This window comes from Cuneatibacter sp. NSJ-177 (genome assembly GCF_022867805.1).
In the GTDB taxonomy this organism is placed as follows: Bacteria; Bacillota; Clostridia; order Lachnospirales; family Lachnospiraceae; genus Pseudolachnospira.
The window spans coordinates 1,037,374-1,152,716 of record NZ_JALIFO010000006.1; the positions used below are offsets into that span (position 1 = coordinate 1,037,374).

Genomic DNA, 115,343 nt, shown 5'->3' on the forward strand with positions numbered 1-115,343 from the left:
GTTTACCAAGCAGGCGGTCTGCATATCAACGGCAGCGGGCGGGGGGATGAAGTCAACCAACAAGGATATGGCGGACAGTCTTTTTTTCTGGGGGATTCCAAAGATTTACCGGTATGGGCTGGCGGTTTACGCGACATCCTACAGTCAGATCAAAGACAAAATAAAAAGAAAGATCGATTTGGAGACCACGGAGCTGGCCGATCGGATACGGAAGGACCATGGGCATGTCAGTCCAGGCATCAAGACAAGGGCCTGGTTTTTTATCCTTCATTTGGCACAGCGGAAAGGAGCCGTGGAGGCGGATCGGATTTACTGGAAAGAAAAGGGGTGGACGGGCAGAAAACGTCCCTGGAAAACGGAACATTCCTCACAGGGGAATGAGAACTGAAACAGGAGGAGCCGGCAGAAGATTCTGCCGGCTCTATTGAAAAAAGGTATGAAAAAAATGGGATGGCTGTTTTAGAAATCAACTTCCTTGCCGTAGTAGATGGCGGTAAATAATTGCTCCATCTGGGCGGGAGTGATTGCGCGGGGATTGGAGCCCGTGCAGGCGTCTCCGACGGCATTTTCTGCAATCGCGGCGATCTTTTCTTTGAATTCTTCTTCCTGGATGCCGAATTCTTTCAGGGTCTTCGGGATGCAGAGCTTCTGGTTGAATTCGTTGATCTTTGCCCGGAGAGCTTCCATCAGCTCCTCGTCCGTGTTTCCGGAAAGACCGGCGGCGCGGGCAATTTCTGCGTAGCGGGCCATTGCTTCCGGCGTTTTTGCATTATATTTAATGACGTAAGGGAGGTACATCGCATTGGCTAAACCGTGGGTGATATGGCCGGTGGAGAAGACGGCGCCGGTCTTGTGAGCCATGGAATGGACGATTCCCAAAAGTGCGTTGGAAAATGCCATGCCGGCCAGACACTGGGCGTAGTGCATCTGCTCGCGGGCTTCTTTGTCCCCATCGTAGGAGGCGGGCAGATACTCAAATACCATCTGGATGGCCTTGATCGCCAGCGGATCCGTAAACGGAGTGTGGAGCGTAGAGACGTAAGCCTCGATCGCATGGGTCAGGGCGTCCATGCCGGTATAAGCCGTCAGGCTCTTCGGCATCGTCTCGGCCAGAACCGGATCCACAATCGCCACGTCAGGGGTAATATTGAAATCGGCCAGAGGGTATTTGATTCCCTTGGCGTAGTCTGTGATGACGGAAAATGCCGTAACCTCGGTCGCCGTACCGGAAGTCGAAGGAATCGCGGCAAATTTTGCTTTCTGGCGAAGCTCCGGGAAGTTGAACGGAGTGATCAACTCCTCGAAGGTGGTATCCGGATATTCATAGAAAGCCCACATGGCCTTGGCAGCGTCGATGGGAGAACCGCCGCCCATGGCGACAATCCAATCCGGTCCAAATTTCCTCATCGCCTCCGCGCCCTTCATCACGGTTTCCACCGAAGGGTCCGGCTCAACATTCTCAAAAAGCTGGACTTCCATTCCGGCCTCTTTCAGATAATCCACAACCTGATCCAGGAATCCAAAGCGCTTCATCGAACCGCCGCCGACAACCACGATGGCCTTCTTTCCTTTCAGCGTCTTCAGAGTTTCCAGACTTCCTTTTCCATAATAAATATCTCTCGGTAATGTAAAACGTGCCATGATATGTGACCTCCCATTTGTATTTGATCTATCTGTAACGTAGTATAAACGAGGTTCTGGTCTTTGTCAATAGGAAATGTCAATAAAATAACAATCAAGTTTAAAATTTAACAAAATGTTCACAAATTCTATTTTTTCCCTTTCAAGATCCGGGAAACCCCTGTAGAAATTCGCATGGTTTCTGTAAAAGGATTCCTTTTTCCGGAGGAATATGGTAGAATAATTCGAGTGGCCGAGAGAGCGGCGCCGGGAAGCTGGGGCGAGAGAGAACCCGGTGGAAAGGTAGAATGCTGCGGCAGGAGGTCAATAGCAGGATGGTTGGGATAAGGATATCCATCGATCAGAAATAGGAGCGGTATGGACGAAAAGTTAGCATTTGCGGTATTGGAAATCAGCGAGACCAAGGACGAGAATGAGATTAAGACGGCTTACCGGAAAAAGCTGGTACAGACCAACCCGGAGGATGATCCCAAAGGCTTTTTACGGCTGCGGGAAGCCTATGAGGCTGCCTGCGCATACGCCAGAAAAGAGGAACTGGTCTTCACAAAGGAGGATACGCCGGTCAATCGGTGGATGGAGCGTGTAGAAGAGATATACGGAAATCTTCCGGAACGGCTGAATTTGGATAATTGGAAAGAGCTGGTGCACGATGAGGTGTGTCTGGGACTGGATACGGTGGAAGATGCGAAACAGGCGCTGTTTTCTTTCCTGGCCGACCATTTTCGGCTGACGCCGGATATCTGGCGACTGCTCGACGATGCGTTCTTGATCCGGGAAGAGCAGGCGGAATATAAGGAAAAGCTGCCGGCCGAGTTTGTGGATTTCATGGTTTATCAGTGCGACAGGGAGGATTCTTTCCCCTATGAATATCTGGATGGGGCGAGGGATGCCGATTATGATACCTTTATCAGCCAGTTATTTGAATTGATCCACCGTCTGGATGACAGGGACACCGAGGGGGCGGAAGAAATTTTTCGGAATCTGGAAGCACTTTCGATCTCACACCCCTGGGCGAAGCTGGAAAAGGCACGCTATGATTATCTGAAAGGGAAAAATGAGGAGGCCGCCGAAGAGGCGGAAGCGCTTCTGGCCGCCTATGATGAAATCCGAATCCTCGTGATCGGCTGCGATATTCTTTGGGAGAGCGGAAAGAGGGAGCGGGGGGCGGAACTTTGCCGGAAGATCCTGGAACGGATTCCGGATCACTACAATGCGAACCGCAGGCTGGCCCGCTGGCATCTGGAGCAGAAGGAATTTGAGAAGGCGAGAGAATACTGCATCGCCGCCCTTCGCATCTCCGACAGCGAGGAAGCCCTGACCGAGGATTTGAGGGAGATCAACCGCGGTCTGATGGGCGGATTAAAAGAGAAATGTATCGACAGCCCGGATATCAAGCCTCACCTGGAGCTGGGCTGGTGCTACCTGCAAAATGAGATGCCGGAGGAGGGAGCCTTACTTTTAGAGCCATTGACTCCCGAACCGGAAAATGAAGCGGAGTACCACAGTCTTTTAGGACGGCTTTATTATACGATGAAACGCTTTGCCGATGCGGCGGAGCAGGGAAATCTATGGCGTTTGGCCATTGAGCAGGAAAATCCGGAGGATGAGAAAGAGCGGGAAGAAATACCTGCCCGGCTGGCCTCCGCCTGGGAGCTGACGGCAAAGGCCCATCACCGTCTGGGAACTTCCGATCCCGACTATCTGGAAAAAGCTCTGGCGGAAATCCAAAAGTCCGTGGAATATCAGCCGAGAGAACTGGAATATTCCATGGAAGAAGCCACGATCCGGATGGAGCAGAAGGAATACCAGAAAGCAGTGGATGTCTGTGACCGGATGCTGACGGTGGACGAAGGATACTTTTGGGCGTATATTGTCCGCCAGGAGGCTTATTACCACCTGGGAAGAGGGCAGGAAGTCATTGATGACTTCTACCAGGCCAAGCGGATCTTTGCCAGGTATCCCCGCATGTATGAATGGTCGGTCAAAGCGTTTTTGGAGCACGACCAGCTGGATGATGCGGAAGATATCTTTAAGCAGGCGGAAGAGGCGGAGGTGGACAGCCTGGAGCTGCAGCTTTCCCGCGCGGTTTTAAAAAGACGTCAGGCGGAGCGGAGCGGGGACTATCAGGAAGCCTACGACTACTGCCGCGAAGTACGGAATAAAGTGAAGGAAGCCAAGGCGGAGAAGGAAAAACTGGCGGAGATCGACGGAGAGCTGGCCAAGTGCTGCCGCCGTTTGGAGCGGTATGAAGAAGGGCTTGAGGCCATCGAGGAAGCCATCCGGATTGAACCGGACAGCCGTCATTTCTGGGTGAAAGCCCATATACTGGCGGAGCAGGGGAAGACGGAGGAGGCTTTAAAGCTTCTGCTTTTGTGTGAAAAAGACTATGGCTCCACAGCAAATATCTGCTGGCCCATCGCCCGCTGCTATGAGCGGCTGGGAAAAAAAGAGAACGCCATTGAATACTTTAAGAAGGTGCTGGAGGATGAGCCGGACAATTCAGAGGCAAACGGAGAAATTGCAGGGCTGTACCGGCAGCTTTTGCAGTCTACGGAGGATCTGAAATATTATGACGAGGGCCTGCCCTATGCGGACCGGCAGCTGGAGATGGACCAATCGGTTTACTACTACATAGAACGCGGCCTGCTCCACATGGCCGCCTGCCGCTGGGATCCGGCAGAGGCTGATTTTTTGGAAGCGGCGAGGCTGGACCCCGACAGTACCCATGCGTATAATAATCTGGGATGCGTATACAAATATACCCGCCGGTTTGAGAAGGCGCTGGAGGCTTTCCGCGAGGCGATCCGGGCTTCGGAAAAAGAGTCGAACCCCAAAGCATACGGGAATCTGGCGGACTGCTATGAGCGGATGGGCGAGTATGAAAAAGCCCTGGAGAGCTACCGGGAATATCAGAAAATGTTCCCCGACCGGAATGATGTTTACTGGGATTTCAAGGAAGTCTATGAGTATATGGGACGCTTTGAGGATGCGTACCGCGCTCTGGAGGAAGGGTTTGGGAAGAATCCTTCGGAGAGCGTGCGGCTGGATCAGGCGGACCTGCTGGTGGAGATGGGGGACTTGCGCCAGGCGATCCGGATCTGCGAAAACGTGGCTGCCTCCGGAAAGCTTACCGGGAACGCTTACCGGGATTTGGGCATGATTTATTTTTACGAGAAGGATAAGCCGCGCAAGGCCTTAAAGTTTTTTGAGAAAGCGCTGCTGAATGCGGGAAATAACGTTAACCTTTACAATAATACTTGCCTCCGGCTGATGAAAGTTCACCGTGAACTGGGAAATCCAAAGGAAGTAAAACGGTATTTTGATCTGGTGATGGAGTCCTGGAAGAAGGAGTACGGCAGCGTCGAGCTATTTGTACAGTCGCTTTACCACGAACCTTCCCGGCTGTACGATGTGGCGGTCTGCTACATTTTGATCGGGGATCTTGAGACGGCAGAGCAGTACCTAAAGCGGATTCAAAAAGCTCCGATGTGCCGGAAGTGCACCTGCAAAGAGTGTTCCGACGCGGTGGAGCTGGAGGGGATTCTGGCGGCAGAGCGCGGGGATTTCGTGCATGCGGCGGAATGCCTGGAACGTGTAGTGGCGATGATGCCGAACGATAGAGAAAGTCTTTACCGTTTGCGGAAGATTCGGAAGAAATTAGGGAAATAGAGGATGAGACTGCGTGATTATAGGAATTGATTTAGGAACAACCAACAGCCTGGCGGCGTATTTCAGCGAGGACGGTCCGAAAATTATCCCGAACCGTCTGGGAAAGCACCTGACGCCGTCCGTGGTCAGCGTCGGGGAGGACGGAGAGATCTATGTCGGTGAGACGGCGAAAGAGCGGAGAAACCTGCATCCCGACGATACGGCCCAGGTGTTTAAACGAAGTATGGGAAGCGCCAAAAAGTTTAATCTGAATGGAAAAGAGTTCACGGCGGAGGAATTGTCCTCCCTGGTGCTCCGTTCCCTGAAGGAGGATGCCGAAGCCTTTTTGGGGGAGACGGTGGAAGAGGCAGTGATCAGCGTACCAGCCTATTTCGACGATAAGCGCCGGAAAGCGACCAAGCGCGCCGGTGAACTGGCAGGACTTACAGTAGAGCGGATCATCAGCGAACCGACGGCCGCGGCCATCGCGTACGGGCTTTACGAGAAAAAGAAGAATACCCGTTTCTTGGTGTTCGACCTGGGCGGGGGAACCTTTGACGTGTCGATCCTGGAACTTTTTGAAAACATTCTGGAGGTTCGGGCCGTGGCCGGGGACAATTATCTGGGCGGTGAGGATTTCACGGAGGTGCTGGAAAAGTATTTCTGCGATCAGAAGGGCATTGACCGGGAAGACCTGGATGAAAAGACATTGGTGCAGCTGCACCGGCAGGCCGAACTTTGCAAACTGGAATTTTCCGAGGCCAGCTCCGCCGTGATCCGATGCACCATTGACGGGGAAGAGAGGGAGCTTACGGTCACCCAGAAGGATTATGAGAGCCTGTGCGAGCCTCTGCTGGAGAAAATCCGCAAACCGGTTCAGAGGAGTCTGGCTGACGCCCATATTAAGCTTGCGGATATCGACGAGGTGGTTTTGGTCGGCGGCGGGACCAAATTTCCGATTGTCCGCAGCTTCATCGTCAAGCTGTTTCGGAAGTTCCCGGACACCAGCATCAACCCGGACGAAGCCGTGGCACTGGGCGCCGCGGTGCAGGGCGCGATGAAGGAGCGGAACCAGGCGGTGAAGGAAGTGATCCTGACGGATGTCTGTTCCTTTACCCTGGGGACCGAGATCACGGTCAATAATGGAAATGGCCGGTATGAATCCGGGCATTTCTGTCCGATTATCGAGAGGAACACAGTCATTCCCGCCAGCCGCACGGAACGGTTTTATACGGTTCATGATGACCAGACCAAAGTTTCGGTCAATATCCTGCAAGGGGAGAGCCGCTTTGCCGCCAACAATCTGCTGCTGGGAGAGCTGGAGGTCCGCGTCCCCAAAAACAAGGCGGGCGCTGAGGCTGTGGATGTGACCTATACCTACGACATCAATTCTATCCTGGAGGTAGAGGTAAAAGTGCTGTCCACCGGCGAGGTAAAAAAGCAGATCATCAAGAGCCAGGACAATGAGATGACCGAGGAAGAGATTGAGCAGCGGATGGAGGAGCTTTCCTATCTGAAAATCCACCCGCGGGATCAGGAAGAAAACAAACTTTTGCTGTTTCGCTGCGAGCGCCTGTACGAGGAGAGCACCGGGGAGGAACGCCAGCGGATGGAGTATGAGATCCGGCGTTTTGAGTCGGCCTTGAATACCCAGGACCGGGGGCGGATCGAAGAAGCGAGAAGTGAGCTGAAAGAGTTTTTGAAAGACATGGACTGACGGAGGGAGTGATATGCAGGATATGCAGGGATTTTTAGACCGGCTGCGGCAGCTTCGCCTTTTGCCGGTGGTAAAATTGGATTCGCCCAATCAGGCGGTTCCTCTGGCCAAGGCTCTCCATGCCGGAGGGCTTTCCTGCGCAGAAATCACTTTCCGGACCGGCGCGGCGGAAGAATCCATCCGGCGGGTTTCAGAATGTGTCCCGGAGGTCTATGTCTGCGCCGGTACCGTGCTGACGCCCGATATGGCAAAACGAGCGGTTCAGGCCGGAGCCAAAGCCGTGATCAGTCCGGGCACCAACCGGAAAGTGGTGGAATGGTGTCTGGAACATGACGTCCCCGTGCTTCCCGGCTGCGCTACGCCAAGCGAGGTGGAACAGGCGATCCGGCTGGGGCTAAAGGCGGTCAAACTGTTTCCGGCTGAGGTGGTGGGCGGTTTGAAAATGCTGAAGGCTCTGGCCGGTCCGTATCCCGACATGTTCTTTGTGCCGACCGGGGGAATCACGCCGAAAAATTTACGGGACTATCTGGCTCTTTCAAATGTGCTTGCCTGCGGCGGCAGCTGGATTGTGCCGGAACCGGCGCTTGCCTGCGGCGACTATGGAACAATAGAGAGTCTGGCAAAAGAGGCAAAGGCTCTCCTTCTGTGAGGTGATCAGGATGGAACACACGTATGACGCTCTGGTTTTTGGGGAGCCTTTGATTCGATTTTCACCAGCCGGCGGCTGCAGGCTGCAGGACGGCGGCGCTCTGAGCCGGTATGCCGGCGGAGCGGAGCTGAATGTGGCCGCCGGGCTGGCCCAGCTCGGTGCGAAAAGCGCTTACTGCACTAAACTTCCGGATCATGCTCTGTCGCGGTTTTTACTTGGTCAGGCGAAGGCGCGGGGCGTCTTGCTGGATCCGGTGATCTTTGACCGCCGGCCGGAGGCTCGCCTCGGCGTTTATTATTATGAAGGGGCCCATGCGCCGGCCAGGCCCTCGGTGGTCTATGATCGAAAAAATACGTCGGTGACTTCAATCGTCCCAGAGGAAATTCCGGAAGGGATCTTTGACCGGGCCAGGCTGTTTCACACCACGGGGATTACCCTGGGGATCGGCCGGGGGCCGCGGGAGACTGCGGTGGAGATGATCGATAGGTTCCGGGAGAACGGGGCAAAAATCTCGTTTGATATCAATTACCGTGCCAACCTCTGGACGGATCAGGAAGAGCGGGAAGCAGTGGAGCCGCTGCTTCCTCTGCTTGATATCCTGTTTATCTCCGAGGAGTCCCTGCGGCGGATGTTTGGCCGTACCGGGGATCTGCCGGTTATGATGCGGGCTTTTGCCAGAGAATATGGCATTTCCTATCTCCTGTCCACGATCCGGACGGTTCGGTCGCCGATCCGCCATGAATTTACCTCCATGGTCTATGACCGGGAGACGGATCATTTTTACACCGAAGCGCCCTATGAGATCGAGGTGCTGGATCGGATCGGCAGCGGCGACGCCTATGTGGCCGGCGCCCTGTCCGGCCTTTTGTGCGCGGACGGCTCCCTGGAACTTGCGATGCGCAGGGGTAATGCCATGGCGGCCCTAAAATGTGGAATCGCCGGAGACCTCCCGTCCGTCACCTTAACGGAACTGGAGCGGATAATGGAGTGGCACGCCGCCGGAAGCAAAGGGGAAATGGAGCGGTAAGTGAGCTGGATCGGGCCGGTTTCAGCGGAAGAAAGAACGCCCAAAAAAGAATATTGCAGAAGAAAACGAGCTGCCGGGAAAATTCGGCAGCTCGTTTTCTTGTCTCTTTCTTTTAGAAAATAAAACTGTTTACAGCAGTGCCATGGAGATCTGCGGCACATAGGTGATCAGAAGGAGCGCTACCAGATAGGAGAGGATAAAGGGCAGGGCCCGTTTTCCCACCTGCATCGGGTTGGTGTCGATCATTGGCCCGGAGATGAAAAGGTTTAGACCGAACGGAGGGGTGACGAACCCGATGGCCAGGTTGCAGACCATGATGACGCCGAGATGGATCCCATCGATGCCAAGGCTTTTGGCAAAGGGGAGAATCATCGGGGAAAGAATCATCATGGCCGGAGCCACGTCCATGACCATGCCGATCAAAATCAGAACCAGATTCAGCAGGAGCAGGAAGGCAATCCGGTTGTTCACAGCGGTGGAGAGGAATTCGGCCAGAGTCTGAGGCGCATTCATAAGCACCAAAACCTTGGCGAATGCCTGCGCCAGCCCCATCATCAAACCCAGAGGGGCGTAGGAAGAGACCGCCTGGCGGAAGAAAATCAGCAGATCCTTGAAGGTCACCGTCTTATAGATGAACAGGCAGACGAGGATCGCATAGAAGACGGATACACAGGCCGCCTCCGTGGGAGTGACAATGCCGGAGTAGATGCCGCCGAGGATAATAATCGGGGTGAGAAGGGCCCAAAAGCCGTCCAAAATGACCCGAAGGACTCCGCGTTCTTTCAGTTTATGATAAGAGGCTTCTATTTTTTCCCGGTCCTCCCCCTTTTTTCTGCAATAAAACTGGGTGTATGCCATCAGGCAGGCAGCGATCAGAATGCCCGGCAGAATACCGGCCGTAAACAAAGCGCTGACGGAAACTTCGGTCACCAGGGCGTAGGCGATAAAAGGAATGCTGGGCGGGATGATAACTCCCAGGCTGGAAGCCGTGGCCACCAGGGCGGCCGAGAACTTCTTTTCATAGCCGAGATTCGTCAGAACCGGAATACACATGGCTCCGACCGCCGCGCAGGTGGCAGTGCCGGAACCGGAGATCGCGCCGTAAAAAAGGCAGGTGACGATGACCGCGCAGGGCATTCCGCCTTTTACTTTACCGATGAAAACAGCGAAGACGTCGAAGAGTTTTTCCGACAGGCCGCCTTTGGCCATGATGGAGCCGGAGAGCATGAACAGCGGGATTGCCAGGATGGTTGTGACGTCCAGGCCGCTGATCAAAGAGCGGTAGATAAATTGCAGGTTGCCTTTAAAGGCAGGATCCGCAAGTCCCGGCAGGGCAGTGGCAAACCCTAAGGAGATGGCCACGGGAATGGATAAAAACAGGGTAATAAAAAAGACGATAAATACAATGGCAGTCATAGCTGGGCCTCCTTTTTATGGGACGGCAGGAACCGCAGGATCATTTTCTGGATGATGCGCAAGAGGGCAAGGGCAAAGCCCAGAGGGCCGGACAGGTAGACGATCCAGACCGGCATCTGGAGGGCCGGGGAGAGCTGATGAAGACTCATCAGTTTCATCGTGGTCTGCCAGGAAGCATAGGCAAACAGGACGTAAAAGACGAAGGATGCAAGATCCCCGAAAATGTCCAGAAGCTTCCCCAAAAACGGCGGCAGCATGCCTACCAGCAGGTCAACCCGGAGCATCTTATTGTTGCGGATGCAGTAACCGATGCCGAACAGAGAAGAATAGATAAAGCAATAGCGGCAGAATTCCTCGGCCCAGGGAAGCGGACTTTGGAATACGTAGCGCAGAATAATCTGCAGCATCATGACGACAGAGAGCAGCACCAGCGAGAGAACGCAGACTGCTTCTTCAAAATAAAGATCCAGCCATCGAATTATTTTTGGAATTTTCATGGCAATCCCTCCTCCTTTTGTGTGATTTCATTTTAATCTTGAATTATCATAATGTCTAATATATAATGGGACATAAACCAATAGATTGAAATCTATGAATGGAGGAGAGAGACATGGAATTGTTACAGCTGCGCTACTTCAAGCGGGTGGCCGAGCTACAGCATATGACAAAAGCCGCAGAAGAATTTCATATTGCCCAGCCGTCTTTGAGCAAGACAATCCGTCTTTTGGAGGATGAGCTGGGGACCGAGCTGTTTGACAGGAAAGGAAAGTACATTGTCTTAAACGATGCAGGGAGGATCTTCAAACATTATGCGGATACCGTGGTGTCCGCCGTGGATGACGCCAGGCAGGAAATCGAAGAGTATAAAGCCACGGGCAATGCGACGGTGACCATCTCCCTTCGGGTGGCGCCCATCGGCTTTCCGGATCTGATCGCCCGGTTCCGGGAACAGCATCCCGGCGTCAAGTTTATTGTGGAGCAGCACCAGCACTACCTGGATGATTTGAAGAAAGGCAGGTGCGATATCACGGTCTATTCCTCCATGACCAAGGTCAGCGCGCCCAATGAGCTGACGATTTTAGAAGAGCCGATTCTCTTGGCGGTGCCGAAAGAGCATCCCCTGGCCGAGCGGGAATTCGTCCGGCTGCGGGAAATCGCAGGGGAAGATCTGATTGCGTCCTCCCCGGCGGAGTCCAATTTGCGCTATGCCATCAATACCTATTGTAAAATCGCTGGTTTTCAGCCGAAGATCGTCATGGATTGCGATGACTATATGACGATCCAGGGCTTTGTGCGGACCGGGGTGGGGCTGGCGTTTATTCCGAAAGTTTCTTGGCTGGACCAGCAGGCGGTCCCCCAGGATCTGCACTACATTCCGATCGTAGAGCCGGAGTGCAAACGCTGCATCAATCTTCATTGGAAAAATACCGGTTACGTTTCAAAGGCATCGGTGCTATTTCGAAAATTTGCGCTGGAATACTTTTCAAAAAAAGCGGATTATCTGGTGCCGGAGGAAAGAATTTCCGTCATAAAAGAGAATTGATAGCTTAAGATCTATACATACATGGCTTATTATATATTGGACAGTATGAAAAAGTGAATATACAATGTCGGTAAGCAAAATGAAAAGAGGGACAACACATGTTACAGAAAGAAATAGACGTAACACAGTTTCCCTTGGCGTTTACCGACATTTTTTATGCGCAGCAGTCGCCGGAACAAAAGCTTGACATTTTTCTTCCGGAAAAAGGGAAAGGCCCTTATCCTCTGGTGGTGATTGTCCATGGCGGCGGATGGATTTCCGGCGGGCGGCGGGAGGAATGTATCTCCTCCCTGTATAAAACGGTATCCCAGGGGTATGCGGTGGCTGCGGTGGACTACCGGCTGGCGCCGGAAGGACAGTGGCCGCTCCAGGTGCACGACGTCAAAGCCGCCCTTCGGTTTTTGCGGGCGCACCGGGAGCAATACCGCCTGGATACGGAAACAATCGTTCTCTGGGGGAATTCAGCAGGGGCTTACCTGATTCAACTGGTGGCGGCTACCTGCAGAGGACACCGGATTGAAGATTTGGCGATGGGAAACGCTGGGGAAAGCTGCCGGGTGGACGGGATTATCAGTTGGTACGGTGTCTCCGATCTGGCGGCTCAGGATCAGGACATGAGCGAGACAAGCGGACATCCGGTTCGGATGCACGGAGGTAGCATGGAGAGCCCGGCCTGTCAGATGCTGGGCTGCGTCATTGATGAAAATCCTAAGAAGGCCAGGGAGGCCAGCAGTATTTCCTACATTGATGAGAATTTTGTGCCGGCTCTGATTCAGCATGGCACCGGCGACACATTGGTTTCCTACCGTCAGTCAGAACGACTGTACCGGAAAATCGTGGAAACCTGCGGTTTGGAGAGAGCTGCGCTGGAACTGTTTGAGGGAGCGGAACACGGGGATATGCGGTTTAAGACGGATGAAAACATCAACCGGTGCATTGATTTCTTGGATGAAATCTACTGGCCGGGCGGAAGGCCGAAGAAAAGAACACCTTTGCCGGAGATTCACCTTGTGGAAGGAACAGGCGGTTCCGGTGATGCTTTTGAGACAAAGAGAGAAGATACAATCATTTCAGGATAAATTTTATCAGGAGGTAAGAACATGAAAAAAAGAAATCAAGCAATTGCACTGGTCCTGAGCGGGGTGATGGCGCTGTCCCTCGCATCCTGCGGGAGCGGAAGTGGGACGACCACGGCGGCTGCGGGCACTACTGCTGCCCCGACGACGGCGGAAGCCGGCACCACGGCGGGAGAAGCAACCACAGCGGCAGGGACAACAGCGGCAGGCGCGGCGTCTGCCTCATCGGTGGATGCGTCCGCCTTTGAAAACCTGGAGCCGGTGAACCTGACGATTGCCAGCGCCGCGTCCTCCGCCAATATGATTTACAGCCTTCAGGTCCAGGCCGCGGAGGAAGTAAAGGAAAAATCCGGCGGCAAACTGAACATCGATGTGGTGTGGGACGGTTCCCTGGGCAATGACAATGAGCTGATTAATAGCTGCATCATGGGCGACGTGGATATGGCCTATGTAGCCACGTCCTCCCTTTCCACCACCTGCCCCCAGGCGGCAATCTTTGATATTCCCAGCTTGTTTGACGACATCATCAAAGCCAACAATGCGGTGGCGGAGTTTGCCCCGATATTTGACGGTTATGTCAATGAGTACGGCATGAAAGTATTGGGCTTGTCCACCAACACCTTCCGCGGCCTGTCCACCAATACCAAGATTGAAAAACCGGAAGACTTCAAAGGAATGAGCATCCGCTGCCCGGAAAACAAATATTATCAGGCCTATTACGAGAATTTGGGCTGCAATCCGACTCCTCTGGCATTCAGCGAGCTGTTCGTCGCGCTACAGCAGGGGCTGGTTCAGGCCCAGGATAATCCGGCCCAGGCCGTGGCAGCCATGAAGTTCTATGAGGTTCAGGATTACTATATGGATATGAAGTCCATCACTTATGTCTTCCCGATCTTGATGAATCTGGACACCTTCAACAGCTTGGATCCCGCTTATCAGAGCCTTCTGGTTGAATTTGCGGAGCGCTACGGAGAGCTTTGCCGGGACACGGCGGAGGAGGATTATAACAATTCGATAAAAGCCATGGAAGGCCAGATCGAAGTCCTGCCGGTCACCGATGAGATCCGCGCGGCAATCGTCGCGGCCGGGGAGCCCATCGTGGATATGGTCCGGGCCGACCTGGGAGATGAGATCGTGGATCAGTATCTGAAGATTGCGGAATCGGTAAAATAGGAACATCAAAAAGAGAGCCGGGTTTTGTGCCTTGGCTCTTTTTCAATCCCAAGTTTTTTGACACCAGCTTTTCCAGGACTTGGATCACCTTGGCAAATCCAAATTTCCTCCTTCCTTTTGGATAATTTCCCAGAACCAGGAAATACTAGGAGAAATGATATAGGAAAGGAAGGATTCTCCATGGATTTTAATCAAAGTGAAACCAAGAAGAACCTGATGCGGGCGTTTGCCGGGGAAAGCCAGGCCAGAAACCGGTATACGATCGCGGCGGCCCAGGCAAAGAAAGAGGGGCTGGACGCCATCGCGGCCATTTTTCTCTATACGGCGGATCAGGAAAAGGAGCATGCCGAGATTTTTTATAAACATCTGACCGAGGCGGCCGGAGAGACCATCGAGATCGACGGAACTTACCCGGTGGATATTGCCAACAGCACCGCAGAACTGCTGCGGATGGGCCAGCACAATGAATACGAGGAACATGACGATGTGTATCAGGCCTTTGGCGACAAAGCCAATGAGGAGGGATTCAAAAAGATTGCCGCTTCCTTCTATCTGATTGCGGATATTGAAAAGACCCACGGCGACCGTTTTGGCTACTTTGCAGAACTGCTGGAGAAGGGGGAACTCTATCAATCGGAGGACACCACTTACTGGCTGTGCCTGAACTGCGGCCACATCCACAAAGGCACCAAGGTGCCGCCGAAATGCCCGGTCTGCGATCATGAGCAAGGGTATTTTATCCCGCTTTGCCTGTCTCCCTACGAACCCATTGAAAAGGAGAAATATCAGTTATGAGCAAACCAAAATTTTTAGCGTGTGACCAGTGCAAAACGATTGTCCAGGTGCTCTGCGAGGCGGAAGGCGCCCACTATTCCTGCTGCGGCCAGCAGATGAAAGAGCTGACGCCGAACACTTCCGAGGGAGCTACAGAGAAACACTTGCCGGTGGTGGAGAAGAACGGAAACCGGGTCTGCGTGAAGGTGGGCAGCGTATTCCATCCCATGACCGAGGAACACAGCATCGGTTGGGTGTATCTGGAGACGGAAAAAGGCGGCCAGCGCGTCTGCCTGAAAGCCGGTGAGGAACCTCAGGCTGAATTCGTGGTGGCAGAAGGAGACCGCCCGGTGGCGGCTTATGCCTGGTGTAATCTGCATGGGTTTTGGAAAGCGGAAGTTCACTGAGGCTCTGTGATTGTTTTTGCGTGTAAATTTTTACTATAGTTGGATGTAAGAAAAGGAAAGCCTTTCCAATCGACGTTGAATCTGGCGTGGTTGGGGGGCTTTTCTTTTGTATTGCACGGAAAAATTTCTATGAAGCGTTTCTGACTTATTTCAATCACTCAAAAATATTTTTACTTTAACTATCTTTTTTCGCCCCGAACCTGTTATAAATAATAAAGGCACGTTCCAATACGGCAGAGAGGAGGAAAAACAGAAGTACAGGCGCCTGTGAGGTGGAGTGCACGACGTTTTACTCGATCCGGCAAGTTTACGCCGCCCGCATGATTCTCTTTGCCCTGGTGGATTTAGTTTTATTAAGTCTATTCCTGATCGCAGCGTCCTCGACGGCTAAACTGACGGCCGGAGAGCTGATTATACAATTTTTTGTGCCTTTTAATGTGGCTTGCTGCATTTGTTTCCGGCTGTTGTACAGCAAAAAGGAGAACTCGGAATTATTGGCATTGTTCTTTTGCATGATTTGGACGGCTGTCTGGGTGCAGATTGTATGTAAGGAAGCAATTTATCAGGTTGTGTCCGTGCCGGTTTGGATTGCCATGTTAATCCTATCAGCATTGTATTTCGGGTATAGCATTTGGAAGGGGCAAAAACAGGGAATGCCAGTTGAATTGCTCCTGTGCCACAGGATATAGAAATTTAGGAGGTTAAAACAGGATGGAATTAAAACTTTTGGATGTCAGCAAGGAATTTCAGGATATTGCGGCAGTCGATCATGTATCCTATTCTTTGGCAAACGGAGTCTACGGGCTTTTGGGCGTGAACGGCGCAGGGAAAACGACACTTATGAGAATTTTGTGTACCTTGCTCAAGCCGACCTCCGGATCGGTTACCTGGAATGGGAAGGATATTTTTGCAATGGACGGCGAGTACCGAAAACTTTTGGGCTATCTGCCTCAGGATTTTGGATATTATCCTGATTTTACGGTTTATGATTATCTGATGTACATTGCTTCCATAAAAGGACTGCGGCCTGCCGTTGCCAAGCGGAGGACCGATGCGCTGCTGGCCCAGGTGGGACTTAGCAATATGAAACAGAAAAAGATGAAGAAGCTGTCCGGAGGAATGAAGCGGCGGGCGGGAATCGTGCAGGCGATGCTGAACAATCCCCGGATCCTGATTCTGGATGAACCGACGGCGGGCTTAGATCCCAATGAAAGGATCCGCTTTCGCAATCTGATCAGCGAGTTGTCGGAAGAGCGGTTGGTATTGTTGTCGACCCATATCGTTTCAGATATTGAATACATCGCAAATGAAATTCTTCTGATGAAAAAAGGACGGATAACCATGTCCGGCACCGCAGAGACACTGATTCATTCCATGCCGGAAAAAGTGTGGAGCTGCGAAGTCCCGAAAGCAATGGTGGATTCTTTCCTTAAAAGATACAAAGTAGCCAATGTAAAAACAGTTCACGGCGGCGCCAGGCTTCGGATAATATCGGCGAATCCGCCGGCTGAAAACGCTTGTTTGGAAACGCCTTCCTTGGAGGATGTTTTTTTATATTATTTTGGAGAAAAGGCAGGGCAAGAGGATGATCAAATATGAATTGAAAAAGATTTTTTCAAAGACAAGCAGTAAGATCGCTGTTTTGTTGCTGCTGGCGATTGTTTTCGTCATTTGCTGGATGACCGTGGACGTCTCTTATGTGAATGAAAAGGGAGAAAAAGAAACCGGCTTCGCAGCGGCCCGGAAGCTGAGAGAAACACAGAAAGAATGGGCCGGTGATCTGGACGAAGAACGGTTGCGGCAGGTAATCGGAGAAATCAGAAGGATCAACGCTACCCCGGAAGCAAGGTCGAAAAATGAGTCGGAAAACGAGATCGCATACAGTTGGCAGCAAGGGATAGACGATATCCGTGATCTGCTCAACCGATCGTTTGGGGAAAATTATCGTTCTTACGATTACTACCGGGCGGACAGTTTAAATGCAGAGGACGCCGCCCTTTTTTATAGCAATCGGATCATCTTGCTGAAGAACTGGCTGGCGGATGAAGCAAAAGATCAGTATACAGACAGAGAAAAGGAATTTCTGATCGGACAATACGAATCCTTGAAGACACCTATTTTCTATGATTACATGAGGGGATGGTCGCAGCTATTTGATTATTCCCCGAAAATCATCATGATAACAATCCTGATTTTGGGATTTTTGGTTGCCGGGATCTTCTCAAACGAATTTGCGTGGAAATCTGATCCGATATTTTTTTCCACGGCCTATGGCAGAAATAAAGCGGTTGCCGCAAAGATCAAAGCTGGGGCCTGCATGGTCACGGTCCTTTATTGGGCGGCAATGCTATTGTACAGCGGAGTTGTGCTGTTCTATTACGGCGCCGACGGCGCAGCCTGTCCCGTTCAAGTGATGTTTTCCGGGTGGAAAAGTTTTTTTAACATCCAGATTTGGCAGGAATATGTGCTTATGGCTGCGGGAGGCTATATTGGCTGCCTGTTCCTCTCTTTTCTTACGATGCTGGTTTCTTCGAAAACCAAGTCGACGGTCCTGGCCGTCATGGTGCCATTTGTTCTGATCTTCATTCCGTCGTTCCTGGGCAATCTAAATAGCCCTGTGGTAAACAAGATCCTGGGCTTGCTGCCGGACAGGCTGCTGCAAATCAGCGCAATCATAGGAGCTTTTGATCTGTATGAGCTGGGAGGAAAAGTCGTTGGCGCGATCCCGATCCTGCTTGTATTGTACAGTCTATTGGCAATCCTGCTGCTGCCGGTTCTCTACCGGGATTACCGGCGTAAACAAATCTTTTAGCGGGAAGGAACAGAGTTTTTTGCCGTTGCCAAAACCCCTCCGAAATTCCCGCTTTACTGGGGATTCCGGAGGGGTTTTTCATTTCGAAGTCTTATTTCACTTTTCCGCAGCAGAATTTATATTTCTTTCCGCTGCCGCAGGGACAGGGATCATTTCGTCCGATCTTCGGACCCTTGACAATGGTCCCAGCGCGGCGCTGCTCCTTGTAAAGCTCTTTTTGGCGTTCCGGCGTCAAGAGATCGTTCCACTGAGGAAGCTGGTACAGCCATTCCGCCTTGGCGTCCACCATGTTCTTATACAGCAGTTCTTTATCGTAATCCAGATTGACGACCGTGTCGGCTTCCATGGTCTCCACCGGGTTCGGGTCTTTCAGGCTTTCATTGATTCCGTCCAGAAAACCGGTCATCCGATAGAGGTCCATCCCATAACGGTCCGCCAGTTCCTGAACCGTGCCGGAAACAGGCTCAGTTTCCACCAGAAGCTTTTCATAAACTTCCCGCTCTTTCTGAAAATAATCGGTCCAGAAGGCCTGTGCGGCTTCCTTGGTTGTCCCCTGCTTCTCCGCATAATCCTGCCATTCCTGTAAAAGTGCCATGTATCTTTCCTCTCTTCCTATTTCTTTCATCCTGATGGGAATTTTCTAACACAGTCTACCACAAAATTGAAGTTTTGACTAGAGCCTGGGCCAAAAATAAGGAGAAAATCCATTGAATGTTTTCTTTTTTTTCAGGAATACTAATTTTACAAGGATTTAACAATGGGGATAGCCTCCCTTAACATTTCTGATCTATGCTAGTTTAGTAGAAAAAGAGGGAATACAATGGACAAAAAAGTTCTGATCGGCGGGATGCTTCTTTTTCTGACCTTTTTGACCGGGTGCGGCAGCCGGACGGCGGTATTTGATCCGGATGGGGAAATTCACATGGTCTCCAGGGAGGAAGGCTCCGGGACCCGGACCGCTTTTACTGAACTGTTCGGCGCAGTGACGGTGGATCCGGACGGAAAAAAACAGGATGCAATCACCGTGGAAGCGGAGATCACCAACAATACGGCGGTGATGATGACCGCCGTTGCCGGCGACCCGGCCGCAGTCGGCTATATTTCTATGGGGTCCTGGAACAATTCGGTGAAGGCATTGAACATTGACGGGGTTGAGGGGACGCCGGAGAATGTAAGGAACGGGACCTATGCGGTGTCCCGGCCGTTTTATTTAGTCAGCAGAGAAACCCTTTCTCCGGCGGCGGAGGATTTTAAAAACTATATTTTAAGCGCAGAAGGGCAGAAGCTGATCGAGGAAAACGGATATATCCCGGTGGAAGCGGGAGCGGCCTATCAAAACAGCAATGCGGCGGGGAAAGTGGTGGTGGCCGGATCCTCCTCCGTCAGCCCGGTGATGGAAAAACTTTTGGAGGCATACCAAAAAAGGCAGCCCGATGTGACGGTGGAACTGCAGACCAATGACTCCACCACCGGCGTGACGTCAACGATCCAGGGGATTTGCGACCTTGGAATGGTCAGCCGGTCCCTGCGGGAGGAAGAACAGAAACAGAACATTACCGGAGTGGAGATTGCGCGGGACGGAATCCTTGTGATTGTCAATCCAATCTGTCCGATTCACTCCATCGGGAAGGATCAGGTGCGGCGGATTTTTACTGGAGAAATCGAAAGCTTCCGGGAAATCCTGTCCGGGGCGGGAGGTGTGCAATGAAAGCAGTTCGGGAAAAAGGAATGCAGATTCTTTTTTTGCTCTGCGCCTGTGCGTCCATCTTGGCGGTTGCCTTGATCTGTGTCTTTTTGTTCGCCGGCGGGTTTCCCGCCTTCCGGGAAATCGGCCTCTTTACCTTTTTAAGCGGAACGGTCTGGAAGCCGGGCAGCGAGACTTTTGGAATCCTGCCGATGATCCTGGGGAGCCTGTATGTGACGGCGGGAGCGATCCTGCTGGGGGTGCCGGTGGGCCTGTTTACCGCTGTTTTCCTGGCCTATTTTTGCCCGGAGAAAATCTATCGGATCTTAAAACCGGCGGTCAATCTGCTAGCTGGGATTCCCTCGGTCATCTATGGATTTTTTGCGTTGGTGATCCTGGTTCCCTTTGTCCGCGAGACTTTTGGAGGCAGGGGAAGTTCCATCCTGACCGGTTCCCTGCTCTTGGGATTTATGATTCTGCCGACCGTGATCAGCGTGGCGGAGGCCGCCATCCGGGCGGTTCCAAGGACGTACTATGAAGGGGGATTGGCTCTGGGAGCAAGCAAGGAGCGGAGCTTGTTTTTTGCCTTGCTGCCAGGCGCTCGTTCCGGTATCCTGGCCGGCGTCGTGCTGGGGATCGGCCGGGCGGTCGGGGAGACCATGGCAGTCTTGATGGTGGTCGGGAACCAGGCCCGCATCCCTAAAAGCCTGCTGGACGGAGTGCGGACGCTGACCACCAATATCGTACTGGAGATGGGATACGCCTCCGGGCTGCACCGGGAGGCATTGATTGCCACGGCGGTGGTTTTATTCCTTTTTATCCTCCTGATCAACCTGTCTTTCTCCGCGCTGAAAAGGAGGGCTGGGGAATGAAAAAAGATCCGTTATCCCGGCTGCTATGGTTCCTGGTCTGGGGATCTGCCATTTTGACAGCCGCGCTCGTAGCAGTGCTGATTGGCTTTGTCCTTATCCGCGGGATCCCGCATCTGCGGGCGTCCCTGTTTTCCTGGACCTATACGTCCGAAAACGTATCGCTGCTTCCTTCCTTGATCAATACGCTGGCCATGACCGCACTGGCGCTGGCTGCAGCGGTTCCGCTGGGGGTGGGGGCAGCTGTCTATCTGACGGAGTACGCAAAGAGAGGAAACCGCCTGGTGGGCATCATCCGGCTGACGTCGGAAACCCTGGCGGGAATCCCTTCGATCGTCTATGGTCTGTTCGGCATGATTTTTTTTGTCGACACACTGGGGCTTGGGTTGTCTCTGCTGTCCGGAGCCGCCACCATGGCCGTGATGGTGCTTCCTTTGATGATGCGCACCACCGAAGAAGCGCTTCACTCGGTGCCGGACTCCTTTCGGGAGGGGAGCTTTGGCCTGGGGGCAGGAAGGCTGCGGACCATTTTTCGGATTGTTCTGCCGCCGGCGGTTCCCGGCATCCTCTCCGGTGTGATTTTGTCCGTCGGGCGGGTGGTCGGCGAGACCGCAGCCCTTTTATATACGGCGGGAACCGTAGCCAGTCTTCCGGAGAACTTGTTTTCTTCCGCCCGGACGCTTTCCGTTCACATGTACACGCTGGCGGGGGAAGGCCTGCATGTGGATGAGGCGTATGCCACCGCAGTGGTTCTGCTGGGACTTGTGGTCCTGATCAACGGCTTGTCCGCCCTGGCGGCCGGAAAATGGAAAAAAGGAGGCGGCCATGGATAAATTTGAGGTGAACAATCTGGATCTTTATTACGGCGAATTCCAGGCGCTCAAAAAACTTTCCCTGCAAATTCCGGCCAGGGAGATCACGGCGTTTATCGGTCCTTCGGGGTGTGGAAAATCCACGCTCTTGAAATGTCTGAACCGGATGAACGATCTGGTGGAGGGCTGCCGGATCACCGGGAGCATCCGGCTGGACGGGGAAGACATCTACGGGGACATGGACGTGACGCTTCTGCGCAAGCGGGTTGGTATGGTATTTCAAAAACCGAATCCGTTTCCGATGAGCATCTATGACAATGTTGCTTTTGGTCCCCGGACCCATGGCGTTCGCTCCCGGTCCAAGCTGAATGAGCTTGTAGAAAAGTCCCTGCGGAGCGCGGCGATCTGGGATGAGGTGAAGGACCGGCTGAAAAAAAGCGCCCTGGGGCTTTCCGGCGGCCAGCAGCAGCGGCTTTGTATCGCACGGGCGCTGGCAGTGGAGCCGGAGGTTCTCCTGATGGATGAACCGACCTCGGCGCTGGACCCCATCTCCACTTCGCGGATTGAGGAGCTGGCAGCGGAATTAAAACAGCGGTATACAATAGTCATGGTGACCCATAACATGCAGCAGGCGGTGCGGATTTCAGATAAAACCGCATTTTTCCTGATGGGGGAGGTCATCGAGTTCGGGGATACGGATCAGATCTTTTCGATGCCGCAAGATTCCCGGACCGAAGAATATATTACCGGGAGGTTTGGATGAGATGAGAAATCGTTTTGACCGGCAACTGGAAGAACTGCATACGGAACTGATCCAGATGGGGGCGCTCTGTGAGCGGGCGATCCGAAAAGCAGTGGCGGCTGTGATGGAAAGCGACGCAGCTAAGGCAAAGGAAGCGCTGGAAGCGGCCGGAGAGACGGACCGGATGGAGCGGGAGGCGGAAAATCTTTGTCTGAAGCTGCTGCTCCATCAGCAGCCGGTGGCCCGCGATCTGCGCCAGGTCTCGGCGGCCCTGAAAATGATTACGGACATGGAGCGGATCGGCAATCAAGCCGCGGATATCTCCGAGATTGTGATGGAGCGGGATCTCTGTTCCTACGCTAAGACCGTGGATATGGCTGGGATGGCGGAGACTGCCATTGAGATGGTGACAAGGAGCGTGGACTCCTATGTCAAACAGGATCTGGAGCTGGCGAAGTGGGTGATCCGGGAAGATGATGTGGTGGACGACGCCTTTGTCAGCATGAAAAGCAGACTAGTGCAGCAACTGGTCGGCGACGGCGCAGAATGCGCCTTGGATCTGTTGATGGTGGCAAAATATCTGGAAAAAATCGGAGATCACGCGGTCAATATTGCCGAGTGGGTGGAGTTTTCCATCACCGGCATTCACCGCAGAGGCGAAAAACCGGAAGAAGAATCTGAACCGATAGGTAACAGTAAATCATGAAACAGGATGCTTTCCGTTCCTTTCGCAGAAGTATAGCAGTCCTGGCCGCGGCCTGCCTGGTTTTATCCGGCTGCCGCACGGAGGAAAAAGAACCGACTGAGACGGTTCCAGAATACGAAGCCGCATCCGCAGAGACAAAGAAGACACCGAAATATATTTTCCTTTTTATCGGGGATGGAATGAGCTATTCCCAGATCCAGCTGACGGCAGACTACCTGGGATTGGAGAAGTCCGGAAAGACGGTTCCTGAATCGCTATCCTTCCTGGACTTCCCGGTGACAGGCAGCCTGGAAACAGGGAACGCGGAATCTTTCTGCACGGATTCTGCTTCCGCGGGTACGGCCATGGCGACGGGAAAAAAGACAAAAACGGGTGTCCTGGGTATGGATGCAGACGGGGTACGGACGGAGAGCATCACAGAGAAATTAAAAGCACAAAAGGGATTCCGGATCGGGCTGGCAACGACTGTGAATTTGAATCATGCGACGCCAGCGGCTTTTTATGCGCACCAGCCTTCCCGGAATCTCTACTATGAAATCGGAGGGGAACTGCTGGCTGGCGGCTTTGATTTTCTTGCCGGAGGAAGCCTGCTGGAACCGACCGGAAAGAAGGAAGAAGGCGTTAGCCTTTATGCCCTGGCAGAACAGACCGGATATCAGATGATATGGGGGAAACCCCAGACAGTGGATTGGACCGGTAAGGTTTGGATCACGGCATCCGAGACGGACGCCAAAGGCGCGCTTCCATTTCTGCTGGATGGGGGCGGGGGATGGACCCTGGCCGATAGCGTAAAGGCGGGAATCCAGGCGCTTCAAAATGGAGATGGTTTTTTCCTGATGGCGGAGGCCGGGAAAATCGACTGGGCATGTGAAGCCAATGATGCGCGCACCATGATCGAAGAGGTATCCGGGCTGGATCTGGCGGTACAGGAGGCGGTACGGTTTCAGAAGCAGCATCCGGATGATACGCTGATCTTGGTAACCGGCGATCATGAAACCGGAGGACTCAGCATTGGAAATCGGGAAAATGGGCTAAAAACTCATCTCGACCTCCTGTCCGGGCAGCAGATTTCCTTTGCCAGGTATGAAGAAGAACTGGTCACCCAATATAAAAAACAGCAGATGGCTTTCACCAGTGTTCAGTCGGAGCTGGCCGAGTGGTTTGGCCTGGGAGAAGGGGGACTTGCTTTATCCGAGGAAGAGTGGAACCTCCTAAAGGAAGCCTATCAGGAGACCCTAGATACTGCCTACAAAGGGCGTTCTCCCTTGATCCAGGCGGTCGGGACGCTGATCGCAGAAAAAGCAGGGATCGGATGGTCGACCGGGCAGCACAGCGGACAGCCTGTGCCGGTATTTGCCCTGGGAGTGGGGGCGGAACGCTTTGCCGGCTGGCAGGATAACACGGATATCTTTAAACATCTAGCGGAGCTGACGGGAGTCAACTGAATTTTAGAAAAAAATGAGCGGAAATCTTACACCGTTTATGTTATGCTAAAGAAAAACATGGCGGGAATGCTTAAATCCAGACGGCCGCCGGTACGTGCCGCCGGCGGACCAAAGGTTTGCATAGAACGGCAATCCCAATTAGAAGGAAGGATAGAAATCATGATTTACTGCGTTGAGGACGATGATAGTATCCGGGAACTGGAGGTTTATACCCTGAGAGCAACTGGCTTTGAGGCGGAAGGGTTTGCGGACGGAGCCGGTTTTTTTGAGGCTTTGGAGAAAGAACTGCCGGAGCTGGTTCTCTTAGACATCATGCTGCCGGACGAAGACGGGCTTTCGATCTTACACCGCCTCCGCAGCCGCAGGAGCACGGAACAGATTCCTATTATTTTAGCTACGGCAAAGGGGAGCGAATACGATAAGGTGAAAGGGCTGGACGGCGGCGCCGACGATTATCTGGCGAAACCTTTTGGCATGATGGAGCTGGTTTCCCGCGTCAAGGCGGTGCTCCGCCGGGCCGTCCGCCAGCCAAAGCTGTCCGTGCTTTCGGCCGGTTCCATTCAGTTGGATTCCGACGCGCGGCGGGTATTTGTCGGGGAAGAAGAGATTACATTGACGCTAAAAGAATTTGATCTGCTTCAATACCTTCTGGAGAATTCCGGCAGGGTTTTGACGAGAGACCAGCTCCTGATTCATATTTGGGGCTATGATTTTGACGGGGAAACCCGCACTGTGGACGTACATATCCGAACTCTTCGGAATAAGTTGGGAGAAGCCGGACAGGCGATCGAGACCGTCCGCGGTATGGGATACCGTATCGGAGGAAATCGATGAAAAAACGAATTTTTCGCAGCATGTGCCTTCTGTCGGCTTTCGGGGTGCTGGTGACGACGCTGGCCGTTGCTGTTTTGCTCTATCAGGAGTTTTACGACAATATGCAGCTGGAAGTCCAGACCGAGGCGGAATATCTGGTCAAGGGCGTGGAGCAGGACGGGAGCGTGTATCTGGAAGAGATCCGGAATAAGTCGGTGCAAAACCGGCTGACGTGGATTGACTCGGACGGGACGGTGCTCTTTGACAGTGAAACCGAGGCGGAGGCCCTCGACAATCACCTTTCCAGGCCGGAGGTCCAGGATGCAATCATAAAGGGCAGCGGCAAAAACGCGCGCCTTTCCGGCACGATGGGACAGCAGATTTTTTATTACGCGGTCCGGCTGGAAGATGGAACCGTGCTCCGGGTTTCCAAAACCGTGGACAGCGTGTTCCGCATGGTGCTTGGCTGCGTGCCGTATCTGGTAGGGATTGCGGTTCTGGTGACTGGAGCCGCCATGCTTTTTGCCAAACGCCAGACCAAACGAATCATCCAGCCGATCAACAACCTGGATCTGGAGACCCCGATGGATCAGGACATGTATGAGGAACTGTCTCCCCTGCTTTTGCGGATTTCCCGGCAGAACGCCTCAATCGAGGCGAGCCTGCGGGCGTTAAAAGAGCAGAAGGAAGAGTTTCAGTCCATCACGGATCATATGAGAGAAGGCCTGTTGGTGCTGGACAACCGGGGAAGCGTCCTGTCCATCAATGAGAGCGCCAGGCAGATATTCCAGGTTCAAAAAGACGAAGTCCTCCACCACAATATACTTCGGGTCAGCCGGGATGAGGCAGTCCAGCATTCCGTGGAAGCCGCACTCGGCGGGGAGAATGGGGAGGGGCTGGTGGATCTGGACGGCCGCAGCTATCAGCTTCTTGCCAATCCGGTCTGGGCGGACGGAATTCTGAAAGGCTGCATTTTACTGCTTCTCGATGTGACGGAGCGGCAGAAAGCGGAGCAGCAGAGGCGGGAGTTCACCGCCAATGTTTCCCATGAGCTGAAGACGCCTTTGCAGTCAATCTCCGGCTACGCGGAGCTTCTGCAAAACGGGCTGGTGAAGGAAGCGGATGTCCCGCGGTTTTCGGAGCGGATTTATAAAGAAGCCAGCCGTCTGATGGCCCTGGTGGAAGATATTATCCGGCTGTCCCAGTTGGATGAGGGGCAAGAGGAGATGGAGAAAAAGCCGGTGGAACTGTTTACTCTGGCCAAGGAGGTCGGAGCCCGTTTTCAGGAAAATGCCTGCCAAAAGGAGGTCACGCTTACGGTTGCGGGACGCCCGGCTAAAGTATGCGGAAGCCGCAGAATTTTGGAGGAAATGATCGCAAATTTGTGTGATAACGCTGTGAAGTACAACCGCGCCGGCGGCACAGTGGAAGTCTGGGTGGAACCTTTGGAGGACGGTACGGTTCTGACGGTGGAGGATACGGGAATCGGAATTCCGGAGGAAAGCCGGAGCCGGGTATTCGAGCGGTTTTACCGGGTGGATAAAAGCCGGTCCAAGGAGACCGGGGGAACCGGCCTGGGACTTTCCATCGTCAAGCATGGCGCTCAGTATCACCATGCGGATTTAAAACTGATCAGTGAGTTGGGGAAAGGGACACGGATTACCATTCGTTTCCCCAAGGAGTAATTCCCATCCGAAAGATTGGGATTCTGATCTTACCCGCCATCGGGCTGGATCGGATCAGGGATACAAATAGCTCCGAGAAAGCCAGGAAATTTTCCGAAAAAATACAGATGGCTCTGGCAAAATGCCGGAGCTTTTTGTATAATAGAGACAATCATTGGTAGTCGGAGGCGAAATATATGAAAGATAAAACTGTTACGCTGGTTGGGCTTGGAGCAATCGGAGCATTTTTTGCACCGCGGATGGCCGAAGCCTTGGGGCCGGATCAATTTCGGATATTGGCCGGGGGAGAGCGGAAAGCTCGTCTGGAACAAGGCGTTCGGATCAACGGTGTCATCCACCATTTTCCTGTGATCTCCCCGGAGGAAGAAGGGAATCCGGCGGATCTTATTCTTCTCGCCGTGAAAGCATCGGGTTTAGACCAGGCGATTGCCGATATAAAAAATCAAATGGGAGGGGAGACCCAGATCCTGCCTTTGCTGAACGGAGTGGAGAGCGAAGAAAAGGTGGCTGCCGTCTATGGCTGGGATCATGTTCTTTATGCGCTGATGCGTCTTTCGTCCGTGAGAAAACAGGACGATATTGTGTTTGAAAATGACCGCGGTGAAATTCATTTTGGGGAAAAATGCAATGAAAACGGCTATTCCGAGCGGGTCCGGGCGATTGCGGAGGTCTTTGATCTGTGCGGGATTCCCTATGCGGTGGACCCGGATATGCAGTATTCCCTGTGGTCTAAATTTATGGCGAATATTGGAGGAAACATGGTGGGAGCTCTGCTAGATATCCCTTACGGGGCTTACCGGGTCAGCGAGCATGCCAGTTTTCTGTGGCGTCACGCTATGCTTGAGGTTTTGGAGATTGCCCATCAAAAAGGGATTGCGCTGAAAGCGGAGGAAATCGATAAGCAGGAGATCCGGGTGAAAACCTATCTGAACCCTCTCAACACTCCGTCCACTCTCCAGGATCTGAGGGCCGGGAGGAAGACGGAGGTGGACATGTTTTCCGGGGCAGTCGTGCGAATGGGAAAGGAGTTTGGCATCCCGACACCGTACAATGAGTTCCTTTACCATGGAATCAAAGTTATGGAGGAAAAAATAGAGAAAAAATGGGAAGACGCATGAAAAAAAAATGGCTGGTTCGCGAGGAGCGGGAGGGAGATTTTCCGGAAATCGATACATTAGTCAGAACAATCTTTCAGAGCACTTTGATTTCAGACGGGAATGAAAGAGACTTTTTTTCCACGATTCGCTCCGGAGACCGTTTTGTCCCGGAACTGTCCCTGGTGGTTGAGGAGAAGAGTCAGGTGATTGGCTATCTGATGCTGTCGGAGCTCCCCCGGTCGAAGACGAGAAACGGCGAAAAAAGCTTGCTGCTGTCGCCGGTCTGCACGAGGGAAGAGTACCGCCACCAGGGGGTTGCCTCTTCCTTGATTCAGGCTGCCCTGGAGAAAGCAAAAAAGAGGCAGTATGAAGCCATCTTTTTGATCGGCCATCCGATCTTTTATTCCCGTTTTGGCTTTATGACGGCAAAAGCGGCAGGGATCCGGGAGATAAACGGCGCTCCTCAAGAATATGTGCAGGCATTGGCGCTGACGCCGGGCGGGCTGCAGAACATTTCAGAGGTTGATTTGCTGGCGTAACGTGAAGAGTACGATTCTGACAGGAGGGAGCCCCATGGAACAACTGACACTTTTTGACGGCATGACGAACCAGCCTTTAGCGGCCAGACTGCGCCCGCAGACGTTGGAGGAATTCGCCGGCCAGACCCATCTGTTGGGCGAGGGGAAGGTGCTTCGCCGCCTGATTGAAAGTGATCAGATTTCTTCTATGGTGTTTTGGGGGCCTCCTGGCGTTGGGAAAACCACCCTGGCCCGCATTATTGCGGGCCGTACCCAGGCGGCTTTCATTGATTTTTCTGCGGTAACCAGCGGAATCAAAGAGATCCGCGGGGTGATGCAGCAGGCCGAGGAGAATCGCCGTTATGGGGAGAAAACCATTGTATTTGTCGATGAGATACACCGGTTCAATAAAGCCCAGCAAGACGCTTTCCTCCCTTTCGTAGAAAAAGGAAGTATTATCCTCATCGGCGCTACGACGGAAAATCCTTCTTTTGAGATCAACAGCGCTTTGCTTTCCCGCTGCAAGGTGTTTGTTTTGCAGGCCCTGAAAACCGAGGAGCTGACCGGACTCTTGGCCCGCGCGCTAAAAGATCCCCGTGGCTTTGGCGGGCAAAAGATCCATATCTCCGGCGAGATGCTGGAGATGATCGCAAACTTCTCCAACGGGGATGCCCGCGCGGCTCTTTCCACACTGGAGATGGTCGTGCTGAACGGCGATATGGACGGCAGCGGTGAAATCACTGTTTCCCCGGAAACTTTGGAACAATGTATCTCGAAAAAGTCGCTTCTCTATGATAAGAAAGGGGAGGAGCACTATAATCTGATTTCCGCGCTTCACAAATCCATGCGCAATTCCGATCCGGACGCTGCGGTCTATTGGCTGGCCCGGATGTTGGAAGCGGGGGAGGATCCCTTGTATGTAGCGCGGCGGGTGATCCGTTTTGCCAGCGAGGATATTGGGCTGGCGGATCCCCGCGCCCTGGAGATCGCCGTGGCCGCTTATCAGGCCTGCCATTTTATCGGAATGCCGGAATGCACGGTGAATCTGACCGAGGCAGTGATCTATCTGTCGGCGGCCCCAAAATCAAACGCTTTATATACGGCCTACGAGCACGCAAAGAAGGATGCCTTAACTCAGCTGGCGGATCCGGTCCCCTTGGTGATCCGCAACGGGGTTACCCGCCTGATGAAGGATCTGGACTACGGAAAGGGCTATCAGTACGCCCACAATACCCAGGAGAAACTGACCAGCATGCAGTGCCTTCCCGATTCGCTCCTGGGACGAGAATATTACCGGCCTACGGAACAGGGGCTGGAAGCAAAGATAAAAACAAGAATGGAACAGGTGAAAGCCTGGAAAAAGCAGCACAGCGATTCCCTTTGAATCGCCGGATGTGCGAAAAAAACACCATATTTGCCCTATCAGATTCCAGAGGGAAATATGGTGTTTTTCTTATAATTCTAAACTTAACCGGCACAATTCCTCCGCCGCTTCCCGCGGCGTCTTCGACTTCATGATCGCAGATACCACCGCGATTCCGTCCATCCGTGCCCCTTTCAGGATATCCAGATTTCCGGCGTTCAGCCCGCCGATGGCCACCAGCGGGATCGGCGCCGCATCCGCGATTTCATTCAAGGTCTCCACCTTTGTCAGAATCGTTTTCACCTTGGTGGTGGTCGGATAGATGGCTCCGACTCCCAGGTAATCGGCGCCCTGCTCATAGGCTTCCAGGGCTTGGGGAACCGTTTTGGCCGTGGCTCCGACGATTTTATCCGGGCCCATCAGTTTCCTTGCAAAGGCCACCGGGATATCCGACTGCCCCACATGGACGCCGGCGGCGCCGCAGGCCAGAGCGACGTCCACCCGGTCGTCGATGATCAAAGGGATATGGTAGCGGTCGGTGATTTCTTTTACTTGGAAAGCGGTCCACAGATAATCGCGGCCGCCGGATTTTTCCCGGAGCTGCACGAGAGATACGCCGCCTTTGCAGGCCTCCTCGATGGTCCAAAGGAAACTCTCGTTGGTGTGGTAGGAGCTGTCGGTCACAAGGTACAGGGTCAGATCAACGGGGTTCATAGATTTCCTCCTCATGGTATTGGGTGATGCGCGCGCGGCATTCCAGGGTTTCGCCGGTAATTCGGTCCAGCTGATCCAGGAGCCGGACGTGAAAACTTCCCATGCCGTCCGGAGTCTCGGCCTCCTCGCCGCAGATTCCAAAGAATGCAGTGGCGAGCAAGGCAGCGTCCATGGGGGGCAGGACCGAGAGAAACGCTCCGGTCAATACGTTCAGCATACAGCCGGTTCCGGTCAATCGAGCCATCTGTGCGCAGCCGTTATTCACCAGAAACACCTGGTCTCCGTCGGTGATCAGATCCGTTTTCCCGCTGGCCAGAATCACCGCGCCGGTCTTTTTTGCCAACTGTTTCGCCGCTGTGGCCCGGTACGGCAGATTGTCCTGGGAAATCTGATCCTGGTCGGAGGCGTCGATGCCAGTGGAGGAGATGTCCTCTCCGCAGAGGCTCTTGATTTCCGCCAGGTTCCCCTTGATCACAGAAGGGGTACAGACATTGATAAAATGCCCGGCATAGGCCAGGCGGAGTCTGCTGCAGCTAACCCCGACCACGTCGATAATCCGTGGGATTTCCAGTTCCTTTGCCTTTTTTCCGGAGAGGAGCATGGATTCCATCCGGGCATCCGTGATATTTCCCAGATTTACAGTTAAGGCCGCGGCTGTGGCCGTGATTTCTTCCGTCTCCTTGGGGTGCTCGGCCATGATCGGACGGGCGCCCACGGCTAAAAGGGCATTGGCGCAGTCGTTGATGGAGATGGGATTGGTGATGCAATGGATCAGGGGGGCCAGATTTTTAAGCTGTTGCCTCGCTTTTGGTAGCAGATTCGTTTTTCTTTCTGTCATAGACGTTCACTCCCAGAGCTGCCTGAATTTTTCCAAGCATATGATTTTTTGTCAGCGCCTTCAGGAAAAGGAAGGCGATGGTGCCGCCGATCAAGGTTCCTCCGATGAAGGACGGGACATAGAACATCCAGGTCAAGCCGGTGCGGCCGACGATGTAGGTCATGACCGGGTAGGACACGATAGCGCCGATGATGCCGGTGCCGATTACTTCGCCCAGCACGGCGAAAATGATCTTACCGCCGGATACACGGTACAGCAGACCGGAGAGAAAGGCTCCGAATACAGCTCCAGTCAGAGCCAGCGGCGGAATTCCCATGAACAGCATTCGGATGATACCGATCATCGTGGCGCAGAGCAGGGAATACCAGGGGCCCAGAAAGACCGAGCAAGTGATATTGATCAGGTGGGCCATCGGGCACATGCCCTCGACACGCAGAATCGGGGAGATGACCACGCCGATGGCAATCAGCATGGACAGCATGACCATTCTTAGAACAGCAGCATTGGACTTGGGCTTCGACATAATGAAATACCTCGCTTTTTGAATTTCGTTGAATCTCCGGTGAAATGAAAAAAGCAGAGGCGGCAGAGCATGCGATTTTTCCGGACACTTGGGCCTGGGTATCCCCTTATACGGCTCAGTCCGGTTTTCTCCGGTGATTCGGGTCGGTCGAAGCTTACTGGCTTCCTCTCACTCCAGAACATGGATTCCCATCGCATGGTACCGGCAGGCGTCGGACCTGCCGCACATCCCAGGGCGCTCCCCCTCGGACGGACAAAAAAGGAATGCGCGGGGCACATTCCTTTCCATCTGATCAAGCTTATTCGACAGAAACAAATATCCCTCCGGCGGCATTATCCGCATCAGGTCAGGTCGAAGCAGGGCTTCCTCTCAGCGTGACGCTCCCTTATTTGTCATACTTAATTATAAGTGTTGAATTCAATTTGTCAAGCGGATCTTTCGGCCGGGAATCAGAGCGGCGGCCAAAGGGGGGATTCGATGAATAAGCGGATCCTGTGTTGACAAATAGATTGATAAAACATATTGAATACGGACAGGGAGAATCCTTTGAACGGAATTTCCGTATCAATCAAAAAAGACGGCTCTCGGTCGTGAAAACCGAGAGCCGTCTTTTTTAGAACCGAAGGAAGGATAGCCGCCTATTTGTTTTCCAAAGCAGCTACCTCAGCGGCGTCCTGATCGGTGATCCGGACGCGGAGCAGAACCAGAATCACATTGATCAGAGCCAGGAACGCGGCGGAATAGAAGACCACCTTGATATTGCCGCCGGTAAGGTTCACCAGCACGCCGACTACCGCGACGAAGACGGTGGAGCCGCAGGTCCCGGAGAACGTATACATTCCTTGAGCGGCCGCGTAGTCTTCCGGCGGCAGGCCGAACTGGAAGAAGGGGGTCAGGCAGGTCTGAGCAATGGAATTGCCGATGCCGCCGAGGGCGGAGCCGATCCAGACCAGAGCCATGGAGGAATCCGGCTGCAGCAGGCAGAAACAGCTCAGTGCAGCCAGGATGCAGAAGGCGCAGAGGATCATTAGAACTCGGATGTTCTTGATAAAGTTTTTTGCCAGGATCCGCCCCATGAACAGGCCGCAGATCATGATCAAAATGGTGCTGGGCATGGTGGAGGTGGAGCCGAGAGTCGTGGATTTCTGCATGGTGTAAAGAATGTAAATCAGCACATATCCGGAGGCGCAGGTAGAAAAAGTGACCAGCAGGATATTGGAGAAGAAAGCCGCGCGGAACCGTTTGTATTTAAAAATATAAAGCGGAACCGTCGGGTTGGAGATCTTATTGGAATGTGTGAACAAAAGGATCGCCATCACCACCACGAGGACGGGCAGGATCAGTCCGGCGCTGAGCCAAGGGAAGAGGCTGCCGGAGAGGCCGAGCCAAAGGACCAGGGATGCAACCAGAACCGCCAGATAGATCAGACCGGTGGTATCGAATTTCTTCCCGGTGTCGCGCTTCACATTCGGATAGGCCACTGCGATGATCGCGATGCCGACGGCAATCAGCGGAATCCAGATGATGAAGGGAAGCTTCAGATAACCGGCGTCGACCAGAACACCGGCCAGCAGCGGGCCAGTCAGAGAACCAATGGCGTTGAACGTGGCGATCAGGCCGTAGTGCTTCATAGCGGTGGTGCGCTCAAAAACCTCGGCGATCATAGCATAGGGCGCGGACATGATCAGGCCTGCTCCAAATGAACCTAAAGTCTGCCAGACCATGAACAGATAGACGCCGCCGGAAAACTGAATGGCTGTGCGGGCGGCGAGCATGATGGCGACGCCCAGAAAGACAACGTTGCGACGGCCGATTTTGTTGCCGATGGCGCCGACGGCGGGCAGAGCGATCATCGTCCCCGCAGAGCCCAGGGCAGAGACGAGGGAGTAAAACTGGTATCCGTCCAGAGAGGTCAGCAGCGGGCCGACGGCGGTGTTTCCGCCGTACATAAACAGCTGCAGGCCGGTACAGAGGATGAGCACGGCAAAGAGGTACAATCCTTTACTTTTGATATTCAGCTGTAGCATACTTTTTCTCCAATCTCAAACGATAAGCAGCTGCCGGAGCGCGCAGCCCCGCACAAAAAGACGGCAGGGGCATGCGCTGCGGCAAGGGTCAGTCGGGAAGCTGCGGGGTGGAAGTGAAGGCCTGCGTGCCGTCGTCCATCAGGATATCGATGCCGTTGAGGTAGGAGGCACGGTAACTGCACAAAAATTCCGCTAGATTTCCGATTTCATAAGCGGAGCCATAGCGGCCCAGGGGCATCGTAGCCAGTTCGCCCTCAATGCGTTCCGGTTCCTTGTCGATCAGAGCCCGGTGCATGGGAGTGACGATGCGGCCGGGAGCGATGGAGTTGATCCGGCAGCCCTTATGGCCGAACCGGCCGGCGTTCATCCGGACGTAGTGGAGGACGAACAGCTTGCCGAACATATAAGCCCGGCCCGGCCCGTCTTTTGCCAGCTTCATGAATGCGTCCTCAAAATGCTCCCGATCATGCAGAACCAGGTTAAACACATTTAGCATGGGTTCCGGAATCTGAGGCATCAGATAGGCGGCGGAGGAAGTGAAGCAGACCATGGAAGCGCCTTCTTTCAGCAGAGGATAAAAGGCTTCCACCATATGTACGGTTCCCATTCCGTTGACCCGCATGATGCCTGCGCCGGCCGAGTCATCAGGGAGATCCGCCACCAGGATCGGGGATAAGCCGGCAGTGTGAACGATGTTATGGATCCGGCCGAGAGAATCTGCTTTCTGCGCGGCCGCCTGCACCAAATCCGGACGGCCGACGTCAACGACAGCCGTATACACTTCCATGTTCTGCCTCCGCAAAATAGCGGCGGATGTTTCCAGAGCATCCTCCTTGACATCGCATAAGAGGAGGGTTTCCCCCTGCCGTCCAAAGATGTTTGCCGTGGCAAAGCCCATGCCCCCGGCGCCGCCGGTAATGACGGTTACCTGTTTCATGGCGCGCCTCCTTTATTTGCGGTAGTCGATGACGACCTTGATGCAGCTGGACGCGTCGCAGGTGGAGACAATGGCATCGATCGCGTCATCGTGTTTGTAGGACCGGGTGATGGCGCCCTCAAAGTCAAATTGTTTGGAGGCCAAAATCTCAATGGCTTTCTCAAAATAATTCTTTGTGTTGCCGCTGCCGCAGAGAATGTCCTGCAGTCCGAAGACCAGCTTCGGCATGTTGATGTTGACCTGGCGGCGGTGAACGCCTACAGCTACCATCTTGCCGCCGTATTTGAGCATTTTCATGCCCTGTTCCATCAAGGTAGGGGCTGTGCTGTTGGGGTTGATGCTGCCGGCGCAGTCGTAGATCACGTCGGCGTTGGAACCGGGGCCGTAGACGCAGTAGGCGCTTCCTGTGTACTGGAAGACTTCTTGCTGCCAGTTATCCTGATTGGTGGAGACTGCGTTGAAACCTTCTTTCCGGCAAAAGGCGAGACGGTTTTCACAGCGGTCCACCAAAGTAATGTTGCTGCGGGGCACGCCCTTGTCTGCCAGAGCCGCTGCCAGACTAAAACCGACGAAACCGGCGCCCAGGATCAGGGCGATGGACTTTTCCGTGACCGGCACAATGTCTGCGCCGCGGATGCCCACGGACATGGGCTCGATCAGCGAAGCTTCCCTGTCCGACACGTTTTCCGGCAGAGGGAAAAGGTTATAGTCGTAACTGGCATTGGTACAGTAGATGTACTCAGAAAATCCGCCGAGAAAACCGGCTTTCCGGCTGTTGGGAGTGGTCAGCAGAGGGAAAGGCGCAACGCGGTCGCCCACTTGGATTCCCTTCACATTCTTTCCGACTTCATGGACTACGCAGGAGACCTCGTGCCCGAATTCCACATCCGCCGGAAAGTAGTGCATCTCCCCGCCGTTGAGCCAGGTATCCGTGTCGGATCCGCAGATGCTGGCCACGACGTTTTTCAAGATCACGTCGTTTTCCCCGCACTCCGGCATTTCCCGCTCTTCAAAAGATAAGTTTTTCGCCGCATGATAGATCAAAGCCTTATATTTCATTTCCGTCTCCTTTTAAATAAATACTTTGTCGGTCAGTACTGCCTCAAAACCGTGCAGCATGACGGAATCTCCGATTTTTACCTTGGAATTGTCAACCAAAGCGTAGCCAATGTTTTTTTCCATGCAGTAGCTGTAGGTGACCTTGGTCACACGGCCGGCTTCTTCGCCCTGAAACAGAACCGGGGTGCCGGGGCCGCCGATATTCTTCGCCGGGATGAAGATATCGTCCTCCTCCACGGTAAAGCCAAGCAGGCTTCGTTTCGGGCCTTCCTCCCTTACTTTCAGCAGAGCTTCTTTGCCGATAAATTCTTTGTCCCAGCCAATGCCCCGGTCCAGGCCGACTTCCAGCGGATTCGCCCAGCCGATGTCACACATCAAATAAAATCCTTTTTCCGTGGGCAGGGACCAGACCATCACCTGAATATCCGTGACCTGTTTTGCACCGTATTTGGGGCAGACTTCCCGCAGACGGTCGATGACCAGACGGGTGTGCTCCGGGGCGACATACAGTTCGTATCCCAGCTTTTCTCCGGTAAAGCCGCCGCGATTGATTTTGACCGGTACGCCATCCAGCGTATTGTCCAGAATCTGGAAGAATTTCTGGCCGTCCAGCGGTGTCTGTAGGATTTCGTTTAGGATTTCCTGGGATTTCGGTCCTTGAATGGCATACATATCCCACTGAGGCGTGATGTTTTTGTATTCCACCTGATAAGTTCCTTTATGGGCGTCGTACCAAGGGATCACTTTCCTGGTGTAAAGGGTGGAGACCCAGAATTTCTTTTCTTCCAAGCGGAAAATGACCACATCGTCCAGAATACGGCCCTCCTCATCCAGCATGGTAGTGTACCGGGCGCGGCTGGGAGCCAGGTTACCGATGGGGTTGGCGTAGAGATAGTCTAAAAATGCACTGGCGTCTTCGCCGGTGACCTCCAGCAGTTCATGGGTATAGAGATACCAGCCTGCGGTGTTTCGGACGGCCATATGCTCCGCCCGCTTCATATCGTCGTATTTGTATACGTTTTTGTACATGTAAAGAACCCTCCAATCCTCGATTTTTTGTCGTCAGCGGCAGAATTTGTCAATCAGCTTTGTGATCTTAATTCGGTAAATTTCTTCTCCGACCCCTTCGGTCTCCTCGAAGACGGACCATTCCGGACTGATCAGAGTCTTAGCCATTCCATACCAGAACGCCGTGTAGGCGGTGGTCATCCGGTTGAGGCCGCGGCCGAAGAGCTTGCGGTCGATCTCGTAGACGACTTCTTCTTTGTTGAAGGCGACAATCTCATATTTACATTGAATACTTTGGAGCAACACTTCGATGTAGCCGCCCAGAACGCGGCCGTCGTTCATGCCTTCCGGAACCCCAAGCCAGTCGCGGAGCCCTTTGATGGCAAAGGATTCGGCGAACATCATCTTTCCTGCGCCCTCGAACAGGCAGACAATCGTATTGTCAATCTGCTCTTTGGTAAATTTCCCTGATTTTTCCAGAGCGTTCAGCGGGTTGATGACGTAGTCACTGCCGAGAGCGTAAGTGACGGCGCCGTCCCGGTAATAGTCATTGGCGTCCATTTCCATGCACATGCCGTTGCGGTATTTGTATCCGCATTCCCCGCGCATCTGCTGGGGCTCGGTGTACATTTCTTCTCTGGGGGTAAACTTAATCTGATCTTCCGTGGCAATCGGCCCAAAGTTATCCCAGACGGCTTTCCGTTCCGGCATCGGGAATTTTTTCCGATTCTCACAGACAACGCGGCAGTGAAGATCCCCGCAACCTCTGGCTTCCACCATGCTGTATTCGCAGTCTTTGCCGTAGGCCCTTCCGATTTCTTCCAGGGAAGCGGTGGAGACGCGGCAGATTTCAGATCCCATGATATCCCAGGGACAGGCATCCAGTTCCTTTTCAACCCGGTAGGTGCCGAGATCATTGACACGGCCCTGCATCAGGAGGCGTTCATCTCCGTTGTCGCCGAACGCGCCGGCCTGAAATCCTCCGGTTTCATCCGTACCTTTAAAGAAAGGATGCAGGAAATGCTTTGCCGCGTGATAATCGCGGTAGAGAGCGCCGGGAGCAATCTCCATCTTGTTGAAGACGTAATTCTTGACGCCGACGTCTGTGTTGCACATCAGGGTGATTCGCTCCTCATAGTCCGGCATCAGAATCCGAAGCGCCTCCTGGAAGACGGCGCCGATGGCCGCATGGTGACGGCAGGCATAGTGGTAGGCGTCATGGAAGGAGATGAGCTTCTCCCAAGGTGTCTTGACGGCGGGATGCACCGGCAGAGCGCCCGCACCCACTTCTTTCGGAAGGCGATCATCAATTTTGTTGCTCATAACAGTCTCTCCTTTACGAATTATTTGATAAAACAATATCAATATATCGAATATTGCTGCATCTGCCCTGAGTCTACCATGCGAAAAGCTTCCGTGTAAATCCGACCCTTTATAGGGATTATCAGCCTCCGGTCCCCTACATTTTTTTAAATGTAAAAATTGGGAGAGACCGTGGTCCTGGAAATCAACAAAAAAACCCCTGCATGTATCTTCACACATGCAGGGAACCGTTAAAATTTATAAAAGCGTTTCCAACTCCTGATATTCCATCTGCGGCATCGGATCCCGCGGGGCCTCCGGTTCCGGCTCAGGTGGTTTCGGCAGGCGGCGGGGCAGTTCATTTCCCCGCAATTCGCTGAATTTTAAGATGATATTCAGACAGAGCCGCTGGCTGGGATCTTTTAAATCCATTCCCAGAAGACTTTCAATCCGGCCCAGCCGTTCCAAAAATGTGGTTCGGTGGATAAACAGATCCTTGGCGCTTTTTGCAATGTTCATATTGTTGTTTAGATACACCCGCAGCGTTTCCAGGTAATTTACCTGCGCTGCGGAATCATACTCCATCAGCCTGCGAAAGCCGTCTGGATAAAGCTTATCCACCGGAAATTCTCCGGTACAGCTATAAAGCATATAGTTCAGCGCAAAGTCTCCGAAAGAAAATTTACATTGTTCCGGGGATTGGGGGGAACCCAGCTCAAAGGCAATGCAGGCTTGCCGGTAGTAAAAGTGAACCGAGTAAAGGTCGGAGAAGGAATTGCTGATTCCGGCTTTCAGATTCATCTCCTGCAAAAGGCCGATGATGCGCTGATCCAGCTGCGGCGCGGACAGCTTGACTGCCTGGATATTGAGGAATGCCACGATGGAGGAATTGTACTCAAAGGCAACGCTGCCGGGAAAGGTGCTTTCAATGTGATCGCAGAAATAAGCGACAGGAACCTTCCGCCGGGAACGCTCCCCGCGGACCAGTTTCAGGCACAGATAGACGCCGGCTGCATTTCCCACGGCAAGATATTGGCGTCTGGAGGTCGACAGCGGCATGCCGCGCAGCAAGTCCAGAAAGATTCCGCGCAGGGTTTCCGCGCCGCTGTAGGAGAGATCTTTCAGTTTCGGGATGGCTTTTTCCAACATCTTCGCCAGATATTGGGAGAGGATGTTGTCGCTTTCCCGGAAAGGACGCAGCACGAAAGCAATTTTCAGGTTGCCGGCATAGGTCCCCTGCTCAAACAGGTTGATGCTGAAATGAGCCCTTCCATCCGTCAGGATGCAGAACGGATTGGTCATGGACATATTGGTGTCGCCGCCGTAGATACTGGCTGCGAGAATATCCGGCTTGATTTTGCCGTCCCGGTCCGGGCGAAACATGGACAGGTCGTCGCGCAGGTCGATGATGCTGCTGTAGCCGAGGTAGTGGTAATCCTGCCCGATTACTACCATGGGATTTTCCAGGATCGGAAAGCTGGCTTCCAGAAGTTCTTTGATATCTGCGGTGGTTTCGAGAATCCGGTTCATCTCGGATTCCCAGGTGTCAAAGCGGTCGTAGGTTTCCTGAATCTGGTTGAATACGGTGAAAATGTCGGTGGTATCCCTAACCAGCATGCAGACGCATGTCCCTGTCAGGTAGATGGCGGGAGGCCGACCTCCGACGCAGACGATGGTGGTTCCTCTGCCCGGAAAGACTGGGTCGGCCGGGAGCTGGCCGGGAAGCGTGACATAAAGCTGGTTTGGTTGGAATTCTTTTTTTGCTCCGGTATAGAGCAGCGGCCGTTTCAATTCCAGCGCTTGTTTTTGGCTTCCATAGCGCTCCAGTGCAACCGATTGACTGAGAGAATCAAAAATAATGTCACTGTTCAGTTTCATGCAGCATCCTCCCCTTCCCTCTGAATGGCTTTATTCTGTGCTTTTTACTATGTTATGCTTGTAAGTCATAATATCATAAGTGATTTTTTTTGCAAGTGTTTATTTTTCATGCGATAAACATACAAACATGCAGATAGAAATGACAAATCATATAATTAAAAAATAGAAAATGAAATTATTAGAGATCATCCAAAGTGTAGGGATTAAATGTGAAAAGCGGCGTACAATATGTCGGGTTTACAGAAAATGATTTGGAGTGATACACTCAATAAGAAATACGAATCAGGATGGATCATGGGGAAGCAATTTCCTGGTATCAGTGCCATCCGGAGTGCACGGGCGGCGGTTATGTATTCGCAAAAAAATGCCAGCATGTGTATGTGATGTCAAAGGTCCACGCGCCGGAATTTATCGATCGCAAGATCCGGCTCAATGCCATTGCGCCGGGGATGACAAAAACAGGGCCGGCGCAAAACCTGTAGCCGGCCCGCAGCTTGCGAGATCTAGTTAAAATTTGTCATTTGGCCGCGCTTAATTCTTCCACAGCCTTGCTGTAATCGTCTTGAAAGAACAGATCTTTACCGTGGTTGCTCTCATACATAAAGTCTTTGAGTGGTTTGCTCGTATACTTCGAAAAATCCCCATAGATGGCGGCTTTAATCCCATAATTGATGAACTTTTGAAGAATTTCTCCCGCTAATCCAGTGCTTAAAATAAAAAAATTCTCTGTAAATGCTTCTTTATTGATGGCAAGACGGGTACATCCTGTATCGTAGATCACCGTCATGATGAGATCCAGAGAGGACGGGACATCAAAAATGATGGGGACATCACTGTTTATAACGGCAATGTCAACATCGTCCTTTTTCGTTTTTTGTATCTGCATTCTTTTTCTCCTTTCTTACTTCTTTTTTGCCTGTTTTTCGGATTGCCTTCCTTCAACCGTAAAGTAATTTTGCCGCAGAGACCTTGAAATGTCAAGTGGGCAGAGAAAATCAGGAAAAAGAGTGACGTGGGAAAACGAGTAAGCGGACGTTTCCAGCGACGCTCTGGTTTCTCTGGTAGATTAGTTCATTAACCATAAAGATGCGCTGGCCCATACCGAGGAGGACATTCGGTACTGTGTGGAGCAGGCGAAGGATCTATTGCGGGTGATGAAGGAAGAGGTATGTTTTCGAGAGGGAATTGTTAACCGGATTGTGTTTGATAATCCCTATAGTAAAAGAGAAACAGATTTTTTTTCTGGAATTGTTGCTAAAAAACATAGACAAATAGAATAAAATAGTCTAAGATAAGTAACAAGATGAAGAATCGAATGATGAATCCGAGAGAGATCACATCTGTGGCGCCGAAGGGGCAAAACTCTCAGGCAAAAAGATCGGATTCTGACGAAACTCTGGAGAGCGCAATATCACCGACGAAGTAAGTCCTGGCACAGGATAAATCTTTCAGGTAAACGGACAGAGACAAAACGGAACGAGAAAAAGGTTTCCGTTTTGCTTCTGTCCGTTTTTGTGTGCAAAAAATGGTTCGGAGGATTTTTCATTAGAGGAGAATGTTTTCATTTAAAGGAAATGTTTTCACTCAAGAGGAGGAAAGGAAGAGGAGGAAGGTTTATGGAGAAAAAAACGCCGCTGTATGAAAAGCATGTGGCTGCCGGAGGGAAGATCGTCCCTTTCGCCGGCTATCTGCTGCCCGTGCAGTATTCCGCCGGTGTGATTGCAGAGCATAAGGCGGTCCGGGAAGGATGCGGCATGTTTGATGTGTCGCATATGGGAGAAATCATCTGTACGGGGAAGGATGCGCTGGCTTATCTGAACTGGCTGCTGACCAACGATTTTTCCGGCATGTACGACGGCCAGGCCCGCTATAGCCCCATGTGCAACGAACAGGGCGGCGTGGTGGATGACCTGATCGTTTACAAAGAAAAGGAAGATCACTATTTTATCGTGGTAAACGCCGCCAATAAAGAAAAAGACTTTGCCTGGATGAAGGCGCACCGGCGAGGGGACGTGTGTTTATCAGACCTTTCGGACAATTATGTACAGATCGCCCTTCAGGGGCCGCTGGCAGAGCAGATTCTCCGGCGTCTGACGGACGGGAGCAGGATCCCTACCGCTTCCTACAGTGCCGTATTTGACGGCCGGGTGGGAGAGATCCCCTGCATCATATCCCGGACCGGCTACACCGGCGAGGACGGCTTTGAGCTTTACTGCGATGAGAAGCAAGGGGCTGCCCTCTGGGATCTGCTGTTGGCCGAGGGAAAGCCGGAAGGGTTGATTCCCTGCGGACTGGGAGCCAGAGACACCCTGCGTCTGGAGGCGGGAATGCCTTTGTACGGCCATGAGATGGACGATCGCGTAAACCCGCGGGAGGCAGGACTTTTCCCGTTCGTAAAAATGGAGAAGGAAGACTTCATCGGCAAGGCTGCGCTGAAGGAGATGGGAACCCCGCCCAGGAAGCGCGTCGGCTTGAAAGTGACCGGCCGCGGCATTATCCGGGAACACTGCGGCCTGTACGCAGACGGCCGCATCATCGGCTATACCACTTCCGGAACCCATGCGCCTTATCTGGGGTACCCGATTGCCATGGGCCTTGTGGAAGCGGAATTTGCCACTTTAGGACGTGTGCTGGAGGCCGATGTCCGCGGCCGGAGGGTGGCGGCTGAGGTGGTAAAACTTCCGTTTTACAAAAAGGCGGCCAAATAGAACAGTCCCTTATAAATGAAATGTTTGAGGAGGAAAAAAGATGCAGTATCCCGCAGAGTTAAAGTATGTGAAGTCCCATGAATGGATCCGGATGGAGGGCGATACCGCCGTGATCGGCATCAGCGACTATGCCCAGGATGCGCTGGGAGATTTGGTCTTTGTGAACCTGCCGGAAGCAGGCGACAGCGTGACCCTTGGGGAGGCTTTCGGCGACGTGGAATCCGTAAAGGCCGTGTCCGATGTGATTTCTCCGGTCACCGGCGTGGTGAAAGAGATCAACGAAGATCTTCTGGAAAATCCCCAGCGGATCAACGAGGCGCCTTATGAAGCCTGGTTCATCAAAGTGGGAGAGATCACCGAGGAGGAAGAATATCTGACTGCGGAAGCCTATGAGGCGTTCGCCGCAGAGGAAGCAGAGGGCTGAGCAGATGGGACGCTTTGTGGTATCCACGCCGGAGGAACAGCAGGAAATGCTGAAATCCATCGGTTTTCAAAGCTTTGAGGAGCTGTTTGCGGATGTTCCGGAGGCGGTCCGGGTGAAGGACGGCCTGAAACTGCCGGAGGGATTGTCGGAGATGGAAGCCTTTGACTATCTTTCTTCCCTGGCCGGGAAAAATCAGGTGTTCCCTCATGTCTTCCGGGGAGCGGGGGCCTACCGCCATTATATTCCCGCTGCGGTGAAGCGGATTACGGGAAAGGAGGAGTTTATAACCTCCTACACGCCCTATCAGGCGGAGATCAGCCAGGGACTGCTGCAGTCCATCTTCGAGTACCAGACCATGATGTGCGAGCTGACCGGCATGGATGCCGCCAACGCTTCCGTCTATGACGGGGCCACGGCAGCTGCGGAGGCCGCGGCCATGTGCATTGACCGAAAACGCCGGAATATATTGGTCAGCGCCACCACCAATCCGGAAGTGATCCGGGTGATCCAAACCTACTGTTTCGGCAGCGGAAATCAGCTGATCCTCGTTCCGGAAAAAGACGGAGAGACTGATCCGGAAGCGCTGAAAAATTTACTGAATGCAGAAACAGCCTGCTTTTACGTGCAGCAGCCCAATTTTTACGGCATCCTGGAAGATTATGAGGCACTGGGAGAGCTGACTCATGGGTGCGGGGCAAAATTCCTGATGGGGTTCAACCCGATTGCCGCTGCGATTTTAAAAACACCCGCCGGATACGGGGCGGATATCGCTGTGGGCGAAGGTCAGCCGCTGGGACTTTCCTTAAACTTCGGAGGTCCATACCTGGGTATCATGACAGCGACCGCGGCAATGATGAGAAAGCTTCCGGGCCGGATCGTCGGGCAAACCGTGGATGCGGCGGGAAACCGCGCCTTTGTGCTGACGCTCCAGGCAAGAGAACAGCATATCCGCAGAGAGAAGGCCAGCAGCAATGTCTGCTCCAACCAGGCGCTTTGCGCGCTGACGGCCGGGGTCTATCTGAGTGTGATGGGGCCGGACGGCCTGATCCAGGCGGCGGAGCAGTGCACCTCCAAGGCGCATTATCTCCAGGAAGCATTGGCCGGAGCCGGTCTGCCCCTTGCGTTTGAAAAGCCATATTTTCACGAATTTGTCACCGGGACGCCGGCGCCGGCTCAGATTATTCTGGAACGGCTGGAAAGGGAAGGCTATCTGGGTGGACTGCCTTTGGGTGAATCGAAGATTCTGTGGTGTGTGACCGAGAGAAATACCCGGAAGGAAATGGATGAGCTGGTTTCTCTGGTAAAGGAGGCGTGTGGGAAATGAAACTGATTTTTGAGCGGAGTAAAAGAGGCCGCGGATGCTCAATCCTTCCGGAGTGCGATGTGCCGGTTGTTTTGCCGGAGGGGGACCGCCGGGAACGGGAACTTCATCTGCCTCAGGTCTCGGAAACCGACGTGAGCAGACATTACACAGAGCTTGCGAAACAGACCTACGGGGTAAACGACGGGTTTTATCCCCTTGGATCCTGTACCATGAAATACAACCCAAAAGTGGATGAGGAAACGGCGGCTCTTTCCGGATTTACCGAAATCCATCCGCTGCAGCCGGTCCACACGGTTCAGGGTTCTCTGGCGGCGCTGGCAAAAGCAGAAGAGCTGTTTTGCGAAGTGACCGGCATGGATGGAATGTCCTTTCAGCCGGCGGCCGGAGCCCACGGCGAATTTACCGGACTTCTGCTGATCAAGGCTTATCACAAAAGCCGCGGGGATCTGAAGCGGACCAAAATTTTGGTGCCGGACTCCGCCCATGGAACCAATCCGGCCAGCGCTTCCATGGTGGGCTTTACGATTGTGAATATTCCTTCGGCTCCGGACGGCGGGGTTGACCTTAAAGCGCTGAAACAGGCGGCTGGTGAGGACACCGCTGGGCTGATGCTGACCAATCCCAATACGGTGGGGCTGTTTGACCGGAATATTCTTGAGATTACGAAGATCGTCCATGAATCCGGCGGCCTCTGCTACTATGACGGGGCGAATTTGAACGCGGTGATGGGGGTGGCACGGCCCGGAGATATGGGATTTGACGTGATCCATCTGAACCTGCATAAGACCTTTGCCGCTCCCCACGGCGGCGGCGGCCCTGGAAGCGGCCCATGCGGCTGCAAAGATTTCCTGATTCCTTTCCTGCCGGGACCTAGGGTGAAACAAGCCGAAGACGGCTATCGGATGAGCCGTATGGAGACATCCGTCGGCGACGTGAAAGCCTTTTACGGAAATTTTGCCGTCGTGGTAAAATCCCTGACCTACATATTGATGCTGGGAAAGGAAGGCGTGGCCGAGGCGGCCTGCAATGCGGTGCTGAACGCCAATTATATGATGCGCAAGCTGGAAGACCTTTACGAGATGGCCTATCCGGGCACCTGCATGCACGAGTTTGTGATGGATCTGGGAAAATTGAAGCACGAGACCGGCGTTTCTGCCCTGGATGTAGCAAAGACGCTGCTGGATTACGGGATTCATCCGCCGACCATGTATTTCCCTCTGATTGTCCATGAGGCCCTGATGGTGGAGCCGACGGAGACGGAATCCAGGGAAACCCTTGATACGGTGATCGCTATTTTCCGGGAAGTCTACCGGAGGGCCAAGGAGGAAGGGGAGAAGCTGCACCAGAGTCCGGTAAAAGCCCCTATCAGGCGGCCGGATGAGGTTCAGGCGGCGAGAAAACCGGTGATCCGTTACGAGTTTACCGAAGCTTGACCGCCGTGAACTCCCCGAAAGCTGGGCCAGGAAGACGGCTTCGGATAAAAGAGTTGTTTTGGTAAAAACAGGTCAGGGAAGGGGCAGCGCCATGTGGAGACAATTGTCATGGATTCAGACGGATGAGACCAACCCTTACCGCAATCTGGCGCTGGAAGAGCAGCTTCTCTTTGCCTGCGGGCCGGAGGAATGTATCCTCTATCTCTGGCAGAACCAGAATACGGTGGTGGTCGGAAGAAATCAGAATTGCTTTCGGGAGTGTCTTGTCAGCGCTCTGGAAGGGGACGGAGGCTTTCTGGCAAGACGGCTTTCCGGCGGGGGCGCCGTCTACCACGACCTGGGAAATCTGAATTTTACTTTTCTGGCGAGACGGGAGAACTATCAGGTGGAACGCCAGTTGGAAGTGATTCTCCAGGCGGTGAAACGGCTGGGACTTTTGGCGGAGAAAACCGGGCGGAACGATGTGGCCATCGGCGGGCGGAAGTTTTCCGGAAATGCTTTTTATCAGACGGGAGAATTTTGCTATCATCACGGAACGCTGCTGGTGAATACCGACCGGGATAAAATGTCCCGGTATCTGAACGTATCGCCGGGCAAGCTGAAAGCCAAAGGGGTGGCCTCCGTCCGCTCCCGCGTGGTGAATCTGGCAGATTTGCTGCCGGAGAGAAGAAATACGGAGCAGATCATCGCGGATCTTCGAGAGTGTCTGCTTCAGTCTTTTTCCAATGTGTACGGTCTTCCGGCCGAGACATTTGACCGGAGCCGCTTGAATGAGGCGGATTTAAAAGACGGGGAAAATCGATTTTCCTCAAGGAAATGGAAGTACGGCGAAACCATTCCCTTTGAGAGGGAAGTCAGCAGACGCTTCCCCTGGGGAGAGGTACAGATTCAGCTGGCAGTGAAAAGCGGCCGGGTGGAACAGGCGCGGGTCTATTCGGACGCCATGGACCCGGAATGGGCGGCCCTCCTGAAACAGGCGCTGGAAGGCAAGATTCATCAGCGAAAAGCCTTGGTTTCGGCTGCGGAAGAACTGCCCCAAAGTGTCCGGGAGGATATCCGTAGATTCCTGGAAGAAACGATTTGACTGTACAAGCGTCGGTGAAAAGGAGAAAAGGATGGCGGAGCAATATTATTTAGTGATTATCGGAGGCGGGCCGGCAGGTTATGAAGCTGCTTTTTTCGCTGCCAAAAACGGCAGAAAGACGGCGCTGGTGGAGAACCGGGAGCTGGGCGGCACCTGTTTAAACCGCGGCTGCATTCCCACCAAAACGATCCTCCACAGCACCTCCCTCTATCAGGAGCTTGCGGAAAGTGAAGCCATGGGAATCACGGTAAAGGAAGCGGCCGTTTCCCTGGAAAAGGTCCAGAGCCGAAAAAGGGAAGTGCTGGAAAACCTGCGCGGCGGAATCGCCCTGCGCATGAAGAAAGCGCGGGTCTCGGTGTTCCAGGGCACGGGGGTGATCGAGGACGCCCATACGGTGAAAGTGGGAGAAGAACTTCTGACGGCGGAGCATATCTTGATTTGTACCGGATCGTCCCCGGCGGTTCCTCCGGTCCCCGGCATGGATCTGCCTGGGGTGATGAACAGCGATGCGCTCCTCGAAAACAGGGAAAAAATCGACCGTCTTCTGATTATCGGCGGAGGAGTGATCGGCCTGGAGTTCGCTTCTTTGTACCGGCAGCTGGGGACCGAGGTCGTGATTGTGGAAATGCTAGAGAGGATTCTTGCCAATATGGATCGAGAGTTCTCCCAGAGCCTAAAGGTTTCCCTGAAAAAGCGAGGCGTGGAAATCCATACCGGGGCACGGGTCCTGGCGGTCCGGGAGGGAGCCCAGGGCGAACTGATCTGCCGGATCGGTGAGAAAGAGGCAGAGATTGACCTGAGCGCAGACCGGATTCTGGTGGCCGCCGGCCGCCGCGCCAATACGGCCGGACTTTTTGCGAGAGGCGCAGAACCTGCTGGGGAACGAGGCATTCTTCTCGTCGATCAGTACGGACAGACCAGTATTCCGGGGATTTATGCGGCGGGAGATGTGACCGGCGGCATTCAATTGGCCCATGTGGCCGCTGCTGAGGCGGTCAACGCGGTCTGCCATATGCTGGGGAAGGCTCCGAAAAAAAATATGGCGGCTGTTCCTTCCTGTGTCTATACCAGTCCGGAGATCGCTTCCGTGGGCATGACTGCCGACGAGGCAAAGGCCGGTAATGTTGCGGTCCGAACGGCAAAATATCCCATGTCCGCCAATGGGAAAACTCTTCTTTCCGGCGGAGAGCGGGGGTTCATCAAGGTGGTGGCCGAGAAGGAAACCGGAAAGATTCTCGGCGCGCAGCTCATGTGCGAACGTGCCACGGATCTGATTGCCGTTTTTACCGAGGCCATTGTAAATGGTCTGACCGTCGGGCAGATGTCAGAGGCAATCTTTGCTCACCCCACCTTCAGCGAAGGAATCGGAGAAGTGTTGGAGCTGCTGACTGACGAAGCTTAATATTTGACGGGAAGGGGCAGAATTTCGCAAAGTGAAATTCTGCCCCGAAAACGAGTTTTAGATCTTCTCATACGTGCAAAATGTGTAGGTGAAAGGTCCTTCTTTCAGCTCATCTGAACGGGAAACCAGCTTCCAGCCGGTTTGCTCCGACAGCTCCGGGAAAAAGCTGTCCGCGTCCGGAACCGGAACAGAGACTTCCGTGAGGAATGCTTTCCGGCAGTCCGGCAGAAACAGGCGGTAGATCTCCGCCCCGCCGATGATGAGCACATCGTCCTCCGGAAGGTCCTTGACCGCGTCCAGGACTTCTTCCCTGCTGTGACAGATTACGACTCCTTCTTTATTATAGGAAGGATCCCTGGTTAAGACAATATTGGTCCGCTTGGGCAGAGGCTTCGCGCCCGGAAAGGATTCTAGGGTTTTTCGCCCCATGACGACGGTTTTTCCCAACGTATGGCTGCGGAAATGCTTCATGTCCTCCGGGAGAGAGAAGAGCAGTTTGTTTTCTTTTCCGATCGCCTGGTTGGCGGCGACAACGACAATGCAGTTCATGGGAGCACTCCTTTCAAATCGCCACCGGAATCTTGCCGGTGAACGGATGGAACTGGTAATCCGTGACCGTGATATCGGAAACGGTAAATTGGTAAAAATCGGAGATATCAGGATTTAATTCCACTTTGGGCGCTGAAAACGGCTCTTTTTCAAGCATCTCCTCCACCATAGGGATATGACGGTCGTAAATATGGGCATCCGCCACCACATGAACCAGTTCGCCCGGCGTGAGGCCGCTGACCTGCGCCATCATCATGGTCAGGAAAGCGTACTGGCAGACATTCCAGTTGTTGGCGGTCAGCATGTCCTGGGAGCGCTGGTTCAGGATCGCGTTCAGCTTGCGGCCGCTTACGTTGAAGGTCATGCTGTAGGCGCAGGGGTATAATCCCATCTCATGAAGGTCGTGATGATTGTAGATATTGGTCAGAATCCGCCGGCTGGTCGGGTTGTGCTTCAGATCATAGAGGACCCGGTCCACCTGATCGAACATTCCTTCTTTATATTGGTGTTTCACCCCCAGCTGATAGCCGTAGGCTTTTCCGATGGAGCCGTTCTCATCGGCCCAGGAATCCCAGATGTGGCTGCCCAGCTGGTGGATATCATTTGACTTTTTCTGCCAAATCCACAAAAGCTCGTCCAGGGCGGACTTCCAGGCGGTCCGGCGCAGCGTCATCATCGGGAATTCTTTGGAAAGATCATAGCGGTTCACCATCCCGAACTTTTTAATGGTGTGAGCCGGCGCGCCGTCCTCCCAGCGGGGGCGCACCTCATAATCCGTATCCCAAACGCCGTGATCCAATATATCCCGGCAATTTTCTATGAAAAGCTGGTCTGCGTAGCTCATATTTCCTCCTCACTGCCCAAAATCGGGCGGGTTTATTTTTTGATTGGGTAAAATCTTTTGCTTCTCCAGTATACCAGAGAGCAGGGGATTTTGTCAAAAAAATCAATATATAATATATGAATATTTAGCCATATGAAAAGCATAAAGATAATGGGCATTTTTGATCGGAAACAATCAAAAAAACACGAAAATTAGCGGCTTCTGAGGGGAAAAGACACTTGACAGAGGACGAGTTTGGAAGCATAATAAATAGCAAATACTAATCGCCCGCCAGAAGGGCATGGAGGATAAGGATATGTTAGATATCAGAGTGGAAAAAACGACGAATCCGAAGATGAAACCGGCCGAGGATGATCCGCTGACCTTTGGTACGATCTTTACGGATCATATGTTTGTGATGGACTATGAGGAGGGAAAGGGCTGGCATGACGCCAGGATTGTTCCTTTTCAGGATCTGCACCTGAGCCCGGCAGCGATGGTATTTCATTATGGACAGGAAATGTTCGAGGGGCTGAAAGCATACCGCTCCAAAGAGGGAAAAGTCCTGCTGTTCCGCCCGGACAAAAATATCGAGCGCGCCAACAACAGCAACGACCGTCTCTGCATTCCGAGAATCAATCCGGACGATTTCATGGATGGGCTGAAAGCCATTGTCAAAATTGACGCAGACTGGATTCCGACCAGACCCGGAACTTCTCTGTACGTCCGCCCGTTTGTCATTGCAACGGATCCGTTCCTGGGAGTCCGTCCTTCCCATACCTATCAGTTTATCATCATCCTGTCTCCCTCCGGCCCTTACTATCCGGAAGGTCTGGATCCGGTCAAGATCTGGATTGAGGATGAGTATGTCCGCGCAGTCCGCGGCGGAATCGGCTATGCGAAGACCGGCGGCAACTACTGCGCCAGCCTGAAATCCCAGGTGAAGGCCCACGACGAGGGATATTCCCAGGTACTGTGGCTGGACGGCGTGGAGAGAAAGTACATTGAGGAAGTCGGCGCGATGAATATTTTCTTCAAGATCAACGGAACCGTGGTCACCCCGATGCTGAACGGCAGCATTCTGCCCGGCGTCACCAGAGACTCGGTTTTGTCTCTGTGCAAGCTTTGGGGCATGCCGGCGGAGGAGCGCAAGATCTCTGTGGATGAGCTGGAGGAAGCGGCCCGGACCGGAGCTCTCGAAGAGGTATTCGGCAGCGGCACCGCAGCGGTGATTTCCCCGGTCAACGAGCTGCGCTTCGGCGATGAAGTGATGAAGATTGGCGACGGCAACATCGGACCGGTCAGCCAGAAACTCTATGATACGATTACCGGCATTCAGTTGGGCGAGATCGAAGGCCCTGCCGGATGGAGCGTGGAAGTAAAATAAGGGTTACCATTCACAGTTGCAAATAAGGTGGCCGCGCCCATAAGGGAGAAGAAACCTAGTGATTGATAATAAGATACAAGCCGGCAAACGCGGCTTGCACCGCGTTGTATTCGGACGAACGGTAGTGGTGCTCCTCCTCCTGCTTTTGCAGGCGGGGAGCCTGTTCGTCCTTTTCAGCTGGCTGTCCGATTATACCGTCTTCATTTATACGGCGGTGACGGTTTTAAGCGTTGTACTGGTGGTTCACATCATTAACCGGGATATCAGTTCTTCCTTTAAAATTGCCTGGTTGATCCCGGTGCTTGCCGTGCCGGTGATGGGAACTCTATTCTATGTGTTTTTAAAGAGTCAAATCGGTTCCCGCGTCATCAATAAAAAACTGCGCGGGATGATTCAGGAGACGGCTCCGTATCTGAAACAGGATTCCGAAGTGGCACGGTCGCTGCGCAATGAGAGCGATGAAGTGGCCAATCTGGCCCGGTATATCGATCTCTACGGAGGCTATCCGGCTTACCGGAACACGGAAGTGACTTATTTCCCTTTGGGAGAAGATAAATTTGAGGAGATGAAGCGGCAGCTGGAGACGGCCCGCAAATTTATTTTTCTGGAATACTTTATCGTCGAAGAAGGCTTGATGTGGGACAGCGTGCTGGAGATCTTGAAAAGAAAGGCAAAGCAAGGCGTGGAGATTCGTTTCATGTACGACGGAATGAATTCCTTGGTCCGCTTGCCTTACGATTATCCGAAGGAGATGGTGGCCTGCGGCATCCAGTGCAAAATGTTTGCCCCGGTTCGGCCGATCCTTTCCTCCTCACAAAACAACCGGGATCACAGAAAGATCCTTGTGATCGACGGTCACACGGCGTTCACTGGAGGCGTCAACCTGGCGGACGAATACATCAACAAGAAAGTCCGGTTCGGCCACTGGAAGGATACGGCGGTTATGGTGAAGGGCGATGCGGTCAAAAGCTTTACCATGATGTTCCTGCAAATGTGGAATATCAGCGGACTGGCCCCGGAATCCTACACCCGGTATCTGCGGACGGAACTGAATTTCCCCAGGCCGCCGAAAGGCTATGTGATTCCCTATGGTGACAGCCCTCTGGACAATGAACGGGTCGGAGAGCTGATTTATCTCGACATTATCCAGCATGCCAGACACTATCTGCATATTTGTACGCCGTATTTGATTTTGGATGATGAGACGGACACCTCGCTGCGGTACGCTGCAAAGAGAGGGGTGGATGTCAAGTTGATTCTTCCCCATATCCCAGACAAGCAATATGCCTATCTGGTGGCTAGAACCCACTTTCCGGGATTGATTCGGGCGGGAGTGAAAATTTACGAATATATGCCTGGATTCGTCCATGCAAAATCTTTCGTGGCCGATGACGACCGATGTACGGTGGGGACGATTAATCTGGATTTCCGGAGTCTGTATCTGCATTTTGAGTGCGGGGTTTTTGTCTACGACAATCCGGTGGTGGCTGATGTGGAAGCAGACTTCCAGGCCACATTGAAAAATTGCAGGCGGATTACTTTGGCGGACTGCAAGGAATATCCATTCGCGAAAAAGCTGGCGGGCAAGGCCCTTCGCCTGATTGCCCCTCTGTTATAGATACTTAGAATATACGGAAAAGAATGCAAAAAATACCAAGCGAGGGACAAGATCCCTAAGCTACAAAAGTGTTTTGCGGAAAGCAAAGGACGCGGTTTTTTTGCATTCTTTTTTGTTGCTGTTTTGTTTTCCCAAAAATACACGCCTGATAAAACGGTATTGCCGTAGATAAAATCAGGAGGTACGAAGTGTGAAAGAGGGAAAATTGGTGGTGAATTCCAAGTACCGGAGAACGCAGTGGATGCTTCGGGGCTTGGATCTGACGGCACAGGTTCTGATGCTGCTTGGTATTTTGTTTGGCGGAAAGGCGGCCGCGTTCTTGGAGCAGTCCGAAAGCCGGGCCGCTTGGCAGACGCTTTTTTGGGCGGCCGGTTTTGCTCTGGTCAGCCTGATTCTTGGAAAAATTTCCGAGATGGCAGGCGAGGCGATGTGCTCCCAGGTGGAGGACGAGCTGCAAAATGCAGCCTACCGTCAAATCTTGGAGGGAGACTGGAAAACAGTGAACCGGATCCGTCAGGGAGACGCGGAACAGCGGATTCAGCGGGATGCCGGGATTACGGCGATGGCGGTCACGGAAATGCGCCGCAAGATCGGGAAAGCGGCGGCCGGGATCTGCGGGATGCCGGTTCTGCTGTTGTTTTACGATCAACTGGCAGCAGGGGTTTTAAGCGTGGAAATTTTGATCTCCGCTTTGCTGTTTTGGATTTTGTATCGGAAAAACTATAAAGCGGCGGCAAAATGGAAAGAGATGGAGAGCCAGGCCACTGCATTTTACCGGGATTCCGTGGACAAGCTGTCCGTGATTCAGACTTACCAGGCGGGCGGAATGTTTGAACGGCAGCAGTCGGAGTTGATGAGAAGGCAGAAACGTTACCGGAAGCGGGCAAAGCAATACCGGGACGGCATCGAAGGAGGGCTTTTGATCCTGGGGCTGGTGACGTCGGCTGCATTTCTGGCACGGGCCGGGGAATGGCTGCGCGGCGGTTCTCAGGCAGAAAACTCCGTGGTGTATTTGCTTTTGATTGGATTTTTGATTGGGAATCTGGTCCCTTTAAAAGGCATGCTGGGGAGGAAAGCGGAAAGTATGGTTTCCGCCGGACGGCTGGCTGAGATGCTGGAACTGCCGGAAGAAGGCCGCCTGGATGAGGAATGGGTGGAATTATTGGAAATGCGGCAGAAGGAAGGCTTTGCCGTCCGGTTTCATCAGGTGGACTTCGGCTACCGGAAAGGAAAGCCGGTTCTGGAACAGGTCACGTTGGAGGCGCTGCCGGAAGAATGGGTGGGAATCGGCGGTTTTTCCGGGGCAGGAAAAACAACGGCGGTGCGCCTTTTGTTGGGACAGGTCTTTCCGGATGCCGGGGAGGTGGATCTGATTCACCGCCAGGGATTGACGTGCCTGGTGTCGGCTGCCTCACGGGAATTTTTCGCCTGGGTGCCCCAGGAGAGCTCTCTGTTCCCCGGAACCATAGCGGCGAACCTTCGGCTAGGGAAACCGGATGCCAAGGAGGAGGAGATGTGGCAGGCCCTGGGAATCGTGTGCCTGGACTCCTTTGTGCGCCGCCAGCCGGAAGGGCTGAACACCATGCTGGGCGGCCAGGGACTGTGCCTGTCCGCCGGTCAGGCGCAGCAATTGGCGATTGCCAGAGCAGTATTAAAAGACGCCCCGATCTGCGTGCTGGACGAGCCGACGGCCGCCATGGACGCAGAGACGGAGGAGTCGGTTCTTGCCAACCTGTATCAGGTTTGGCAGGAAAAAACCTGTATTCTGACTTCTCATGATTCCCAGGTTTTGGCCTGGTGCGACCGGAATTATTGGATTGCTGGAGGGGAGGTCCGCCCGGTGCAGCCGGTTCTGGAAGAGACGGCTGCCGCGGATCTTTGGGAAGATGTGCAGGAGGAGCATTTACCGGAGGTGTTTTCCTGACGCGGCATCTTCCTTTGCATTTGTCAGTGCATCCATAACGGAACGAAGCCTTGATTCAAGCAGAAAAATGCCCCAGGGGGAGGCCGCCGCTGCCGAGAGCGGAGTCTCCCCCTGGTTTTTTGTGGTGGGCGCATACGGAACTTTTTGGATCAGGTGCTGGAAATAAAGGTACTGTAGCCTTTTCCCCGCAGAACCTGTTCCATGCGGATGGCATTCTCCAGATTCCGGAAAGCGCCGACCTGCACCTTATAAAGGCCGTCCCGCAGCACTGTGAAGGCCGGAAAACCTTCCGCGATCAGCTTATCCCGCAGACGGTCCGCATTGCTGCGGCTGGCGAAGGCGCCGGCCTGTACGCGGTAGAAAATATCGCTCGGCGGGGCGTTTCCGTTCAGGGTTTCCGTGATACCGTCGGCGATGGCGCCGGCGATTTCATTCAGTTTCTCATCAAAGAGAGCATTGTCCTGGTCGTTATTGATAAAGCCGGCCTCGACCAGAACCGCCGGCATCTCGGTCCGGCGCAGCACAACCAGCCCAGGCCGCTCAATGACGCCGCGGTTGGCGAATCCGAGTTTGGCCAACTGTGCGTTGATGTTTCTGCCCAACTCTCCGGGAAGCCCCGTATCTTTGTAGACCAGCGTTTCCACGCCGGTGGAGGTATTGGGTTCTTCAACGGAGTTCCGGTGGATGGACACGAACAGATCCCCGCCGGAATTATTGGCAATCACAGCTTTTTCGTAAGGGGTATTGTAGACATCGGTGGTGCGGGTATAAACGACATTGTATCCCGCTTTTTTTAACATTTCGCCGAGCGCCAGGGCCAGCCGAAGCGTATCATCGGCCTCCCTCCTGCCCTGGAAAACGGCGCCCGGATCCCGGCCGCCATGGCCGGCATCAATAATAATGGTTTCTGCCACGGAAAAACTCCTCATTCTGTTTTCTATCAGGATATGCAGCAAGCCAGGGTTCTGTGATTCTGTTCTCGTTACTTGCTTCTTTTCGTCCATGGGGATAAAATCGGGCCTTCCGGAGAAGGATGAAAAGGGGAAAATGCGGGAGAAGCAGAAACAATTGATATAAATTATCTGGAATAGGGATTGCTCTTACCGCTGTCCTCCGCTATAATAGCCTTTGGAATGAACTGCCATATGGAGTTCGGACTTCCCGCCGTTTTTTATGGAGCAACGCGTAGTTCGGACTTCCCGTCCTTTTTTATGGAGCGACGGAGGAGCGTAATAAAAAATAGTTAATACAAGAGGAAAGCATGAAAAGACGAATTTGGAAAGTATACGGAATCTTTCTGGCAATCTTGCTGGTGTTTGGAACCGCGCCGGATGTCTGGGCGGCCGGCGGCCGCGCCGACCGGGTTACGGTGGACTACCGAAGCACCAGCGAATGGCCGGCGGGGCCGGAAATCAGTTCAGAGGCGGCGTGCCTGATTGATTTGCAGTCAGGAGCAATCCTGTATGAAAAAAATGCGGAGGAGACTTTGTATCCAGCCAGTATCACAAAGGTTCTGACTGCGCTGCTGATTGTGGAAAACTGCGGCTTAGATGAAATGGTGACCTTCTCCCATAATTCCGTGACGGATTTGGATTCAGACGGAATCTGCGGCCTTATGGCAGAGGGGGATCAGCTGTCTGTGAAAGATTGCCTGTATGTGCTGATGCTGAAATCATCCAATGAAACCGCCTATGCCCTGGCGGAACACATGTCGGGCTCGGTGGAGGCTTTTGCCGGCGCCATGAACCAAAAGGCAAAAGAACTGGGGGCCACCCACTCTCACTTTGCCAACCCTCACGGGCTTTTCCATGAAGAACACTATACGACGGCGGAGGATATGGCCCGGATTTATTGGGCTGCGGTGCAGAACGAGACCTTCCTGTCCATTGATTCTACCCCTCGCTACACGGCTGCGGCCACGACCCCGTGTCCCCAAGGTTTTACGGTGGATATGCGCCACCAGATGCTGGTGCCTGGCTCAGAATTTTATGATGAGGACGTGGTGGCGGGTAAAACCGGCTATATCCAAAAAGCTCAGAACACCTTGGTCACCTACGGCGCGCGGGGAGACCGGGAACTGGTTTGCGTCACTTTGAAGGCGCCAAGCCGGGCAGAGTCCTTTGAGGACACGAAAAAGCTGCTGGACTATGGCTTTGATCATTTCACCGTCTATGACGCCGCCTCCCAGGCGGATTTGTCCGCCCTCCAGACCGAAGCTTCGAAAACCCTTGGCAATTTGGAAAGCCTAACGGTTGGAAGCGATGGTTTTCTGCTGCTCCCGAATGAGGTGAATTTGTCGGCAGTGGATTCCGCCTTATCCATGGGAGCGCCGAGAGAGGGCGGCAGCTGTGACGGCCAATTAGTGTATTCTTACCAGGGGCAGAAGATCGCTTCCGTTCCGGTGACGGCTAAGCTGGAGATCACCGAGCCTCCGGAGGAAGCCACATCGGCTCCGGTCCCGGCCACGGCGCCGGTTCCGGAAAAGGCGGATGGAGGGGGATTTTTTGACGGCTGGAGCGCTTGGCAAATCACGGCGTTGTGCCTGTTGAGCGCCTTGGTATTGGTTGTCGTTGTTCTTCTGATCGTCAATATTTCGGTGCGCCGGAAGAGGAGAAGAAGGAGAGAACAAAGAAGGCGGGAAAGACAGCGGTATCAATAAAAAGATAATCCGGTACAATACTCTTTATTGAATCAAAAACCCTCTTTTCAAAAGTGGAAATATATGCTATTATATGTAGTAATTAAAACCGTATGTTTTCCAGGAGGGTTATCGTGAAGTATAAAATTGTAGTAGACAGTTGCAGTGATTTGACCAAGGAATTAAAAGAAGAGGGGCATTTCCGCTCCGTCCCCCTGACGCTTCAAGTCGGAGGAAAAAGTTTCATCGATGACGATACCTTTCAGCAAAAGGAATTTATCCGTCTGGTGAAGGAGAGTCCGGATTGCGCGAAGACCGCCTGTCCTTCCCCGGAAGCGTTTTTTCGGGCTTACGATGAAAATGATGCGGAAATGGTGTTTGTCATTACCCTTTCCCAGCAGCTCAGCGGCACCTATAACAGCGCGGTGCTGGGCAAAAAGATGTACGAAGAAGAGTATCCGGGCAAGAAAAAGATCCATGTGGTTGACTCGGAATCCGCCTGCTGCGGTGAAACCGTGATTGGTTTTAAAATACAAGAACTGGCGGAAGCCGGTCTTCCTTTTGAGGAGATCGTGGAGCGGGCCGAGGCATTTCGGGACGAGATGAAAACCTATTTTGTTCTGGAGGATCTGGATACCCTGCGCAAAAACGGCCGTCTGACCGGCCTGGCCGCGATCCTTGCCACCGCGCTTCACATTAAGCCGGTGATGTCCGCTAAAAACGGCGTGATCATCAAGCTGGATCAGAGCCGCGGCATTCAGCGCGCTTTGAAAAAAATGGTGGATATTGTGGTGGAAAACTGTCGGAATTCCGAAGAAAAAATCCTGGGTATTACCCATGTCAACTGTCCGGAACGGGCCGCCGAGGTAAAAGAAATGCTGTGCAGCCGTCTCCCCTTTAAAAAGGTTTACGTGGTGGACGCCGCGGGCGTCAGCACCACCTATGCCAATGACGGTGGAATCGTGGTAACCATCTGACCGGACAACTCTCCTGAGTATAAAAAAGATGAGACCTTCGAAACAAAGGTCTCATCTTTTTTATATTCGGAATCAATGCGAAAGCTTTCCATTATAACCGGGCGGCGTTTTCTCTCAGGTAACTTGTCGCCTGATCGTACAGCACAACCATTTTCAGATAGCCGGCTCCATAGTATTCTTCATAGAGGCTGTAGTCCTCGGATCCCATGTTCTCGGAGAAATACTTCGTAAGATCCTCGGCTTCGACGGAAAGGGAGGCATCCTCGGCCAGTGCCTGGATAATCAGCCGCTTTTCCGCGGCCGCTTTTAGTTCATCGGCCAGCTTCTCATAAAGCTCCTCCACCGTGCTCACTCCGTACTGCATATTGATGAAGGTTGCAAGGTCCAAACCATAGTTGGCGGCGCTGCTGGTGTACTGCTGGACCATCACTTTTTTCTCATAATCCAAAACAGTTTCCGGGAGTTCCGAGATCTTTGCGTTCTTCGTCATATAGTCCCAGAGAAATTCCGTTTCTGCGGATTCCTGCAGATCAGAACGGATTCCTTCTTTCATCTCCTCCGCGTTGTTCCAGCCGTAATCTGTCTGGAAATTCTCTACCACAAAGGCGTCGTTGAATTCGGGCAGGACATCTTCCCCTTCAATGTAATTGATCTTGGTGACGAAGACGGCATCCTTGCCGTTTAATTCTTCTTTTCCATAGTCTTCCGGGAACGTGACCTCGACCTGCACGGTCTCGCCGGGCTTATGGCCGATCAGCTGCTCCAGAAAATCATCGATATACTTGGTGGTTCCGATGATCACCGTGGTACCGGCTCCATTCGTGGTGCCGCCTTCAAATTCCACGCCGTCGACGCTGCCTACATAGTCAATATTGACTGAATCGCCGTCTGCCACTTCGCGGTCCGTGATCTGGGAAGTCTCTGCAAAGTTGCCCAATACCGAATCCAGGGTTTCCTGGAGCTTTTCATCTGTGATGGTATGGACGTCGGCGGGGATTTCGATTCCCTGGTAGGTAGGAAGCGTCACATAGTCCAGTGCTTTCAAGTTGTCAAAAAAGCCATTATCCGCGAGTCCTTCGCTGTATTGAAAGGCAGCCGTCGTCTCCCCGGAGGCGGCTGTGCTTTCTGCTGCGCTGCTGGATTCCGAGCTGCCGGTCTCCGCGGCGGTCGTCTCCGCGGCCGAGGTTTCCCCGGTAGACTCCGTGGAGGAATCTGCGTTACCGCAGCCTGCCATTAAAGAAGCGATCATGGATGCCGCCAGTATCACGCCGGTCCATTTTTTAGCATTTTTCATTTCCAAATTTTCCTTTCCATATCCAAACGATTCAAAGAGAAAACAACTGTTTCCCATTATACACGATTTGTCCCAGGAAAGTGTAAAACTTTTATTAATTTCGGGAGATTATTTTGCGGTGATCTTATTTAGGATCTCCTCCATATAATTTAAACAGTGCAGAAAGTTTTCCAATTCTTCCTCGGATAGACAATCCAGGGAGGAGAGCATAATGTCGGCGTATCCCCTTTTGATTTCAGAAAGATATTGCTCTCCATGGAGGGTTAGATTCATATTGATCTGACGCCGGTTCCGGCAGTTGGTACTGCGGACGATCAAATTCCGGTCCACCAGCGGGCCCACCGCACGGGAAGCCAGCTCCCTGGAAATACAGATCTTGTCCGCCAGCTCGCCCATGGTCATGCCGGGGCAGCAGCCCAGGCTGAGAATGATTTTAAACTGGGTCTTGGTCAGATCATACTGCCGGATCTCCATAAAATGATTAAAATACTGGGTATAATTGGGAAAGATACCCAAAAGGGTGAAAACCACCTGTTCTTTCTCCGTTTTATCCATAGCAATCTCCCTTTTCCGATACAGTGTCAAGTGCAGAAAATGAAAGTTCCGTATGAAAATTCCAAGGCTCCGTGACTTTCCGCCGGGTTCTTTTTCCGCTTCTTTAGTATACTGTATTTGTTAACCATTGTCAAATGATAATCATAATCAAAAATTATCTGGAATCAATAGTTGACAAAAGTTACACATATGTTATACTATAGTCTAATCATATTAAGCTGAAATAAGTGTTTCGGTGACAGAGGAGGAATACATATGATGGTAATACCGATTTATGATACCGTTCTTCTTCCGGGAGTTCCCTATCATTTTAATTTAGATACAATCAATCAGGAGGAACTGAACGAGCTAAAATCTGAGGATTCCCCGGAGATCCTTTTGCTTCCCTTGAAGGATAAAAAAGAAAGGGAGGAGATTCAGGCAGAGGATTTCTATGAAATCGGCGTCCGGGCCCAGGTGCTGAAAGTGCAGGAAAATGCCGCGGGCATCTGGCTTTCCGTACAGGCGGTGGAGCGGGCGCGCTGTGTCTTTCTTCGGGTTTTGTCCGACCGCGTGGAAGGGGAGTTTGAGAGCATCCCGGAGGAGATCGATGTAAACGAGACCGGCCGGCGGGACCTGGTGGAATTTATCAAGCGGACGGCGGGAGAACTGGCTGAATTTTTTCATGGAGCAGAGAAGCTGGCCGAGTACATGAATACGCTGACTGAGGCCAATGAGCTGATTTCGTTTTTGTCCCAGTTCATCGGGATGAGCCCCGATGAAAAATATGCTCTGTTGGAAACGTCTTCCTATAAAGAAAGGGGTTCTCTTTTTTGCAGCAGCCTGGTGAAATTTAAAAATGCGGTGGAGTTAAAGGTAGAGTTAACCCAAAAATATAATGAGACAAAGGGAAAATCCTATCAGGAGGCCGCGATCCGCCAGCAGATGGAAGTTTTACAGAAAAAACTGGAGGAGCTGTCCCCGGAGGAGCGCTCGGAGACTGAGGAATACCGGCGGAAAGTTGAAGAGGCCGGTATGCCGGAGGACGCCAAAAAGGAGATTCTTCGGACGTTGAAGCGGTTGGAGCAGGAAGGCCCCCATGGCTCGGAATACAATACGCTGCATGGCTACATGGAATTTGTGACGGATCTGCCCTGGAAGAAAACGCAGGCAGGCCCCATTGATCTGAAAAAAGCCAGAGAAATTTTGGACCGCGGACACTATGGCCTGGATAAGGTCAAAGAACGGATCTTGCAGCACATGGCTGTCATGGCGCTGAAGAAAAATCAGACGGGATCCATCCTGCTTTTGGTGGGAGCGCCGGGAACCGGAAAAACCAGTATCGGGAAGGGCATCGCGGAGGCCCTGGGCCGGAAGTATACCCGGATCAGCTTTGGCGGCGTCCGGGATGAGGCCGAGATCAGAGGGCACCGCAGAACCTATGTGGGAGCCATGCCCGGCCGGATTATGGAAGGGATCCGCAGGGCCGGCGTGTCCAATCCTGTCATGGTTTTGGATGAGATCGATAAGCTGATCAGCAGCTATAACGGCGACCCGGCCAGCGCTCTTTTGGAGGTGCTGGATCCGGAACAGAACAATACTTTTACCGATCATTATCTGAATGTTCCCTACGACCTGTCCCAGGTGCTGTTCGTGTGTACGGCCAACACCATGGATACGATTCCCCAGCCTCTGCTGGACCGGATGGAAGTGATTTCCCTGTCCGGCTATACGCCGGATGAAAAGTTTTACATCGCCAGGGATTATCTGCTTCCCGCCTCGATCCGGGAGAATGGATTGGAGGAAAGCGATCTGACGGTTTCGGAGGAGACGATCCGGACGATTATCACCGATTACACCATGGAAGCCGGAGTCCGCGGCCTGAAAAAACAGATGGATGTGCTCTGCCGGAAAGCAGCCGTCCAGATTGTCGAAGAGGGGCGGCACGGAGTTTTCGTAACGCCGGGGCAGCTTCCGGATCTGCTGGGCAAGCGCGTGGCGAATCACGAGAAGGTAACCGGGGAAAACCCGGCCGGTGTGGTCACCGGGCTGGCCTGGACGCAGGCGGGAGGAGAGATCCTCTTTATTGAATCCGTGGCGATGGAGGGGAGCGGGCAGATCCGCCTGACCGGCCAGTTGGGCGACGTGATGAAGGAATCCGCCTCGATCTCCCTGTCCCTGGTGAAGTCCCTGTTTGCAGGGAACGGGTTTCCCTTTGCCAAGAGCGATATCCATATCCATGTGCCGTCGGGAGCGGTGCCGAAGGATGGTCCGTCCGCCGGGATCACTCTGTTTACCGCCCTGGTTTCCCTGGTGACCGGTCGGACCGTGGATCCCCGCCTGGCGATGACAGGAGAAATCTCCCTGCGCGGAAAGGTTCTGCCCATCGGCGGCCTTCCGGAGAAACTGATGGCCGCGGAGCGGGCCGGGATCAAGATGGTTCTGATTCCGAAGGAAAATGAGGAAAACTTGAAGGATGTGCCGAAGGAGACCAGAGCCGCTTTGGAGATTCTGCCGGTGAATACGGTGGAAGAGGTGATGGCCTATGCTTTTGGCCCGAAGTTTTTGGAAGAACAAAAAGAAGAGAGAGAACGGCTGATCCGCGCCGTTTAACAGAATAAATCAAGTTCTTTTCTCTATAGCAGCGCATGTTTATTTTAAATATGCGCTGCTATACTTCTGACCTAAAATGTTGTATACTGAGATAAATTGCCATTTATAATTAGAAGGTTAAGATGTGTTTCGATAGGCACATACAAATATAGAACGGATGAAGAGGGAAGGGATCAGCGTCTTACTGGAAACGGACGCTGCATTTAGGGGAGGTTCAAAATGAACATAAACGAGAAAGTCCATGAATTATACTGGGATCGTAATATGAATTGTGCGAGAACTGCGTTGATCTGCTTGGGGGAAATCTTTGGCATAGAATACGATGCACAGATTCTTCCTTCTGCGGTTGGCCTGCATGGTGCGGGAGGGTTTCGGGCGCAGTGCGGGTTGGTGGAAGGAAGCCTGATGTTTTTTGGGATATATTATAGTCAGCTTGGAAAAAGCGAAGCGGAGATTGCTTCTATCTGTTGTGAGTTTGCCGAAACATTTACGCATCAGTTCGGTTCTTTAGCTTGCCGTGATTTGAGACCCGGTGGGTTTACCGAGAACGACACTCCGCATATCTGTGAAAAAATAACTTGCGAAGCAATCGCTTTTACATCCGAATTTATAAAAAAGTTAGAAGTAAATTGCCGGGAAAAATAGCCGCAATGACAGGAAAGATGGTGTGACTGCCAAGCCTAAGTTTTATAAATCGGAATGAGGACAGCAGATCGTTGATCCGACGGCCTCCCCCTGGATAGAAAGCCTTAAAGTTATAAAATCTTTACGAATTTCAAAAGAAATTTAGAGCAGAAACACAAATTGTTAAAATGTAGCGGCTAAAATAAAATCACTTGAGGCGATTTCTCGAATTCTTTTGAAGAAATACGCCAAAGCATCGGAACGAAGAAGCGAGGAAGGAACAGATACCATGGGCAAGATTATTGGAATTGATTTAGGAACCACGAACAGCTGTGTAGCGGTCATGGAGGGCGGAAAGCCGACGGTGATCCCCAATGCCGAGGGCACCCGGACGACGCCCTCCGTGGTCGCTTTTTTGAAAGACGGCGAGCGGATCGTCGGAGAACCGGCCAAACGCCAGGCGGTGACCAACAGCGAGAAAACGATCTCTTCGATCAAGCGCCAGATGGGCGGCCAGAAAAAGATTTCCATTGACGGAAAGAAATATTCACCGGAGGAAATTTCCGCAATGATACTCCAGAAAATGAAAAAGGACGCGGAGGATTATCTTGGCGAAGCCGTCACGGAGGCGGTGATCACAGTGCCCGCTTACTTCAACGACGCTCAGAGGAAAGCGACGAGGGACGCGGGAAAAATTGCGGGACTGGAAGTCAAGCGAATCATCAATGAGCCGACGGCCGCAGCCCTGGCCTACGGCTTGGACAATGAGCAGGCGCAAAAGATCCTGGTCTATGATTTGGGCGGCGGCACCTTCGACGTTTCCATCATCGAGATCAGCGAAGGGTTGATCGAAGTGCTGGCGACCTCCGGCGACAACCAGCTGGGCGGCGATGATTTTGACCAGCGGATCGCCGACTATATTTTGCAGGAGTTTAAAAAGCAGGAGCGCGTGGACCTCTCCAAAGACAAGATGGCCATGAAGCGGATTCAGGAGGCGGCTGAGGATGCGAAGAAGGCGCTTTCCACCTCCACGGAGACTTCCATCAATCTGCCCTTTATCACCATGGGCAAGGAGGGCCCGAAGCATCTGGAAATGACCATCACCCGCGCCAAGTTCAACGAGCTGACCTTTGATCTGGTGGAGCGGACCGCAGGGCCGGTAAAGAATGCCATGAGCGATGCCGGTATCACGGACCGGGAACTGGGCCGTGTGCTTCTGGTGGGAGGTTCCACCAGGATTCCGGCGGTGCAGGACAAGGTAAAGAGCCTGACCGGGAAAGAGCCCAGCCGGAACCTGAATCCGGATGAGGCAGTGGCCCTGGGCGCAGCGATTCAGGGAGGAAAGCTGGCCGGAGATGCGGGGCTCAATGAAATTTTGCTGATGGACGTCACCCCTTTGTCCCTTTCCATCGAGACCGTGGGAGGCGTTGCCACCCGGCTGATCGAGAGAAACTCCACGATTCCCACGAGAAAGAGCCAGATCTTTTCCACAGCCGCCAACTTCCAGCGTTCCGTGGAAATCAACGTGCTTCAGGGCGAGCGCCAATTTGCCCGCGACAATAAATGTCTGGGAAAATTCCGGCTGAACGGAATCCGCCGGGCCATGGCAGGCGTGCCTCAGATCGAGGTAACCTTTGACATCGACGTGGACGGAATCGTCCACGTGTCGGCCAAGGATTTGGGGACCGGCAAGGAACAGAGCATCACCATCACCGCCGGATCCAACCTTTCTGATTCTGAGATCGAGCAGGCAGTGGAGGACGCGGCCCGCTATGCGTCGGAAGATACCACGCGCAAGGAGCGGCTGGACGTGAAGAACGAAGCCGAACGGCTGATTTTCCAGGTGGATCAGGCATTGCGCAAGGAAAAGAAAACCATTGATAAATCCGTGAAGAATCAGGTGAAGGCCGATATGGCGAACCTTCAGCGGCTGCTGCGGAAGGCAAAACCGGAGAAGATGACCGACGCGGATTACGAGGCGGTTCGTTCCGCCATGGAAACCTTGAAAAACTCGGCTGCGGATCTTTTGGGAGACGCAGAGTAAAAGACGCGGTACAAATAAATGGGTTGCAATCCCGGTCCCCTTTCGGTATACTGGTAACGGAAGAGGAACAGGAGGAGGGCTGGCGGAAGATGCCGGCCCTCTTTTTATTTGATAGGAAATTCTTTTTGGTTGTGATAGAGAAAGGATATTTGAGACATGCCACTTCAACTGCTTCTCGGTGCCTCCGGAACCGGAAAAACGAAATTACTATATGAAAAGCTGATCGCATCGGCGGCAGCCCGTCCTTCCTTGCGCCACATCGCCTTGGTGCCGGAGCAGTTTACCATGGAGACCCAGAGGCGTTTGGTCACCATGACACCGAACCATGCGATTTTAAACATTGATATTCTCAGTTTCGAGCGGCTGGCTTACCGGGTATTTGAAGAGCAAAACCTGGAAGAATGGCAGATCCTGGATGATATCGGGAAAAACATGCTGCTGCGCCGGGTGGCCGGGAAAAAGAAAAAAGAACTGTTGGTGTTTCAGAAAAACCTGGGGCGGGCCGGTTTCATCAGCCGCATGAAATCCATGCTCTCAGAGCTATATCAGTACGGTGTCGGAGAGGAAGAATTGACGGAAATGATGGAACGGGTGAAGGATCAGCCTTTGCTGAACCGGAAGCTTTCGGATATCCTGGTCTTTTACCGTGCGTTCGCGGAGGAGATGGGCCAGCGCACGATCCCGGCCGAGGAGCTGCTGCTGATCCTGGCAAAAACGCTGCCCCGGTCAAAGTTTTTGAAAGGGGCGGTGGTGGCCATGGACGGTTTTACGGGATTTACGCCGGTCCAGTACCAGATCGTGGCCGAGATGCTCCGCCAGTGCGGCTTGGTTACCATGGCCTTTACCCTGCCGGAGGGGGTTCCTCTGGAACCCATCGAGGAATTTGAGCTTTTTTCCGTCAGCAAAACCAGCGTAAAGCGCCTGAAAGAAACGGCGAAGAATGTCCGGGAGCCGGTGGAGCTTTTTTATGCCCCCTGTCCGAAGACGGGGCCGGTCCGTTTTGACGGGCAGCCGGCCCTTGCTCATCTGGAGCGCTATCTCTACCGCTACGGAAGCGGATCCGTCTGGCAGGGAAGGCCGGAGGGGATTTCCCTCCATCTGGCCCAGAACCCCCGCAGCGAGTCGGAACTTGCGGCCCAGGAAATCCGGCGTCTCGTACAGGAAGAAGGGCTGCGGTACCGGGAGATTGCGGTGGTGACCGGCGATCTTCCCGGCTACCGCCCTTATCTGACGAAGGAATTGGAACAGGCGGAAATTCCTTATTTCATGGACACGAAAAAAGGCTTGATGGGAAATCCTATGGTCGAACTAATCCGGAGCGCTCTGGAGGCCGTGGAGAAAAATTTCCCTTATGAACCAGTATTCGGCTATCTGCGGACGGGGCTTTCCCTCCTTTCCCAGGAGGAAACCGATCTTTTGGATAACTATGTCCATGCTACCGGAAAACGGGGGGCCTCAGCCTGGAAAAAAGAGTGGAAAGAGAGCTGCCGCGGCCTGGAACTTCTGGATTTTGAAGAGATCAACCGCCTGCGGGAGGAGGCTGCCGCCCCCTTGTTCCGCCTGAAGGAAAAAGTAAAAGGAACGGTCCGAGAGGCGGTTTTCGGCATCCGCAATTTTTTGCAGGAGCTCTCCGTGCCGGAAAAAATGGCGGCTTTGGCGGAGGGTTTTGAAGAAAAAGGGAATTACCGGAAAGCGGAAGAGTATGAGCGGGCGCCGGAATATCTGGAAGAACTTTTCTCGAAGATGGAGCAGCTCCTGGGGGACGAACATCTGTCTTTTGCGGAGTTCGGGGACGTTCTGGACGCCGGTCTGTCCGAAGTGAAACTGGGATCCATTCCTTCCTGCCTGGACCAGGTTCAGGTAGGCGATATTGAAAGAAGCCGTCTCACCGACATTAAAGCGCTGCTGTTTTTGGGGCTCAACGACGGCATCGTGCCTTCCCCCGGCGGAGCAGGCGGGATCCTCTCGGATGAGGAAAGGGAAATCCTGGGCCGGGAGACGGAGGCGCTGGCTCCCACCGCAAAGAAGAAAGCTTTTATGGAGCGGTTTTATCTCTACAGCCTGATGACCAAGCCCTCCCGGTTTCTCTGGCTCTCCGCCAGCAAATTGTCCGGAAGCGGGGAGGCCAGGCAGCCTTCCTCTGTGCTGGGCCAGTTAAAGCGGCTGTTCCCCGATCTCTTGGCGGTGGATGAAGAAAAGGAACGCCGGGTTTTCAGCCGCGGCAGCGCCCGTGAGGTGCTGGCGGCCGGAGCCGGACATCTGCGGGAAGGAGAGCCGGAAGACTGGTGGGTGGAACTGTACCGGCTGCTGAGGGAATGCGGCGGGGAGGAAGAACGGCTGGAGAAAGTTTTGGACGGTTGCTTTTTCCAGTACAGGGAAGGAAAGCTGAGCCAGGCGGCAGCGCGCGCAGTCTACGGCGATGTGCTTTCCGGCAGCGTGACCCGGCTGGAACGGTATGCGGCCTGCGCTTACGCTCAGTTTTTGACCTATGGGCTGCGGCTTTCGGAACGGGCGGAGTATGAGTTCGGAGGTATGGACCGCGGGAATTTCTTTCATAAAGCATTGGAGACTTTTTTCCACAGCCTAAAGGAAGAGAATCTGTCGCCTGCTGATGTCACGGAGGAAAAGCGGAAAGTACTGACCAATCAGTGTATGGAAAGCGCCCTGGCCTCCGTGAATAGCGGAATCCTCAGCTCTTCGGCGAAAAATGCGTATTATGTAGATCGCTGGAAGCGAATCACGGACCGGACGATCTGGGCTCTCTGCGAGCAGTGGAAGGGCGGTGATTTCAGGCCGGAAGCCGCGGAACTCGCTTTTGACGGAAGGCAGGCCTCCGTGATGAGCTGGGAGCTTCCCGATGACGCTCAGATGTATTTAAGAGGGCTGGTGGACCGTCTGGATATCTGCGAGGACGGGGACAAGCTTTATGTGAAAGTCGTGGATTATAAGACCGGACATACCACCTTGGATCTCAATGGAATCTATTATGGCTTACAGATGCAGCTGGCCGTCTATCTCGACGCCGTGCTGGAGATGGAGCAGAGAAAGCATCCGGGCAAAAAAATCGTCCCTGCGGGCGTGTATTATTATCATATCGAGGAACCTCTGATCGACGGAGGCGGAGTCTGGTCAGAGGAGGAACTCAACGCAAAGCGGAAGAAGGCTTTACAGCTCTCCGGGCTGACCAACGGGGGAGACGACGCGCTCGCCCATATGGAGGAGGTCTCCGGAGACAGAATCAGCGAGGAGCAGTTTGCGTGCCTGCGCCGGTTTGTCCGGAAAAAAGTAAAAGAATTCGGGAGCGCAATTCTGAAAGGGGATATCACCGTGGCCCCCTACCGGCGGAAAAAGGATTCCGCCTGTGATTTCTGCGCCTTTGCCTCTGTCTGCGGTTTTGATCCCAAATTACCGGGATATCGGACTCGACGGCTGAAGGAACAAAAGGCTTCCGATATCTGGTCCCGGATCGAGGAGGAGCCATCAGGGGCAGAAGAACAAAAAGGAAAGGAGGGAGAGTAAATGGCGACACAGTGGACCCAGGCTCAGCAGGCTGTCATCGATGCCAGGACGTGCAACCTTTTGGTGGCCGCCGCGGCCGGGAGCGGAAAAACGGCGGTTTTGGTGGAACACCTTTTATCACGGATTTTAGACCGGGATCATCCGGCGGATATCGACCGGATGCTGATCGTCACTTTCACGAAGGCGGCTGCAGCTGAAATGCGGGACCGGCTGACCCATGCCCTGGAAGCAGCGATGGAGAAGGAACCGGAAAATCGCCGTCTGGAGCGCCAGCTTTCCCTGCTGCCCCATGCCCATATCTCCACCATCGACAGTTTTTGTATGTGGGTGGTAAAGAATCATTTTCCCCTGCTGGATCTGGATCCGGATTTTCGGATCGGGGAGGACGGGGAGCTGAAACTTCTGCGGGCCGATGTGCTGGAGGCGCTGTTAGAAAAAAAATACCAGGAAAAGTCTCCGGATTTTTTGGCCTTTGCCGACGCTTACGCCGACGGAAAGAACGATACTTCCATGGGAGATTTGATTTTACAGCTCTATGATTTTTCTCAGAGCGCGCCGTACCCAAATAAATGGCTGGATGAATGCCGCCGGAAATACGGGACGGACGAGGAAAGCCTCGACGGTTTTCCCTGGGCGTCGGAAGCGATGGAACGGGGGAAACGGAAACTGGAAAGCCTGAGGAAACAGCAGGAACAGGCTCTTTGTGAAATCCGCAGGGAACCGGTGGTTTCCGCCTACGGTCCCATGTTTTTAGCCGACCGGGAATTGGTGGATCAACTTTTGGCGCCGGATACGTTCTCGGAATGGGTCCGCGCCCTTTCATCCTTTCAGTTTTCCCGAAAACCTTCAAAGAAAGGCATGGACGGCGCCAGAGAAGTTCAGGAACGTCTCTCGGCGTTGCGGGATTTCGTTAAAAAAGAAGTGGAAGGTTTAAAGAAAAAATACTGCCTGGATGAACCGGAGGCGATGCTGGCGGCGATTCAGGCGCTGAAAAGACCAATGAACGTTCTGATCGACCTGGCAGAGGAATTTTCCGAAGCTTATCTTGCCGTCAAGAAGGAACGGAATCTGGCGGAATTTTCCGACGTGGCCCACTGGGCCCTGGAGCTTTTGGACGGACCCAGCGAATTGGCGCTTTCTTTAGGGAAAAGTTTTGACGAGATTGCGGTGGATGAGTACCAGGACAGCAACCTGATCCAGGAACGGATTCTGACCGCGATCTCCGGCGCGCACCGAGGAGAGCCGAACCTTTTTTTCGTCGGCGACGTGAAGCAGAGTATTTATAAATTCCGCCAGGCTAAGCCGGAACTTTTCCTGGAGAAATATGAGACTTATTCGGACGATCCGAAAGCAAGGGAAAGAAAGATTGACCTGAACAAAAATTTCCGCACCAGGCCTTCGGTGCTGGATGCGGTGAATCATCTGTTTTATCAGCTGATGGGAAAAGAATTGGGCGGCGTTTCCTACAGCGAGGAGGCCGCCCTCCATCCGGGAGCCTCCTATCCGCCGGACACGGAACCGGTGGAGCTTTTGTACGCGGAATGCGAGGATGCGGCGGACAGCCGGGAGTGGGAGGCGAAAATCATAGCGGGCCGGATCCGGGAGCTGATGGATCCGAAGAGCGGCATGCAGGTCTGGGATGCCAAGAAGGAAAGTTACCGTCCTCTTCAATACCGGGACATCGTAATCCTGCTGCGGACCACGGAAGGCTGGGCCGATGGCTTTGCCTCCCTTTTGATGAGCGAAGGGATTCCCGCCGCGACCCAGGAGAAAAAAGGGTATTTCAGCGCCGGGGAGGTTCAGGTGGTGCTGAACCTGCTGAAAATCATTGATAATCCCCGTCAGGACATCCCCCTGGCCGCGGTTTTACTCTCACCGATCGGCGGTTTTACCGAGGAGGAATTGGCGCTGCTGCCAAAGGATCCGGACGGGCCGGAACAGGTGGGCGCCGACACCAGTTTGTATGGACGCTGCCGGAGGAGGGGGGGAGAGAAGATCCAGGCGTTTCTCGCCCGTCTGGACCGGTACCGGGAATGCGCGGTTTCTCTGCCGATCCATGAGCTGCTGGATTTGGTGCTGGAAGATACTTCTTACGGCCTGTACCTGTCGGCCCTTCCCTCCGGCGCTGTCCGCCGGGCCAATGTGGAGATGCTGCGGGAAAAGGCCATGGAATTTGAGTCCACAAGCCTTCGGGGCTTGTTCCAGTTTAACCGGTATATGGAGAAAGCCCAGAAGTATGAGGTGGATTACGGTCCTGCGTCCACGCTCTCAGAGCAGGATGATCTGGTGCGCATCACCAGTATTCACAAAAGCAAGGGACTGGAATACCCGGTGGTGTTTGTCGCCGGCCTTGCCAAGCTTTTTAATCTTCAGGATGCCAGGAAGCGAGTGATTTTCCACGAGGAAGGCGGGATTGCTTCAGACCTGATTGATACGGAGCATATGGTAAAGATCCCCTGCCTTTATAAACAGGCTCTGGCCGACGCCATGGTGCGGGAGACCAAGGGCGAGGAGCTGAGGATTCTCTATGTGGCTTTGACGCGGGCCAGGGAAAAGCTGATTTTGACCGCGGCAGGGAAATCTTTGGAGGATGCCAGGGATAAGGTGAGGATGGCCGCCGGATTTTCAGAGCGCCTGCTGCCCGGCTGGTTTTTGGAGGACGCAAATTCCTATTTGGACTGGGTGCTGATGGCTTTGGCCAGGGATGAGCATGGCGTTGTGATCCGGCGGATTTCCACCGGGGAGCTGGTTGACAAGGAGACGGAAAAACTCGGACGGGGAGAGTGGCTTCGGGCTGCCTTGGAGGCGGATGCCCTGCCGGTGAGAGCGCTTCAGCTGAGAAAAGACTGGGAAGAACGTCTATCCTTCCAATATCCCCATGAAGCCCTGACCAGGGTCAAATCGGCCTATTCCGTATCGGAACTGAAAGGAAACCGGCTGCCGGAGGATGAACGACGGGGGCGGAAAAACGAGTCGGATCGCGGCAAAATGGCGCAACAGCATCCGGAGGAAGTTTTCTCTGGTTCCCGCCGCATCCTATCGGGAGCGGAGCGGGGGACTGCGTACCATAAGGTGATGGAGGTGCTTCCCCCGGAGGACGGCGCGGATCTCGGTAAAATTCAGGCAGTGATCAACCGTCTGTTTTCCGGTGAACCGGAGCTGGCGGCGTTGATTGGAGCGGAAGACATCGCAGGCTTTTACCGGACGGAATTGGGCCAGCGAACCGTGAAGGCGGAAAAGAGCGGGCGGAGACAGACCGAGCACCCCTTTGTCATGGGTGTCCCCGTGTCGGAGCTCTCCCCGGAGGTACAGGAGGACGAACTGGTTCTCATCCAGGGTATCATTGACCTTTACCTGGAAGAAGAGGACGGATTGGTCCTGGTGGACTATAAGACAGACGCAGTGGGGGAACGGGTTCTGATCAAACGGTATGGGAACCAGCTTTCCTATTACCAAAAAGCGCTGGAACGATCGGTGGGAAAGCCGGTGAAGGAAGCTTGGATCTATTCCTTTCATTTGAAGAAGGCGGTGCGTGCGTTTTGATTATTTAATCGTAAAAAAATTATTTTAATAATTCGTATCTGATCGCCGGTCAGGATCGTGTCTTCGGCGCAGTCCGCAAGTGTGAGGGGGAGGCCTACCTCTTTCGGCGCGGAGATTTCAGCCATGAGATCCCGACGCCGTTCGGCAATATGGCGGTGGGAATCTGCTACGATTCCCACCGAAAGCACCTGTATGATTCGATTAAAGACCGGGAAGTGTCGCTGATTCTTTTTCCCCACGGTTCTCCGGCCGGCCCAAAAAGCAGAAGGAGGAAAAACAGACGAATGACCGGATTTGTCAGGCCTATTTTTCCGCCTTCGGGGCGCCGGTGGTATATGTGAATAGTACCGGAAAGATGATCTTCCGCTCGATATCAGGGATGGAATCCGGTTTTATGAGAAGGAAAAGGTAAGATTCCTGACGAGGGAAAGAGAATCGGGCTAATTTTTGCGTCTGTTTTTCACAAGAAATAAAACGTTCCACCAGACTTCTCCCGTGAAAATTCTCTGCCAGCATAAAGGGAGGAGCTGCGGACTACGTTAAGCACCATTTTACAATATCCTCAATCAATTTTGAGGGCAGTATTTTGTTATAAGGAAGATAAATAGCGTTTTTCTTAGTGCTAAATCCATTTAACTCAGGCGCAAATTTCTCAATAGCTTCAATGCCCACATAAAGGCTGATATGATTTTTGCAGGCAGAAAATGAAACCGATTTCCCTGCTTTTTCATAAATTGGCATACTCCATGATATATGTTCATTTACATCTGGAACGTTATCTCGGATTATGGTTGCTATATTTCTTAAATGGGAACGTGCTTCTATAGATTGAGATTCTATATATTCTAATACCGTTTTTGGTGCTTCTCCACAATAATGTCCCTGATTTGTCTTTTTAAATTCTCTTCCACATTTTGGACATACCCACATATATTGTTTCCTCTCTAAAGTCCAATTTTTTTAGTCCGACAGACAGATACCCATATGATACCTCTTTTTCTGTCACAATTCAATCAGAAGTAGTAGGGGATCAGCAGAGGAAAAAGGGCGGAATCGTCCACCAGAGATGTCAAAATCATCAGTTTTGAATCCCCTTGGGATCTGATAACATAGGGCCAAGGAAGAGAAAACGAAGGTTTGAAGGAGGGAGAAGCAGCAGATGCAGGTATTCAAATATGTAATCAAGCGACTGCTCATGATGGTTCCGGTGGTTTTGGGAACGATTCTGATTCTTTACCTGATGATGATGGCCGTGGCCGGAGATCCGGCAGAGCTGATTCTCGGAGAGAACGCATCACAGGAGCAGTACGACGAGCTGCGGGAAGATTTGGGGCTGAATGATCCGATTCTTGTGCGTTATGGAAAATACGTATGGGATATCGTGTCCAAAGGGGATTTCGGAAATTCCTGGTACACCTCAAAGCCGGTGGCGGAAGGGATTTTGGAGCGTTTCCCGACGACGGCGGGCTTGGCCTCCTGCGGAATTTTTATCATGATCGTGATCGGCATTCCCATCGGAGTGATCTCCGCGATCAAGCAATATACCTGGGTGGACAATTTAGCCGTGTCGCTGGGAATGGTGGGGGTCTCGATGCCGAATTTCTGGCTCGGCCTGGAACTGATCATCATATTTGCCCTGAAGCTTGGCTGGCTCCCCGCCTCCGGATTTTATGGCCCGGCCTACTGGATTTTGCCAGGCATCACGGTGGGAATCAATTCCGCAGCGACCGTTATGCGGACCACCCGGTCCAGCGTACTGGAATGCGTCCGCCAGGATTACGTGCGGACCGCGCGGGCAAAAGGGCAGTCCGAACAGAAGGTAGTCGTCCATCATGTGCTGAGAAACGCGCTGATTCCGATTTTGACCGTCATCGGCATGCAGTTCGGCATCGCTCTTGGAGGCGCGGTGGTCGTGGAGACGATTTTCTCCATTCCAGGCCTTGGAAAATACATTGTGGACGCCATCGGAAAGAGGGATTTTCCGATCGTGCTGGGCGGCGTGGTGCTGCTTGCCATCTGCTTTAGCGTGGTGAACCTGGTGGTGGACCTGCTCTATGCGATCGTGGATCCCCGTATGAGAACCCAGTTCCAGGGAGGCAAAAAGAAAAAGAAGGAGGCGAAAGCAGCATGAAGAAACAAACAGAGTCAAAAGCGGCTGCAGGAGCTCCCAGAAAAAGGCGCAGCCAGGTGGCGGAGATCTGGAAGAGAATGAAGAGAAACCGGATGGCCATGATCGGTCTGGCCATCATCAGTTTTTTGATCCTGGCCTCCTTGTTTGCCGGCGTGTTGGCTCCCTATGGCTATGACATCCAAAATTTTAAGGAACGGTTTCAGTCGCCCTCGGCGTCCCACTGGTTCGGGACGGACAATTATGGCCGGGATATCTTGAGCCGGATTCTCTACGGCGGAAGGATTTCTCTGAAAATTGGCCTGGTGTCCACGGCGATTTCCGGATGCACCGGAATTATCCTTGGTTCCATCGCCGGTTTCTACGGCGGCCGGGTGGACAATATCATCATGCGGATTCTGGACGTCTTTATGGCCCTGCCCTCGATGCTGACCGCCATCGTAATCGCAGCGGCCCTGGGGCCCGGCGTGGGAAACTGCATGCTGGCGTTGGGGATCGCCACGGCTCCCCGGTTTGCCCGCGTGGTCCGGGGCCCGGTGCTCCAGCTGAAAAACCAGGAGTATATCGAAGCGGCGAGGGCCATTGACTTAAACTTTTTCCAGATCATCTTTTCTCATGTCCTGCCGAACGTACTGGCGCCGATCATTGTCCAGGCCACGCTCTATGTGGCCGGCGGAATCACAGCTGCGGCCGGACTCAGCTTCGTCGGATTGGGGGCGCAGCCTCCCTCACCGGAATGGGGAGCCATGTTGTCGGCCGGGAGAGCGTACATCGTGGATTCCTGGTGGATCGTAACTTTTCCCGGAATCGCGATTTTGCTGACGGTATTTTCCCTGAACGTGCTGGGAGACGGTCTGCGGGACGCTCTGGATCCGAAACTGAAAAATTAAGGGGGGCTTCCTATGGAAAAAGAATTGCTGAAAATATCTGATCTGACGATTCAATATAGCGTAGAGAATTCGGTGTGCCAGGCGGTCAATCATGTGGATCTGAAGCTGAACCGCGGCGAGACCTTAGGCCTGGTGGGTGAGACGGGGGCGGGAAAAACCACGATTGCGCTGGGTATCATGGGCCTGGTGCCGGATCCGCCGGGCAGGATTGTCGGAGGAACCATTACATTCGACGGCCTGGATCTGGTTAAGGCCACAAAGAAGGAGCTGCGGGAAATTCGGGGGAAAAAGATTTCCATGATCTTTCAGGACCCCATGACGGCTCTGAACCCGATCGATAAGGTCGGCGATCAGATCCGCGAGGTCATTGAGCTCCACAACAAAGGGATGAGCAAGGCGGAGGCTGCGAAAAAAGCCTGTGACACCCTGGAATTGGTTGGTATCCCGGCGGAACGCTACGACGAATATCCCCACCAGTTTTCCGGCGGCATGAAGCAGAGGATTGTGATTGCCATCGCCCTGGCCTGCAACCCGGAGCTTCTCCTCGCCGACGAGCCGACCACGGCCCTGGATGTGACGATCCAGGCCCAGGTGCTGGAATTGATGAACGGGCTGAAACGAAAACTGAATACATCGATGCTTTTGATCACCCACGATCTGGGCGTGGTCGCGGAAATGTGCGAGAAGGTGGCAATCATATACGCGGGAGAAATTGTGGAATATGGGGAGGCGGAACATATTTATGACCGCACGGCCCATCCTTATACCGAGGGCCTATTTGGTTCCCTGCCCAGCGTAGCGGATGAGAGAACCAGGCTGACGCCCATCGGAGGACTGATGCCGGATCCCATGAACCTGCCGAAGGGGTGTAAGTTTGCCCCTCGTTGCAAGAAGGCTGCGGAGGCATGTAAAGAGCAGCCGGTGCCGCTTGTGGAGATCGCGCCGGGACATTTTTGCCGCTGCCTGTTTGCGGAGGAAAAGGAGGGGCGTTATGAGTAATTTGCTGGAGGTTCAGAATTTAAAAAAATACTTTGAGACACCCAGAGGGCTTCTCCATGCGGTGGACGACGTCAGCTTTGGGATCCCGAAGGGGAAAACTCTGGGAGTCGTCGGAGAATCCGGCTGCGGGAAATCCACCTTGGGCCGGGTGATTCTTCACCTTTTGGACAGCACGTCGGGGAGCATTTCTTTTGAGGGAGAGGACGTGACCAACCCAGGAAAAACAAAACTCAGCGAGCTGCGCCGGAAAATGCAGATCATCTTCCAGGATCCCTACGCGTCGCTGAATCCTCGGATGACCGTAACCCAGACGATCCGAGAGCCGTTAAAACAGACCGGCGGTCTTTCCAGCGGCCAGATCTACGATAAGGTGGATGCAGTCATGGAGACCGTAGGTCTTGCGTCCCGGTTTGCCGAGAGCTATCCCCATGAGCTGGACGGCGGGAGGCGCCAGAGGATCGGGATCGCCCGCGCCTTAGCCATGGAGCCGAATTTTATAGTCTGCGACGAACCGGTTTCTGCGCTGGATGTATCCATCCAGGCACAAATTTTAAACCTGATGCTGGATTTGCAGCAGGAACGGGAGCTGACGTATATTTTTATCACTCACGATTTGTCTGTGGTAAAATACATCTCGGATGATATCATGGTCATGTATCTGGGAAAGATGGTGGAAAAGTGCAGCTCCAAAGGACTTTTTGCCGAACCTTTGCACCCTTACACCAAGGCACTGCTGTCCGCGGTGCCGGTGCCGGACATCCATCACAAGAAAAAAAGGGTGCTGATGACCGGGGAACTGACCTCGCCGATCAACCCCAAACCCGGCTGCCGGTTTGCGGCCCGCTGCCCCCACGCAAAGGAACTCTGTTTGAAAGAGTCGCCTGTCTTAGAGGAAATTTCACCGGGACATGTGGTGTCGTGCCATTTGGTCAGGGAAATGAATCATTAAAGCTTAGAAATGCCGAGATTGCCCAACAGCCGAAAAGCTGTCTGAAACGGCTGGAATCATTGCCGGACGGCAAATCGAAAGAATCAAAAAGGCGATTTCGGGTGAAAAGGAACCAGTCGGCAAGGAAAATGAGAAGGAGGAATTCTATGAAGAAAAGAGCATGGCTGACGGCGGGACTGATTAGTCTCAGTTTGATCGCAGGCTGCGGAGGAAGCGGAGCGTCCGCCACGACAGGCGCGGAGGCGCCGGCGGGAACCGAGGCAGGGAGCACGTCGGAAGTTCAGCAGGGGCGCAGCGGAGGCGTCAAGATCGACGGCCTGGAAACGGTCTACGGTAAAACCAAGGAGAGCGCAAAGGATACCTTCAACATTGCCATGTACACGGACGCGGGCACCTTTATTCCTTACAAAGCGTCGCCTTCCACCACGGCGCTGGCCAGCAGCTTTGTGCTGGAACGGCTGGGCCTGTTTGATTCCAATCAGGAGGTCGTCTGCACATTGGCGGAGTCCTATGAGTATTCGGAGGATGGGAATACGCTGATCATTCATCTGCGGAAAGGCGTTTTGTTCAATGATGGAACCGAGATGAAAGCAAGCGACGTGGTCTATTCCTACCAGAACGTATTTTACGGCACCAGTATCGCAGCTCAGTTTCAGACCTATGTGGATTTTGACAACATCAAAGCCACCGGCGACTACACGGTGGAACTTCCGCTGACGACGCCGGTTCCCTATGCCCATGAGATCCTGGTCCAGAGCTACGTGTTCAGCGAAGCCTACATGGAGAAGATGGGCGACCGTGCGGGCGTGGACGAAATCGTCGGCACCGGCCCCTACGTGGTGGAAGAATATGTATCCGGCGATCATGTCACCTTAAAGAAGAATGAGAGTTATTGGGATCAGAGCAATCCGCCCCGGCTGGAGACGGTGAACGTCCGTTTTATCGCAGAGGCATCGGTGGCCCTGATCGAGATGGAAAAGGGCAATATCGACTTTATCTTTGCCCCGACCGCCACGGAGGTGGACAGCGTGCTGGCCGGCAACGTGGAAGGCGCGAAAGTGATCGAGTGCGACAGCATCAACACTCACAACTTGATCTTTAACAACTCCAATACAGCCACCGCCGATATCCGGGTACGCCAGGCCATCGGCTATGCGATTGATCTGGAAGCCATCAATGAGGTCGTGTTCAACGGAATCGGCTACAACTCCACATCCCTGATCGCAAAGGATCACTGGGCCCATAATACGGAGCTGGATGCCAATCCGCTTTATGTCTATAATCCGGAAAAAGCCAAGGAACTGCTGAAAGAGGCCGGTTACGAAAGCGGGCTGACGCTGAAATGGGTCGGGGACAGCTCGGCGAACCATACGGCGGAATTTGAGGTGATTCAGAGCTATTTAAGCGCAGTTGGAATTGAGATTGATTTCCAGAACTATGACCGGGCCACCGCGTCGGAGACGATCAAGAACACCGAGGACTGGAGCCTGACGATCCTGGATATGGGAATGAGCGGCGAGCCTTACGGTTCTCTGGCAGCCACAATGAACGACGTGGAACCTGCGAAAAATACGATGAAGGTGATGGGGCTGCCGGAACTGCAAGAGTACACGGACCTGCTGAATGAGACCCGGATGATCCGCGACTTCAATGAGCGCGCTTTATCGTATCAGAAGGCCATGAAGATATGGATGGAAGGCTGTTATAACTTCCCGATTCATGATCTGGTGGAAACCTATGTCGCTTCCGAAAATCTGGAAGGGCTGGTCCGTTCTTCTCTCTACTGTGTCTTTAATTACTGCTATTTTGATTGAGCTTAAGGAAAGAAAACGCCGGTATATTTCACGAATTCCGGATGGATGGAAATGGAATAAACTATAATTTACACCTCTTGGACTCAATGGGACAGACAAACGGCACACGGACGAAAATCCATGTGCCGTTTTTTGACCGGTAACCAGAACCGCGTTCGGTGATTCATCGGAGCGGAAGAAAGTTTTTTACCTCATTTGCTCATTTTATGCGGAAGTGGTAATTGGGATTGACAAAATTGCCTCCCTGTGTCATAACTGACATACACAACAGCATAACAGATATAACACAAGGGAGCAACCTTGGTCTCGATCCGAGTTATGAAAAATTAAGGAAATGTGAGGGATGAGATGGATTTTACGATTTTGACCGTGGCGCTTTTGATCGGCGTTGCCGTACCGGTTCGCAATAAGCTCATTCGAAAATATCGGAATAGGGAGAAATAGAAATGTATACTTCGATTTTTCTGCTTTAATTATCATGGGGATACTGCTCACGTGGAGGCGATCCCAGATACGATAAAGAATGCAAAACCACAGTTGGAAACAAGGTTATTTTTAGGCTCCCGCCTCCCGGCGCAGGAGCCTTTTTCGTCACATCTCACATCAAATCTAAAGGAGGCAGGATTGCCGTATGGGCGATCCGGTACTGGAGCGGCGACATTCCCACAGTCTTTTTGAAGACCCGGCTGAAATACTTTTCGTCCGAATACCCCACCTGGGCCGCGATATGAAAGATTTTGATTTCCGGGTTTTCCAATAGTTCCTTTGCCTTTTGAATCCGTACGTTGTTAATGTAATCCGTAATGCCGGACCCGGTCTTTTTTTTGAAGCTCCGGGAAAGGTAATTGGAACTGAGGGAGAATTCTTCGGCGATGGATTCCAGCGACAGATGCTTGGCGTAGTGAAAATGGATGTATTGTTCGATCTGCTGGAATAGGTTCTGGGAGGCAGGCCCCATCCCCAGGACTCCTTTCAAGTAGTCGGAGATTGCCGAAAGGTCTGCGATCAGAGATTCCTCCATGACAGACAGATCGTATTGGCCGTCGTCACGGAACGGAAGTCGGAAATAGGAGCCCGGAGGCGCATCCAGTGACGCGGCGGTCTTGTGGTTCATACGGAAACTTTCAATCCAGCGCATACGCAGGCCGATGTAAGCAGTCCGAAACAGCAGCAGCTGGCGGAGGGTCAGACCTTTTCCGGAGGTCAGATCCGACAGACAAAGCCGGACCGCGATCCGGATTCCGGATGGATGGCCGTTTAACACCGCCGTGTACAACTGCTCCTCCATGCGGAAGACCGGAGGCGTTTCCGCTTCTTTTCCGGTGACATGGGAGAAACAGACCGGCTGCCGGGTGTACATCAAGCCGCAGGTCTGGACAGCGTCTTCCGCCTGCCGGACCGCATCGGAAAAGTTTACCGGAAAGGGCGCAGCCGGGCTCAGACCCAGGGGCAGGAACAGATGAAATTCTTCTCGGACCGCGTCGACGATCCGACGGCAGAGTTCGGGAATATTGGAAAGCTCGGAATGGAATAAAATATGGATATTCCGATCAATGGGTTCTTCACTTGCGATGCTCTGCCCGGTCTCATAGCAGAGATCATGGATGAAATTGACGATCAAAGAAAGATCACGCGCTCCGGAAAAGAGTTCGGAAGGCAGATGGCCTGTGGGCAGAATCCCGATCCGGCAGGATTCCATGGAGGAAAAGGCTGGCATGATCTCACAAAGCTGCGCCCAGATCACCGAGGTTTGATGGGACGTATGGTACAGGAGAAAAAGCCGCTGCGCCCGTTTCTTTGAAAGCTCCGAGTGGAGAAAATCGTAGGATTGTTCAATCAGCGCCTGGCTTGCCTCCACACGGTAGGTTTCGATGGCTTTTCCGACAGCCGCATTTAACTGATCCTCATCCAGAGGCTTTAAAATATAGTCGATACATTTCTGCTGCAGGGCGCTTCTCATATAATCGTATTTGCTGTACCCGGATATCATGATGATCTGGGCCGGAGGGTGAATCTCGTGTATCATGGCGATCAGCTGGAGGCCGGAGAGCCCCGGCATCTGGACGTCCGAGATCACCAGTTCCGGTTTTTCCGTGCGGATCAAAGCGGGAACATCCGCCGCCGAGGTGGTTTCCAAGATCGTATCAATCCCATATTTTTTCCAGTCTACCAATAATTTGACGGAGACAATGACCGGCTGCTCATCGTCCACAATCAGTGCTTTCATGGCGTTCCTCCTTGTTAGAAAAATGATTGAGCGGGATCTGCAAAGAGACCAGAATCCCGCCGCCTGAGACCAGTTTCAGCTCCATGGACGCGTCGTTGCCGTAAAGAAGTTTCAGGCGGTACAGGGTGTTTTTCAGTCCAATATGATTGGGGGTGGAAATCTGCTCCACATTGATTTGCCGGAGCGTTTCATTGATTTCTTCCAGGCGGTCCGTGGAAAGCCCGGTGCCGTTGTCCTCCACCGTGATCGTGAGAACCGATTCTTGCAGGGAAGCGTGGATTTTCAGGTAGGAGAAAGTTTTCCGGCACAGCTCCCCATGTTTGAAGGAATTTTCCACCAGAGGCTGCAGCAGCATTTTCGGAACCGGAATGTCTTCGGTTCCCGGTCCCATCAATAGTTCCGTGGAGATTCGGTTGTCGAACCGGACGTTCTGAAGGGTCAGGTAGTTTTGGACATACTGAAACTCCTGCCTCAGTTCGATGGAGGCCTGCTCCAGGTTCATGCTGTACTGCATCCGGGACCCAAGCATGGTCAAAAGGCGGTAAACTTCCTTGTCGCCATGCTGAAGGGACAGGCTTCCGATGCTTTGAAGCGCATTGTAGAGAAAATGCGGATTGATCTGGCTCTGCAGCATTTTGGCCTCGGCGTTCCGGTGGGCCCGGCTTAGCATCTGCTGGCGCTGAAACAGTTCATTGATATTGTCCATCATCCGCTCGACGTGAACGATCAGGTTCCCGATCTCATCTTTGCGGCAGTATTGGGTATAGTTGGAGATATGGGCGGTCAGGTCTCCGCACTCCACCCGCTGCACATAGCGGTTCAGGGAAATCAGCGGCCGGGTGGCGTGGTAGACGATATAGGCGCAGAAAGAGACGCATAAGAAACAAGAGAGCGTCAGCAGCAACAGGTTCAGCACCAGGGAATGATTGGCGTCCTCATAGAGAAGACCAAAGGATTCCAGACGAAGCAGCTGCCAGGGGGCATCCTGGCTCTCCAGGGCCTGATGAAAGGCAATGCCGTGGAAATAAGGCGTCTCGATGGAAGACCAGGTTTCCGGCGCACAGGATGCAAGAATTTCCTGGAAGCGCCCGGCGTCCATCTGCGGATCGTTGGTGTAGATCAGATTGCCGTTTGCATCCAGGAGGGCGACCGTATTATTTTCCGCACCGTCCAGATACTGGGCAAATGTGCTGACGTCAATATCAAAAGAGAGGGTGCCCAGCAAAGTTTCCCCAGTGGGATTGGAAATGTTCCAGTGGAACGAGCAGACCTTTTGATTCCGGTTCCTATTCAGCCTGGTTCCATAAGTATGAAAATTGTGGGGCTGTTCTGTGTAAGCTGTATAGAGCGGCGTATCTGCCGGAATGTCCACCGGGTACGGAGAGTCCGTCACGGTGCGGCCTGCCTGCCCGACTAGGTACGCTTTTTCCGAGTGATACAGGTGCAGGTAAATCTGTACGATCGGAGTCCGGCTGGAGAGATCCATGCTGGAGCGGAGGTAGGAAAGCAGCTCATAACGGTCCTCATAACTGTGTTCCTCCGCGCGCAGGATCCGGTAGATATTCGTGTTGTAATAGAGATTCATCGCGGTCTTGCGCATGTATTGGAAATAGATTTCCAGAGAAATTTTGTCCGAATTTACAGTCTGAATCCCACGGTCAATGGCATTGTTGTACAGGGTGTCTTTCGTGTGGAGATAGGTCACAATCGCGCATAGAAAAAAAGATATGAAAATGGTGAGCAAGAGGAAAAAAGTAATCCGTTTCACAAAACTTTGTTTCATGTCTTTTTCTCCATGAGTTGGGGTATTTTCTTACTATAGTATAAAAGGCTTCATTTTCTTTGTCAATGATCCAGAATGTACCAGGATACGCAGGAAGGAAGGAGGACAAAATTGTCCACCCAGGCGGACAATTTTGTGGGTGGGCGGGGCAGGAAACAGGCGGATATAATGAAAAAAGAAGTGGAAACAGGCCTGTTTTGGGAAGTGCTATTGGAAAGGAAAACCAGAGAGAAGGGCGGAAATTCACTTTTCAACCCGGAAACCGCAGGGTATAATGTTTGAATGAATACATGATTACCGGTATAACAAATTGCCTAGGCTTGCCGCACGGCCGGCAGCCGGGAAAGGCGGGAGTATGAAACATGGCAAATGTAAATATACAGGATGGGTGATTGCAGTCCTGTTTCTTTCCTTGGGATGTCAGTCCTGCGCCTCCCACGCCCTTCCGTCCGGGGAGACCGTTACAGAAGTCGGAGTGGAGAAGGCGGGCGGAATACTTCGGATTTGTGACAATGAAACCGTGGAGGTGCTGGGGTATCCTCCGGAGATGACTTCGGAGGTTCAGCTCAGGCATGCAGCCCCGGCCATTGAGACGCTCCTTCGAATGGATGAAAAAGGGACGCCGCAGGGACATTTGGCAAAGGGCTGCACCGAAGATCGGGAAAACCGGACCCTGACCATCGAACTGCGCAGCGGGATCCGCTTTCACGACGGAACAGAATTTAACGCGGAAGCAGTCAAGTGGAATCTGGACCAGCAGATCAGCCACGAGGCAGCCGGAACCAGCCGGATCGAGGAAATTGTGGCGGAAGACTCTTTGACGGTAAAGATCTTCCTGAAAGAGTGGGATAATACACTGCAGGACAACCTTTGTATGGGGCTGGGGCTGATGATTTCTCCGGCCGCCTTTGAAAAGAACGGGGGCGCCTGGTGGGCGAGGCGAAATCCGATTGGCACGGGCCCTTTTGTCCTGACCGGATGGCAGCGGAGCAAAAAGCTGGTGTATGAAAAGAATGAAAACTATTGGCAGAAAGGGCTGCCACTGCTGGACGGAATCGAGATCATTACGGACACGGATTATATCAGCCGTGATTTTGCCCTGCGCAATCAGGATTACGACGTGTTGATCCGCGGGGATATTACCAGTCTGGCAGGGCTGCTTTCCGAGGGATATGCGTTAAACTCTGTGTCATCGGGCACCGGCCCCTGGGGACTGGTATTTGACTCCGCCAATGAAAACTCTCCCTTTTCCGACCTGCGGGTCCGGCAGGCCGTCTCCCATGCGGTGGATGTGGAAAAGATCGGGGAAGAGATTTATCTGGATACTGTGGAGCTGACGAACCAGCTGTCTTACCGGGACAATTGGAGCTATAACTATCAGGTGAAGGGATATCCCTACGATAAGGAGAAGGCGAAGGCGCTCCTTATGGAGGCCGGATATCCGGACGGCTTTTCCACGGTCTATACTTATAATATGATGGCGGACCGGGCGGAAGAGCTGGCTTTCGCCCTGCGGGACATGCTGGCTGAGGTAAATATATCGCTGGAACTAAATCCGGTCAGCGATATGGTCCACTCCGAGCTGCTGTTCGGCGGAGTGGGCTGGGATGGAATCCTGGGGATTCACGGGTCCGCCTACCCCGATGCAGTGGTTCAGATGTATAACTCTTTTGTCGGAGACCGGCAGTACCGAAGCATGTGGAAGCCAGCGGATCTGATGGAGTCAATCTGGAATGCTGTGACGGCGCCGGAGCAGCAAAGAGGGGAGGAAATCCAGGAAGCCCAGCGGCTTCTGGTGGATGAATATTGCCTGATCACCTGTATGTTCATCCAAAAAGATATGGCGGTCTGCGCGCCTTATGTCCACGATACCGGGCTTTCCAAGACTGTGCCGTGCACCCAGTGGACGCCGGAGCTGGCTTGGGTAGGGAAATGATATGAATTTCCGGCCGTTTTTGGTTCCCCTTGCAACTTCCCAGGCTTTTTGATATAATAACAAAAAGTTCTATGGATAGAAATATCGATCCACAAAGGTGGAACAGGAGGTTTTCAAATGGGTAAAGAGACGGAAGGCAGAAGCACTCATGTCATCCATGAAAAGGATAAAATCGGCCAGGTCGTGATTGCGGACGAAGTATTCGCCATCATTGCGGGCCTGGCGGCGACGGAGATAGACGGCGTTCACTCAATGGCGGACAACATTACGAAAGAACTGATTGCCAAGCTGGGGATGAAAACCCTCTCCAAGGGGGTAAAGGTAGAGGTCATGGAGGATAAGGTTTCCGTCTACATGGCGCTTAACATCGAGTTCGGCTACAACATCCCCCAGGTTTCTACCCTGGTGCAGGAAAGAGTCAAAGCTTCGATCGAAAACATGACCGGTTTCTCGGTTTTGGATGTCAACATTAAAATCGCCGGCGTCGTCGTTGACCGGGACCGGCAGTAACGAAAGGCAGAACATGACACGAAGACAAGTGAGAGAACACACCTTTAAAGCGCTGTTCCAGAAAGAGTTCTGCGATCACGAAGAATACCAGGAGCGGTGTGAACTGTACGTTGGGGAGCTTCCTGAGCTGCCTGCGGAGGGAAAAGAGGAGATCAAGGAACGGGCGCTTTTGGTGGAACACCGTCTGGAGGAGTTGGACGGAAAGCTGAATATGGTGGCGGAAGGCTGGAAGACCCGCCGGATGGGAAAGGTGGAGCTGACGATTTTGCGTCTGGCCGCCTATGAGATTTTTTACGACGAGCAGGTTCCGGCCAAGGTGGCGATCAATGAAGCGGTGGAACTGGCAAAGATATACGGCGGCGAGGATTCCCCCGGCTTTATCAATGCGATTTTAGGAAAATTGGTGAAAGGTCTTGATGAGGCCGATGAGACGGACCGCGAATGTTTATAAAGTAGGCCAGGTAAATGCCTATATCAAGAATTTGTTTGCGATGGACTATGCGCTCCGCTCTATTGTCGTGAAGGGCGAAGTCTCCAACTGCAAATATCACTCCTCCGGTCATATTTATTTTACGCTAAAGGACGAGACGGGTACGCTCTCGGCGGTTATGTTCGCCGGACAGCGGGCCGGTCTCCGCTTTCGGTTGGAGGAAGGACAAAACGTTCTGGTTTCCGGAAGCATTATGGTCTATGAGAGGGAGGGAAAATACCAGCTTTACGCAAAGGAAATCACGCTGGACGGGATCGGCGATCTGTACCAGAGGTTTGAAGAACTGAAGAAACGCCTGGGGGAGATGGGGATGTTTGCCCCGGAATACAAGCAGCCGGTTCCCAAATATGTAAAGCGGGTCGGCATCGTGACGTCCCCTACGGGAGCCGCGATCCGGGATATCGTCAATATCGCGGGGAGGAGAAATCCTTATGTGCAGCTGATTCTCTACCCGGCGCTGGTCCAGGGAGAGCAGGCGGGAAAAAGTATTGTCCGCGGGATTGAAACCCTGGATTCCATGGGCTTAGACTGCCTGATCGTCGGGCGGGGCGGAGGATCCATCGAAGATTTGTGGGCTTTTAATGAGGAATCGGTGGCCAGGGCGATCTTTGAGTGCCGGACGCCGGTGATTTCGGCGGTGGGCCATGAGACCGATACGACGATCGCGGATTTTGTCGCGGATCTCCGGGCCCCGACGCCTTCGGCGGCCGCGGAGCTGGCCGTCTACGATGTCTACGAATTCATGGGCCAGCTGGAACAAAAAAAGCTGTCTCTGCGCCGCCTCGCCAACGGTGCGCTGAGAGATCAAAAACTGCGGCTGACCGAGCAGGAACGGCGGCTGACGCGGCTGGATCCCCAGTATCAGCTGGGAGAAAAAAGCCAGCAGCTGGCAAACGCCGAACGGCAGATGGGAGAGCTGGTCCGCCGGCGTCTCGAAGCGAGCCGGCAGCAGCTGGCCGTGGCGGCCGCCCGGCTTTCGGGTGTATCGCCTTTGACGAAGCTGGAACAGGGCTATGCCTATGTGACCGGGGAGACCGGGGAAAACATCAAATCGGTGAGACAGGCCCCGCCCGGATGTGTGCTGACGGTACGTCTGGCGGACGGGACGGTTCAGAGTGTGGTAAAGGAGCAGAAAGCCGATGGAAGATAAGCAGACAATGACCATGGAGGAGGCCTTTGACCGGCTGAATCAGGTTTTAAATGAGATGGAATCCGGCGAGCATACGCTGGAAGAGACCTTTACTCTGTATGAGGAAGGACTGAAATTGGTGCGCCACTGCCATGAGACCGTGGATACCATGGAGAAAAAGCTGATGATCCTGGAGGGGCAGGATCCGGAAGCCGGCGAGGAGTAGACAAAAGCACCCTGGGAAATCCAAAAAAGTCGGGGAGGAAAAGAATGGGAATGGTAGAAAATAAGACGGAACCGGGTCCGGATGCAAAGATCCAGAACGAACAAGTTCGGTCGATGGAAGATGTTCTAAAGGAATATCTTCCGGAGGAGTCCAGTTTTCAGGAGACTGTGTTAAAGGCGATGAATTACAGCGTCCTTTCCGGAGGAAAACGGATCCGGCCGCAGATGATGGAACAGGCCTACCGCTTGTTCGGCGGATCAGGGAAGGAAATCGAGCCCTTTTTGGCGGCGATTGAGATGATTCACAGCTATTCCCTGGTCCACGATGACCTGCCCGCCATGGACAACGATACGCTGCGCCGCGGGCGGCCGACCACCTGGACGGTATACGGGGAAGCGATGGGGATTCTGGCCGGGGATGGTCTTTTGACCTATGCCTTTGAAACCTGCACCAAAGCGTTTGCTATGACAGAACATCCGGACCGGGTGGGAAATGCAATCAGAATTTTGGCGCAGAAAGCCGGTATCTCCGGAATGGTAGGCGGGCAGACTGTAGATGTGGAGCTGACCGGGAAGCCGGTATCCGAGGAGCAGCTGGATTTTATATACCGGCTGAAGACCAGCGCCCTGCTGGAGGCATCCTTGATGATCGGAGCCGTTCTGGCCGGGGCAGAAGAGGAGCAGGTGGACCGGATGGAAAAAGTGGCTTCCGATATCGGTCTTGCCTTCCAGATCCAGGATGATATTTTGGACGTGACCAGCACCGAAGAAGAACTGGGCAAGCCGATCGGAAGCGATGAGAGAAACCAGAAAACCACCTATGTCAGCCTGCATGGACTATCGGCAGCCAAGGCTGAGGTGAAACGCCTGTCGGAAAGAGCCATAAAGACATTGGAAACCCTTCCGGGAGACAGCACATTCTTCCGAACATTCATCCGGAAGCTGGAAAGCCGTTCCCATTGATTGGGAGGCGGAATAGGGGGATTTTGATGATCCTTGATCAAATTCAAAAGCCAAACGACATAAAAAATGTGGATCCAAAAGATTACGATCAACTGGCAGAAGAGATTCGAGAATTTTTACTGCAAAAGATCAGCGAGACCGGAGGCCACCTTGCCTCGAATTTAGGTGTGGTGGAACTGACGATGGCGCTCCATCTGTCCTTTGATCTGCCGAAGGATAAACTGATCTGGGATGTGGGCCATCAATCCTACACCCATAAGCTGCTGACCGGACGGAAAAACGGTTTCGATGAAATCCGCTGTTACGGCGGCATCAGCGGTTTCCCGAACCGGAAGGAGAGTTCCTGCGACGCATTCAACACCGGACACAGTTCTACTTCGATTTCCGCCGGGCTGGGGCTGGCCCACGCCAGGGATCTTGCGGGGGAAGATTTTGCCGTGGTGTCCGTGATCGGCGACGGAGCGCTGACCGGCGGGATGGCCTACGAAGCGCTGAACAATGCTTCCCAGCTGAAAAGTAATTTTATTATTGTCCTGAACGACAACAATATGTCGATATCGGAAAATATCGGCGGAGTGTCCCGGATGCTGGGGAATCTCCGCACCGCTCCTCAATACAACGATCTGAAAGCAAATGTCAGCCAAAATCTTTCCAAGGTGCCCGGCATCGGAAACCAACTGGTAAAACGGATCAGCATGGCAAAGCAGGGGATCAAACAGCTCTTTATTCCAGGAATGTTTTTTGAAAATATGGACATTACCTATCTGGGACCGGTGGATGGCCACAATATCCCGATGATGGTCAATGTGTTTCAGGAAGCGCGCCGCCTGAACCGGGCGGTTGTGGTTCATGTGATGACGAAAAAAGGGCGCGGCTACGAGCCGGCCGAGCGGTTCCCGGAGGCGTATCACGGGGTGAATCCCTTTGTGGTGGAGACCGGAAAGCCGAAAAAGGAAAAGCGGGAGCCAAATTATACGGACGTGTTTTCCAAAGTGTTCTGCCAGATGGCGGAGAAAGACAAATCCATCGTCGGCATCACGGCGGCGATGCCGGAAGGCGTCGGGCTGAAACGATTCCGGAAGCTTTATCCGGACCGCTTTTTTGACGTTGGCATCGCAGAAGAGCACGGCGTAACCTTTGCGGCCGGACTGGCGGCCGGCGGAATGAAGCCCTATTTTTGTGTCTACTCCTCGTTTCTGCAGCGGGCCTATGATCAGATTCTCCACGACGTCTGTATTCAAAATCTGAACGTCACCTTTGCCATCGACCGGGCGGGACTGGTCGGAAGCGACGGGGAGACGCATCAGGGATTGTTTGACCTTTCATTTTTGCAGACGATCCCGAATATGAGCATTCTCGTGCCGAAAAACTGTTTTGAGCTTGCCGACGCGCTGCGTTTCAGCGCGGATTTTGAAGGGCCTTTGGCGATCCGCTATCCCCGCGGCACAGCTTCCCGGAATCTGAAAGAATTCCGGGCTCCGCTTGTATACGGGAAAGCGGAGGTTCTCTACGAGGAGGAGGAGATTGCTCTGCTTGCGGTGGGAACCATGGTGGAGACCGCCTGTGAGGTACGGGAAAAGCTAAAGGAGATGGGCCATCGGGTCAGCGTCATAAACGCCCGGTTTGTCAAACCTCTGGACGAAGAATTACTGGAGCGGATTGCCGAAAAACATTCGGTTTTCGTTACATTGGAAGAAAACGTGCTGAGCGGCGGGTTCGGAGAACACGTGGCGTCCGCCTGCATCTGGAAGAAGCTGCCGGTGCGCGTGATTTCCGTGGCTATCCCCAATACCTATGTGGAGCACGGAAATGTGGATCGATTGAAACAGGAAGTTGGGATCGATGCTAAAGGCGCTCTTAACACGATCCTAAAGGAGCTGGAATGAAAGAACGTTTAGATATCCTGGTAGTAAAACGGAACCTGGCCGAATCCAGGGAAAAGGCAAAAGCATTGATTATGGCGGGGGAAATCTTCGTGGCAGGTCAGCGGGAGGACAAGCCCGGCTCCACTTTTGAGGAGACCGCTGAGATTATCCTGCATGGAAATACCCTCCCCTATGTCAGCCGGGGGGGCTTGAAGCTGGAAAAGGCGATGAAAGAATTCGGCGTCACAGTTTCCGGAAAAATTTGTATGGACGTCGGCGCTTCCACCGGGGGATTCACCGATTGCATGCTGCAAAACGGCGCGGTAAAAGTCTACGCCGTGGACGTCGGCTACGGCCAGCTGGCCTGGAAGCTGCGGCAGGACGAGCGCGTTGTCTGTATGGAAAAGACCAACATTCGTTATCTGACGCCGGACCAGGTGGCGGAACCGGCCGGTTTTGCCTCCATCGATGTCTCTTTTATCTCTCTGACCAAGGTTCTGGAACCGGTCAGACAGCTTTTGACCGAGGACGGGGAAGTGGTCTGTCTGATCAAGCCCCAGTTTGAGGCGGGACGGGAAAAGGTCGGAAAAAAAGGGGTGGTGCGGGAGAAGAGTACGCACCTGGAGGTCATCGAAAAGGTGATTTCTTATGCGAAGGAAATTGGTTTTACCGTGTTGAATCTGGATTTTTCTCCGATCAAAGGACCGGAAGGAAATATCGAATATCTGCTGTATCTGACAAAAAATGCCTCCTGCGAGGAAATTGTGGTAAACCCGAAAGGAGTCGTGGACAATGCCCACCAAAGTCTCTGAGAACAATAAAATCAACAATTTTTATATCATTACCAATGAGACGAAGGACGTCAACTTTGAGACGACCAATATGATCAAAAATTACCTTCACAAACGGGGAAAGTCCTGCTGGGTGCGGCCGGAGAAAAGAGATTCAGAGCTGTCGATGCGCCGGCAGACCATGGAGAGCGAGATTCCCCCGGAGGTGCAATGCGTGATTGTACTGGGCGGGGACGGGACGCTGCTTCGGGCGGCTCGGAACCTGGTGAACTTGGGCCTGCCGTTTCTGGGGATCAATCTGGGCCACCTGGGCTATCTGACCGAAGGGGACCGGAACAGCATTACGGACATTCTGGAGCGGGTTATCGCGGACGAGTATTTCATGGAGGAACGGATGATGCTCCGGGGCCGGGTCAAGAAAAAGGACGGCCGGGTGATCAGCGACGACGTTGCGCTCAATGATATCACCATCAACCGGAGCCGGTCTCTGCGCGTGATCAAGTTTAAGTTATACGTAAACGGGGAATTCCTGTACCTATATACGGCCGACGGTATCATCATCTCGACGCCCACCGGCTCGACGGCCTACAACCTTTCCTGCGGGGGGCCGGTGGTGGAGCCGACGGCAAAACTCTTTGTGGTGACGCCGATTTCTCCCCATTCGCTGAATAACCGGAGCTTGATCCTGTCTCCCACCGACACGATCGAACTGGAGCTTTTGGGTTCGGATAAGGATCTGGATTCCCAGGTGGAGTACGTGACCTATTATGACGGAGATTCCATCGTACAGATGGAGCCGGGGGACCGGCTGGAGATCGTCCGCGCGGAAGCAGTAACGAAAATATTGAAGCTGAGCACAATGAGCTTTTTGGAGACCTTGCGGATAAAAATGTCCTAGCGGACAGAGTACGGAGGGAAAAGCGGGTATGCTGTTGAATCTTCATGTGAAAAATTTTGCCTTGATCGACGAGGCGGAACTGGATTTCGGGAGAGGACTGAACGTTTTAACCGGTGAAACCGGCGCCGGAAAATCGATTTTGATCGATGCGGTGAACGCGGCTCTCGGCGGGCGCGTCCGCGGGGACGTGATCCGGACCGGAGCGGATTTTGCTTACGTAGAATTGGTGTTCTCCATCGAGGACGAGGCGAAAAGAAAGACGCTGGAGGAGATGGATGTCAGCACGGAATACGACTGTATTCTGATTTCCAGGAAGATCACAGAAAACCGCAGCGTTCACAAGATCAACGATGAGACTGTGACCTCCGCCAGAGTCCGTCAGGTGACGGAGCTGCTTTTGGATATTCACGGGCAGCATGAACACCAATCCCTGTTAAAAAAACAAAAACATCTGGAAATCCTGGATCAGTTTGCCTCCCAGGAAGCGGCGCAGGCTAAGGCAAAGGTGGAGAAATCCTACCGGCAGTGGCAGGCCTTAAAAAAATACTTGAATGAGTTCCAGCTGGACCCGGAAGCTAGAAAAAGGGAGATGGATTTCCTCAGTTTTGAGATCGAGGAGATTGAGAATGCAGCCTTAAGGGAAGGGGAGTCCGAGGAGCTGGAGGCAGAGTTCCGCCGGTTTCGAAACAGCCGCCGTCTTGCGGAAGCGGTAAGGGACACCGGGCGGGAGCTGGGGATCGAGGGGCTGGACGGCGCGGCGGAAAAGGTTTCCCGCGCGCTTCGGGAGCTGCATCCGGCTGTGGCTTTGGACTCTGTCCTGGAGGGGATCTACTCTCAGTTGAGCGATGTGGAGGAGCTGCTCGGAAATGCGTGCCGGGAGCTGTCCTCCTATGCAGACGAGCTGTTTTTTGACCCGGAAGAATTCCGCCGGATTGAAAACCGTTTGGATGTGATTCACCGGTTGGAAGAAAAATACGGCGGCTCTTATGAGGCGATCCGCGCTAGTTTTGATCAAAAAAAATCAAAATTAGATGAATTAAAAGATTTTGAAGCGCGCAAACTAAGAGCGGAAGAAGAAGAAATCCACGCGCGGGAAGAGTTGACGAAAGTATCTAAAGAACTCAGCGAAATCAGGAGAAGGGCGGCGGCGCCGTTGGCGGAGTCCATCCGGTCGGCTTTGGTGGATTTGAATTTTTTAAACGTGGAATTTCAAATTGGTTTCGAACCGCTTGAGGAATTTACAAAAAATGGGCAGGACAGCGTGGAGTTTTTGATTTCCACCAACCCAGGAGAGCCGGTCCGGCCTTTGGGCCAGGTAGCGTCCGGCGGTGAATTGTCCCGAATTATGCTGGCGATCAAAGCGCTGCTATCCGATAAAGATGAGATCCCCACTTTGATTTTTGATGAAATTGACACCGGCATCAGCGGGCGCACGGCGCAGAAGGTTTCGGAAAAGCTGAATACGATCGGAAGAAACCGCCAGGTGATCTGCATCACTCATCTGCCCCAGATTGCCGCGATGGCGGACTGGCATTTTTGTATTGAAAAAGGAATCGCCGGCCGGCAAACCCAGACGTTTGTCCGCGTCTTAAATGAAGCAGAATCCGTGGATGAGCTGGCTAGGCTATTGGGCGGGGCGGAAATTACAGATACCGTGCGGAAAAGTGCCCATGAGATGAAGGATTTGGCAGGCAGAACAAAAAACAACTAGTTTGAACTTGTGGAATTATCCCATACTAATAGCGGATGCAAAACGAGGAAAACCTCGATAGAGCGTCCGCTATTTTCCTGTTTTCAGAAAAATAGATAAATTTTTCTAATAGGAGGTGTGATATGGAAGCAAGAAAGAGCTACCGGCGCCTGCTGCTTTGGGTATTTGGTTTCTCCCTGATTTTTTGCGCAATCTTTTCTTACTATTATGTACAGAATACGATTCCGGACCGCATCAACGTGGTCGTACAAGAGGAGGAAGAGTTTAATTTCTCTTTGCCCATGACAGCGACTTTGACCAGCGGCAGTGAGGAAGTTTCCCTGAGCGGCAACAGCAATATCCCGTCGGGTGCCATTAATCTAAGCCTGGACGAACCTTTTCAGGTCTGCGGTTCCACCACTGGGAATTATGAGCTTTCCTGCAAATTATTCGGGCTGATTCCGATGAAGAGCATCGAGGTATCGGTGGTGAATCCACAGTATGTCTATCCCATGGGCGAGCCGGTGGGAATTTATCTGGAAACCCAGGGAATTTTAATTGTCGGAACCGGGACCGTAACGGATGAGCATGGAGTTGAGCGAAATCCGGCAAATGATGTGGTCCAATCCGGAGATTATATCACGGCGGTAAACGGAAAGAGTATCGCAGGAAAAGAAGATCTGGTGGATCTGGTGGCGGATAACGGCGCGGCACCGGTTTCCCTGACGGTGCGGCGCAATCAGAAAGAGCGGGAAGTAATGATAACGCCGGTTCAGTCCGGAGACAATGAATTCAAACTGGGAATCTGGATTCGTGACGATACCCAGGGAATCGGTACGATGTCGTATTTGACTACCGACGGCAAATATGGAGCATTGGGGCACGGGATCAGCGATATGGATACGGGACTGTTGATTGAGAGCGGTTCCGGCACCCTCTATGACGCCCATATTCATTCCATTTTAAAAGGCAGCGGAAACACACCGGGTTCCGTCTGCGGCAGCATCAATTACGACGATTCTTTCCGGATCGGTACCATCAAGAAAAACTGCAGCGCCGGGATTTATGGCGATTATGACATGTCCAGGGGCATTCCGTCAGGTGTTGAGCCGGTGCCGGTGGGATATATGCAGGAAGTGGAGACCGGGGAAGCTTTTATCCGAAGTTCCATTTCCGGGGAAAGCAAAGATTATCGGATCGAAATCGTCCGGATGGACAAGAGCAACAGCAATAACAAAGGCCTGGTGATCCGCGTGACGGATCCGGAGCTGCTGGCTTTGACCGGCGGCATTGTTCAGGGAATGAGCGGCAGCCCGATTTTGCAGAATGGAAAAATGATCGGCGCAGTCACCCATGTCTTTCTCCAGGACCCGACAGAAGGCTACGGAATTTTTTTAGAGAAAATGTTGGAAGCTTCTTCGTGAAATGTGTCGTATCTTGCGATTGTCACTTCTTGCACGTCGGACAGAAGAACTTTATAATAGAATCTGCCTGAAAAAAAGAAGAAAATGGAAAAGGAGGGGATTTCTATGGGGAAATTAGAAATTGCCATCGCAGATGATAACGAAAGCGTGATCGAGAATTTGACAAAAGGTCTGGAAAAAGAACCGGATTTTCAGATTGTCGGTCGCGCGGGTGACGGGGAAGAACTGCTGAAGATTATTCGTGAAAAAACGCCGGATGTGGTACTGCTGGACATTATTATGCCGAAAATGGACGGTTTGGCGGTGATGGAACGGGTAAAAGAAGACAAAACTTTACCCAAGGTTCCGTCATTTATCGTCATAACCGCTGTGGGCCACGAAAAAGTGACGGAAGATGCGTTCCGGCTGGGCGCCGGGTACTATGTGATGAAGCCTTTTGATGCAGAGCTGGTGATAAACCGGATCAAGACCATGACCGGCTCAGCAAAATCCCGGCCTGCAGAACAGCGGAAGGTGGCTCCGTACGAGAGCAAAACCGAGTACATGGAACGGAATCTGGAATCTGACGTTACGGCAATGATCCACGATATCGGAGTGCCCGCCCACATCAAGGGTTATCAATACCTCCGAGATGCGATTATCCTCTCCGTAGAGGACATGGAAATGCTCAATTCCATTACCAAGATTTTGTATCCCACCATCGCAAAGAAACACCAGACCACATCCAGCCGTGTGGAGCGGGCGATCCGCCATGCCATCGAAGTAGCCTGGAGCCGGGGCAATATGGATACCATCAATGAACTGTTTGGCTACACGATCAACACGGGCAAAGGGAAGCCGACGAATTCCGAATTTGTCGCCCTGATCGCCGACCGCATCCGTTTAGAGTACAGAAAACACTGATGAACCAAGATTGCCAGGCAATCTTGGAGCCAGCCGTCAGATAAGACCGCTAAGGTCTGGGGAAAGGGTCATTTCCCCGGAACCTTAGCGCTATTTTTATCCTCTCCGCAGGGTTCGTGGTGTACAATGGTAGAATCAACCGAAAAGGGGCCGAACGCCAAAGCGGCGCTCGGTCCCATCGGATCGGAAGCATTCAGGAGGCAATTTATAATGAGCGCAAATACAAATTGTATTTTATTGGTGGAGGATGAAAAAGGCATTCGGAACTTTATTCTTCGTTCGCTGGAGAGCAGCGGCTATCAGGTGGTGGCAGCGGAAAACGGACGGGAAGCAAAAGAGATGTTCTTGGCGAAATGTCCGGATCTGGTGCTGCTTGACTTGGGCCTTCCCGATATTGACGGTGTGCAGCTGATCCCCATTCTGCGGGATTGGAGCAACGTGCCGATTATCATTGTTTCTGCGCGGGATCAGGAAGCGGAAAAGGTACGCGCCTTGGATTTAGGCGCAGATGACTACATCACCAAGCCTTTCGGGATTTCCGAATTGATGGCGAGAGTGCGGACTGCTCTCCGCCATCGGGGCGTTTCCGCCGCGTCGCAGCCCGAAGAGGACGAAGTGTTTCATATTAAAGATCTGGTCATTGACATGGGCAAGCATCAGGTGATGAAGGCCGGCGAAGAAATCCATTTTACCGGAACTGAGTTTAAGAGCCTGGCGCTTTTGGCAAAACACGCCGGGAAAGTGTTGACCTATGATTTTATTTTGAATCAGATTTGGGGACCTCATGCGAAAAGTGACAACCAGATTCTTCGGGTCAATATGGCAAATATCCGGCGAAAACTGAAAGAGAACCCGGCTGAGCCGAGATACATTTTGACCGAGCTGGGGATTGGCTATCGGATGCTGGAAGATGCAGAATAAGTCATATTGACTGACATTAACGGAATCTTTACATTTTTATTATGAAATCTTTATGAGAGCGCCACTTCCCTTTACACCCTTTACACGGCCTTTTCGGATACAATATAACCAACAAGAGGAGAGATCCTAAAGGTTATAAAAAATAAAAGAAAAGGAGCGGAATATCATGAAGGAAAACAATTGGAGTTTATATTTGAAGGGAAACGAGGAGCTGCTGTGGAACGGAAAAGGCAAAGCGGATGCTCTGATCAATGCGGGTAACAAAACGAAACTGATGATTCGCTGGATCGCATGTGCGATTGTAGGACTTGGCTTTACGGCATTTTACCTTCCTTATGCAATCGGACACCAGTTCCCGACGAACAATACGATCATTTCCGTCGGCGTTGTCGTAGCACTGGCATTGGTAATTGCTTACGGCCCCATCCAGGAATGGAAAATCCTGAACGGAAAAATGAATTACCTGCTTACGAACCGCCGCGTAATGTCAATCCAGGATGGAAATGTCCACGAATTTGCAGTTGATGCTGAGACTCCTTGCCGTGCCGAGAAGCTGGACAATGGAACTTATGTGGTCTTTATCGGCGAGGCTGCCTGCCGGACAAAGCTTTCTCAGGCCCGCACCAATGCGATGATCGGCATCAAAGACGATGCAAACCAGATAATTGGAATGGTGCTCTATGGAGTGAGCAATGCGGAAGAGATCAGCCGCTATCTGAAAGCATATCCTGGAAAAAAGGTTGCGTAACTCTCTCCCTCCAAAGCAATGTCAAGCTGCTTTGGATTCAATATAAAATCCGCCGCATGCGAGTGCGGCGGATTTTTTTGCTCGTAATAGGTAAATAATGATTTCATAAGTAAATATTTACAATGTATGTTTTTGGGTATTGACAATAAAACAGAAAGAAGATACACTACAGAAGGAATACGGGGGATATTGTCACAAACTATCTTTCCCGGCAGCAAGAACAGGAAACGGGATTTTTCTCCGGCAGCCGCTGTTCCATGGCATTCAGAAGAACGTCAATGTTTTTTCGATAAGAGATCAGCGTTTGACGCCAGTTGGCAAGACATTCATCCCCCTCCTCGGTAAGAGCATAGATCCGCCGCGGATTTCCTTTTTCTCCTTCCTCCTCGTGAGAAGATAAAAGTCCATCCTGTTCCATTTTTTTTAAGGTCCGGTACAGTCCGGTAGGGTCGGGATGATCGCAGGCAATCATCTCATTTTCCGTTAGTTCTGTGAGCAGCTGGAAACCATGAGTAGGGTTATCTTTTAAAAGAAGAAGGATTGCAGGTTGGATCAATTTATCCAGAAAAAATCCTTTACAGGCGCATTTTTGTTTCATTGAAGACTCCTTTCTTCTTGAATCCGTAAAGATTGTCTTCTATTGTAGCGAAAGAGCTTGGAAAAATCAAACGTTTTTTGGAAGCTGTAAATTTTTTTGATTGATTATTAGACTAAGTCTAATATATAAAGGAGGCAGAGCAATGAAAAAATTGTGGATTATGGGCGCCGTTTTCGTCCTGGCTTTGACGGGGGCAGGATGCGGAGATTCCGGAAACCCCATGACAAAGACGGCAGCCGCCGAAACAACCGCAAGCGATGGTACGGCCCAAGGGAATGAAGGGAGCGAGGGGACATCCTCCGGCGAATCCGTCCAGGCGAATGCAGCAGCCGGAGAGAAAACAAAATTGGTGGTTGGAAATACCGGAGGAAGCATCAAGCCGGCGATGGTTGTTTTGGCTCACGAGATGGGATACTACAAAGAGGAAGGACTGGATGTCACGCTGGAAAACATTTCTTCCCTTAATGATGGACTGGCCGCGATCGATATGGGGAAAATGGATGTCCTGCCTTTGGGTGTCATCCCTTCCATCACCTTCATCTCCCAGGGGTCGGATCATGTGATCATCGGCGGGACGATCTCCGAGGGCGGCCAGGCAATCGTGACCGAGGAGAGAAAAGACGAGATCAGAGGCATCGAAGACTTTCGGGGGAAAACCGTTGCCTGCGTGCGCCCGGAGACCGGACATTTGTTTGCTAAAAATTTATGTATACAAAGCGGAATGAAACCGGATGAGGATGTCACGTTTGTGGAGCTGGACGGTTTCCAGTCGGTCATCGAGGCCGTGTCCAAAGGAACCGCAGATGTGGGCTTTGTCAACAGCGGCTTTGGCCAGGTGGCGGAAAAACAGGGGCTTTTGATTGCGTTTAATATCGGCGACGTTTATCCGGACGCAGTCTGCTGCCGCCAGACCACCTCGAAAGCAGTGATCGCAGAAAAAAGGGACGCCTTAGTAAGCTTTGAAGTGGCCAACCTGCGCGCTTACCTGCTGTATCAAAATGACAAAGAGACTACAATCCGTAAACTGATGGAGTTTTCCGGACAGACGGAAGAATATGTGGAGTACTGTCTTTATACCGGGCCGATGAAGATCAGCATGGATCCAGCCAAGAACCGAATCCAGGAGTTCTATGAAGTGATGGAGAACAACGGGGATATTCCGGAGGGGAGTGTCTGGAATGTAAATACAGCGGTGGATACCTCGATCTACGAGGATGCGTTGAAGGAAATGCTGCGCCGGGAGCCTGACAATGCAGAGCTGAAAGCTTTGTCCGAGGTTTTCCCCAAGAACAATGAGTGAGCAGGAAGCGATCCGGGTCAGCGGCCTGTGTTTCCGCTATTCTTCTCCGGGGCGGGAGGAACAGGTGCTGAACGATTTTCATATCTCGGTCCCGGCGGGCCAATTTCTTGCGGTGGTGGGGCCCAGCGGCTGCGGAAAAAGCACCTTGCTCAGCCTGCTGGCAGGACTGCGCCAACCGATAAGCGGAGTGATAGAAAGATTCGGGGAGGCGAAATGCGGGCCGGATCTTCGGGTAGGGGTGGTGTTTCAGCACTATTCTCTGTTCCCCTGGATGACGGCTAAGCAGAATTTGATCTTTGGAATCCGCCAGGCTAAGAAATACCGGAAGAAAGAGGCAGAACTGCTGGCGCAGCATTTTTTGGAGCAGGTAGAACTGAAGGAAGCGGCGGATAAGTACCCCCATCAGTTGTCCGGGGGAATGCAGCAGCGGGTTGCCATCGCAAGGATGATGGCGATGGACGCCGATCTGTTCCTGATGGATGAACCTTTTGGCGCCTTGGACACAAAGACAAAGCTGGCCCTCCAGCAACTGCTGCAAAGACTGGGGTGTGGAGAAGATCAAAAAAAGACGATTGTCCTGGTCACCCACGATATAGAAGAAGCATTGTTTTTAGCAGATCGGATCGTATTTTTGAGGGGGGGATCCATACAAGCGGATTTCACGGTTCCCTTTGAACGCCCCAGAGACCGCGCCGGACTGGGAACAAATCCGGAATACAATGACCTGCGCCGGTTCTTGCTTAACCAATTTGGAGCAGAAAAAGAGCGGGAAGCAGAGGATCGAAGGGAGGAAGACATGGGATGAAGAGGAAGCTATCGCTGTCCGACGGCTTGTTTTTTCTCCTGGTTGCAGCGGCATTTCTTCCCGGAGCCAGAGCCGTATCCAGCCGGACGGCATTTATCACGGTAATCTTAACGGTCGAAGCCAGTTTCTTGTGGTACCGGCTTCGCACAAAAAAGAAGGCGGCCGGCGATATCAGCATCGTGGTTTTCGGATTCTTGCTGCTGTGGGAGGTGACGACCACAAAGCTGGATCTTCTTTCCCCGATCCTGGTCCCTGGGCCGGAAGCGGTGTTTCAGGTCTTTCCTGTTCAGTGGGAGACGATGCTGAAAGGGGTATTCTCTTCTTTGGAGCTGATCCTTTGGGGTTTTGTGGCGGGACTGTCCGCCAGCGTCAGTCTGGGGCTTTTCGTGGGCTGCATTCCCAGGCTGAGGAACCTGTTTCTTCCGATTGCGCGGGTCCTGAGTCCGATTCCTCCGATTATCTGCGCGCCTTATATAATTGCCTTAATGCCCACCTTTCGGAGCGCTTCTTTGCTGGTGTTGGTGCTGGGGATTTTTTGGCCCAACTTTATGAAAATGGCAGAGCAGACCGGCAGCATGGATCCGAAGCTGCTGGATTCTGCCCGGATGATGGATTTGAATCTCCCGACCATGGTATTCCGGATCTATCTGCCTTATCTTCTGCCGGGGCTGATTTCCGGTTTGAAGGTGATGCTGTCCACTTCCTTTTTGCTTCTCACCATGGCGGAAATGATGGGGGCGGCCAGCGGTCTTGGCTATTATATCCGGAGAAACACGGATTTTGCCAATTATACCAATGTGGTTGCCGGTATTATCCTGGTAGGCGTGGTGATCACCATATTGAATCTTGGAATTGGTTGGATAGAGAAACATTTGATTCGTTGGAGGAAGGGGTAGACCCCTTCCTTTTTTATTTCCCGGATTATTTGGGAGAACTTTATTGATACTATATAAATATATATTGAAAGCAGTTAGGCATAGATAATTGTTAAAGACAAAGGCGATGTTTGATGATTAGACTGATAAGTTATAAACATAACAATTATTTATAAAAGCTTACACTGCAAATATTAGTAATCTTTACAATGACTTGGTGAAATCAAAATTGTGATAAATTTGACAAAAGTATTAATGCTGGCGTGTTAGAACCATGAAAACCATTATAAATTCAAAAATTTACAATGTAAATAAACAAAAAAATTTTTTTAATTAGAAATTACCATCAACCAATTGATTTGTTTTTAAAATCATGATATGTTAGTTTCGCCACTTGAAATCAGATAATATTTAAAATAATTAATGAAAAATAGATAAGTAAACGTTAAAAAATAGATAAACAAAAAAATATCAATAAAGGAAGTGCGCGAAATGGACCTCTGTGCCAAGTGTTAAAGATGCAGAGAGATATTTATATATTAATAATATAATAGAAAGGAGGATACTATGTTAAATTTCCAGATGTACCAAAGAGTGAAAGTTCTGTTCGGGGAGGGCAGTGTCAAGCAGCTTGGCGAGCTTGTCACGTCGATGGGATCGAAGAAAGTATTCCTGGTGTGCGATAAGGGGGTAATCCAGGCCGGAATTGTGGACCGGGTTGCGGATAGCTTACAGGCGTCCGGATTGGAATACGTTATTTTTGACAAAGTCTTGCCGAATCCTCCGGCCAGCGTGGTCGAGGAAGGCGGAGAGATCTGCCGGAAGGAAGGCTGCGATTGTGTGGTTGCTGTCGGCGGCGGCAGCAGCATGGATACCGGGAAAGGCGTGAATCTGCTCCGTTTTAACGATGGGCCGATTCTTCGCTTTGCGGATTTCTCTCAGCCGATGAATTTGTCTCCGGGATTGATCACGATTCCGACCACCTCCGGCACCGGCAGCGAGGTGTCAGATGGGATTGTCCTGTCCGACGAACACAATGTAAAGTACCCTCTTCTGGCGACCAACGCCATGTCGGATTACGCGATTATTGATCCAGAGCTGATGGTGGGGATGCCTCCCAAGCTGACGGCAGCGACCGGGATCGACACCCTGACACACTGTGTGGAATCCTTTACCTCCAGCCTGGAAAATCCGATGGTGGACTTTTTCGTGGAGCCGGGCATGGAAAAAGTTGTAACGTATCTGCCCCGTGCGATTGCAGACGGAAAGGACTTGGAGGCCAGATCTCAGATGGCGATCGCCTGCACCATCGGCGGCTGGATGCTCGGCTATGGCCACACCCATGCCGGTCATTCCTTCGGACATGTAATCGGGGCTTATTTTGAAGTACCCCATGGATGCGCCTGCGCGTTTGCGGAGCCCTATGTGCTGGAGTTTAACGCCAAGGCGAAACCGGAGAAGACGAAACGGGCCGCCGAGATCTTAGGAGCGGTATTTACCGGAGATGAGACAACGGAAGAAATCGGTGCAAAAGCCCGCGATGCCTTTATCCATTTCCGCGACGAAGTCATTCATTTGACGCCGGCGAAGGAATTCCATTACGATGAAAGCAAGTTTGAAGAGATGGCGGCGGCTATTGAAAACGAGTTGTTCCAGGTGTTTAATCCGGTGAAAATGACCGCAGCCGACGCCTTGGAGATCCTGAAAAAGATCTACGCTTAAGCAACAGTAACCAGGGGAGCAAGTCTCCCGGAGAAAATGGAAAATTTAGGAGGGAACATCGTGAATCAACAAGAATTATTGGATCATCTGGTAGCAAATGCAAGAGTAGCTCTGAAAGAATTTGAACCCTACACGCAGGAACAGGTCGATGAGCTGATCAAAGCGATCTGCCTGGCATTTAAAGAACACGCTCTGGAGTTTTCCAAAGAAGTCGTGGAAGAAACCGGTCTCGGCGACTATGATTCCAAAGTGATCAAAAATACCGGTTCTCCGGACGGCGTCTGGTACGCCTTGAAAGGAAAAAAGTCCGTGGGCATCATTGGGGAAGATAAGGAGCAGGGCCTGAAATATGTGGCAACCCCCAAAGGCATCCTGTCATCCGTGGCTCCGACCACGAATCCGAATATTACAGTCCTCTTTAACGCTGCGTTCGGCCTGAAGGGGAGGAATGTTTTGATTGTCGCCCCTCATCCCAGGGCGAAAAAAACCACAATGCACACGGTACAGGTGATTAATGACGCGTTGGCCGCGAAGGGAGCTCCGAAAAATCTGGTTCAGTGCATCGAAGAGCCTTCCATCGAGCTGACGCAGCTTTTAATGCAGAACAGCGACGTGATCATCGCTACCGGCGGGGCCGGAATGGTGAAATCCGCCTATTCCAGCGGGCATCCTGCTTTTGGCGTAGGCCCAGGAAACGTACAGACGATCTTTGACCGGGATTACGACTATCCTCTGGCGGTGGCTCAGACCGTGGAAGGAAGAAAGCTGGACAATGGCCTGATCTGTGCCTGCAATCAATCTTTCATCATCCCGGAAGAAGAGGAAGAGAACATCGTGGCCTGCATGAAAGAGCAAAAGGTTTACTATGTTGGTGATCCGGCCGAAGTGGACCAATTCCGCAAGGTGCTCTTCCCGGACGGCAGACATATCAATAAGGACGTAGTCGGGCAGAGCGTTCGGAAAATTGCCGGTATGGCAGGAGTGACAATACCGGAAGATACTTCGATTATTGTCTTAAAGGTGGACCGCGCCAATGCGGGAGCCGCCGACCCGCTGTGCGGTGAGAAAATGTGCCCGGTGGCCATCGAGATCACTTACGATACCTTTAAGCACGCCGTGGAAATCGCCAAGGCGAACCTGCTCTATGAGGGAGCCGGCCACTCGGCGGTCGTACATACCAACGATCCGAAGAAAGCTGAATATTGCGGCACCACCCTGCCGGTATCCCGAATGCTGGTGAACCAGCCGGGTGTCTTTGCCGCCAATCCTGCGCTGGCCAACGGCCTGAATCCGACCAGCACGCTGGGCTGCGGCTCCTGGGGAAACAATTCCATCTCTGAGAACCTGACCTACGAGCATCTGATCAATATCTCCCGGATCAGCTGCCTGAAGGACGAGAGCACGATCCCGACCCAGGAACAGATTTGGGAAGATTAACCGGCTGATATGAAGGGCGCCGCAGGCCGCGAAGCAGTGGAAGCGGCCTGCGGTGCCTTTTTCCGTAGAAGGAGGAGTTATGCTGTATCGACATTTTGGAGAACTGCTGTCCCAGGTAGAAAAAAACGAGAAAAAGAAAACCGTTGCGCTGGTTCGGGCGGAGGATGCGCACTCCCTGGAAGCAGTAGCGGAAGTGGTGCGGCAGGGATTGATGGATGCCGTCCTAATCGGCAATCGGGCTGCGATCCATGAGGCGGCCGAAGCGATCGGTTTTCCGGTGGAAGAGGGGCGTATCGTGGATGCCGAGGAGCCGCTTGCGGCGGCCGCTGCGGGCGTGAGGCTGGTGAAGGAGGGGAAAGCGGATTTCCTGATGAAAGGAAAGATGCAGACCTCGGAGATCTTAAAGCCGGTCGTAAATAAAGAGAACGGGCTTTCCCGCGGCGGCGTGATGTCCCATGTGGCTGTCAATGAGGTGCCTGCGTATCATAAGCTGCTGGTCACCACGGATGGAGGGATGCTTCCCTATCCGACCTTGGAGCAAAAGAAGAATCTGATTGAAAACGCGGTGGATGTTCTTCATCGCTTGGGGTACGAGAATCCCAAGGTCGGCGTCTTGGCCGCGGTGGAAAAGCCGAATCCGAAAATGCCGGAATCTATGGAAGCGGCGGCATTAAAGGAGATGAATCAAAAAGGAGAACTGACCGGCTGTATCGTGGAAGGTCCGATTTCCCTGGATTTGGCGTTGGTAAAAGAGCGGTCCGCGGTGAAAGGCTATGAGAGCCCCTGCGCCGGGGACGTGGACATTCTTCTGGTTCCGAATATTCACGCCGGAAACATCCTGGGCAAGACGCTGGTGGAGATGGCGCACTCCAAAATGGCGGGACTGATCGTCGGAGCCCAGTGCCCGATCGTGCTGACATCAAGGGGGTCTTCGGCGGAGGAAAAGCTGAATTCTCTGCTGCTGGCCAGTCTGGTGAGCGGGAAGGAGGATTAAATGGAAAAAGAAAAATTATTGATTATCAATCCTGGTTCCACCTCGACGAAAATAGCTGTTTATGAAGGCGACCGGGAAACGTGGGTGGAAAGCATCAAGCACAGCCTGGACGATCTGAAAGGCTTTTCCTGCGTCTACGACCAGTTTGACATGCGCAAGGAGCTGATCCGGCAGTGCCTGGCCCGCCATGGGGACACGCTGGATTCTCTGGAAGCCGTGGTATCCCGCGGAGGTAATATGGGCGCGGTGCAGGCCGGAGCCTATGAGGTCAACGACTACATGGTCGACTGCCTTCATTACCGCCCTGTCGATGAGCACGCCGCCAATATGGGGGCTGGGATCGCGCTGGATTTAGCCAGGGAGGCGGGCATCAAAGCCTATATCTACGACGCTCTGACCGTGGACGAAATGCTTCCGATCAATACCCTGACCGGTTTAAAAGGAGTGCGCCGTCCGGCCCGCGGGCATAACCTGAACACCCGCGCAGCAGCGCTAAAGCTGTGCCGGGACAGAGGCCTTCCCTATGAGAAAACCAATATCATCGTGGCCCATCTCGGCGGCGGCATTACCATCAATCTGCACAGCGGCGGGAAAATCGTCGATATCATCATGGACGAAGAAGGCCCTTTCTCGCCGGAGCGAGCCGGAGGGATGCCGGTCTATGCCATTGTGAAGATGGCATACAGTGGGGAGTACACCAAGGCGGAGCTGATGCGCTGTCTCCAGAGAAAAGGCGGCATGATCTCCTACTTTAACACGGCAGATATGCGGGAGGTGGAGAAGATGATCGACGGCGGCAATGAGGAGGCGAAGCTGGTATTTGAAGCCATGGCTTTGGCTACGGCAAAAAATATCGCAAAGATCGCCCCCAGCGCCTGCGGTAAGGTGGATTATGTGGTTCTGACCGGCGGCCTGGCCTACTCCGAACGGTTTACCAGCCTGATTGAAAAGAGTGCCGGATTTATCGCTCCTTTTGCCGTCCTGGCCGGAGAGAATGAGATGAAATCCCTGGCGGAAGGGATTCTTCGTGTCCTCCGGGGAGAAGAGACGGCGAAGCTCTTAACGCCGAACGGCACCGTTTGCTGAGGGCGTCGGGATGGATACGAAAAAGAGATGGAGCTATCTGGCGGCGGGAACCGTGATGCTGGTCTTTTTGGGCTTGATTTATGCCTGGTCGATTTTTAAGGCTCCCTTTAATGCGGTCTATGCGGATTGGACGTTTTCCCAACTATCCCTGACCTTTACCATTTCCATGATCTTTTTCTGCCTGGGCGGCTTTTTGGCAGGAATCTTGTTAAAACGTTTAAAGCCGGCTTTGGTGCTGCGGGCGGCGGCCGTACTTTTGTTTGCGGGCTTTTTCGGCGTTTCACGTCTGAATCCGGAGGAACCAGAAAAAAGCTTGTACCTGCTCTACCTCCTCTACGGAGTATTTTGCGGCGGCGGGGTGGGAATCGGTTACAATACGATCATCAGTACGGTTAACAAATGGTTTGCCGACCGGGCGGGAACTGCTTCCGGCGTCATGATGATGGGATTCGGGCTGGGCGGGATTATCCTGGGAAGCGCGGTCAGTGCTTTCATCGGGCAGATTGGTCTGTTCTCTACGTTCGCTGCGCTGGCCGCCGGCATTGCGGTGATCCTTATTGCCGGAGCATTTTTTATGAAAATCCCGGAATCGCCTGCGGAGGGGAAGGCTGCGGGCAGCGAGATGACAGGGAAGAATTTCACTGCGCCGCAGATGCTTCGGACTCCGTCATTTTGGCTGTTTATGCTTTGGGCGGTTCTCTTGAATTCCGCGGGTCTGCTGGTGATCAACAGCGCGGCATCCATCGCCGTGGCTTTTGGCGCCCCGGCTGTGCTGGGGCTGGTGGTTTCCGTGTGCAACGGTGGCGGCCGGGTTTTGATGGGGGCGTTTTTCGACCGGTTCGGTCGGACGCCTTCGATGCTGTTGAACGTAATCTTTACCTTCTCTGCAGGCGCCTGCCTGCTGATGGGCGCGAAGGCTCTGGGCGCAGCTTTGATCTTTGTGGGTCTCATGCTGGCCGGTGTGGGATACGGCGGAACACCGACTCTGACTTCTGCCTTCATCCACAGCGAATATGGCCCCCAATATTATCCAGTCAATTTTAGCCTTGGAAATTTTTCTTTGATTCCGGCCGCTTTGCTGGGCCCGATGATTTCCAGCGCTTTGATCGAAGGTTCCGGCGGCGCTTATGACAGCACATTTTTGATGATTGTCGTTCTGGCCTGTGCGGCCTTTGCGGTAAGGCTTTTGCTGAACCATTGCAAATGAGGGGATGCCGCACGCTGCGCATACCACGGCAGCCGGCGTTTGTCTGTGAAGAGGGCGTTTCCTGCCGGGGAAAGCGCACCGGGCGGCATCTTTTTTGTGAATAAAAAATGTCTAAAAAATAAAAAACTGAATGTTGACAATAAAGTAACAAAGTTCTATAATTTACAATGTAAATATATATAAATATCGAACAGGATGAAAGGGGTAGTCACATGGAACCAAGTATTTTATCGCAAACGCAAAGTATTTGTCCGGTTTGCAGAAAACGAATCCCGGCCAGATATCGGAAAGAGGGTTCCAAGGTCTATTTCGAGAAGGAGTGTAAGGAGCATGGGGATTTTCGGACTCTTTTCTGGAGAGACGCCCAGCTGTTCGAGGAATGGCCGGCGCTGTCTGTTCATGCGGATCAGGTGAAAGGGAAGCCTGCGAGACGGGGATGTCCTTATGACTGCGGCCTGTGCGAAGAACACGAAGGCGCCTCCTGTACGGCGGTTCTGGAGGTTACATTCCGCTGCAACATGAATTGCCCGATCTGTTTTGCCGACACCGGAAAAATCAATCAATGGGAACCGGATCAGGCAGGGGTCCGACGGATGCTGGAGGCAGTATGGAAAACCAGCGGAAACTGCTCCATCCAATTTTCCGGCGGCGAACCGACGGTGCGGGAAGATCTGGAAGATCTGCTCCGGATGGGCAAGGAGATGGGATTTTCCCACATCCAGGTCAACACCAATGGCCTGAAACTGTCCCAGGACCCGGACTATGCGGCCCGGCTAAAAAATGCGGGAGCTGATTTGATTTATCTGCAGTTTGACGGCACGGACGATGCCGTCTATCAGGCGATCCGGGGCCGGGATCTGTTTGAAGTGAAATGCCGCGCCATCGAGCACTGTGCGAAAGCAGGCTTGGGAGTACTCCTGGTTCCTGTGGTGACGCCAGGGGTCAATGACGGGAAGCTGGGAGAAATCGTGGATTTTGCCAAGAAACATATGCCGGCGGTAAAAGGGATTCATTTTCAGCCGGTCAGCTACTTTGGCCGTTTCCCAGACCAGTGTCCGCCGGATGAAGCGCGGATGGGGCTGGGGGATCTGATGCAGGAACTAGAACGGCAGACCGGCGGAGAGATGCGGCTTTCCGACATGGTGTCCCGGAAACGTTCCGATTCTCATTGTTCGTTCAGCAGTGTATACTATCTGGACGAGGAAGGACAACTCCGCGCGATCACCAAAGAGAACCGGAGGGAGGATGCCCCTTGTGAGCCGGGAACCAATTTCCCGGAAAAGGCCAATCAGTTCACCAACGAGTATTGGCGGATGCCGAAAGAGCAAGGAAAATCTCGTTCCCGGACTGCGATGGGAGCATTCCTGCGCCGTTTAAGGGAATATACGCTGTCTGTAACCGGGATGGGATTCCAGGATGTCTGGAATGTGGATCTGGCAAGGCTGCGGGGGTGCTGCGTCCATGTGGTGACCCCGGACGGGAATCTGACGCCGCTGTGCGCCTTTCATTTGACGGACGCAAAGGGCGGCCATCTTTACCAGGTGGATTTGGATGGAAGGCTGGTCTGTTTACAGGAGGAAAAGGACTGCGGTGAGTGTGAATGAGTTATATCGGACAAAAAGTGTCTGCCCGGTCTGTCTGAGCGTGCTGGATGCCTCTGTAACGGAGCGGGACGGGGCTGTCTATCTGAGCAAAGAATGCAAAGAGCACGGTTCTTTTCAGACGGTGATTTGGAGAGACAGCGGGGATTCCTATCTGGAATGGCTGCGGTACGGCGGATGGAATCCGGAAGAAGATCTCGGTGCGGTGGCCGGTTGTCCGGATCACTGCGGAAGCTGTATGGGTCACCGGCAGGAAGTCTGTTCGGCTGCTGTGATGGTCACCAATCGCTGTAATTCCGCGTGTCCAGTCTGTTTTACGGTGGGGAAGGAGGCTCGTTTTGAGCCGAGCCTGGAGGAGCTGACCGGACAGCTTTTGTTTTACCGGAAGGCCGGGGGAGAAAATTTCCCACTGGAACTTTGCGGCGGAGAACCGATGGTCCGCGATGATCTTCCCCAGATCGCAGCGAAGGCCAGGGAATTGGGATTTTCCTATATCCAGGTAAATACCAATGGAATCCGGGCGGCCTCGGACCCGGATTATCTGAAACACTTAAAAGAGGCGGGTGTCACCACATTGTATCTGGGACTGGACGGCGTCACGAGCGGCCCCTATCTGAAAAAGTATGGGAAGGATATCTTCCCGCTGAAAATAAAAGCGCTGGAAAACAGCGCTGCGGCCGGTTTGGCAGTGGTGCTGGTGCCCTGTGTGATCCCTGGCTCCAATGAGAAGGAGCTCGGCGCGATTATCCGGCTGGCCAAGGAGTTTATGCCCACGGTCAGAGGCGTGTATTTTCAGCCGGTCAGCTATTTTGGAACGTATCCAAAGCCGCCGGAAGATTCGGACCGGATCACGATCCCGGAAGTCCTGCGTCTTTTAGAGGAACAGACCGGGGGAGAGGTGCGGCGGGAGCATTTCCTGCCGGGAAACTGCGAGCATCCCCAGTGCAGCTTCGGGGCGTATTACATGGAAGGCAAAGGCGGGCGCCTACACGCGGTAACCCGGTATCAGGCTCTTCCGAAGAGGGCGCAGGCCTCCGCCCACGTCCGGGAAGTCACCAGGAAAAATTGGACGCCGGGCAAAAACCGTCATCTGACCATCGGCGGCATGGCATTTCAGGATGCGTGGAACCTAGATCTGGCCAGGCTGTCCCGATGCACGGTGCAGATCGTTGGAAGGGACGGCCGCCTGATTCCCCTGTGTGCGAAATATTTGACCAACTGCCAGGGAGAAAAGCTTTATCCCGGCATCAGCTAAAGGAGGTGTTGCTATGGCCATTACCATGGAGGAAGGCGTATTTGAGCTGTGCAAAAACGCCATGGAGAAGGATAAGGGGTTTTTGCGCGCCAACCCCGGCGTGCCGGCCGGAGAGATGAATGAAGAGATCTTTTCCCGCTACCGCCTGTACCGGCTGCAGGAAACCGTGCGCTACGCCTATGAGAAAAGCCGTTTTTACCGGCGGAAAATGGAGGAAGGCGGAATCCGGCCGGAGGATATCAAAAGCCTGGAAGACCTGAAACGTCTTCCCTTGACCGAGCCGTCGGACTTGGCGGCGAAGAGCTATCAGTTCCTCTGCATCTCCCAGGGGGCTGTGGAAAAGCCGGTGACTTACGTCAGCTCCGGCACTGTCGGCCCCAGCAAGCACCTGTTCTTTTCCCCGGCGGACGTGGAGGCAGTGATTGAGTTTATCCGGGTGGGGATGAAAGTGATCTCTGAGCCGGGGGAGGTGCTCCAGATCTTGATGCCGAGCGGTTCGGTACGCGGACAGGCGGAGCTGGTAACGGAGGCGGCGGCCCGGATGGGTGTGCGCGCCATTACCACAGGGATATTTTGTTCAAGCGAGGAGCAGATCGAAGCGACCAGAAATCATAAATGCACGGTCTGGTTCGGCAGTACCCATATGATTTACCGGATCACAAAGGAAATGGAACGAAAATACGATCTGAGGAGTCTGGGTGTCCGGACCATGTTCCTGACCATCGGATATCTCTCCGATACCATGAGATCCTACATAGAAAATGCCTGGAACTGCCGGGTGATCAATCATTATGGCCTGACGGAGGCTGGTTTTGGTATGGCCATCGAATGCGCAGAAGAACCGGTTTATCACTATAATGAATTCGGGATCATTGCCGAGGTGATCAACAAAGAGACCGGAGAACCGGCAGCCGATGGGGAGGAGGGAGAGTTGGTCTTCACCACTCTGGGTAGAGAGGCGATGCCCCTGATCCGCTACCGGTCCCATGATATTGCGCGGATGTGGCGGGCTCCAGCTGCATGCGGCTGCTGCCTCGGTTCCATCAGTCCGGTAAAAAGACGCCGGGAAGCGTGTGTGACCCTGGCCAACGGCAGCGAGATCTATCCGTCCCTGTTCGACGATACCGTCTATGCCTTCCCTCAGATTGTGGACTATGATGTGTTCCACAAAAAAGAAGAAGACAAAGAACGAGTTCGCTTCGCCGTTGAACCGGTGGAGGGTTTGACTGCGGAGGAGACGTTACGGCTAAAGGAAGAACTGTCGAAGCCGCTTTCCGTCCAGCCGGCGTTTGCCCAAGGAGCGGATTTGGAAATCGTTGTTTTGGAGGCGGGAGCGCTGCGCCAGGGAGCCGTCTTTAAAAAGCTGATTCGTCCGATTTCGGAGGCGAAAGAATGAAAATAACCTGCACCTTAAAGAAAAACGAAGAAGCATACCCGTACTTTTTGGAGGAATTCACCCATTCCGCCGATTCCGACCCGGTCCGGTTGGCGATGGCTTTGATGGATAACGAAGCGGTTCGGATTCATGGGCCGGAGCATCATTTTTTGACGTCGGGGGCGTTGATTGCCGCCTGCTGTGAGGCGGAGGGGCGCAGCGAAGAAAAACGCCGTTCTCTTTTGGATAAGGCGTTGGTCCGGGCGAAGGGCATTCCCATGGGAATCTGCGGTTTTTCCGGGGTGTGCGGCGCGGTCCTGGCAGCAGGAAATGCGGTGAGCCTTCTCTATCAGATCAACTCGTTCAGTGGAGAACCGCTGCTAAGACTTAGCAGGATCACGGCGGCCTGCCAGGAAGAAATGGCGAAATCCCCAGGCCCCAGGTGCTGCAAGCGGGCAATCCTCGGCGTGCTGTGGGCGGCTTCCCGTGGAATGCGGGAGGAGTTTGGCTGTCTGCTTCCGGAGGGAACGCCGCCGGTCTGCCGTTACTACCGGCAGAATACCGGTTGTCTTGGCAAGCAGTGCCGGTTTCATCCGGCTGGAGAAAGGAGGATGGATTGATGGATATCTGGGACAGGATCAAAGAATACTGTCTGGAGCGCCTGCGCCAAAGGGAGGGGCTGGAACCGTATTCCCTTGGCACGGAATTGATGGCGGAGGCGGAATGCCCGATGCACTCTCCGGTTCATCACTTTCTTGTGCCCGCGGTTCTTTTGACCGCCTATGCGGGGGAGCAGGAAAAAACGGAGAGCTGGCTTTCCGAAGCGCTTTTGACTGCGGAAAAAAGGGCAAAAGAGGTTCCCGGAGGCGCCTGCGGTTATCAGGGCTGCTGCGGAGCCGCCGTCGGCATCGGGATTTTCGGAAGTATTGCGCTTTCCGTCACCCCTCATTCGGAGGAAGAGTGGGGAGTGCTGCAGCTGGCCGTGGGAAATGGTTTGATCCGGATGGGAGAGATCGGCGGTCCCAGGTGCTGCAAACGGAATACGTTTCTCGCCCTGGAACAGGGAGTCATTTTTGCAAAAGAACGTCTGGGGTCTTTCCTTGCCTGGCCGGAGAAGGCGGTATGCCGAAATTCCCATCGGAACGCTGAATGTCTGCGGGCGCGCTGCCCTTTTGATCCGGCGCAAACGGAAACATATTTCCAGCATCGGCTGGAAGTTCGGGTTCCGGACCGGGTGATTCCGATTCAAAATCCAGCGGTCACCTGCGAATGCCAGATCATCGGGATTGATCTGGCGGCAAAAGACTCCTTCTTGTTCTGGGAAAAGGATGAAGGGGAGATGGTGAAAAAAGGAGAGCTGCTCTGTCAGGCCGGTATGGATCTACAGGTTTTTGAGCTGTTTTCTCCCGGAGACGGAATTCTTCAGCAGGTGATGCCGGACGGGGCGATGTTTCACGCCGGGGATTTGCTGGGATATCTCCTTGACCCTCCCGGCAAATAAGTTAGATAACAAAAACCGACAGCAGAACAAAGAAAAATAAAATTGAATCCATATAAGAAAATACAGAAAACATATTGACAAATAAAATAACAGGCTATATACTTACGGTGTAAATATTCAACAGAAAGGGGGCAGAAAAGAAATGAAGATCGAGATATCGGATTCGGTGCGTGAACAGTTGGAGGAGCGAGGGATTCAGGAAGAGGATGTGCAGCAGGTGGTTGACGGCGCAGAGGCAGACGGCGTTTATCTGTATCAGGATGACGATGAAAACCACCGTCTGGCCAAGCGGGTTATCGGCGGTTTTACCGTCTACGCAGAGTATGCAGCTGCCGGAGATGCCTGTGAGCTTCAAAACGGATACAGCCATCACGTTTCGCTGAGTGAGAATTGATAAAGCGGCAATCAGATCAAGAAAGAAGGAGAAAGAGGAATGGCAGAGTGGTTTTGTTCCAAGTGTAAGGTCGCTATGGCGGAAGTGGACGACATCAAGCTGACTTACAACGAGGTAGACCTTCCAGAGGCTCCGGGCCTGCGCTGCCCCCAGTGCGGCACGGAATTTTTGCTGGATGATTACGTAACCGGGGAGTTGAAATCGGCCGAAGAGATGTTGGAAGGCAAATAAGATGGAGGCCAGAAAAAGTCTTCTGGAGGTGTTCCGGGACCGCCCGGCCCGATTCCGCCTGCTGCAAAAAGGACTGGATCAGATCCCGATGGAGGAAATCCACCGGATCGTGGAGCTGGGATGTGCATACGGCGACGCATCGGCCTATCTTGCGGAGCGGTATCCTTGCCAGGTGACGGGGCTGGATCTTTCCGAGGAGCTGCTGGCGCAGGCAAGAAGGACCCATGGGGCGAAAACGGGGAAGGGAGAACTCCGGTTTTGCCAGGGGGATTCTCAGAACCTGCCGGCCGCACTGGCTCCGGCGGACCTGCTGGTGAGCGAGGCGGCGTTCTCTTTGCTTCCGGACAAGGAAGCTGCGGTAAAGAGCGCGTATCGTGTATGTAAGGAAGGTGGTAGAGTCATTCTCAATGACTTTGCAATCCGTCTGAAGGCGCAGCCGGATGAGCGGAAACGGGTTGACTTCATCCCTTGTTTTGCCGGGGTGGGGCAGGCGGAAGAATACCAGGAATTGTTTGAGCAAAACGGTTTCCGGACGGTCTGCCTGAAGGAGGTCTACGGCGAATTGATCTCCATCTCGGTTTGGCTCAGCAAATCTTACGGGATTCCCGTGACAGAAATTGGCAGCTGTCTGGTGGAGTTTTTCAGCCCCGAAGGGGCTTGTCCCTGTAAGAATAGGAACGGCGATTTCTTCAAAAACGCAAAGCTGACATATGTTCAAATGATATTTCAGAAGCGGGCGGGAAACTAGTAACCAAAGCAACGAAGTGAAGGAGGGGTAGCAGCAATGAAGAAAACGAACAAATGGGCCGTGTTTTTCTGTGTCTTCATCGGCAGTATCACCATCGCGATCAACCAGTTTAAGGTTCCTCCGCTGATGACGTCCATTCTGGAGAGCATGTCGCTCAACAATGCCCAGGGAGGCATGCTGATGACTGCTTATGCCATCGCAGTTGGAATCCTGATCATTCCCGGCGCCTACATATTGACCAAGCTGGGCGGAAAAAGAACCACTTTGCTGGCTCTATTTTGTTCCGCTGTTGGCTCTGCAGTGGGAGCTTTTGCCGGAAGCCTTCCGCTTTTGATGGTCAGCCGCTGCATCGAAGGAATCGGCTCTGCGTTGATCGCAGTTGCGATGCCGACGATCGTAGCCGGATATTTTGCGCCGGAAGAAAGAGGAAAACCCATGGGAATCCAGGCCGGCTTTATCCCGGTTGCAGCGTTGATCACTTATGTGACGGCGGTCCCGCTCCAGAATCTGATGAGCGGTTTAAAAGGCGTCTGGATTGTAACCGCAATCCTTCCACTCGTGATGCT

The 115,343-nt window shown here is 53.0% G+C and carries 101 protein-coding genes, 1 pseudogene and 2 riboswitches (2 of these 104 only partly in view); of the genes and pseudogenes, 78 read left to right on the forward strand and 24 right to left on the reverse strand.

Annotated elements, in window-relative coordinates; all coding sequences use genetic code 11:
* Window positions 1-388 carry the 3' portion of a flavodoxin family protein gene (locus MUB23_RS12670; RefSeq protein ID WP_244800954.1) on the forward strand. 269 nt of this gene lie to the left of the window's left edge, so only the last 388 of its 657 coding nucleotides appear in the window; the start codon falls outside the window, past its left edge; its stop codon occupies window positions 386-388.
* 71 nt (window positions 389-459) lie between these two features.
* Here the strand turns inward: MUB23_RS12670 and MUB23_RS12675 are convergent, their stop codons facing one another.
* On the reverse strand, window positions 460-1,641 hold the full coding sequence (locus tag MUB23_RS12675) for an iron-containing alcohol dehydrogenase (protein WP_244800955.1): 1,182 nt from the start codon (window positions 1,639-1,641) through the stop codon (window positions 460-462).
* 357 nt (window positions 1,642-1,998) lie between these two features.
* Here MUB23_RS12675 and MUB23_RS12680 point away from each other — a divergent pair, with 357 nt between their 5' ends.
* Genes MUB23_RS12680 through MUB23_RS12695 form a run of 4 tightly spaced genes read left to right on the forward strand, consistent with a single transcriptional unit; the run spans window position 1,999 to window position 8,682 of the window.
* Complete coding sequence (locus tag MUB23_RS12680; protein ID WP_244800956.1) at window positions 1,999-5,310, forward strand: tetratricopeptide repeat protein; 3,312 nt, start codon at window positions 1,999-2,001, stop codon at window positions 5,308-5,310.
* 13 nt (window positions 5,311-5,323) lie between these two features.
* Window positions 5,324-7,006: a molecular chaperone HscC gene (locus MUB23_RS12685; RefSeq protein WP_244800957.1), complete on the forward strand. Its 1,683-nt coding sequence runs from the start codon at window positions 5,324-5,326 to the stop codon at window positions 7,004-7,006.
* A gap of 13 nt (window positions 7,007-7,019) precedes the next feature.
* Entirely contained in the window at window positions 7,020-7,655 is a 636-nt protein-coding gene (eda, locus tag MUB23_RS12690) for a bifunctional 4-hydroxy-2-oxoglutarate aldolase/2-dehydro-3-deoxy-phosphogluconate aldolase (protein WP_244800958.1), read from the forward strand.
* A gap of 10 nt (window positions 7,656-7,665) precedes the next feature.
* The gene (locus MUB23_RS12695; protein WP_244800959.1) at window positions 7,666-8,682 is read left to right on the forward strand and encodes a sugar kinase; all 1,017 of its coding nucleotides are present in this window, start codon (window positions 7,666-7,668) and stop codon (window positions 8,680-8,682) included.
* A 129-nt stretch (window positions 8,683-8,811) separates the two neighbouring features.
* Here MUB23_RS12695 and MUB23_RS12700 read toward each other — a convergent pair whose 3' ends face one another.
* A complete protein-coding gene (locus tag MUB23_RS12700; RefSeq protein WP_244800960.1) occupies window positions 8,812-10,098 on the reverse strand; it encodes a TRAP transporter large permease in 1,287 nt (428 codons plus the stop codon).
* Window positions 10,095-10,595 carry a TRAP transporter small permease gene (locus MUB23_RS12705; RefSeq protein WP_244800961.1) on the reverse strand — a complete coding sequence of 167 codons (501 nt, stop codon included), beginning with the start codon at window positions 10,593-10,595 and terminating at the stop codon, window positions 10,095-10,097. The genes MUB23_RS12700 and MUB23_RS12705 overlap by 4 nt, the downstream gene beginning before the upstream one ends.
* Window positions 10,596-10,708: 113 nt before the next feature.
* Here MUB23_RS12705 and MUB23_RS12710 point away from each other — a divergent pair, with 113 nt between their 5' ends.
* From MUB23_RS12710 to MUB23_RS12745, 8 genes are all read left to right on the forward strand, one after another.
* A complete protein-coding gene (locus tag MUB23_RS12710; RefSeq protein WP_244800962.1) occupies window positions 10,709-11,641 on the forward strand; it encodes a LysR family transcriptional regulator in 933 nt (310 codons plus the stop codon).
* A 98-nt stretch (window positions 11,642-11,739) separates the two neighbouring features.
* On the forward strand, window positions 11,740-12,720 hold the full coding sequence (locus MUB23_RS12715) for an alpha/beta hydrolase (protein WP_244800963.1): 981 nt from the start codon (window positions 11,740-11,742) through the stop codon (window positions 12,718-12,720).
* A gap of 21 nt (window positions 12,721-12,741) precedes the next feature.
* Window positions 12,742-13,890, forward strand: a complete 1,149-nt coding sequence (locus MUB23_RS12720; RefSeq protein WP_244800964.1) for a TRAP transporter substrate-binding protein — start codon at window positions 12,742-12,744, stop codon at window positions 13,888-13,890.
* Window positions 13,891-14,070: 180 nt separating this feature from the next.
* Window positions 14,071-14,685: a rubrerythrin gene (rbr, locus tag MUB23_RS12725; RefSeq protein ID WP_244800965.1), complete on the forward strand. Its 615-nt coding sequence runs from the start codon at window positions 14,071-14,073 to the stop codon at window positions 14,683-14,685.
* Window positions 14,682-15,071 (forward strand): desulfoferrodoxin family protein, encoded by a 390-nt coding sequence (locus tag MUB23_RS12730; protein ID WP_244800966.1) that lies wholly within the window; start codon window positions 14,682-14,684, stop codon window positions 15,069-15,071. Before rbr ends, MUB23_RS12730 begins: the two co-directional genes overlap by 4 nt.
* Before the next feature lie 272 nt (window positions 15,072-15,343).
* Window positions 15,344-15,760, forward strand: coding sequence for a hypothetical protein (locus tag MUB23_RS12735; RefSeq protein WP_244800967.1), 417 nt, complete (start codon window positions 15,344-15,346; stop codon window positions 15,758-15,760).
* A 22-nt stretch (window positions 15,761-15,782) separates the two neighbouring features.
* Window positions 15,783-16,670: an ABC transporter ATP-binding protein gene (locus MUB23_RS12740; protein WP_244800968.1), complete on the forward strand. Its 888-nt coding sequence runs from the start codon at window positions 15,783-15,785 to the stop codon at window positions 16,668-16,670.
* Window positions 16,657-17,883 carry an ABC transporter permease subunit gene (locus tag MUB23_RS12745; RefSeq protein WP_244800969.1) on the forward strand — a complete coding sequence of 409 codons (1,227 nt, stop codon included), beginning with the start codon at window positions 16,657-16,659 and terminating at the stop codon, window positions 17,881-17,883. The genes MUB23_RS12740 and MUB23_RS12745 overlap by 14 nt, the downstream gene beginning before the upstream one ends.
* Window positions 17,884-17,974: 91 nt before the next feature.
* On the opposite strand, the gene MUB23_RS12750 is transcribed toward MUB23_RS12745, so the two are convergent.
* Window positions 17,975-18,478 (reverse strand): SEC-C metal-binding domain-containing protein, encoded by a 504-nt coding sequence (locus MUB23_RS12750; protein ID WP_244800970.1) that lies wholly within the window; start codon window positions 18,476-18,478, stop codon window positions 17,975-17,977.
* Window positions 18,479-18,703: 225 nt separating this feature from the next.
* Between MUB23_RS12750 and MUB23_RS12755 the strand changes: the two genes are divergently transcribed.
* The 11 genes from MUB23_RS12755 to MUB23_RS12805 all read left to right on the forward strand — a co-directional run bounded on the left by MUB23_RS12755 (window position 18,704) and on the right by MUB23_RS12805 (window position 29,638).
* Complete coding sequence (locus tag MUB23_RS12755; RefSeq protein ID WP_244800971.1) at window positions 18,704-19,591, forward strand: substrate-binding domain-containing protein; 888 nt, start codon at window positions 18,704-18,706, stop codon at window positions 19,589-19,591.
* A complete protein-coding gene (gene pstC, locus MUB23_RS12760; RefSeq protein ID WP_244800972.1) occupies window positions 19,588-20,439 on the forward strand; it encodes a phosphate ABC transporter permease subunit PstC in 852 nt (283 codons plus the stop codon). Before MUB23_RS12755 ends, pstC begins: the two co-directional genes overlap by 4 nt.
* Window positions 20,436-21,269, forward strand: a complete 834-nt coding sequence (gene pstA, locus MUB23_RS12765) for a phosphate ABC transporter permease PstA (RefSeq protein WP_244800973.1) — start codon at window positions 20,436-20,438, stop codon at window positions 21,267-21,269. The genes pstC and pstA overlap by 4 nt, the downstream gene beginning before the upstream one ends.
* Window positions 21,262-22,011 (forward strand): phosphate ABC transporter ATP-binding protein PstB, encoded by a 750-nt coding sequence (gene pstB, locus MUB23_RS12770; protein ID WP_244800974.1) that lies wholly within the window; start codon window positions 21,262-21,264, stop codon window positions 22,009-22,011. Before pstA ends, pstB begins: the two co-directional genes overlap by 8 nt.
* Window position 22,012: 1 nt before the next feature.
* The gene (phoU, locus tag MUB23_RS12775; protein WP_244800975.1) at window positions 22,013-22,696 is read left to right on the forward strand and encodes a phosphate signaling complex protein PhoU; all 684 of its coding nucleotides are present in this window, start codon (window positions 22,013-22,015) and stop codon (window positions 22,694-22,696) included.
* Window positions 22,693-24,141 (forward strand): alkaline phosphatase, encoded by a 1,449-nt coding sequence (locus MUB23_RS12780; protein ID WP_244800976.1) that lies wholly within the window; start codon window positions 22,693-22,695, stop codon window positions 24,139-24,141. Before phoU ends, MUB23_RS12780 begins: the two co-directional genes overlap by 4 nt.
* Before the next feature lie 159 nt (window positions 24,142-24,300).
* The gene (locus MUB23_RS12785; protein ID WP_244800977.1) at window positions 24,301-24,975 is read left to right on the forward strand and encodes a winged helix-turn-helix domain-containing protein; all 675 of its coding nucleotides are present in this window, start codon (window positions 24,301-24,303) and stop codon (window positions 24,973-24,975) included.
* Window positions 24,972-26,639 carry a sensor histidine kinase gene (locus MUB23_RS12790; protein ID WP_244800978.1) on the forward strand — a complete coding sequence of 556 codons (1,668 nt, stop codon included), beginning with the start codon at window positions 24,972-24,974 and terminating at the stop codon, window positions 26,637-26,639. The genes MUB23_RS12785 and MUB23_RS12790 overlap by 4 nt, the downstream gene beginning before the upstream one ends.
* Window positions 26,640-26,815: 176 nt before the next feature.
* Window positions 26,816-27,757, forward strand: a complete 942-nt coding sequence (locus MUB23_RS12795) for a ketopantoate reductase family protein (protein WP_244800979.1) — start codon at window positions 26,816-26,818, stop codon at window positions 27,755-27,757.
* Window positions 27,754-28,275: a GNAT family N-acetyltransferase gene (locus MUB23_RS12800; RefSeq protein ID WP_244800980.1), complete on the forward strand. Its 522-nt coding sequence runs from the start codon at window positions 27,754-27,756 to the stop codon at window positions 28,273-28,275. The genes MUB23_RS12795 and MUB23_RS12800 overlap by 4 nt, the downstream gene beginning before the upstream one ends.
* A gap of 34 nt (window positions 28,276-28,309) precedes the next feature.
* The gene (locus tag MUB23_RS12805) at window positions 28,310-29,638 is read left to right on the forward strand and encodes a replication-associated recombination protein A (RefSeq protein ID WP_244800981.1); all 1,329 of its coding nucleotides are present in this window, start codon (window positions 28,310-28,312) and stop codon (window positions 29,636-29,638) included.
* Between the two features lie 69 nt (window positions 29,639-29,707).
* On the opposite strand, the gene thiE is transcribed toward MUB23_RS12805, so the two are convergent.
* The 10 genes from thiE to MUB23_RS12855 all read right to left on the reverse strand — a co-directional run bounded on the left by thiE (window position 29,708) and on the right by MUB23_RS12855 (window position 39,903).
* Window positions 29,708-30,331, reverse strand: a complete 624-nt coding sequence (gene thiE / locus MUB23_RS12810; protein ID WP_244800982.1) for a thiamine phosphate synthase — start codon at window positions 30,329-30,331, stop codon at window positions 29,708-29,710.
* Entirely contained in the window at window positions 30,318-31,169 is an 852-nt protein-coding gene (thiM, locus tag MUB23_RS12815; protein ID WP_244800983.1) for a hydroxyethylthiazole kinase, read from the reverse strand. Before thiM ends, thiE begins: the two co-directional genes overlap by 14 nt.
* Entirely contained in the window at window positions 31,120-31,692 is a 573-nt protein-coding gene (thiW, locus tag MUB23_RS12820) for an energy coupling factor transporter S component ThiW (protein WP_244800984.1), read from the reverse strand. Before thiW ends, thiM begins: the two co-directional genes overlap by 50 nt.
* A gap of 168 nt (window positions 31,693-31,860) precedes the next feature.
* Entirely contained in the window at window positions 31,861-32,007 is a 147-nt protein-coding gene (locus tag MUB23_RS12825) for a PD-(D/E)XK nuclease-like domain-containing protein (RefSeq protein WP_244800985.1), read from the reverse strand.
* Window positions 31,993-32,089: riboswitch (TPP riboswitch) on the reverse strand. Its footprint overlaps the gene before it by 15 nt.
* 241 nt (window positions 32,090-32,330) lie before the next feature.
* Window positions 32,331-33,719: an MFS transporter gene (locus MUB23_RS12830; protein ID WP_244800986.1), complete on the reverse strand. Its 1,389-nt coding sequence runs from the start codon at window positions 33,717-33,719 to the stop codon at window positions 32,331-32,333.
* 88 nt (window positions 33,720-33,807) lie between these two features.
* Entirely contained in the window at window positions 33,808-34,656 is an 849-nt protein-coding gene (locus MUB23_RS12835; RefSeq protein ID WP_244800987.1) for an SDR family oxidoreductase, read from the reverse strand.
* 12 nt (window positions 34,657-34,668) lie between these two features.
* Window positions 34,669-35,715 carry a zinc-dependent alcohol dehydrogenase gene (locus MUB23_RS12840; protein ID WP_244800988.1) on the reverse strand — a complete coding sequence of 349 codons (1,047 nt, stop codon included), beginning with the start codon at window positions 35,713-35,715 and terminating at the stop codon, window positions 34,669-34,671.
* A 12-nt stretch (window positions 35,716-35,727) separates the two neighbouring features.
* Window positions 35,728-36,744 (reverse strand): aminomethyltransferase family protein, encoded by a 1,017-nt coding sequence (locus MUB23_RS12845; RefSeq protein ID WP_244800989.1) that lies wholly within the window; start codon window positions 36,742-36,744, stop codon window positions 35,728-35,730.
* A gap of 33 nt (window positions 36,745-36,777) precedes the next feature.
* Complete coding sequence (locus tag MUB23_RS12850; RefSeq protein ID WP_244800990.1) at window positions 36,778-38,046, reverse strand: hypothetical protein; 1,269 nt, start codon at window positions 38,044-38,046, stop codon at window positions 36,778-36,780.
* A 237-nt stretch (window positions 38,047-38,283) separates the two neighbouring features.
* Complete coding sequence (locus MUB23_RS12855) at window positions 38,284-39,903, reverse strand: PucR family transcriptional regulator (RefSeq protein WP_244800991.1); 1,620 nt, start codon at window positions 39,901-39,903, stop codon at window positions 38,284-38,286.
* Between the two features lie 287 nt (window positions 39,904-40,190).
* On the opposite strand from MUB23_RS12855, the gene MUB23_RS12860 reads away from it, so the two are divergent.
* Entirely contained in the window at window positions 40,191-40,385 is a 195-nt protein-coding gene (locus tag MUB23_RS12860) for a hypothetical protein (RefSeq protein ID WP_244800992.1), read from the forward strand.
* Window positions 40,386-40,420: 35 nt separating this feature from the next.
* Here MUB23_RS12860 and MUB23_RS12865 read toward each other — a convergent pair whose 3' ends face one another.
* Window positions 40,421-40,789 (reverse strand): DUF4180 domain-containing protein, encoded by a 369-nt coding sequence (locus MUB23_RS12865; RefSeq protein WP_244800993.1) that lies wholly within the window; start codon window positions 40,787-40,789, stop codon window positions 40,421-40,423.
* A 238-nt stretch (window positions 40,790-41,027) separates the two neighbouring features.
* Between MUB23_RS12865 and MUB23_RS12870 the strand changes: the two genes are divergently transcribed.
* The 7 genes from MUB23_RS12870 (at window position 41,028) to lpdA (ending at window position 48,278) form a co-directional block, all read left to right on the forward strand.
* Window positions 41,028-41,183 carry a hypothetical protein gene (locus MUB23_RS12870; protein ID WP_244800994.1) on the forward strand — a complete coding sequence of 52 codons (156 nt, stop codon included), beginning with the start codon at window positions 41,028-41,030 and terminating at the stop codon, window positions 41,181-41,183.
* Between the two features lie 35 nt (window positions 41,184-41,218).
* Window positions 41,219-41,294: riboswitch (glycine riboswitch) on the forward strand.
* A gap of 225 nt (window positions 41,295-41,519) precedes the next feature.
* A complete protein-coding gene (gcvT, locus tag MUB23_RS12875; RefSeq protein ID WP_244800995.1) occupies window positions 41,520-42,611 on the forward strand; it encodes a glycine cleavage system aminomethyltransferase GcvT in 1,092 nt (363 codons plus the stop codon).
* Between the two features lie 40 nt (window positions 42,612-42,651).
* Window positions 42,652-43,035 carry a glycine cleavage system protein GcvH gene (gene gcvH / locus MUB23_RS12880; protein ID WP_244800996.1) on the forward strand — a complete coding sequence of 128 codons (384 nt, stop codon included), beginning with the start codon at window positions 42,652-42,654 and terminating at the stop codon, window positions 43,033-43,035.
* A gap of 4 nt (window positions 43,036-43,039) precedes the next feature.
* Window positions 43,040-44,359, forward strand: a complete 1,320-nt coding sequence (gcvPA, locus tag MUB23_RS12885) for an aminomethyl-transferring glycine dehydrogenase subunit GcvPA (protein ID WP_244800997.1) — start codon at window positions 43,040-43,042, stop codon at window positions 44,357-44,359.
* Window positions 44,356-45,792, forward strand: coding sequence for an aminomethyl-transferring glycine dehydrogenase subunit GcvPB (gene gcvPB, locus MUB23_RS12890; protein WP_244800998.1), 1,437 nt, complete (start codon window positions 44,356-44,358; stop codon window positions 45,790-45,792). Before gcvPA ends, gcvPB begins: the two co-directional genes overlap by 4 nt.
* A gap of 91 nt (window positions 45,793-45,883) precedes the next feature.
* Window positions 45,884-46,876: a lipoate--protein ligase gene (locus MUB23_RS12895; protein WP_244800999.1), complete on the forward strand. Its 993-nt coding sequence runs from the start codon at window positions 45,884-45,886 to the stop codon at window positions 46,874-46,876.
* A gap of 31 nt (window positions 46,877-46,907) precedes the next feature.
* Window positions 46,908-48,278: a dihydrolipoyl dehydrogenase gene (gene lpdA, locus MUB23_RS12900; RefSeq protein WP_244801000.1), complete on the forward strand. Its 1,371-nt coding sequence runs from the start codon at window positions 46,908-46,910 to the stop codon at window positions 48,276-48,278.
* A gap of 57 nt (window positions 48,279-48,335) precedes the next feature.
* Here lpdA and MUB23_RS12905 read toward each other — a convergent pair whose 3' ends face one another.
* Together MUB23_RS12905 and thyA are read right to left on the reverse strand one after the other, a co-directional pair.
* Complete coding sequence (locus tag MUB23_RS12905) at window positions 48,336-48,827, reverse strand: dihydrofolate reductase (RefSeq protein ID WP_244801001.1); 492 nt, start codon at window positions 48,825-48,827, stop codon at window positions 48,336-48,338.
* A 13-nt stretch (window positions 48,828-48,840) separates the two neighbouring features.
* Window positions 48,841-49,671, reverse strand: a complete 831-nt coding sequence (thyA, locus tag MUB23_RS12910; protein WP_244801002.1) for a thymidylate synthase — start codon at window positions 49,669-49,671, stop codon at window positions 48,841-48,843.
* Between the two features lie 295 nt (window positions 49,672-49,966).
* On the opposite strand from thyA, the gene MUB23_RS12915 reads away from it, so the two are divergent.
* The 3 genes from MUB23_RS12915 (at window position 49,967) to MUB23_RS19855 (ending at window position 54,579) form a co-directional block, all read left to right on the forward strand.
* Window positions 49,967-51,037: a branched-chain amino acid aminotransferase gene (locus tag MUB23_RS12915; protein WP_244801003.1), complete on the forward strand. Its 1,071-nt coding sequence runs from the start codon at window positions 49,967-49,969 to the stop codon at window positions 51,035-51,037.
* Window positions 51,038-51,095: 58 nt separating this feature from the next.
* Window positions 51,096-52,655 carry a cardiolipin synthase gene (gene cls / locus MUB23_RS12920; RefSeq protein WP_244801004.1) on the forward strand — a complete coding sequence of 520 codons (1,560 nt, stop codon included), beginning with the start codon at window positions 51,096-51,098 and terminating at the stop codon, window positions 52,653-52,655.
* A 190-nt stretch (window positions 52,656-52,845) separates the two neighbouring features.
* Window positions 52,846-54,579 carry an ABC transporter ATP-binding protein gene (locus MUB23_RS19855; protein ID WP_244801005.1) on the forward strand — a complete coding sequence of 578 codons (1,734 nt, stop codon included), beginning with the start codon at window positions 52,846-52,848 and terminating at the stop codon, window positions 54,577-54,579.
* Between the two features lie 149 nt (window positions 54,580-54,728).
* On the opposite strand, the gene MUB23_RS12930 is transcribed toward MUB23_RS19855, so the two are convergent.
* On the reverse strand, window positions 54,729-55,508 hold the full coding sequence (locus MUB23_RS12930) for an N-acetylmuramoyl-L-alanine amidase (RefSeq protein ID WP_244801006.1): 780 nt from the start codon (window positions 55,506-55,508) through the stop codon (window positions 54,729-54,731).
* 332 nt (window positions 55,509-55,840) lie between these two features.
* Between MUB23_RS12930 and MUB23_RS12935 the strand changes: the two genes are divergently transcribed.
* Both MUB23_RS12935 and MUB23_RS12940 read left to right on the forward strand, forming a co-directional pair.
* The gene (locus MUB23_RS12935) at window positions 55,841-57,238 is read left to right on the forward strand and encodes a D-alanyl-D-alanine carboxypeptidase family protein (protein WP_244801007.1); all 1,398 of its coding nucleotides are present in this window, start codon (window positions 55,841-55,843) and stop codon (window positions 57,236-57,238) included.
* A 113-nt stretch (window positions 57,239-57,351) separates the two neighbouring features.
* Complete coding sequence (locus MUB23_RS12940) at window positions 57,352-58,194, forward strand: DegV family protein (RefSeq protein WP_244801008.1); 843 nt, start codon at window positions 57,352-57,354, stop codon at window positions 58,192-58,194.
* A gap of 91 nt (window positions 58,195-58,285) precedes the next feature.
* Here MUB23_RS12940 and MUB23_RS12945 read toward each other — a convergent pair whose 3' ends face one another.
* Entirely contained in the window at window positions 58,286-59,488 is a 1,203-nt protein-coding gene (locus MUB23_RS12945; RefSeq protein WP_244801009.1) for an FKBP-type peptidyl-prolyl cis-trans isomerase, read from the reverse strand.
* A gap of 108 nt (window positions 59,489-59,596) precedes the next feature.
* Window positions 59,597-60,043 carry a MarR family winged helix-turn-helix transcriptional regulator gene (locus MUB23_RS12950; protein ID WP_244801010.1) on the reverse strand — a complete coding sequence of 149 codons (447 nt, stop codon included), beginning with the start codon at window positions 60,041-60,043 and terminating at the stop codon, window positions 59,597-59,599.
* A 255-nt stretch (window positions 60,044-60,298) separates the two neighbouring features.
* Between MUB23_RS12950 and lon the strand changes: the two genes are divergently transcribed.
* The 5 genes from lon (at window position 60,299) to addA (ending at window position 72,365) form a co-directional block, all read left to right on the forward strand.
* Window positions 60,299-62,635 carry an endopeptidase La gene (gene lon / locus MUB23_RS12955; RefSeq protein ID WP_244801011.1) on the forward strand — a complete coding sequence of 779 codons (2,337 nt, stop codon included), beginning with the start codon at window positions 60,299-60,301 and terminating at the stop codon, window positions 62,633-62,635.
* 219 nt (window positions 62,636-62,854) lie between these two features.
* Entirely contained in the window at window positions 62,855-63,280 is a 426-nt protein-coding gene (locus MUB23_RS12960; RefSeq protein ID WP_244801012.1) for a C-GCAxxG-C-C family protein, read from the forward strand.
* A 268-nt stretch (window positions 63,281-63,548) separates the two neighbouring features.
* On the forward strand, window positions 63,549-65,303 hold the full coding sequence (gene dnaK / locus MUB23_RS12965) for a molecular chaperone DnaK (RefSeq protein WP_244801013.1): 1,755 nt from the start codon (window positions 63,549-63,551) through the stop codon (window positions 65,301-65,303).
* A gap of 156 nt (window positions 65,304-65,459) precedes the next feature.
* Window positions 65,460-68,822, forward strand: coding sequence for a PD-(D/E)XK nuclease family protein (locus MUB23_RS12970; RefSeq protein WP_244801014.1), 3,363 nt, complete (start codon window positions 65,460-65,462; stop codon window positions 68,820-68,822).
* Window positions 68,823-72,365 (forward strand): helicase-exonuclease AddAB subunit AddA, encoded by a 3,543-nt coding sequence (gene addA, locus MUB23_RS12975; protein ID WP_244801015.1) that lies wholly within the window; start codon window positions 68,823-68,825, stop codon window positions 72,363-72,365.
* 534 nt (window positions 72,366-72,899) lie between these two features.
* Here the strand turns inward: addA and MUB23_RS12980 are convergent.
* Window positions 72,900-73,295: an iron chaperone gene (locus MUB23_RS12980; protein WP_244801016.1), complete on the reverse strand. Its 396-nt coding sequence runs from the start codon at window positions 73,293-73,295 to the stop codon at window positions 72,900-72,902.
* Between the two features lie 229 nt (window positions 73,296-73,524).
* Between MUB23_RS12980 and MUB23_RS12985 the strand changes: the two genes are divergently transcribed.
* From MUB23_RS12985 to MUB23_RS13005, 5 genes are all read left to right on the forward strand, one after another.
* Entirely contained in the window at window positions 73,525-74,496 is a 972-nt protein-coding gene (locus tag MUB23_RS12985) for an ABC transporter permease (RefSeq protein ID WP_244801017.1), read from the forward strand.
* Window positions 74,493-75,383, forward strand: coding sequence for an ABC transporter permease (locus tag MUB23_RS12990; RefSeq protein WP_244801018.1), 891 nt, complete (start codon window positions 74,493-74,495; stop codon window positions 75,381-75,383). The genes MUB23_RS12985 and MUB23_RS12990 overlap by 4 nt, the downstream gene beginning before the upstream one ends.
* A 12-nt stretch (window positions 75,384-75,395) precedes the next feature.
* Window positions 75,396-76,382, forward strand: a complete 987-nt coding sequence (locus MUB23_RS12995) for an ABC transporter ATP-binding protein (RefSeq protein ID WP_244801019.1) — start codon at window positions 75,396-75,398, stop codon at window positions 76,380-76,382.
* Window positions 76,375-77,331 (forward strand): ABC transporter ATP-binding protein, encoded by a 957-nt coding sequence (locus MUB23_RS13000; protein ID WP_244801020.1) that lies wholly within the window; start codon window positions 76,375-76,377, stop codon window positions 77,329-77,331. Before MUB23_RS12995 ends, MUB23_RS13000 begins: the two co-directional genes overlap by 8 nt.
* A gap of 146 nt (window positions 77,332-77,477) precedes the next feature.
* On the forward strand, window positions 77,478-79,145 hold the full coding sequence (locus MUB23_RS13005) for an ABC transporter substrate-binding protein (protein WP_244801021.1): 1,668 nt from the start codon (window positions 77,478-77,480) through the stop codon (window positions 79,143-79,145).
* A gap of 598 nt (window positions 79,146-79,743) precedes the next feature.
* On the opposite strand, the gene MUB23_RS13010 is transcribed toward MUB23_RS13005, so the two are convergent.
* The gene (locus tag MUB23_RS13010) at window positions 79,744-81,372 is read right to left on the reverse strand and encodes a response regulator transcription factor (RefSeq protein WP_244801022.1); all 1,629 of its coding nucleotides are present in this window, start codon (window positions 81,370-81,372) and stop codon (window positions 79,744-79,746) included.
* Window positions 81,347-83,155 carry a sensor histidine kinase gene (locus tag MUB23_RS13015; RefSeq protein ID WP_244801023.1) on the reverse strand — a complete coding sequence of 603 codons (1,809 nt, stop codon included), beginning with the start codon at window positions 83,153-83,155 and terminating at the stop codon, window positions 81,347-81,349. The genes MUB23_RS13010 and MUB23_RS13015 overlap by 26 nt, the downstream gene beginning before the upstream one ends.
* A gap of 355 nt (window positions 83,156-83,510) precedes the next feature.
* Between MUB23_RS13015 and MUB23_RS13020 the strand changes: the two genes are divergently transcribed.
* The 14 genes from MUB23_RS13020 to MUB23_RS13085 all read left to right on the forward strand — a co-directional run bounded on the left by MUB23_RS13020 (window position 83,511) and on the right by MUB23_RS13085 (window position 97,648).
* Window positions 83,511-85,091, forward strand: coding sequence for an ABC transporter substrate-binding protein (locus tag MUB23_RS13020; RefSeq protein ID WP_244801024.1), 1,581 nt, complete (start codon window positions 83,511-83,513; stop codon window positions 85,089-85,091).
* 117 nt (window positions 85,092-85,208) lie between these two features.
* Window positions 85,209-85,601: an Asp23/Gls24 family envelope stress response protein gene (locus tag MUB23_RS13025; protein WP_244801025.1), complete on the forward strand. Its 393-nt coding sequence runs from the start codon at window positions 85,209-85,211 to the stop codon at window positions 85,599-85,601.
* 13 nt (window positions 85,602-85,614) lie between these two features.
* Window positions 85,615-86,052: a transcription antitermination factor NusB gene (nusB, locus tag MUB23_RS13030; RefSeq protein ID WP_244801026.1), complete on the forward strand. Its 438-nt coding sequence runs from the start codon at window positions 85,615-85,617 to the stop codon at window positions 86,050-86,052.
* The gene (gene xseA / locus MUB23_RS13035) at window positions 86,027-87,241 is read left to right on the forward strand and encodes an exodeoxyribonuclease VII large subunit (protein ID WP_244801027.1); all 1,215 of its coding nucleotides are present in this window, start codon (window positions 86,027-86,029) and stop codon (window positions 87,239-87,241) included. The genes nusB and xseA overlap by 26 nt, the downstream gene beginning before the upstream one ends.
* Window positions 87,231-87,446 (forward strand): exodeoxyribonuclease VII small subunit, encoded by a 216-nt coding sequence (gene xseB, locus MUB23_RS13040; protein WP_244801028.1) that lies wholly within the window; start codon window positions 87,231-87,233, stop codon window positions 87,444-87,446. The genes xseA and xseB overlap by 11 nt, the downstream gene beginning before the upstream one ends.
* Window positions 87,447-87,496: 50 nt before the next feature.
* A complete protein-coding gene (locus tag MUB23_RS13045) occupies window positions 87,497-88,408 on the forward strand; it encodes a polyprenyl synthetase family protein (RefSeq protein ID WP_442874114.1) in 912 nt (303 codons plus the stop codon).
* 26 nt (window positions 88,409-88,434) lie between these two features.
* Complete coding sequence (dxs, locus tag MUB23_RS13050; RefSeq protein WP_244801029.1) at window positions 88,435-90,294, forward strand: 1-deoxy-D-xylulose-5-phosphate synthase; 1,860 nt, start codon at window positions 88,435-88,437, stop codon at window positions 90,292-90,294.
* Window positions 90,291-91,085: a TlyA family RNA methyltransferase gene (locus MUB23_RS13055; RefSeq protein ID WP_244801030.1), complete on the forward strand. Its 795-nt coding sequence runs from the start codon at window positions 90,291-90,293 to the stop codon at window positions 91,083-91,085. Before dxs ends, MUB23_RS13055 begins: the two co-directional genes overlap by 4 nt.
* On the forward strand, window positions 91,066-91,962 hold the full coding sequence (locus MUB23_RS13060) for an NAD(+)/NADH kinase (protein ID WP_244801031.1): 897 nt from the start codon (window positions 91,066-91,068) through the stop codon (window positions 91,960-91,962). Before MUB23_RS13055 ends, MUB23_RS13060 begins: the two co-directional genes overlap by 20 nt.
* 28 nt (window positions 91,963-91,990) lie before the next feature.
* Window positions 91,991-93,673, forward strand: a complete 1,683-nt coding sequence (recN, locus tag MUB23_RS13065) for a DNA repair protein RecN (RefSeq protein WP_244801032.1) — start codon at window positions 91,991-91,993, stop codon at window positions 93,671-93,673.
* 122 nt (window positions 93,674-93,795) lie between these two features.
* Window positions 93,796-95,076 (forward strand): SpoIVB peptidase, encoded by a 1,281-nt coding sequence (spoIVB, locus tag MUB23_RS13070; RefSeq protein WP_244801033.1) that lies wholly within the window; start codon window positions 93,796-93,798, stop codon window positions 95,074-95,076.
* A gap of 105 nt (window positions 95,077-95,181) precedes the next feature.
* Window positions 95,182-95,979: a sporulation transcription factor Spo0A gene (gene spo0A / locus MUB23_RS13075; protein WP_244801034.1), complete on the forward strand. Its 798-nt coding sequence runs from the start codon at window positions 95,182-95,184 to the stop codon at window positions 95,977-95,979.
* A 210-nt stretch (window positions 95,980-96,189) separates the two neighbouring features.
* Window positions 96,190-96,900, forward strand: a complete 711-nt coding sequence (locus tag MUB23_RS13080) for a response regulator (RefSeq protein ID WP_244801035.1) — start codon at window positions 96,190-96,192, stop codon at window positions 96,898-96,900.
* 166 nt (window positions 96,901-97,066) lie between these two features.
* Window positions 97,067-97,648: a hypothetical protein gene (locus tag MUB23_RS13085; protein WP_244801036.1), complete on the forward strand. Its 582-nt coding sequence runs from the start codon at window positions 97,067-97,069 to the stop codon at window positions 97,646-97,648.
* Between the two features lie 199 nt (window positions 97,649-97,847).
* Here the strand turns inward: MUB23_RS13085 and MUB23_RS13090 are convergent, their stop codons facing one another.
* The gene (locus MUB23_RS13090; protein ID WP_244801037.1) at window positions 97,848-98,246 is read right to left on the reverse strand and encodes a PadR family transcriptional regulator; all 399 of its coding nucleotides are present in this window, start codon (window positions 98,244-98,246) and stop codon (window positions 97,848-97,850) included.
* Window positions 98,247-98,388: 142 nt separating this feature from the next.
* Between MUB23_RS13090 and MUB23_RS13095 the strand changes: the two genes are divergently transcribed.
* From MUB23_RS13095 to MUB23_RS13175, 17 genes and pseudogenes are all read left to right on the forward strand, one after another.
* Window positions 98,389-99,546 (forward strand): ABC transporter substrate-binding protein, encoded by a 1,158-nt coding sequence (locus MUB23_RS13095; protein ID WP_244801038.1) that lies wholly within the window; start codon window positions 98,389-98,391, stop codon window positions 99,544-99,546.
* Window positions 99,539-100,351, forward strand: coding sequence for an ABC transporter ATP-binding protein (locus tag MUB23_RS13100; RefSeq protein ID WP_244801039.1), 813 nt, complete (start codon window positions 99,539-99,541; stop codon window positions 100,349-100,351). Before MUB23_RS13095 ends, MUB23_RS13100 begins: the two co-directional genes overlap by 8 nt.
* The gene (locus MUB23_RS13105; RefSeq protein ID WP_244801040.1) at window positions 100,348-101,247 is read left to right on the forward strand and encodes an ABC transporter permease; all 900 of its coding nucleotides are present in this window, start codon (window positions 100,348-100,350) and stop codon (window positions 101,245-101,247) included. The genes MUB23_RS13100 and MUB23_RS13105 overlap by 4 nt, the downstream gene beginning before the upstream one ends.
* A gap of 546 nt (window positions 101,248-101,793) precedes the next feature.
* A complete protein-coding gene (locus MUB23_RS13110; protein WP_244801041.1) occupies window positions 101,794-102,948 on the forward strand; it encodes an iron-containing alcohol dehydrogenase in 1,155 nt (384 codons plus the stop codon).
* Between the two features lie 60 nt (window positions 102,949-103,008).
* Window positions 103,009-104,385 carry an aldehyde dehydrogenase family protein gene (locus MUB23_RS13115; protein ID WP_244801042.1) on the forward strand — a complete coding sequence of 459 codons (1,377 nt, stop codon included), beginning with the start codon at window positions 103,009-103,011 and terminating at the stop codon, window positions 104,383-104,385.
* A gap of 28 nt (window positions 104,386-104,413) precedes the next feature.
* Window positions 104,414-105,379: pseudogene (locus tag MUB23_RS13120) on the forward strand (bifunctional enoyl-CoA hydratase/phosphate acetyltransferase); the annotation flags it as partial.
* Window positions 105,380-106,465: a butyrate kinase gene (buk, locus tag MUB23_RS13125; protein WP_244801044.1), complete on the forward strand. Its 1,086-nt coding sequence runs from the start codon at window positions 105,380-105,382 to the stop codon at window positions 106,463-106,465. It abuts the pseudogene before it with no gap.
* A 10-nt stretch (window positions 106,466-106,475) separates the two neighbouring features.
* On the forward strand, window positions 106,476-107,672 hold the full coding sequence (locus MUB23_RS13130; protein ID WP_244801045.1) for an MFS transporter: 1,197 nt from the start codon (window positions 106,476-106,478) through the stop codon (window positions 107,670-107,672).
* A 212-nt stretch (window positions 107,673-107,884) separates the two neighbouring features.
* Window positions 107,885-109,276, forward strand: coding sequence for a radical SAM (seleno)protein TrsS (trsS, locus tag MUB23_RS13135; protein WP_244801046.1), 1,392 nt, complete (start codon window positions 107,885-107,887; stop codon window positions 109,274-109,276).
* On the forward strand, window positions 109,263-110,528 hold the full coding sequence (locus tag MUB23_RS13140) for a radical SAM protein (protein ID WP_244801047.1): 1,266 nt from the start codon (window positions 109,263-109,265) through the stop codon (window positions 110,526-110,528). Before trsS ends, MUB23_RS13140 begins: the two co-directional genes overlap by 14 nt.
* 13 nt (window positions 110,529-110,541) lie before the next feature.
* The gene (locus tag MUB23_RS13145; RefSeq protein WP_244801048.1) at window positions 110,542-111,924 is read left to right on the forward strand and encodes a DVU_1553 family AMP-dependent CoA ligase; all 1,383 of its coding nucleotides are present in this window, start codon (window positions 110,542-110,544) and stop codon (window positions 111,922-111,924) included.
* Window positions 111,921-112,523: a DUF5714 domain-containing protein gene (locus tag MUB23_RS13150; protein WP_244801049.1), complete on the forward strand. Its 603-nt coding sequence runs from the start codon at window positions 111,921-111,923 to the stop codon at window positions 112,521-112,523. The genes MUB23_RS13145 and MUB23_RS13150 overlap by 4 nt, the downstream gene beginning before the upstream one ends.
* Entirely contained in the window at window positions 112,523-113,404 is an 882-nt protein-coding gene (locus MUB23_RS13155) for a DUF5714 domain-containing protein (protein WP_244801050.1), read from the forward strand. Before MUB23_RS13150 ends, MUB23_RS13155 begins: the two co-directional genes overlap by 1 nt.
* A 142-nt stretch (window positions 113,405-113,546) precedes the next feature.
* On the forward strand, window positions 113,547-113,798 hold the full coding sequence (locus tag MUB23_RS13160) for a hypothetical protein (RefSeq protein WP_244801051.1): 252 nt from the start codon (window positions 113,547-113,549) through the stop codon (window positions 113,796-113,798).
* 39 nt (window positions 113,799-113,837) lie between these two features.
* The gene (locus tag MUB23_RS13165; protein ID WP_244801052.1) at window positions 113,838-114,029 is read left to right on the forward strand and encodes a DUF7479 domain-containing protein; all 192 of its coding nucleotides are present in this window, start codon (window positions 113,838-113,840) and stop codon (window positions 114,027-114,029) included.
* 1 nt (window position 114,030) lies between these two features.
* Window positions 114,031-114,777, forward strand: coding sequence for a class I SAM-dependent methyltransferase (locus MUB23_RS13170; RefSeq protein WP_244801053.1), 747 nt, complete (start codon window positions 114,031-114,033; stop codon window positions 114,775-114,777).
* Window positions 114,778-114,813: 36 nt separating this feature from the next.
* A protein-coding gene (locus tag MUB23_RS13175) for an MFS transporter (protein ID WP_244801054.1) crosses the window boundary here: on the forward strand, window positions 114,814-115,343 show its beginning. The gene runs 652 nt beyond the window's last position; 530 of the gene's 1,182 nt are visible here — the first part of the coding sequence; the start codon lies at window positions 114,814-114,816; the stop codon falls past the right edge of the window.

Bases quoted from the DNA above. Each gene is read 5' to 3' on its own strand.
- MUB23_RS12675 (WP_244800955.1), bottom strand. From the start codon at position 1,641: ATGGCACGTTTTACATTACCGAGAGATATTTATTATGGAAAAGGAAGT.
- MUB23_RS12680 (WP_244800956.1), top strand. From the start codon at position 1,999: ATGGACGAAAAGTTAGCATTTGCGGTATTGGAAATCAGCGAGACCAAG.
- eda (WP_244800958.1), top strand. From the start codon at position 7,020: ATGCAGGATATGCAGGGATTTTTAGACCGGCTGCGGCAGCTTCGCCTT.
- MUB23_RS12695 (WP_244800959.1), top strand. From the start codon at position 7,666: ATGGAACACACGTATGACGCTCTGGTTTTTGGGGAGCCTTTGATTCGA.
- MUB23_RS12700 (WP_244800960.1), bottom strand. From the start codon at position 10,098: ATGACTGCCATTGTATTTATCGTCTTTTTTATTACCCTGTTTTTATCC.
- MUB23_RS12705 (WP_244800961.1), bottom strand. From the start codon at position 10,595: ATGAAAATTCCAAAAATAATTCGATGGCTGGATCTTTATTTTGAAGAA.
- MUB23_RS12710 (WP_244800962.1), top strand. From the start codon at position 10,709: ATGGAATTGTTACAGCTGCGCTACTTCAAGCGGGTGGCCGAGCTACAG.
- MUB23_RS12715 (WP_244800963.1), top strand. From the start codon at position 11,740: ATGTTACAGAAAGAAATAGACGTAACACAGTTTCCCTTGGCGTTTACC.
- MUB23_RS12720 (WP_244800964.1), top strand. From the start codon at position 12,742: ATGAAAAAAAGAAATCAAGCAATTGCACTGGTCCTGAGCGGGGTGATG.
- rbr (WP_244800965.1), top strand. From the start codon at position 14,071: ATGGATTTTAATCAAAGTGAAACCAAGAAGAACCTGATGCGGGCGTTT.
- MUB23_RS12730 (WP_244800966.1), top strand. From the start codon at position 14,682: ATGAGCAAACCAAAATTTTTAGCGTGTGACCAGTGCAAAACGATTGTC.
- MUB23_RS12740 (WP_244800968.1), top strand. From the start codon at position 15,783: ATGGAATTAAAACTTTTGGATGTCAGCAAGGAATTTCAGGATATTGCG.
- MUB23_RS12745 (WP_244800969.1), top strand. From the start codon at position 16,657: ATGATCAAATATGAATTGAAAAAGATTTTTTCAAAGACAAGCAGTAAG.
- MUB23_RS12750 (WP_244800970.1), bottom strand. From the start codon at position 18,478: ATGGCACTTTTACAGGAATGGCAGGATTATGCGGAGAAGCAGGGGACA.
- MUB23_RS12755 (WP_244800971.1), top strand. From the start codon at position 18,704: ATGGACAAAAAAGTTCTGATCGGCGGGATGCTTCTTTTTCTGACCTTT.
- pstC (WP_244800972.1), top strand. From the start codon at position 19,588: ATGAAAGCAGTTCGGGAAAAAGGAATGCAGATTCTTTTTTTGCTCTGC.
- pstA (WP_244800973.1), top strand. From the start codon at position 20,436: ATGAAAAAAGATCCGTTATCCCGGCTGCTATGGTTCCTGGTCTGGGGA.
- pstB (WP_244800974.1), top strand. From the start codon at position 21,262: ATGGATAAATTTGAGGTGAACAATCTGGATCTTTATTACGGCGAATTC.
- phoU (WP_244800975.1), top strand. From the start codon at position 22,013: ATGAGAAATCGTTTTGACCGGCAACTGGAAGAACTGCATACGGAACTG.
- MUB23_RS12780 (WP_244800976.1), top strand. From the start codon at position 22,693: ATGAAACAGGATGCTTTCCGTTCCTTTCGCAGAAGTATAGCAGTCCTG.
- MUB23_RS12785 (WP_244800977.1), top strand. From the start codon at position 24,301: ATGATTTACTGCGTTGAGGACGATGATAGTATCCGGGAACTGGAGGTT.
- MUB23_RS12790 (WP_244800978.1), top strand. From the start codon at position 24,972: ATGAAAAAACGAATTTTTCGCAGCATGTGCCTTCTGTCGGCTTTCGGG.
- MUB23_RS12795 (WP_244800979.1), top strand. From the start codon at position 26,816: ATGAAAGATAAAACTGTTACGCTGGTTGGGCTTGGAGCAATCGGAGCA.
- MUB23_RS12800 (WP_244800980.1), top strand. From the start codon at position 27,754: ATGAAAAAAAAATGGCTGGTTCGCGAGGAGCGGGAGGGAGATTTTCCG.
- MUB23_RS12805 (WP_244800981.1), top strand. From the start codon at position 28,310: ATGGAACAACTGACACTTTTTGACGGCATGACGAACCAGCCTTTAGCG.
- thiE (WP_244800982.1), bottom strand. From the start codon at position 30,331: ATGAACCCCGTTGATCTGACCCTGTACCTTGTGACCGACAGCTCCTAC.
- thiM (WP_244800983.1), bottom strand. From the start codon at position 31,169: ATGACAGAAAGAAAAACGAATCTGCTACCAAAAGCGAGGCAACAGCTT.
- thiW (WP_244800984.1), bottom strand. From the start codon at position 31,692: ATGTCGAAGCCCAAGTCCAATGCTGCTGTTCTAAGAATGGTCATGCTG.
- MUB23_RS12830 (WP_244800986.1), bottom strand. From the start codon at position 33,719: ATGCTACAGCTGAATATCAAAAGTAAAGGATTGTACCTCTTTGCCGTG.
- MUB23_RS12835 (WP_244800987.1), bottom strand. From the start codon at position 34,656: ATGAAACAGGTAACCGTCATTACCGGCGGCGCCGGGGGCATGGGCTTT.
- MUB23_RS12840 (WP_244800988.1), bottom strand. From the start codon at position 35,715: ATGAAATATAAGGCTTTGATCTATCATGCGGCGAAAAACTTATCTTTT.
- MUB23_RS12845 (WP_244800989.1), bottom strand. From the start codon at position 36,744: ATGTACAAAAACGTATACAAATACGACGATATGAAGCGGGCGGAGCAT.
- MUB23_RS12850 (WP_244800990.1), bottom strand. From the start codon at position 38,046: ATGAGCAACAAAATTGATGATCGCCTTCCGAAAGAAGTGGGTGCGGGC.
- MUB23_RS12855 (WP_244800991.1), bottom strand. From the start codon at position 39,903: ATGAAACTGAACAGTGACATTATTTTTGATTCTCTCAGTCAATCGGTT.
- MUB23_RS12860 (WP_244800992.1), top strand. From the start codon at position 40,191: ATGGATCATGGGGAAGCAATTTCCTGGTATCAGTGCCATCCGGAGTGC.
- MUB23_RS12865 (WP_244800993.1), bottom strand. From the start codon at position 40,789: ATGCAGATACAAAAAACGAAAAAGGACGATGTTGACATTGCCGTTATA.
- gcvT (WP_244800995.1), top strand. From the start codon at position 41,520: ATGGAGAAAAAAACGCCGCTGTATGAAAAGCATGTGGCTGCCGGAGGG.
- gcvH (WP_244800996.1), top strand. From the start codon at position 42,652: ATGCAGTATCCCGCAGAGTTAAAGTATGTGAAGTCCCATGAATGGATC.
- gcvPA (WP_244800997.1), top strand. From the start codon at position 43,040: ATGGGACGCTTTGTGGTATCCACGCCGGAGGAACAGCAGGAAATGCTG.
- gcvPB (WP_244800998.1), top strand. From the start codon at position 44,356: ATGAAACTGATTTTTGAGCGGAGTAAAAGAGGCCGCGGATGCTCAATC.
- MUB23_RS12895 (WP_244800999.1), top strand. From the start codon at position 45,884: ATGTGGAGACAATTGTCATGGATTCAGACGGATGAGACCAACCCTTAC.
- lpdA (WP_244801000.1), top strand. From the start codon at position 46,908: ATGGCGGAGCAATATTATTTAGTGATTATCGGAGGCGGGCCGGCAGGT.
- MUB23_RS12905 (WP_244801001.1), bottom strand. From the start codon at position 48,827: ATGAACTGCATTGTCGTTGTCGCCGCCAACCAGGCGATCGGAAAAGAA.
- thyA (WP_244801002.1), bottom strand. From the start codon at position 49,671: ATGAGCTACGCAGACCAGCTTTTCATAGAAAATTGCCGGGATATATTG.
- MUB23_RS12915 (WP_244801003.1), top strand. From the start codon at position 49,967: ATGTTAGATATCAGAGTGGAAAAAACGACGAATCCGAAGATGAAACCG.
- MUB23_RS12930 (WP_244801006.1), bottom strand. From the start codon at position 55,508: ATGAGGAGTTTTTCCGTGGCAGAAACCATTATTATTGATGCCGGCCAT.
- MUB23_RS12935 (WP_244801007.1), top strand. From the start codon at position 55,841: ATGAAAAGACGAATTTGGAAAGTATACGGAATCTTTCTGGCAATCTTG.
- MUB23_RS12945 (WP_244801009.1), bottom strand. From the start codon at position 59,488: ATGAAAAATGCTAAAAAATGGACCGGCGTGATACTGGCGGCATCCATG.
- MUB23_RS12950 (WP_244801010.1), bottom strand. From the start codon at position 60,043: ATGGATAAAACGGAGAAAGAACAGGTGGTTTTCACCCTTTTGGGTATC.
- lon (WP_244801011.1), top strand. From the start codon at position 60,299: ATGATGGTAATACCGATTTATGATACCGTTCTTCTTCCGGGAGTTCCC.
- MUB23_RS12960 (WP_244801012.1), top strand. From the start codon at position 62,855: ATGAACATAAACGAGAAAGTCCATGAATTATACTGGGATCGTAATATG.
- dnaK (WP_244801013.1), top strand. From the start codon at position 63,549: ATGGGCAAGATTATTGGAATTGATTTAGGAACCACGAACAGCTGTGTA.
- MUB23_RS12970 (WP_244801014.1), top strand. From the start codon at position 65,460: ATGCCACTTCAACTGCTTCTCGGTGCCTCCGGAACCGGAAAAACGAAA.
- addA (WP_244801015.1), top strand. From the start codon at position 68,823: ATGGCGACACAGTGGACCCAGGCTCAGCAGGCTGTCATCGATGCCAGG.
- MUB23_RS12980 (WP_244801016.1), bottom strand. From the start codon at position 73,295: ATGTGGGTATGTCCAAAATGTGGAAGAGAATTTAAAAAGACAAATCAG.
- MUB23_RS12985 (WP_244801017.1), top strand. From the start codon at position 73,525: ATGCAGGTATTCAAATATGTAATCAAGCGACTGCTCATGATGGTTCCG.
- MUB23_RS12990 (WP_244801018.1), top strand. From the start codon at position 74,493: ATGAAGAAACAAACAGAGTCAAAAGCGGCTGCAGGAGCTCCCAGAAAA.
- MUB23_RS12995 (WP_244801019.1), top strand. From the start codon at position 75,396: ATGGAAAAAGAATTGCTGAAAATATCTGATCTGACGATTCAATATAGC.
- MUB23_RS13000 (WP_244801020.1), top strand. From the start codon at position 76,375: ATGAGTAATTTGCTGGAGGTTCAGAATTTAAAAAAATACTTTGAGACA.
- MUB23_RS13005 (WP_244801021.1), top strand. From the start codon at position 77,478: ATGAAGAAAAGAGCATGGCTGACGGCGGGACTGATTAGTCTCAGTTTG.
- MUB23_RS13010 (WP_244801022.1), bottom strand. From the start codon at position 81,372: ATGAAAGCACTGATTGTGGACGATGAGCAGCCGGTCATTGTCTCCGTC.
- MUB23_RS13015 (WP_244801023.1), bottom strand. From the start codon at position 83,155: ATGAAACAAAGTTTTGTGAAACGGATTACTTTTTTCCTCTTGCTCACC.
- MUB23_RS13020 (WP_244801024.1), top strand. From the start codon at position 83,511: ATGAAACATGGCAAATGTAAATATACAGGATGGGTGATTGCAGTCCTG.
- MUB23_RS13025 (WP_244801025.1), top strand. From the start codon at position 85,209: ATGGGTAAAGAGACGGAAGGCAGAAGCACTCATGTCATCCATGAAAAG.
- nusB (WP_244801026.1), top strand. From the start codon at position 85,615: ATGACACGAAGACAAGTGAGAGAACACACCTTTAAAGCGCTGTTCCAG.
- xseA (WP_244801027.1), top strand. From the start codon at position 86,027: ATGAGACGGACCGCGAATGTTTATAAAGTAGGCCAGGTAAATGCCTAT.
- xseB (WP_244801028.1), top strand. From the start codon at position 87,231: ATGGAAGATAAGCAGACAATGACCATGGAGGAGGCCTTTGACCGGCTG.
- MUB23_RS13045 (WP_442874114.1), top strand. From the start codon at position 87,497: ATGGTAGAAAATAAGACGGAACCGGGTCCGGATGCAAAGATCCAGAAC.
- dxs (WP_244801029.1), top strand. From the start codon at position 88,435: ATGATCCTTGATCAAATTCAAAAGCCAAACGACATAAAAAATGTGGAT.
- MUB23_RS13055 (WP_244801030.1), top strand. From the start codon at position 90,291: ATGAAAGAACGTTTAGATATCCTGGTAGTAAAACGGAACCTGGCCGAA.
- MUB23_RS13060 (WP_244801031.1), top strand. From the start codon at position 91,066: ATGCCCACCAAAGTCTCTGAGAACAATAAAATCAACAATTTTTATATC.
- recN (WP_244801032.1), top strand. From the start codon at position 91,991: ATGCTGTTGAATCTTCATGTGAAAAATTTTGCCTTGATCGACGAGGCG.
- spoIVB (WP_244801033.1), top strand. From the start codon at position 93,796: ATGGAAGCAAGAAAGAGCTACCGGCGCCTGCTGCTTTGGGTATTTGGT.
- spo0A (WP_244801034.1), top strand. From the start codon at position 95,182: ATGGGGAAATTAGAAATTGCCATCGCAGATGATAACGAAAGCGTGATC.
- MUB23_RS13080 (WP_244801035.1), top strand. From the start codon at position 96,190: ATGAGCGCAAATACAAATTGTATTTTATTGGTGGAGGATGAAAAAGGC.
- MUB23_RS13085 (WP_244801036.1), top strand. From the start codon at position 97,067: ATGAAGGAAAACAATTGGAGTTTATATTTGAAGGGAAACGAGGAGCTG.
- MUB23_RS13090 (WP_244801037.1), bottom strand. From the start codon at position 98,246: ATGAAACAAAAATGCGCCTGTAAAGGATTTTTTCTGGATAAATTGATC.
- MUB23_RS13095 (WP_244801038.1), top strand. From the start codon at position 98,389: ATGAAAAAATTGTGGATTATGGGCGCCGTTTTCGTCCTGGCTTTGACG.
- MUB23_RS13100 (WP_244801039.1), top strand. From the start codon at position 99,539: ATGAGTGAGCAGGAAGCGATCCGGGTCAGCGGCCTGTGTTTCCGCTAT.
- MUB23_RS13105 (WP_244801040.1), top strand. From the start codon at position 100,348: ATGAAGAGGAAGCTATCGCTGTCCGACGGCTTGTTTTTTCTCCTGGTT.
- MUB23_RS13110 (WP_244801041.1), top strand. From the start codon at position 101,794: ATGTTAAATTTCCAGATGTACCAAAGAGTGAAAGTTCTGTTCGGGGAG.
- buk (WP_244801044.1), top strand. From the start codon at position 105,380: ATGGAAAAAGAAAAATTATTGATTATCAATCCTGGTTCCACCTCGACG.
- MUB23_RS13130 (WP_244801045.1), top strand. From the start codon at position 106,476: ATGGATACGAAAAAGAGATGGAGCTATCTGGCGGCGGGAACCGTGATG.
- trsS (WP_244801046.1), top strand. From the start codon at position 107,885: ATGGAACCAAGTATTTTATCGCAAACGCAAAGTATTTGTCCGGTTTGC.
- MUB23_RS13145 (WP_244801048.1), top strand. From the start codon at position 110,542: ATGGCCATTACCATGGAGGAAGGCGTATTTGAGCTGTGCAAAAACGCC.
- MUB23_RS13150 (WP_244801049.1), top strand. From the start codon at position 111,921: ATGAAAATAACCTGCACCTTAAAGAAAAACGAAGAAGCATACCCGTAC.
- MUB23_RS13155 (WP_244801050.1), top strand. From the start codon at position 112,523: ATGGATATCTGGGACAGGATCAAAGAATACTGTCTGGAGCGCCTGCGC.
- MUB23_RS13160 (WP_244801051.1), top strand. From the start codon at position 113,547: ATGAAGATCGAGATATCGGATTCGGTGCGTGAACAGTTGGAGGAGCGA.
- MUB23_RS13165 (WP_244801052.1), top strand. From the start codon at position 113,838: ATGGCAGAGTGGTTTTGTTCCAAGTGTAAGGTCGCTATGGCGGAAGTG.
- MUB23_RS13170 (WP_244801053.1), top strand. From the start codon at position 114,031: ATGGAGGCCAGAAAAAGTCTTCTGGAGGTGTTCCGGGACCGCCCGGCC.